The 113,611-nt window shown below is 65.0% G+C and carries 106 protein-coding genes (2 of these 106 running past the window's edge); 54 read left to right on the plus strand and 52 right to left on the minus strand.

What is annotated here, in order from left to right; all coding sequences use genetic code 11:
• Nucleotides 1-40 carry the end of a putative bifunctional diguanylate cyclase/phosphodiesterase gene (locus I3J27_RS03490; RefSeq protein ID WP_270165232.1) on the plus strand. The gene continues 2,129 nt to the left of window position 1, outside the view, so 40 of the gene's 2,169 nt are visible here — the last part of the coding sequence; the start codon falls outside the window, past its left edge; its stop codon occupies nt 38-40.
• Nucleotides 41-208: 168 nt separating this feature from the next.
• Here I3J27_RS03490 and I3J27_RS03495 read toward each other — a convergent pair whose 3' ends face one another.
• Nucleotides 209-1,360 carry an acyl-CoA dehydrogenase family protein gene (locus tag I3J27_RS03495; protein ID WP_270165234.1) on the minus strand — a complete coding sequence of 384 codons (1,152 nt, stop codon included), beginning with the start codon at nt 1,358-1,360 and terminating at the stop codon, nt 209-211.
• Nucleotides 1,361-1,521: 161 nt separating this feature from the next.
• On the minus strand, nt 1,522-2,421 hold the full coding sequence (locus I3J27_RS03500) for a LysR family transcriptional regulator (RefSeq protein ID WP_270165236.1): 900 nt from the start codon (nt 2,419-2,421) through the stop codon (nt 1,522-1,524).
• 180 nt (nt 2,422-2,601) lie between these two features.
• Between I3J27_RS03500 and I3J27_RS03505 the strand changes: the two genes are divergently transcribed.
• From I3J27_RS03505 to I3J27_RS03525, 5 genes are all read left to right on the plus strand, one after another.
• The gene (locus I3J27_RS03505; protein ID WP_270165238.1) at nt 2,602-3,795 is read left to right on the plus strand and encodes an arabinose transporter; all 1,194 of its coding nucleotides are present in this window, start codon (nt 2,602-2,604) and stop codon (nt 3,793-3,795) included.
• On the plus strand, nt 3,792-4,574 hold the full coding sequence (locus tag I3J27_RS03510; protein ID WP_270165240.1) for a carboxymuconolactone decarboxylase family protein: 783 nt from the start codon (nt 3,792-3,794) through the stop codon (nt 4,572-4,574). The genes I3J27_RS03505 and I3J27_RS03510 overlap by 4 nt, the downstream gene beginning before the upstream one ends.
• A gap of 125 nt (nt 4,575-4,699) precedes the next feature.
• On the plus strand, nt 4,700-5,095 hold the full coding sequence (locus tag I3J27_RS03515; protein WP_270173028.1) for a (R)-mandelonitrile lyase: 396 nt from the start codon (nt 4,700-4,702) through the stop codon (nt 5,093-5,095).
• Nucleotides 5,096-5,152: 57 nt separating this feature from the next.
• Nucleotides 5,153-5,542 carry a putative quinol monooxygenase gene (locus I3J27_RS03520; RefSeq protein ID WP_270165242.1) on the plus strand — a complete coding sequence of 130 codons (390 nt, stop codon included), beginning with the start codon at nt 5,153-5,155 and terminating at the stop codon, nt 5,540-5,542.
• 55 nt (nt 5,543-5,597) lie between these two features.
• Nucleotides 5,598-5,951 (plus strand): DUF1330 domain-containing protein, encoded by a 354-nt coding sequence (locus I3J27_RS03525; RefSeq protein ID WP_270165244.1) that lies wholly within the window; start codon nt 5,598-5,600, stop codon nt 5,949-5,951.
• 89 nt (nt 5,952-6,040) lie between these two features.
• Here the strand turns inward: I3J27_RS03525 and I3J27_RS03530 are convergent, their stop codons facing one another.
• Nucleotides 6,041-7,261, minus strand: coding sequence for an MFS transporter (locus I3J27_RS03530; protein ID WP_270165246.1), 1,221 nt, complete (start codon nt 7,259-7,261; stop codon nt 6,041-6,043).
• 243 nt (nt 7,262-7,504) lie between these two features.
• Here I3J27_RS03530 and I3J27_RS03535 point away from each other — a divergent pair, with 243 nt between their 5' ends.
• Both I3J27_RS03535 and I3J27_RS03540 read left to right on the plus strand, forming a co-directional pair.
• Complete coding sequence (locus I3J27_RS03535) at nt 7,505-8,758, plus strand: serine hydrolase domain-containing protein (protein ID WP_270165248.1); 1,254 nt, start codon at nt 7,505-7,507, stop codon at nt 8,756-8,758.
• A 161-nt stretch (nt 8,759-8,919) separates the two neighbouring features.
• The gene (locus I3J27_RS03540; RefSeq protein ID WP_270165250.1) at nt 8,920-9,333 is read left to right on the plus strand and encodes an SRPBCC family protein; all 414 of its coding nucleotides are present in this window, start codon (nt 8,920-8,922) and stop codon (nt 9,331-9,333) included.
• 206 nt (nt 9,334-9,539) lie between these two features.
• On the opposite strand, the gene lepA is transcribed toward I3J27_RS03540, so the two are convergent.
• Complete coding sequence (lepA, locus tag I3J27_RS03545) at nt 9,540-11,351, minus strand: translation elongation factor 4 (RefSeq protein ID WP_270165252.1); 1,812 nt, start codon at nt 11,349-11,351, stop codon at nt 9,540-9,542.
• Nucleotides 11,352-11,465: 114 nt separating this feature from the next.
• Here lepA and I3J27_RS03550 point away from each other — a divergent pair, with 114 nt between their 5' ends.
• Nucleotides 11,466-13,091 (plus strand): glycosyltransferase family 39 protein, encoded by a 1,626-nt coding sequence (locus I3J27_RS03550; RefSeq protein ID WP_270165254.1) that lies wholly within the window; start codon nt 11,466-11,468, stop codon nt 13,089-13,091.
• A 125-nt stretch (nt 13,092-13,216) separates the two neighbouring features.
• Here the strand turns inward: I3J27_RS03550 and I3J27_RS03555 are convergent, their stop codons facing one another.
• From I3J27_RS03555 to I3J27_RS03575, 5 genes are all read right to left on the minus strand, one after another.
• Nucleotides 13,217-13,534 (minus strand): HPr family phosphocarrier protein, encoded by a 318-nt coding sequence (locus I3J27_RS03555; protein ID WP_270165256.1) that lies wholly within the window; start codon nt 13,532-13,534, stop codon nt 13,217-13,219.
• Complete coding sequence (locus tag I3J27_RS03560; RefSeq protein WP_007597752.1) at nt 13,531-13,932, minus strand: PTS sugar transporter subunit IIA; 402 nt, start codon at nt 13,930-13,932, stop codon at nt 13,531-13,533. The genes I3J27_RS03555 and I3J27_RS03560 overlap by 4 nt, the downstream gene beginning before the upstream one ends.
• A gap of 197 nt (nt 13,933-14,129) precedes the next feature.
• Nucleotides 14,130-14,591: an HPr kinase/phosphorylase gene (locus I3J27_RS03565; RefSeq protein ID WP_270165276.1), complete on the minus strand. Its 462-nt coding sequence runs from the start codon at nt 14,589-14,591 to the stop codon at nt 14,130-14,132.
• Nucleotides 14,588-16,390: a sensor histidine kinase gene (locus I3J27_RS03570; protein ID WP_270165278.1), complete on the minus strand. Its 1,803-nt coding sequence runs from the start codon at nt 16,388-16,390 to the stop codon at nt 14,588-14,590. Before I3J27_RS03570 ends, I3J27_RS03565 begins: the two co-directional genes overlap by 4 nt.
• Nucleotides 16,391-16,509: 119 nt before the next feature.
• Nucleotides 16,510-17,211 (minus strand): response regulator transcription factor, encoded by a 702-nt coding sequence (locus I3J27_RS03575; RefSeq protein ID WP_008542552.1) that lies wholly within the window; start codon nt 17,209-17,211, stop codon nt 16,510-16,512.
• Between the two features lie 241 nt (nt 17,212-17,452).
• On the opposite strand from I3J27_RS03575, the gene I3J27_RS03580 reads away from it, so the two are divergent.
• The 3 genes from I3J27_RS03580 to I3J27_RS03590 all read left to right on the plus strand — a co-directional run bounded on the left by I3J27_RS03580 (nt 17,453) and on the right by I3J27_RS03590 (nt 22,759).
• Nucleotides 17,453-18,187: a HugZ family pyridoxamine 5'-phosphate oxidase gene (locus I3J27_RS03580; protein ID WP_270165289.1), complete on the plus strand. Its 735-nt coding sequence runs from the start codon at nt 17,453-17,455 to the stop codon at nt 18,185-18,187.
• Nucleotides 18,188-18,266: 79 nt separating this feature from the next.
• Complete coding sequence (locus tag I3J27_RS03585; RefSeq protein WP_270173029.1) at nt 18,267-20,858, plus strand: CHAT domain-containing tetratricopeptide repeat protein; 2,592 nt, start codon at nt 18,267-18,269, stop codon at nt 20,856-20,858.
• A 284-nt stretch (nt 20,859-21,142) separates the two neighbouring features.
• A complete protein-coding gene (locus I3J27_RS03590; RefSeq protein WP_270165291.1) occupies nt 21,143-22,759 on the plus strand; it encodes a phosphoenolpyruvate carboxykinase in 1,617 nt (538 codons plus the stop codon).
• Nucleotides 22,760-22,974: 215 nt separating this feature from the next.
• Here the strand turns inward: I3J27_RS03590 and I3J27_RS03595 are convergent, their stop codons facing one another.
• Nucleotides 22,975-23,862: a helix-turn-helix transcriptional regulator gene (locus tag I3J27_RS03595; RefSeq protein WP_270165293.1), complete on the minus strand. Its 888-nt coding sequence runs from the start codon at nt 23,860-23,862 to the stop codon at nt 22,975-22,977.
• Between the two features lie 344 nt (nt 23,863-24,206).
• Between I3J27_RS03595 and I3J27_RS03600 the strand changes: the two genes are divergently transcribed.
• Nucleotides 24,207-25,847, plus strand: a complete 1,641-nt coding sequence (locus I3J27_RS03600) for a flavin-containing monooxygenase (protein ID WP_270165295.1) — start codon at nt 24,207-24,209, stop codon at nt 25,845-25,847.
• Nucleotides 25,848-25,903: 56 nt separating this feature from the next.
• On the plus strand, nt 25,904-27,097 hold the full coding sequence (gene acmB, locus I3J27_RS03605) for a methyl acetate hydrolase AcmB (RefSeq protein ID WP_270165297.1): 1,194 nt from the start codon (nt 25,904-25,906) through the stop codon (nt 27,095-27,097).
• Between the two features lie 37 nt (nt 27,098-27,134).
• Here the strand turns inward: acmB and I3J27_RS03610 are convergent, their stop codons facing one another.
• On the minus strand, nt 27,135-27,950 hold the full coding sequence (locus I3J27_RS03610) for an acyl-CoA thioesterase (RefSeq protein ID WP_270165299.1): 816 nt from the start codon (nt 27,948-27,950) through the stop codon (nt 27,135-27,137).
• A 94-nt stretch (nt 27,951-28,044) separates the two neighbouring features.
• On the minus strand, nt 28,045-30,561 hold the full coding sequence (locus I3J27_RS03615; protein WP_270165308.1) for a glycogen/starch/alpha-glucan phosphorylase: 2,517 nt from the start codon (nt 30,559-30,561) through the stop codon (nt 28,045-28,047).
• 206 nt (nt 30,562-30,767) lie between these two features.
• On the opposite strand from I3J27_RS03615, the gene I3J27_RS03620 reads away from it, so the two are divergent.
• On the plus strand, nt 30,768-31,001 hold the full coding sequence (locus I3J27_RS03620) for a hypothetical protein (protein ID WP_270165310.1): 234 nt from the start codon (nt 30,768-30,770) through the stop codon (nt 30,999-31,001).
• 38 nt (nt 31,002-31,039) lie between these two features.
• Here the strand turns inward: I3J27_RS03620 and I3J27_RS03625 are convergent, their stop codons facing one another.
• The 3 genes from I3J27_RS03625 to I3J27_RS03635 all read right to left on the minus strand — a co-directional run bounded on the left by I3J27_RS03625 (nt 31,040) and on the right by I3J27_RS03635 (nt 33,687).
• Nucleotides 31,040-31,606: a PAN domain-containing protein gene (locus I3J27_RS03625; RefSeq protein WP_270165312.1), complete on the minus strand. Its 567-nt coding sequence runs from the start codon at nt 31,604-31,606 to the stop codon at nt 31,040-31,042.
• A gap of 113 nt (nt 31,607-31,719) precedes the next feature.
• Entirely contained in the window at nt 31,720-33,090 is a 1,371-nt protein-coding gene (locus I3J27_RS03630) for a glutamate--cysteine ligase (RefSeq protein WP_270165314.1), read from the minus strand.
• 99 nt (nt 33,091-33,189) lie between these two features.
• A complete protein-coding gene (locus I3J27_RS03635; RefSeq protein WP_270165316.1) occupies nt 33,190-33,687 on the minus strand; it encodes a MarR family winged helix-turn-helix transcriptional regulator in 498 nt (165 codons plus the stop codon).
• A gap of 126 nt (nt 33,688-33,813) precedes the next feature.
• Here I3J27_RS03635 and gstA point away from each other — a divergent pair, with 126 nt between their 5' ends.
• Nucleotides 33,814-34,428: a glutathione transferase GstA gene (gene gstA, locus I3J27_RS03640; protein ID WP_270165319.1), complete on the plus strand. Its 615-nt coding sequence runs from the start codon at nt 33,814-33,816 to the stop codon at nt 34,426-34,428.
• Nucleotides 34,429-34,679: 251 nt separating this feature from the next.
• Nucleotides 34,680-34,988 (plus strand): hypothetical protein, encoded by a 309-nt coding sequence (locus I3J27_RS03645; RefSeq protein ID WP_270165321.1) that lies wholly within the window; start codon nt 34,680-34,682, stop codon nt 34,986-34,988.
• A gap of 431 nt (nt 34,989-35,419) precedes the next feature.
• On the opposite strand, the gene I3J27_RS03650 is transcribed toward I3J27_RS03645, so the two are convergent.
• The 4 genes from I3J27_RS03650 to I3J27_RS03665 all read right to left on the minus strand — a co-directional run bounded on the left by I3J27_RS03650 (nt 35,420) and on the right by I3J27_RS03665 (nt 41,149).
• Complete coding sequence (locus I3J27_RS03650; protein WP_270165329.1) at nt 35,420-37,633, minus strand: FAD-dependent oxidoreductase; 2,214 nt, start codon at nt 37,631-37,633, stop codon at nt 35,420-35,422.
• An 18-nt stretch (nt 37,634-37,651) separates the two neighbouring features.
• A complete protein-coding gene (locus tag I3J27_RS03655) occupies nt 37,652-38,860 on the minus strand; it encodes an acetyl-CoA C-acetyltransferase (protein ID WP_270165331.1) in 1,209 nt (402 codons plus the stop codon).
• A gap of 71 nt (nt 38,861-38,931) precedes the next feature.
• Nucleotides 38,932-40,722 carry an acyl-CoA dehydrogenase C-terminal domain-containing protein gene (locus I3J27_RS03660; protein ID WP_270165333.1) on the minus strand — a complete coding sequence of 597 codons (1,791 nt, stop codon included), beginning with the start codon at nt 40,720-40,722 and terminating at the stop codon, nt 38,932-38,934.
• 40 nt (nt 40,723-40,762) lie between these two features.
• The gene (locus I3J27_RS03665) at nt 40,763-41,149 is read right to left on the minus strand and encodes a nuclear transport factor 2 family protein (protein ID WP_270165349.1); all 387 of its coding nucleotides are present in this window, start codon (nt 41,147-41,149) and stop codon (nt 40,763-40,765) included.
• Nucleotides 41,150-41,352: 203 nt separating this feature from the next.
• Between I3J27_RS03665 and I3J27_RS03670 the strand changes: the two genes are divergently transcribed.
• The 4 genes from I3J27_RS03670 to I3J27_RS03685 all read left to right on the plus strand — a co-directional run bounded on the left by I3J27_RS03670 (nt 41,353) and on the right by I3J27_RS03685 (nt 47,852).
• A complete protein-coding gene (locus I3J27_RS03670) occupies nt 41,353-41,943 on the plus strand; it encodes a PadR family transcriptional regulator (protein ID WP_270165351.1) in 591 nt (196 codons plus the stop codon).
• 387 nt (nt 41,944-42,330) lie between these two features.
• On the plus strand, nt 42,331-45,846 hold the full coding sequence (locus I3J27_RS03675; RefSeq protein WP_270165353.1) for a hypothetical protein: 3,516 nt from the start codon (nt 42,331-42,333) through the stop codon (nt 45,844-45,846).
• Between the two features lie 321 nt (nt 45,847-46,167).
• Entirely contained in the window at nt 46,168-47,085 is a 918-nt protein-coding gene (locus I3J27_RS03680; protein WP_270165355.1) for a sulfite exporter TauE/SafE family protein, read from the plus strand.
• On the plus strand, nt 47,082-47,852 hold the full coding sequence (locus I3J27_RS03685; RefSeq protein ID WP_270165357.1) for a TIGR02186 family protein: 771 nt from the start codon (nt 47,082-47,084) through the stop codon (nt 47,850-47,852). The genes I3J27_RS03680 and I3J27_RS03685 overlap by 4 nt, the downstream gene beginning before the upstream one ends.
• 147 nt (nt 47,853-47,999) lie before the next feature.
• Here the strand turns inward: I3J27_RS03685 and I3J27_RS03690 are convergent, their stop codons facing one another.
• Together I3J27_RS03690 and I3J27_RS03695 are read right to left on the minus strand one after the other, a co-directional pair.
• Nucleotides 48,000-48,773 (minus strand): MBL fold metallo-hydrolase, encoded by a 774-nt coding sequence (locus tag I3J27_RS03690; protein WP_270165359.1) that lies wholly within the window; start codon nt 48,771-48,773, stop codon nt 48,000-48,002.
• A gap of 12 nt (nt 48,774-48,785) precedes the next feature.
• Entirely contained in the window at nt 48,786-49,694 is a 909-nt protein-coding gene (locus tag I3J27_RS03695) for a DMT family transporter (RefSeq protein ID WP_270165361.1), read from the minus strand.
• Between the two features lie 110 nt (nt 49,695-49,804).
• On the opposite strand from I3J27_RS03695, the gene I3J27_RS03700 reads away from it, so the two are divergent.
• A complete protein-coding gene (locus tag I3J27_RS03700; RefSeq protein ID WP_270165363.1) occupies nt 49,805-50,668 on the plus strand; it encodes a LysR family transcriptional regulator in 864 nt (287 codons plus the stop codon).
• On the opposite strand, the gene I3J27_RS03705 is transcribed toward I3J27_RS03700, so the two are convergent.
• From I3J27_RS03705 to I3J27_RS03720, 4 genes are all read right to left on the minus strand, one after another.
• Nucleotides 50,669-51,235: a nucleotidyltransferase family protein gene (locus tag I3J27_RS03705; protein ID WP_270165365.1), complete on the minus strand. Its 567-nt coding sequence runs from the start codon at nt 51,233-51,235 to the stop codon at nt 50,669-50,671. It lies immediately after the preceding gene.
• Nucleotides 51,236-51,286: 51 nt separating this feature from the next.
• Nucleotides 51,287-52,063, minus strand: a complete 777-nt coding sequence (gene lepB, locus I3J27_RS03710) for a signal peptidase I (RefSeq protein ID WP_270165367.1) — start codon at nt 52,061-52,063, stop codon at nt 51,287-51,289.
• A complete protein-coding gene (tldD, locus tag I3J27_RS03715) occupies nt 52,060-53,487 on the minus strand; it encodes a metalloprotease TldD (RefSeq protein WP_270165376.1) in 1,428 nt (475 codons plus the stop codon). Before tldD ends, lepB begins: the two co-directional genes overlap by 4 nt.
• 113 nt (nt 53,488-53,600) lie before the next feature.
• Nucleotides 53,601-54,146 (minus strand): invasion associated locus B family protein, encoded by a 546-nt coding sequence (locus tag I3J27_RS03720; protein ID WP_270165382.1) that lies wholly within the window; start codon nt 54,144-54,146, stop codon nt 53,601-53,603.
• 446 nt (nt 54,147-54,592) lie between these two features.
• On the opposite strand from I3J27_RS03720, the gene coxB reads away from it, so the two are divergent.
• From coxB to I3J27_RS03765, 9 genes are all read left to right on the plus strand, one after another.
• Nucleotides 54,593-55,432 carry a cytochrome c oxidase subunit II gene (coxB, locus tag I3J27_RS03725; RefSeq protein WP_270165384.1) on the plus strand — a complete coding sequence of 280 codons (840 nt, stop codon included), beginning with the start codon at nt 54,593-54,595 and terminating at the stop codon, nt 55,430-55,432.
• Nucleotides 55,433-55,520: 88 nt separating this feature from the next.
• Nucleotides 55,521-57,146 carry a cytochrome c oxidase subunit I gene (gene ctaD / locus I3J27_RS03730; RefSeq protein WP_270165386.1) on the plus strand — a complete coding sequence of 542 codons (1,626 nt, stop codon included), beginning with the start codon at nt 55,521-55,523 and terminating at the stop codon, nt 57,144-57,146.
• A gap of 61 nt (nt 57,147-57,207) precedes the next feature.
• On the plus strand, nt 57,208-58,152 hold the full coding sequence (locus tag I3J27_RS03735; RefSeq protein ID WP_270165388.1) for a heme o synthase: 945 nt from the start codon (nt 57,208-57,210) through the stop codon (nt 58,150-58,152).
• Nucleotides 58,149-58,325 carry a cytochrome c oxidase system small membrane protein gene (locus I3J27_RS03740; RefSeq protein ID WP_270165390.1) on the plus strand — a complete coding sequence of 59 codons (177 nt, stop codon included), beginning with the start codon at nt 58,149-58,151 and terminating at the stop codon, nt 58,323-58,325. Before I3J27_RS03735 ends, I3J27_RS03740 begins: the two co-directional genes overlap by 4 nt.
• A gap of 5 nt (nt 58,326-58,330) precedes the next feature.
• Nucleotides 58,331-58,981, plus strand: coding sequence for a cytochrome c oxidase assembly protein (locus I3J27_RS03745; RefSeq protein ID WP_270165392.1), 651 nt, complete (start codon nt 58,331-58,333; stop codon nt 58,979-58,981).
• A gap of 79 nt (nt 58,982-59,060) precedes the next feature.
• A complete protein-coding gene (locus tag I3J27_RS03750) occupies nt 59,061-59,957 on the plus strand; it encodes a cytochrome c oxidase subunit 3 (RefSeq protein WP_270165394.1) in 897 nt (298 codons plus the stop codon).
• Nucleotides 59,958-60,056: 99 nt separating this feature from the next.
• Entirely contained in the window at nt 60,057-60,458 is a 402-nt protein-coding gene (locus tag I3J27_RS03755) for a DUF983 domain-containing protein (RefSeq protein WP_270165396.1), read from the plus strand.
• The gene (locus I3J27_RS03760; RefSeq protein ID WP_270165398.1) at nt 60,455-61,207 is read left to right on the plus strand and encodes an SURF1 family protein; all 753 of its coding nucleotides are present in this window, start codon (nt 60,455-60,457) and stop codon (nt 61,205-61,207) included. The genes I3J27_RS03755 and I3J27_RS03760 overlap by 4 nt, the downstream gene beginning before the upstream one ends.
• A 116-nt stretch (nt 61,208-61,323) precedes the next feature.
• Nucleotides 61,324-61,689: a nuclear transport factor 2 family protein gene (locus I3J27_RS03765; protein ID WP_270173030.1), complete on the plus strand. Its 366-nt coding sequence runs from the start codon at nt 61,324-61,326 to the stop codon at nt 61,687-61,689.
• Here the strand turns inward: I3J27_RS03765 and I3J27_RS03770 are convergent.
• Nucleotides 61,686-63,026, minus strand: coding sequence for a histidine kinase (locus I3J27_RS03770; RefSeq protein ID WP_270165400.1), 1,341 nt, complete (start codon nt 63,024-63,026; stop codon nt 61,686-61,688). The genes I3J27_RS03765 and I3J27_RS03770 overlap by 4 nt on opposite strands.
• A gap of 86 nt (nt 63,027-63,112) precedes the next feature.
• Here I3J27_RS03770 and I3J27_RS03775 point away from each other — a divergent pair, with 86 nt between their 5' ends.
• From I3J27_RS03775 to I3J27_RS03795, 5 genes are all read left to right on the plus strand, one after another.
• A complete protein-coding gene (locus tag I3J27_RS03775; protein WP_027561968.1) occupies nt 63,113-63,757 on the plus strand; it encodes a response regulator transcription factor in 645 nt (214 codons plus the stop codon).
• Nucleotides 63,758-64,321: 564 nt separating this feature from the next.
• On the plus strand, nt 64,322-65,740 hold the full coding sequence (gene thrC / locus I3J27_RS03780) for a threonine synthase (protein ID WP_270165415.1): 1,419 nt from the start codon (nt 64,322-64,324) through the stop codon (nt 65,738-65,740).
• A complete protein-coding gene (locus I3J27_RS03785; protein WP_270165417.1) occupies nt 65,737-67,026 on the plus strand; it encodes a M16 family metallopeptidase in 1,290 nt (429 codons plus the stop codon). The genes thrC and I3J27_RS03785 overlap by 4 nt, the downstream gene beginning before the upstream one ends.
• A gap of 39 nt (nt 67,027-67,065) precedes the next feature.
• Nucleotides 67,066-67,653, plus strand: a complete 588-nt coding sequence (locus I3J27_RS03790; RefSeq protein ID WP_270165418.1) for a GNAT family N-acetyltransferase — start codon at nt 67,066-67,068, stop codon at nt 67,651-67,653.
• Nucleotides 67,654-67,793: 140 nt separating this feature from the next.
• The gene (locus I3J27_RS03795; protein ID WP_270165420.1) at nt 67,794-68,447 is read left to right on the plus strand and encodes a hypothetical protein; all 654 of its coding nucleotides are present in this window, start codon (nt 67,794-67,796) and stop codon (nt 68,445-68,447) included.
• A 211-nt stretch (nt 68,448-68,658) separates the two neighbouring features.
• On the opposite strand, the gene I3J27_RS03800 is transcribed toward I3J27_RS03795, so the two are convergent.
• From I3J27_RS03800 to I3J27_RS03820, 5 genes are all read right to left on the minus strand, one after another.
• On the minus strand, nt 68,659-69,144 hold the full coding sequence (locus I3J27_RS03800) for a F0F1 ATP synthase subunit B family protein (RefSeq protein ID WP_270165422.1): 486 nt from the start codon (nt 69,142-69,144) through the stop codon (nt 68,659-68,661).
• Between the two features lie 5 nt (nt 69,145-69,149).
• Complete coding sequence (locus tag I3J27_RS03805; protein WP_270165424.1) at nt 69,150-69,716, minus strand: F0F1 ATP synthase subunit B; 567 nt, start codon at nt 69,714-69,716, stop codon at nt 69,150-69,152.
• 66 nt (nt 69,717-69,782) lie between these two features.
• Nucleotides 69,783-70,013: a F0F1 ATP synthase subunit C gene (locus I3J27_RS03810; protein WP_007599451.1), complete on the minus strand. Its 231-nt coding sequence runs from the start codon at nt 70,011-70,013 to the stop codon at nt 69,783-69,785.
• Between the two features lie 53 nt (nt 70,014-70,066).
• On the minus strand, nt 70,067-70,816 hold the full coding sequence (locus I3J27_RS03815) for a F0F1 ATP synthase subunit A (protein WP_247324656.1): 750 nt from the start codon (nt 70,814-70,816) through the stop codon (nt 70,067-70,069).
• 111 nt (nt 70,817-70,927) lie between these two features.
• The gene (locus tag I3J27_RS03820) at nt 70,928-71,302 is read right to left on the minus strand and encodes an AtpZ/AtpI family protein (RefSeq protein WP_270165453.1); all 375 of its coding nucleotides are present in this window, start codon (nt 71,300-71,302) and stop codon (nt 70,928-70,930) included.
• Between the two features lie 358 nt (nt 71,303-71,660).
• Between I3J27_RS03820 and I3J27_RS03825 the strand changes: the two genes are divergently transcribed.
• Together I3J27_RS03825 and I3J27_RS03830 are read left to right on the plus strand one after the other, a co-directional pair.
• Nucleotides 71,661-72,197 carry a hypothetical protein gene (locus I3J27_RS03825; protein WP_270165454.1) on the plus strand — a complete coding sequence of 179 codons (537 nt, stop codon included), beginning with the start codon at nt 71,661-71,663 and terminating at the stop codon, nt 72,195-72,197.
• A 131-nt stretch (nt 72,198-72,328) separates the two neighbouring features.
• On the plus strand, nt 72,329-72,808 hold the full coding sequence (locus I3J27_RS03830) for a secondary thiamine-phosphate synthase enzyme YjbQ (RefSeq protein ID WP_270165455.1): 480 nt from the start codon (nt 72,329-72,331) through the stop codon (nt 72,806-72,808).
• Between the two features lie 63 nt (nt 72,809-72,871).
• Here I3J27_RS03830 and I3J27_RS03835 read toward each other — a convergent pair whose 3' ends face one another.
• Nucleotides 72,872-74,497, minus strand: a complete 1,626-nt coding sequence (locus tag I3J27_RS03835) for an MFS transporter (RefSeq protein WP_270165456.1) — start codon at nt 74,495-74,497, stop codon at nt 72,872-72,874.
• A gap of 341 nt (nt 74,498-74,838) precedes the next feature.
• On the opposite strand from I3J27_RS03835, the gene I3J27_RS03840 reads away from it, so the two are divergent.
• On the plus strand, nt 74,839-75,510 hold the full coding sequence (locus I3J27_RS03840) for a response regulator (protein ID WP_270165457.1): 672 nt from the start codon (nt 74,839-74,841) through the stop codon (nt 75,508-75,510).
• A 168-nt stretch (nt 75,511-75,678) separates the two neighbouring features.
• Here the strand turns inward: I3J27_RS03840 and I3J27_RS03845 are convergent, their stop codons facing one another.
• Complete coding sequence (locus tag I3J27_RS03845) at nt 75,679-78,519, minus strand: ATP-binding protein (RefSeq protein ID WP_270165458.1); 2,841 nt, start codon at nt 78,517-78,519, stop codon at nt 75,679-75,681.
• Between the two features lie 199 nt (nt 78,520-78,718).
• On the opposite strand from I3J27_RS03845, the gene I3J27_RS03850 reads away from it, so the two are divergent.
• From I3J27_RS03850 to I3J27_RS03865, 4 genes are all read left to right on the plus strand, one after another.
• Nucleotides 78,719-79,138 carry an organic hydroperoxide resistance protein gene (locus I3J27_RS03850; RefSeq protein ID WP_270165459.1) on the plus strand — a complete coding sequence of 140 codons (420 nt, stop codon included), beginning with the start codon at nt 78,719-78,721 and terminating at the stop codon, nt 79,136-79,138.
• A gap of 33 nt (nt 79,139-79,171) precedes the next feature.
• Nucleotides 79,172-80,203: an alpha/beta fold hydrolase gene (locus I3J27_RS03855; RefSeq protein WP_270165461.1), complete on the plus strand. Its 1,032-nt coding sequence runs from the start codon at nt 79,172-79,174 to the stop codon at nt 80,201-80,203.
• Nucleotides 80,204-80,326: 123 nt separating this feature from the next.
• Nucleotides 80,327-80,836: a cytochrome P460 family protein gene (locus I3J27_RS03860; RefSeq protein WP_370692005.1), complete on the plus strand. Its 510-nt coding sequence runs from the start codon at nt 80,327-80,329 to the stop codon at nt 80,834-80,836.
• A 17-nt stretch (nt 80,837-80,853) separates the two neighbouring features.
• Nucleotides 80,854-81,678 carry an SDR family NAD(P)-dependent oxidoreductase gene (locus tag I3J27_RS03865; protein WP_270165465.1) on the plus strand — a complete coding sequence of 275 codons (825 nt, stop codon included), beginning with the start codon at nt 80,854-80,856 and terminating at the stop codon, nt 81,676-81,678.
• A 7-nt stretch (nt 81,679-81,685) separates the two neighbouring features.
• Here the strand turns inward: I3J27_RS03865 and I3J27_RS03870 are convergent, their stop codons facing one another.
• From I3J27_RS03870 to I3J27_RS03895, 6 genes are all read right to left on the minus strand, one after another.
• Nucleotides 81,686-85,195, minus strand: coding sequence for a PAS domain-containing hybrid sensor histidine kinase/response regulator (locus tag I3J27_RS03870; RefSeq protein ID WP_270165467.1), 3,510 nt, complete (start codon nt 85,193-85,195; stop codon nt 81,686-81,688).
• Nucleotides 85,196-85,375: 180 nt separating this feature from the next.
• Entirely contained in the window at nt 85,376-86,605 is a 1,230-nt protein-coding gene (hemA, locus tag I3J27_RS03875; RefSeq protein WP_270165469.1) for a 5-aminolevulinate synthase, read from the minus strand.
• Between the two features lie 240 nt (nt 86,606-86,845).
• Entirely contained in the window at nt 86,846-87,907 is a 1,062-nt protein-coding gene (locus I3J27_RS03880; protein WP_270165471.1) for an MBL fold metallo-hydrolase, read from the minus strand.
• Nucleotides 87,908-88,047: 140 nt separating this feature from the next.
• Entirely contained in the window at nt 88,048-90,201 is a 2,154-nt protein-coding gene (locus tag I3J27_RS03885; RefSeq protein WP_270165473.1) for a methyl-accepting chemotaxis protein, read from the minus strand.
• Between the two features lie 178 nt (nt 90,202-90,379).
• Nucleotides 90,380-91,105 (minus strand): outer membrane protein, encoded by a 726-nt coding sequence (locus I3J27_RS03890; protein ID WP_270165475.1) that lies wholly within the window; start codon nt 91,103-91,105, stop codon nt 90,380-90,382.
• 224 nt (nt 91,106-91,329) lie between these two features.
• Complete coding sequence (locus I3J27_RS03895; protein ID WP_270165477.1) at nt 91,330-91,650, minus strand: hypothetical protein; 321 nt, start codon at nt 91,648-91,650, stop codon at nt 91,330-91,332.
• A gap of 178 nt (nt 91,651-91,828) precedes the next feature.
• On the opposite strand from I3J27_RS03895, the gene I3J27_RS03900 reads away from it, so the two are divergent.
• Nucleotides 91,829-92,113 carry a hypothetical protein gene (locus I3J27_RS03900; RefSeq protein ID WP_270165479.1) on the plus strand — a complete coding sequence of 95 codons (285 nt, stop codon included), beginning with the start codon at nt 91,829-91,831 and terminating at the stop codon, nt 92,111-92,113.
• Between the two features lie 31 nt (nt 92,114-92,144).
• On the opposite strand, the gene I3J27_RS03905 is transcribed toward I3J27_RS03900, so the two are convergent.
• The 3 genes from I3J27_RS03905 to I3J27_RS03915 all read right to left on the minus strand — a co-directional run bounded on the left by I3J27_RS03905 (nt 92,145) and on the right by I3J27_RS03915 (nt 93,554).
• Nucleotides 92,145-93,074: an AEC family transporter gene (locus I3J27_RS03905; RefSeq protein ID WP_270165481.1), complete on the minus strand. Its 930-nt coding sequence runs from the start codon at nt 93,072-93,074 to the stop codon at nt 92,145-92,147.
• A gap of 100 nt (nt 93,075-93,174) precedes the next feature.
• Entirely contained in the window at nt 93,175-93,384 is a 210-nt protein-coding gene (locus I3J27_RS03910; RefSeq protein ID WP_270165483.1) for a hypothetical protein, read from the minus strand.
• Entirely contained in the window at nt 93,381-93,554 is a 174-nt protein-coding gene (locus I3J27_RS03915; RefSeq protein WP_270165485.1) for a hypothetical protein, read from the minus strand. The genes I3J27_RS03910 and I3J27_RS03915 overlap by 4 nt, the downstream gene beginning before the upstream one ends.
• A gap of 352 nt (nt 93,555-93,906) precedes the next feature.
• Here I3J27_RS03915 and I3J27_RS39145 point away from each other — a divergent pair, with 352 nt between their 5' ends.
• The gene (locus tag I3J27_RS39145; protein ID WP_270165487.1) at nt 93,907-94,176 is read left to right on the plus strand and encodes a hypothetical protein; all 270 of its coding nucleotides are present in this window, start codon (nt 93,907-93,909) and stop codon (nt 94,174-94,176) included.
• A gap of 18 nt (nt 94,177-94,194) precedes the next feature.
• On the opposite strand, the gene I3J27_RS03925 is transcribed toward I3J27_RS39145, so the two are convergent.
• From I3J27_RS03925 to I3J27_RS03940, 4 genes are all read right to left on the minus strand, one after another.
• Nucleotides 94,195-95,814: an ABC transporter ATP-binding protein gene (locus tag I3J27_RS03925; protein WP_270173031.1), complete on the minus strand. Its 1,620-nt coding sequence runs from the start codon at nt 95,812-95,814 to the stop codon at nt 94,195-94,197.
• 2 nt (nt 95,815-95,816) lie between these two features.
• Nucleotides 95,817-96,656 carry an ABC transporter permease gene (locus I3J27_RS03930; protein ID WP_270165489.1) on the minus strand — a complete coding sequence of 280 codons (840 nt, stop codon included), beginning with the start codon at nt 96,654-96,656 and terminating at the stop codon, nt 95,817-95,819.
• On the minus strand, nt 96,653-97,624 hold the full coding sequence (locus tag I3J27_RS03935) for an ABC transporter permease (protein ID WP_270165491.1): 972 nt from the start codon (nt 97,622-97,624) through the stop codon (nt 96,653-96,655). Before I3J27_RS03935 ends, I3J27_RS03930 begins: the two co-directional genes overlap by 4 nt.
• Nucleotides 97,625-97,858: 234 nt before the next feature.
• Entirely contained in the window at nt 97,859-99,409 is a 1,551-nt protein-coding gene (locus I3J27_RS03940) for an ABC transporter substrate-binding protein (protein ID WP_270165493.1), read from the minus strand.
• Between the two features lie 215 nt (nt 99,410-99,624).
• On the opposite strand from I3J27_RS03940, the gene I3J27_RS03945 reads away from it, so the two are divergent.
• The 3 genes from I3J27_RS03945 to I3J27_RS03955 all read left to right on the plus strand — a co-directional run bounded on the left by I3J27_RS03945 (nt 99,625) and on the right by I3J27_RS03955 (nt 101,800).
• Nucleotides 99,625-100,263 carry a TetR/AcrR family transcriptional regulator gene (locus I3J27_RS03945; protein WP_270165495.1) on the plus strand — a complete coding sequence of 213 codons (639 nt, stop codon included), beginning with the start codon at nt 99,625-99,627 and terminating at the stop codon, nt 100,261-100,263.
• Nucleotides 100,264-100,535: 272 nt separating this feature from the next.
• Nucleotides 100,536-101,198: a DUF3313 domain-containing protein gene (locus tag I3J27_RS03950; protein WP_270165497.1), complete on the plus strand. Its 663-nt coding sequence runs from the start codon at nt 100,536-100,538 to the stop codon at nt 101,196-101,198.
• A 32-nt stretch (nt 101,199-101,230) separates the two neighbouring features.
• Entirely contained in the window at nt 101,231-101,800 is a 570-nt protein-coding gene (locus I3J27_RS03955; RefSeq protein WP_270165499.1) for a DUF2147 domain-containing protein, read from the plus strand.
• A 7-nt stretch (nt 101,801-101,807) separates the two neighbouring features.
• On the opposite strand, the gene I3J27_RS03960 is transcribed toward I3J27_RS03955, so the two are convergent.
• On the minus strand, nt 101,808-102,119 hold the full coding sequence (locus tag I3J27_RS03960) for a hypothetical protein (RefSeq protein ID WP_270165501.1): 312 nt from the start codon (nt 102,117-102,119) through the stop codon (nt 101,808-101,810).
• 182 nt (nt 102,120-102,301) lie between these two features.
• Here I3J27_RS03960 and irr point away from each other — a divergent pair, with 182 nt between their 5' ends.
• On the plus strand, nt 102,302-102,790 hold the full coding sequence (gene irr / locus I3J27_RS03965) for a Fur family transcriptional regulator Irr (RefSeq protein ID WP_270165503.1): 489 nt from the start codon (nt 102,302-102,304) through the stop codon (nt 102,788-102,790).
• An 8-nt stretch (nt 102,791-102,798) separates the two neighbouring features.
• Here the strand turns inward: irr and I3J27_RS03970 are convergent, their stop codons facing one another.
• On the minus strand, nt 102,799-104,349 hold the full coding sequence (locus I3J27_RS03970) for a winged helix-turn-helix domain-containing protein (protein WP_270165505.1): 1,551 nt from the start codon (nt 104,347-104,349) through the stop codon (nt 102,799-102,801).
• A gap of 133 nt (nt 104,350-104,482) precedes the next feature.
• On the opposite strand from I3J27_RS03970, the gene mddA reads away from it, so the two are divergent.
• Nucleotides 104,483-105,271, plus strand: coding sequence for a methanethiol S-methyltransferase (gene mddA / locus I3J27_RS03975; RefSeq protein WP_270165507.1), 789 nt, complete (start codon nt 104,483-104,485; stop codon nt 105,269-105,271).
• Nucleotides 105,272-105,480: 209 nt separating this feature from the next.
• Entirely contained in the window at nt 105,481-105,903 is a 423-nt protein-coding gene (locus I3J27_RS03980) for a GFA family protein (protein WP_270165509.1), read from the plus strand.
• A 53-nt stretch (nt 105,904-105,956) separates the two neighbouring features.
• Here I3J27_RS03980 and I3J27_RS03985 read toward each other — a convergent pair whose 3' ends face one another.
• Complete coding sequence (locus I3J27_RS03985; RefSeq protein WP_270165511.1) at nt 105,957-107,516, minus strand: winged helix-turn-helix domain-containing protein; 1,560 nt, start codon at nt 107,514-107,516, stop codon at nt 105,957-105,959.
• Nucleotides 107,517-107,909: 393 nt separating this feature from the next.
• On the opposite strand from I3J27_RS03985, the gene I3J27_RS03990 reads away from it, so the two are divergent.
• Entirely contained in the window at nt 107,910-109,271 is a 1,362-nt protein-coding gene (locus I3J27_RS03990; protein WP_270165513.1) for a class-II fumarase/aspartase family protein, read from the plus strand.
• Between the two features lie 113 nt (nt 109,272-109,384).
• Nucleotides 109,385-110,641: an aminopeptidase gene (locus I3J27_RS03995; protein ID WP_270165515.1), complete on the plus strand. Its 1,257-nt coding sequence runs from the start codon at nt 109,385-109,387 to the stop codon at nt 110,639-110,641.
• A 63-nt stretch (nt 110,642-110,704) separates the two neighbouring features.
• Here the strand turns inward: I3J27_RS03995 and I3J27_RS04000 are convergent, their stop codons facing one another.
• Nucleotides 110,705-111,259 (minus strand): hypothetical protein, encoded by a 555-nt coding sequence (locus I3J27_RS04000; protein ID WP_270165517.1) that lies wholly within the window; start codon nt 111,257-111,259, stop codon nt 110,705-110,707.
• Between the two features lie 239 nt (nt 111,260-111,498).
• Between I3J27_RS04000 and I3J27_RS04005 the strand changes: the two genes are divergently transcribed.
• On the plus strand, nt 111,499-111,954 hold the full coding sequence (locus I3J27_RS04005) for a cupin domain-containing protein (RefSeq protein ID WP_270165519.1): 456 nt from the start codon (nt 111,499-111,501) through the stop codon (nt 111,952-111,954).
• Between the two features lie 83 nt (nt 111,955-112,037).
• On the opposite strand, the gene I3J27_RS04010 is transcribed toward I3J27_RS04005, so the two are convergent.
• Together I3J27_RS04010 and I3J27_RS04015 are read right to left on the minus strand one after the other, a co-directional pair.
• A complete protein-coding gene (locus I3J27_RS04010; protein ID WP_270165521.1) occupies nt 112,038-113,090 on the minus strand; it encodes an amidohydrolase family protein in 1,053 nt (350 codons plus the stop codon).
• A gap of 113 nt (nt 113,091-113,203) precedes the next feature.
• Nucleotides 113,204-113,611: the 3' portion of a hypothetical protein gene (locus I3J27_RS04015; protein ID WP_270165523.1), read on the minus strand. The gene runs 114 nt beyond the window's last position; 408 of the gene's 522 nt are visible here — the last part of the coding sequence; its start codon lies beyond the right edge, outside the window — the gene reads right to left on this strand; it ends in the stop codon at nt 113,204-113,206.

Genomic DNA, 113,611 nt, shown 5'->3' on the forward strand with positions numbered 1-113,611 from the left:
CATCGATTCCGCGGACGAGGATGCTGCGCTGGTGGCGTGACGTAAAGCGCGCCGCTCTCTCGGTTAACCTCTCCCGCCTGCGGGAGAGGTCGACGCGAAGCGTCGGGTGAGGGCTTTCTCCTCTTGGGGACTCTCGATTGTGGAGACACCCTCTCCCCAACCCTCCCCCGCCAGCGGGGGAGGGAGCGCAGCGCCGTTGTGGCTGCCGTCAGCCTCCCGCGAGAATCCCCTTCCCCACATCCTCGTAATGCGTGTCGCGCGCCTGGATCTGCTGCGTGATAGCGTGCATGTCGCGAAACCGCCGCTCGAACGGATGCTTTCGAAACACCGCGGTCGCGCCGGCCATGTGATAGGCGGTGTCGACCACTTTTGCCGATTGGTGGATGGTCCAGGTCGCCGCCAAGCGAACCGCGCTGCGATGCGCGGCGCTGAACTCGCCGGTTACGCAGAGGTCGTGCCACATCGCGTTCGCCGTCGCATAGAGATAGGCGCGCGCGGCGCGCCAATCGCCCTCGGTGCGGCCGATCAGGCCCTGGACCGACTGGTTGTCGCGCATGGCACTGGCGGCGAGCGATTGGTGCTTTGCCCGCGCCAAGGCGATGGCCGCATCCAGCGTCGCGCGGGCGACGCCGAGCGAGACCGCGGCAAAGCCAAGAGAGAAGGTCGAACCGATCCCGATCCTGTAAAGAGGACTCTGCTCACGCAGCGCAGACGGCACGTCACGGAACGCGGTGAACCGCTCGGGGATGAAGAGGTCGCTCACCTCATAGGAATCCGTGCCGGTGCCGGCCAGCCCGATCGCCTCCCAGACATCGTGCAGCACCGCGCTCGCCGCAGGAAACAGGATGGTCCGCACCTCCGGCGACCCGTCGGGATTTTTGCGCGGCACCCCGTCGCTACCAACGATCCGCACATGCGCCCCCAGCCAGCTCGCCTGCCGCGAGCCCGAGGCAAAATCCCAGCGCGCCGTGACGCGATAACCACCGTCGACGCTGCGCGCCTCATGCGCGATCGCGCCCCAGGCGAGGATGCCGGGTGCGGTGTTGAAGATCTCCTGCGCGGTGTCGTGGTCGAGCGTCGCCGCGATCATCGCGCAGACGCTGCACTGGCCGAGGCACCAGGCGGTCGAAGCATCCGCCTTCGCGATCTCCTCCAGCATCTGCATGAAGGTTTCGATGGGGGCTTCCGCGCCGCCGAGGCTTTGCGGCAGCAGCGCGCGATAGAGCCCGTTCTCGATCAGCGCGTTGACGACGGCCGGCGTCAGCCGCCGCGTCCGCTCGATCTCATCGGCCTCGCCCGCAATCAGCGGCGCGAGTGCCCGCGCGCGTTCGATCAGACCAACCTCGGGAGCTGCGTTCATCCGCGTTTCCTCGCCCCTTCTGTCGTGAGCGGTGAGACGCGATGGTGGTCGATTTGGCGGGGAGGATCAAGGTGGCCCCGATCGTCATTCCGGACCCGCGCCAGGCGATGCGCCCCGGAACGACGCTCGACTTCAGCCGGGCCATTCGCAGACCCGGCGTCCTACCGTCCGCGATATCGGAGCGCCTCGACCAGCACCGAAAAGGCGGAAGAAGGCTGCCGCCGGCTCGGATAGTAGAGGTGATAGCCCGAGAATGGCGGACACCAATCCGAAAGCACCCGGACCAGCCGGCCCTGGGAAACATGTGGCTGCACGTGGCCCTCCGTCAGGTAGGCGAGGCCCAGGCCCTTGAGCGCTCCATCCAGCAGAAGGCCCGCGCTGTTGAACACCAGCTGTCCCTCCACGCGCACCTTGAGCTCGCGCCCGTTCTTCTCGAACTCCCAGGCGTACAGGCTGCCGCCATGGGTCGGCAGGCGGAGGTTGAGGCAGTTGTGATGCGTCAGGTCTCGTGGCGTCTTTGGCCGTTTGCGCTCAGCGAAGTAAGAGGGTGAACCGACGACCGCCATCCGCAGGTCCGGACTGACGCGCACGGCGATCATGTCCTTGGCGACGAGCTCGCCCGGCCGGATGCCGGCGTCGACCTGCTGCGCCACGATGTTGGTGAGCCCGTAGTCGATCACGATCTCGACATGGATGTCGGGGTACTTCGGCAGGATCTTGCCGAGGGCGGGCAGCAAGATCGCGGCGGCGGCGTTTTCCGTCGCCGTCAGACGAACGGTTCCCGCCGGCTTTTCGCGGAGTTCGCCGAGCGCGGCAAGATCGACATCCATCTCGTTGAACTTGGGCCCAATGCTGAGGAAGAGCCGTTCGCCAGCCTGGGTTGGGGTGACGCTGCGCGTCGTCCGGTTCAAAAGCCTGACGCCGATACGCTCCTCGAGATTTCGAATGATCTGGCTCAGGGCAGACTGCGTCATGCCGAGTTTCGCTGCGGCACGGGTGAAATTGCGCTCCCGCGCCACTGCGAGGAAGGCCAGCAGGTCGCTCGCGTCTTCTCGCTGCATTGATAAGTCGTCCTAATGACTGCATGCGAAATCTATCACCTAATCGCGGGCGAACGAAAGTCTTAGGTTCGGACCAGCCGTCTGGTGGCGCCACCGTCCCGGAAGGCCAAGGACCGATGACCGAAGGGATCGAGGATCCCACCCCGCAGGAGCTGTGATCACCGCATGTCCGTAACAGCCATGCAGGAGCCCGCCGCCGCCCCTCGCATCGCGGCGAGCTTGCTGCCGATCATGGGGGTGGTCTTCGTCGCCTTTCTCGTCATCGGCCTCGCCATGCCGGTTCTTCCACTTCATGTGCACGATGGATTGGGGTTCGGCACCTTCGTCGTCGGACTCGTCGCCGGCAGTCAGTTCGCAGCTTCGCTGATCTCCCGACCGTGGGCGGGCCATTATTCGGATAGACGTGGAGCGAAGCGCGCCGTCGTTGTCGGCCTGCTCGCGGCCGCGGCTTCCGGGGTGCTCTATCTGGTGTCGCTCGGCTTCAGCGATGCGCCGCTGAAATCGGTCGCGATTCTCCTGCTGGGGCGGGCGCTGCTCGGCGCCGCCGAGAGCTTCATCATCACGGCCGCCGTGAGCTGGGGACTGGCGCTCGCCGATGCCGGGAGCGCGGGCAAGGTCATCGCCTGGGTTGGCTCCGCGATGTTCGCGGCGTTCGCCATCGGCGCGCCGGCAGGCTCCGCTCTCTATGCCGCCTACGGCTTTGCTGCGATCGCAGGCGCCACGGCCGCAGCTCCGCTGCTTGCTCTGCTGCTCGTCGCGCCGCTTCCGGCCGTTGCGCCGGTGCAGCACGCCCGCTTCTCGTTCGCCGAAGTGATCGGCGCGGTCTGGGTGCCGGGCCTCGGCTCTGCCCTCGCCAGCGTGGGTTTCGGCGCGGTGACCACATTCGTCGCCCTGCTGTTCGCGAGCCGCGGATGGAGCAACGGCTGGCTCGCCTACACGGCCTACGCCGTCGCCTTCATTCTGGCGCGGATGTTCTTCAGCCATGTCGCCGATGCGATCGGCGGCGCGAAGGTGGCGCTGGTCTGCGTGGCGATCGAGGCCGCCGGCCAGGCGCTGATCTGGCTGGCCGTCCGGCCCGAGATGGCCCTGGCGGGGGCGGCGCTCACCGGCTTCGGCTTCTCGCTGGTCTATCCGGGCTTCGGCGTCGAAGCGGTGCGGCGCGTGCCGGCGCAGAGCCGCGGCCTGGCCATGGGAGCCTATACCGCCTTTCTCGACCTGGCCCAGGGGCTCGCGAGTCCCGCGCTTGGATTGATCGCAACCGGCGCGAGGCTCAACGTCGTGTTTCTCGCCAGCGGCGCGACCGTCCTGTGCGCCGCGCTCGTCGCGTCGTGGCTGATGACCCACCCGACAACCGTTGATGGATGCCCGCAATGAGACCGCTTGCTGCGACCCTGTTTTCGTTCTGCCTGATCGCCGGCGGCGCCGTCGCCGATCAGGCATCCGCCGAAGGAGCAAACCGCATGTCGAAACCGGAAGACATCCGCGCCGTCGCGCCCGCGCTCGAGGATTATGCACGGAAGGTCGTGCTGGGTGATCTCTGGAAACGCCCCGGTCTTTCGCCGCGGGACCGCGGCATCGTCACGCTCGCGGCGCTCATCGCCCGCAATCAGACCGTCGAGCTGCCGTTCTATCTCGGTCTCGCGCTCGACAACGGCGTGAAGCCGGCAGAGGTCTCCGAGATCATCACCCACCTGGCGTTCTACACCGGCTGGGCGAACGCGATGGATGCGATCCCGGCGGCGAAGGAGGTCTTCAACAGCCGCAACATCGGGGCCGATCAACTGCCGCAGGCGTCGGGACCGCAGCTTCCGCTCGACGAGGCGGCGGAAAAGCAGCGGGCAACGCGGGTCGGCGAGCAGTTCGGCCAGACCGCGCCGGGCCTGGTCCAGTACACCACCGACGTGCTGTTCCGGGATCTCTGGCTGAGACCGGGTCTCGCGCCTCGGGACCGCAGCCTCGTCACGGTGAGCGCGCTCGTCGCAACCGGACAAGTCGCCCAGATCACCTATCACCTGAACCGGGCGATGGACAACGGACTGACACGGGGGGAAGCCGGCGAGGTGCTCGGCCATCTCGCCTTTTATGCCGGCTGGCCCAACGCCTTCTCGGCGGCGCCCGTCGTCAAGGACGTCATCGAGAAGCGCCCGCATTGAAGGAGCGGAGCAACAGGATGATCACACGCAGAGGCGTGCTCATCTGCGGCGGCGCCGCCGCTTCGATCGGAATTCGCGGAGCGCGGGCACGCACGCCGGAAGCACGAAAGGAATTTCGCGTGGATATCGACATCAAGAAAAACGGCTCCCGTCCCTCCCAGAAAGGCTCGGAAGACTGGTTCACCGGCACCGTCCGGATCGATCCGTTGTTTGCTGCACCCGATCCCGCGCGTGCCAGCGGTGGTCAGGTGACTTTCAAGCCCGGTGCGCGTACCGCCTGGCACACGCATCCGCTGGGCCAGACGCTGATCGTCACCGCCGGGCTCGGTTGGGTGCAGCGGGAAGGTGGTCCGGTCGAGGAGATCCGGCCCGGCGACGTCGTGTGGTTTCCGCCCGGGCTCAAGCACTGGCACGGCGCGTCGGCCACGACCGCGATGACGCACATCGCGATTCAGGAAGCCGTCGACGGCAAGAACGTCGATTGGCTCGAGAAGGTCAGCGACGCGCAATACCGCAAGTGAGTTGATGCCCCGACGAGACGTGATGCCGCCGTCATTGGCGCTGCGCAGGAGGTAACGATGAATACAAAGCACCTTCTGATCTTGGGTGCATCCATGCTGGCGTCTGCCCTGGTGGCGTCTGCCACAGCCCAGGAGGCACAGGGCCAGTACATTCAGCTCGCCGAGATCGAAATCGATCCCGCTCAGCTCGAAGCCTACAAGGCAGCGGTCAAGGAGCACATCGAGACCGCGGTTCGCGTCGAGCCGGGCGTCTTGGTGCTGTATGCCGTGTCAGACAAGGGCAGCCCGACCATCGTGAAGGTTTTCGAGATCTATCGCGACATCGAGGCCTACAAATCGCACCTCGAATCCGATCACTTCAGGAAATACAAGGCGACGACCGAAAAGATGGTCAAGTCGCTGAAGCTGGTCCGAACGGATGCCATCGCGCTCGGAGCGAAGAGCTGAGCGCTCATTCGGGAGGGCAGTGCTCATGAAAGGTCTGTTTGTCGCGGTCGGGGCCTTGGCCGCAGGCATCGTCATTGGTGCGCTGGAGAGCCACGGAATTCACGCGCAGGCCAACCGTCCGGTCTTCATGATCGAAGACAACACAGTGAGAAACCCCGACGGGTTTGCGAAAGAATTCGCTCCGCTCGCCCGGGACAGCGTCAAGGCCTACGGCGGACGCTATTTAGCGGGTGGAAGCGGGATCTCGATCGACGGCGACCCGCCGAAAGGCCGCGTCGTCCTGATCGAATGGGACAGCATGGAGCAGCTCACGAAATGGCGCCAATCGCCTGAGTACAAGCAAGCTCGCGCAGTCGGCGAGAAATACGGCAGCTTCCGTATCATCGCCGTCGAAGGCGCGGCGAGGTAAAGGCCGTGCCGGGTCAAGGCCGAGCCCGTTCGCGATCAGCGCGTTGAAACCTTGGTCGAAGCCCCGCGGTCTGTTCATGCGCGACCTCGTCAGGCCGCAGCGCGGCCAAGGTCGAGCTGTTGCCTGCGTCTGGTCGGGAAGCTCAGCGCCACCGCGACGGCGGCAAGCCCGATCGCGAAGGAGCCGGCGTGCAGCCAGGTATATTGCTGGAAACTGTCGAACACGAGCCCGCCGGCCCACGGGCCGAGTGCCATGCCGAGGCTCGCAAACGCCGAGACCGCGCCGAACACGGTGCCCATGATGCGCGCGCCAAAATATTCGCGGACCAGCACCGCATAGAGCGGCATCACGCCGCCATAGGCGAGGCCGAACACGACCGAGAGCGCGTAGAACTCGCCGAGCTGGGCTACTGCCAGATAGGTCGCGATGCACATGGCCTGCACGAGGAGGCCACCGACCAGCACCGGCTTGGCACCGATGCGATCGGCAGCCGCGCCCAGCAGCAGACGTCCGCCGAGCCCTGAGACGCCGGCGACGCTGTAGACCGTCACTGCTGTGAGCGGGGCGATGCCGCACACCATCGCATAGGACACCATGTGGAAGATCGGGCCGGAATGCGCGGCGCAGCAGGCGAAATGCGCCGCGGCGAGTGCGATGAATTGCGGCGTGCGCAGCGCTTGCGCCGCGGTCAGCTCGACATCCGGCGCCGCGTCCGCGCTTGCGGAGCCCGCCGCAGCCGGTGCCGGACGCACCAGAAAGCAGGCCGGGATCAGCAGCGCCCACGCAGCACAGCCGATCACCAGCATCGCGGTGCGCCAGTCATACGCCGTGATCAGCCAGCTCGCGGTCGGCGCGATCGTCACCGGCGACACGCCCATGCCCGCGGACACCAGCGCCACTGCAAGGCTGCGGTTCTTGTCGATCCATGCGCTCGCGAGCGCCATCATCGGCGCGTAAAAACTGCCGGCGGCAATGCCGATCAGCACGCCGAAGCAAAGCTGGAACTGCCACAAGCTGGCCGCCTGGCTCGCGGTGACGAGGCCAAGCCCCAGCAGAACGCTTCCCGAGAGGACCACGATGCGGGTGCCAAACCGGTCCGACAGCGTGCCCCACAAGAATGCGGCAACGCCCATGCAAAGAAAATCCAGCGTCGCCGCCGCCGACACGCCGGCCCGCGACCACCCCATCGCTTCCGAGATCGGTTGCAGAAACACCGCGAGCGACAGCATCGTGCCGAAGCCGACGCAGGTCATCAGCGCGCCCGCGGCGACAACGACCCAGCCATAGTCGAAGCGTGACGGCTTGCTCATGCGTTTCCTCAGCGCTTTTGGTTTTGTTGATCGTGCGCAGGAGGGATGGTGACCCAGATGCCGGCGGAGGGCAAGGCGGGCTGGGCGCACGCTGACATCGTCTACCCATCATGATAGCATGCGTCTCGTCACCGGCCTGCGAGGTTGCTCTCATAAGCGCACACACACACAGGAACGTGTGAGGAGGCAAGTGCAATGACATGGGACGCACTCTGCAGGCCGCGCGGTTGCCGCTGGCTTTTCATGCCTGTCATTTTCGCCGCCGTGGTCTCGGCACCTCCAGCATACGCACAGGACGGCCGAAGCTCTCCCCGCGAGCCGGGGCCGGTCTTTTCGGATAGCGGCCCGGATGCCGAACTCTACGGCGCGGCGTATGGCTATCCGGTCGGCGCGCGGGGGACGGCGACCCAGGTGGACAAGCTGGTCGGGGTCTACAGCCATTTCGGCGAGCTCTACCCTTCGCGCCCGGTCGGTCGCGCGACGGCGCCCTGGCAATTCAAACGCGCGCCGGAGCCATCGATCGCCTATAGTTTCGACAACCAACGGCTGAGCATCGCGGACTATCTCAAGCGCAACGCGGTGACGGGACTCCTGATCGCCAGGGACGACACCATCCTGTACGAGCACTATCAATATGCGCGGACCGACCAGGACCGCTTTCTCTCGCAGTCCATGGCGAAGACGCTGGTGGCCATGCTGGTCGGGATCGCGGTCTCGGAGGGACGGATCAAATCGATCGACGACCCTGTCTCAACCTACGTCTCCGGCCTTGCGGGAACGGAATATGGAAGCACATCCATCCGCGCCCTGCTGAACATGTCTTCCGGCGTCGAATTCTCGGAAGTCTATGACGGGCAGGACGACATCGCCCGGCTCGGGCGGGCCCTGTTCGTCGACGGGCCGAAAGATCCCGCGGCCATCGTTGCGCAATTCAACAACCGGACCGCGCCGCCGGGGACCAGATGGCACTATGCCAGCGTTGAAACCGAAATCCTCGGCCTGGTCCTGCGCGCCGCCACGGGCATGCCGGTTGCGGACTATCTCCACGACCGGATCTGGGATCCCATCGGCACCGAAGCGGATGCGTCGTGGGCGATCGACGGTACCGGGCAAGAGATTGGCTTTTGCTGCTTCAACGCGACCTTGCGTGATTATGCGCGCCTGGCCCGGTTGCTCGCACATGACGGCGCCTGGGAAGGTCGCCAGTTGATCCCCCGGCAGTGGCTGCTCGATGCCACGACCGTCAGACCAGGCGATGGCCATCTCGCTCCGGGCGTGGCCACATCCTATTTCGGCTACGGCTATCAGGTGTGGCTCCTGCCTGGCGAGCCGCGCAGATTTGCGCTGCTCGGCATCCGCGGTCAGGTCATCCTGGTCGATCCGGCCTCCAAGCTCGTCATGGTGCACACCGCGGTTCGCCAAAAGCCGTCCGAGCCGGGCGCCCTCAGGGAGCCGCTCGCGTTGTGGTTCGCCGTGCTTCAACAGCTCGGGCAATGAGGACCTGACGGCGCCTTAATCGCAGATATTCACGACGACCATGTCGGCGCCGACGGGTTTCGATCGTCCTTGGTTTACAATTCCCGGACGTGCCGCGGATGCCCGGCACACGGGACGTGATGCGTCACCTCGACTGCAAGAATTGAACTGGAGCAATGCCCATGAGAATCACCGTCGAAACCAGCGTCGCAGCCCCCATCGATCAGGTCTGGCATGCCTATACGACGCCTGCCGACATCGTGAAGTGGAATGCGGCGTCCGACGACTGGCATACGACCAAGGCGACGGTCGACCTGCGGGAAGGCGGCGCCTTCTCGTCCCGGATGGAAGCCAAGGACGGCAGCATGGGCTTTGACTTCGCCGGCACCTACACCAAGATCGTGGAACACAAGCGGATCGAATACGCGTTCGGCGATCGAAAGGCCGAGGTCGAGTTCGTGCCCGTCCCGAAGGGCATTGTCGTCCGCGTCGTCTTCGATGCCGAAGCGACGCACTCGGTCGAGCAGCAGCAAGGCGGCTGGCAGGCGATCCTCGACAATTTCGCGCGATACGTCGAGGCGAAGCAGAGGTCGTGATCGCTTACGGATCGGACGTGGACGCCTGCATCACACACCCTGCGATGCTGCCACCATACCCCTGTTTTGCCCGACGGAGCAAACAGGTTTCGTAAAAGGCGAAAAACCTCAATCGAAACAAGCCCCCGTCTACTGTGCATGGGGTTGTTTTCGCAGTTTTTGTTTGCCGGCCGCGGAGACGGGGCCGGCTCGTCCCGGGGGTCGCCTCAGCTATCCACCTTCAGCGCGGCGATGAAGGCTTCCTGCGGGATGTCGACCTTGCCGAACTGCCGCATCTTCTTCTTGCCTTCCTTCTGCTTCTCCAGAAGTTTGCGCTTACGCGTGATGTCGCCGCCGTAGCACTTGGCGGTGACGTCCTTGCGCAGGGCGCGGACGGTTTCGCGCGCGATCACCTTGCCGCCGATCGCCGCCTGGATCGGGATCTGGAACATGTGCGGCGGGATCAGCTCCTTCATCTTCTCGACCATGGCGCGGCCGCGCCCCTCGGCGCGGGTGCGGTGGACCAGCATGGAGAGCGCGTCGACCGGCTCGGCATTGACCAGGATCTGCATCTTGACGAGGTCGGCCGGCTTGTAGTCGGTGAGATGATAGTCGAACGAGGCGTAGCCCTTGGAGACCGACTTCAGCCGGTCGTAGAAGTCGAACACGACCTCGTTGAGCGGCAGATCGTATTTCACCATCGCGCGCGAGCCGACATAGGTCAGCTCCTTCTGCGAGCCGCGGCGGTCCTGGCACAGCTTCAGCACGCTGCCGAGATATTCGTCGGGCGTCATGATCGTCGCCTCGATCCAGGGCTCCTCGATCTCGGCGATCTTGACCACGTCGGGCATGTCGACGGGATTGTGAATCTCGATCTCGGAGCCGTCGTTCAGCTTCATCTTGTAGATGACGCTCGGCGCGGTCGCGATCAGGTTGAGATCGAACTCGCGCGACAGCCGCTCCTGGATGATCTCGAGGTGCAGCAGGCCGAGGAAGCCGCAGCGGAAGCCGAAGCCCAGCGCAGCCGAGGTCTCCATCTCGAACGAGAAGCTGGCGTCGTTGAGGCGCAGCTTGCCCATGGCGCCGCGCAGCGTTTCGAAGTCGTCGGCGTCGACCGGGAACAGGCCGCAGAACACCACGGGGATCGCCGGCTTGAAGCCCGGCAACATGTCGGTGACAGGCTTCCTGTCGTCGGTGATGGTGTCGCCGACGCGGGTGTCGGCGACTTCCTTGATCGCGGCGGTGATGAAGCCGATCTCGCCGGGGCCGAGCTCCTCGACCTGTGTCATCTTCGGCGTGAAGAAGCCGACGCGCTCGACGTCGTAGGCCGCACCCGTGCCCATCATGCGAACGCGGCTGCCCTTCTTCATGACGCCGTCGACGACGCGGATCAGCACGACGACGCCGAGATAGACATCGTACCAGCTGTCGACCAGCAGCGCCTTCAGCGTCGCATCGCGGTCGCCCTTCGGCGGCGGCAGGCGGGTGACGATGGCTTCCAGCACGTCCGGAACGCCGAGGCCGGTCTTGGCCGAGATCATCACGGCGTCCGAAGCGTCGATGCCGATGACGTCCTCGATCTGCTGCTTGATCTTCTCGGGCTCGGCCGCGGGAAGATCGACCTTGTTCAGGACCGGGACGATCTCGTGATTGTTGTCGAGCGCCTGGTAGACGTTGGCGAGCGTCTGCGCTTCGACGCCCTGGCTGGCGTCGACCACCAGCAGGGAACCCTCGCACGCCGCCAGCGACCGCGAGACTTCGTAGGCGAAGTCGACATGGCCGGGCGTGTCCATCAGGTTGAAGACGTAGTCCTTGCCGTCCTTGGCTTTGTACGCAAGGCGGACCGTCTGCGCCTTGATGGTGATGCCGCGCTCGCGCTCGATGTCCATGGAATCGAGCACCTGCTCCTTGCCCGCCATTTCGCGGTCGGAGAGGCCGCCGGTCATCTGGATCAGACGGTCGGCCAGCGTCGATTTGCCATGGTCGATATGGGCGACGATGGAGAAATTGCGGATGTTCGAAATGGGGACGGTCGTCATGGGCGCGGGATACCACTCACATCCCCGTGCGGCAACCATATTGCTGTATTTTCAGGGCCTTTGTTCACGCCAAGCTGATTCCACGCGGGCCCAAAACGCGCTACGCAACGCCCCATGTCGACCACCTCATTGCCATCTGCCAGCGCACGGGCGAAGACCCGCTTGAGCCCCAACCGCTTCCGGGCCTGGCTGGTCGCCTGCGCGACCCGCCCCGAGGCGCGCCTCTGGCTGGTGATCCAGCTCGCCATCCTGCACGCGGTGCTCTGGACCTTCATCCTGATCAATCTGAAGGCGGCGCAGGACGTTCACATGGACGTCGCAGAAGCCTATGGCTGGGGCCAGAAATTCCTGTGGGGCTATGGCAAGCACCCGCCTCTGTCGGGCTGGGTCGCCGGCCTCTGGTTCACAGTGTTCCCGGCGACGGACTGGGCGACCTATGCGCTGGCGATGGCGACCATCGGCGTCGGCATGGTGATCTGCTGGCTGTTGAGCTTGCGCGTGGTGGACGCACGGCGGGCGTTCCTGGTCGTGGTGATGGTCGCGCTCTACCCGATCTTCAATTTCAAGGGTTTCAAGTACAACCCGGACTTGCTCCAGCTCGTCACCTTGCCGCTGCTCGTGCTCGCTTTTCTCAACGCGTTCGAGAAGCGGAGCTGGCTATCAGGCATCTGGTTCGGGCTCGCCGGCGCGCTGGCACTGATGACCAAATATTGGGTGCTGACCATGATTGGCGCGATCGGCCTTGCCGCGCTGATCCATCCGGAGCGGCTGCGCTTCCTGCTGTCGCCGGCGCCATGGGTTGCGATTGTGACGATGGCGGTGGCGATGATCCCGCATGTCGTCTGGCTGGCAGAGGCGCATTTCGTGCCGCTGGCCTATGCCGGCGACACCTACAGCCTCGAGGATGCCGGCCTCGTGCATCAGCTCGTGGCCGGCTACGCCTTGCATAATATCGCGCTGCTGGCGCTGCCGGTGGCGCTGGCCGCGCTTGCGATGGCGCTGGTGCCGCCCTGGTTCACGCTGCTGCTGCGCGCGCCGTTGCGCATCGTCACGCGGGCCTGGGCGCGCGGCGCCAATCCGGGCGTCAATGTCGCGCAGGCGCTGAATATCTGGATCGTCCAGATCATCGTCGCGGTCGGGCCGCCGCTCGGCGCGCTGGTCTTCAGCATCTACATGAAGACCGATTGGGGCATCTCGCTGTTCTTCCTGGCGCCCTTGGCGCTGGTCGCAATCCCCGCGCTGCGGGTGCAGAGCGCGGTGCTGTTCAACATCGTCGCGATCTGGCTTGTGCTCAGCGTTGCCACGCTTGCCGCCTCACCCTGGATCGCCGCGCGCGAGATGGCCGCCAATGCCGGCAACACCGCGACTTATGGCGCGCGCTCGGAGCTTGCGCACGAATTGACGCAGGCCTGGCACACGCGCTTCGGCTCGCGCTGGGCGGTCGTCGCCGGCACCATGGAGTCGATCCAGCCGATGGTGTTCTACAGCCCGGATCATCCGGCGGCACTGATGCCGTTAGAGGCCTGGGATTCCGGCCTGACCTCGCGCGATGACGCCAAAAAATATGGCTTCATCGGCGTGTTCGATCCGACCGACGGCCGCTTGCCGGCGTTCGAGAAATGGGTGTCCGAGGTTGCGCCGAATGCCGAGCGCATCGTCATGACGACGCGCCGCTTCACCCACGGCAAGGCCGGCCCGTCGATGAGCTGGAATATCTACATCGCGCCGCCGGTGAAGTGATTGCGGCGGCGCAGGTCTCGTAGGGTGGGCAAAGCGTAGCGTGCCCGCCACGTCTCACGATTGTAGAAAGTTGGTGGGCACGGCGCGTCGCGCCTCTGTCCACCCTGCGGGACCGAGCGCGTGGCTCAGACCCCTTCCTCGTTGAACTTGCTCTCGACGAGCTCGGTAATCGCCGCGAGCGCGGCGTCCGCATCATCGCCGGCGGCCGCGACGGTGATCGTCGTCCCCGGTCCTGCCGCGAGCATCATCAGGCCCATGATCGAGGTGCCGCCGACGGTCTCGCCGCCACGCGTCACCCACACCTGCGCGTTGAAGCGCTCGACGGCCTGGACGAATTTCGCGGAGGCGCGCGCATGCAGGCCGCGCTTGTTGATGATCAGAAGCTCTTTGGAAATCGCGCCCGCGGGCACGCCTGTCCCCGCTTGTGACGCCTCGTCGCTCATTTGCCGGCGAGCACGCGGCTGGCGATGGTGACGTATTTGCGGCCTGCTTCCTGGGCCATGGCGATCGCGTCGGGCAGCGGACGCTCCTCGCGCACCTTGGCAAGCTTCACCAGCATGGGAAGGTTGATGCCCGCGAGGACTTCGACCTTGGGCCGGCTCATGCAGGATATTGCGAGGTTCGACGGCGTGCCGCCGAACATGTCGGTGAGGATCGCAACGCCATCGCCGGAATCGACGCGGTTAACCGCCTCGATGATGTCGCTTCGGCAGAGATCGGAATCATCTTCGGCGCCGATCGTGATCGCTTCGATTTGCTTTTGTGGGCCCATGACATGTTCAAGCGCTGCCTTGAATTCGTCGGCAAGGCGCCCGTGGGTCACAAGTACTAGACCAATCATCGGAAAACTCCTCGCGGGCGCTTTTGGTGCACCGCACGAACGCGCCACTTTGACCATCCAGAGCCCCCGCGCAAGAGGGGATGTTGCGTATCTCCCTGAATCTATACGGATGTATGAGGGGAGCTGCGCCGGTCTATTCGGTCGCGATAGTGGGGTTCATATGGTTACCATTTCCCTTCAAACAATCGCCTGAAGGGTTAACCCAAAGATGAACTCTTGGTAGTGGTCAAGGCCGCGACAACCAATGGGAGGGGTGAATAGCCGCGGCTAACCGGGATTCTAGGTATTTCGACACCGTAAATGCTTGTTTTCAGCGTTTCTGTCGCAGGCAGGCGTTCCGCGTCGGCTGCGTCCAGATCGACCACGAGGCCGACGGTCGCATGCTCCACGAAGTCGCAGCGGCGGATTCCGAGGCCCCGGATCTCGATCAGGCCGGTCAGTGTGGGAGCCGGACGGACCTGAATTTCATCGCCGACTGTCGCCAGATGGACACGGTCATCACCGACCAGAACGGCCCTTTCAACCACGCCTGATCGCCCCGCCATGATCAAATCGAAGGCAAGGCGCGACTTGCCGGAGCCCGAGGGCCCGCGGATCAGCACCGCAAAAGTCCCGATCTTGACGGCGGAGGCGTGAACGCTGGGGCCACCGTCGCTCATAGCGCCGGCAGCCTCACCACGAAGCGCGCGCCTGATACCGTCGGGACGCCTTCATCGTCCGGCGGGCCTGCGCGGTTCTCGGCCCAGATGCGTCCGCCATGGGCATCGATGATCTGCTTTGAGATCGACAGGCCGAGGCCGGAGTTCTGGCCAAAGCCCTGGTGCGGACGGTCCGTGTAGAAGCGCTCGAAGATCCGCTCCAGCGCGTCGTCGCGGATGCCGGGGCCGTCGTCGTCGACCACGATCTCGATCTCGGAGCGGACGCGGCGGCAGGTCAGGCGCACCTTGCTGCCGGCTTCCGAGAACGATTGCGCGTTGGCGAGCAGGTTGGAGACCACCTGCCCAAGCCGTGAATCGTGGCCGGTCACGGCGAACGTATCGGTCGGGCTGCGACCCTCGAAACGCGTCTCGACCGCGACGTCATGGCCGAGCTTGGTTTCGTTGGCGACGGACACCAGCGTCGTCAGCAGGCGGCGCAAATCGACCGGGACCGCATCCTGGCGCTGCAGTTCGGCGTCGAGCCGGCTGGCGTCGGAGATGTCGGAGATGAGGCGGTCGAGCCGCTTGACGTCGTGCTCGATCACCTCGAGCAGGCGCGCGCGGCTGGTCTCGTTGCGCGCCAGCGGCAGCGTCTCGACCGCGGAGCGTAGCGAGGTCAGCGGGTTCTTCAGTTCATGCGCGACGTCGGCGGCGAACATCTCGATCGCCTCGATGCGGCTGTAGAGCGCGCTGGTCATGTCGCGCAGCGCGCCGGAGAGATGGCCGATCTCGTCGCGGCGGCGGGTGAAGTCGGGAATCTCGATGCGGGCCTTGATGCGGCGGCGGACGCGCTCGGCGCTGTCGGCGAGCCGGCGCACAGGCCCCGCGATCGTGCTCGCCAGCAGCAGTGACAGCATGATCATGACCGTGGCGGCGACGCCGCCGACCTTCAGGATTGCGAGCCGCTCGGCCGTGACCATCTGGTCGATGTCGTCGCCCTGGGTGGACAGCATCAGTGCGCCGTGAATGGCGCGGGAGCGCAGCACGGGCACTGCGACCGAGACGATCACCTCGCCGCGCGCATTGACCCGCACCATCGAACGCTTCTGGCCCTGAAGTGCATCGGCGACTTCGGCATAGCCATTGCCGTTCTCGCGTCCAAGCTCGCGATACAGCGGCAGGTCGCCGCGGTTGATCCAGAGGCGCACCGAGGTCAGGCCGCGCTCGATCACGCCGGGCTTCGACGATGGCGGCGGCAACGGGAAGATCAGCACGTTTTCGAGGTCGCGGCTGTCGAGCAGCACCGTCCCGTTGGGGTCGAAGATCCGCGCGCGGGTCTTGGTCGGCGAGATCAGCGTGCGCAGCACGGGCGCCACGCGCTCCGGGCTGATCGGGAAGTTCAGCGCCGAATAATCGTCGGATTCGCCGTAGCTGTCGCCCAGCTTCAGATCGAGCAGCCGGTCGGGATCGACCGTGATCGCGTTGGTCTGCACGGTCGCCGACGCGCCGATTGCACCGGCGATGATCTCGGCCTGCACCAGCAGGCTCTGCGCGCGGGCGTCGATCAGGCCGGCGCGGAACTGCGAGAGATAGAGAATGCTCGCGACCAGCGCGACGAGGCCGGCGAGGTTGAGCGAGACGATGCGGCGGGTCAGGCTCGAGAAGGAGAGCGCGAAGAAATACTGACCGGCGCGCGTCAGCCAGGACAGCGGCCGCCAACCCTGCGTCGCCGGCTTGTCCTCGGCAACGTGCTCCGGAACGCCGTCGGGCGCGATAGCACCGGCGTTCTGGTTCTCGTCAGGCTGCGTTCGGTCAAGCAATGCTTACGCCCGCGTTAGGACATCTCGTGCGAAAGGGTCCCCGCATCCTAAAACCATCGCGGCCCTGATGGAATCAGAACCGGCGATGATCTCAGTCTTTCGTGAAGGCGTCTGCCGCCTCAGGCTTCCTTGAAGCGGTAGCCGACGCCATAGAGCGTCTCGATCATCTCGAACTCGTTGTCGACCACCTTGAACTTCTTGCGCAGCCGCTTGATGTGGCTGTCGATGGTGCGGTCGTCGACATAGACCTGGTCGTCATAGGCGGCGTCCATCAGCGCGTTGCGGCTCTTCACCACGCCGGGCCGGGTCGCGAGCGCCTGGAGGATCAGGAATTCGGTGACGGTCAGCGTCACCGGCTCGTTCTTCCAGGTGCAGGTATGCCGTTCCGGATCCATGCGCAGCAGGCCGCGGTCGAGCGCCTTGGCGTCGTTCTCCTTCGGCGCGACGGTCGGGTCCTTCGGCGCCGAGCGGCGCAGCACCGCCTTGACGCGCTCGACCAGCAGGCGTTGCGAGAACGGTTTGCGGATGAAGTCGTCGGCGCCCATCTTGAGGCCGAACAGTTCGTCGATCTCTTCGTCCTTGGAGGTCAGGAAGATCACCGGCAGGTCGGACTTCTGCCTGAGACGGCGCAGCGTCTCCATGCCGTCCATGCGCGGCATCTTGATGTCGAGGATGGCAAGGTCGGGCTGGGTGGTGCGGAAACCGTCAAGCGCGGAGGCGCCGTCGGTGTAGGTCATGATGCGGTAGCCTTCGGCTTCCAGCGCGATCGAGACGGATGTGAGAATGTTGCGGTCGTCGTCGACCAAAGCGATTGTGGGCATGAGCCTCTGCTTTCTGCTTTCCGTTTGGGTCGTGGCTTGAAACGGCGAGCAATCCACTGATGCGCCGCATACATGGGTGCCGAAGTTGGCGTTCGAACCTTGTCACCGAGCAATGCAAGCTGGGCTGAAGTGTGACCAAGTTCCACGAAACACGGCAGATTCGCCGCGTTTCGACCCATAACCTGACCCCCGTTTACCCGAAATATGACCCCTCTTGCAACCACCTGACCCGAGAAAGCCGATGCAACCGACCCCCGATTTCGACCCCGGAAAGCTTGCCAAATCGCTGCTCAGGCGCTCGCGCCAGGGGGCCTTGGCGACGCTGATGGCCGGCAGCGGCGACCCCTATTGTTCCCTGGTCAATCTGGCCAGCCATCCCGACGGCTCGCCAATCCTGCTGATCTCAGGCCTTGCCGTGCACACCATGAATATTGTGGCCGACAGCCGGGTCTCGCTGATGCTGGACGAGCGCGCGGCCGGCGATCCACTGGAGGGGGCCCGGATCATGCTGTCCGGTAGGGCGGAACAGGCCGAGGCAGACAAGGATCTGCTCCAGCGACGGTATCTCAATGCCCATTCGTCCGCAGAAGCCTTTGTTTCATTTAATGATTTTTCCTTTTTTCGAGTGCGGCCGACGGGAACCCATCTGGTCGCCGGCTTCGGCCGGATCGTCGACCTCAAGCCCCAGCAGTTCCTCACCGACCTCACCGGCGCCGAGGATTTGCTGGCGGCGGAGGAGGGGGCGGTCGCGCACATGAATGCCGACCACCGCGACGCCATGGGACTCTATGCAACAAAGCTCCTCGGCGCGGCGGAGGGCGACTGGCGCTGCACCGGCTGCGACCCCGAAGGCCTCGACATGCAGGACGGCCAGACCGCGCTGCGGCTGGACTTCCCGGAGCGCGTGACCAGTGGCACGGCGCTGCGCAAGATGCTGGTCCGTCTCGCTGGCGAAGCACGCACGAAGGTGGACTAGCGCGCAAACATTTGAACGCTGCGGCCTACCGCTGCGACCCAAAACCGTAATCGGTCCGAAGGCGGCGGCGAGGGCGTTCATGGCAAGATGGAATAGACTGACGCTGGGTGCGAGTCTGGCGCTCGCGATGACCGCATCGCTTGTCACGTCTGGGTTTGCCCAGAAAGGTCTCGCCGCGGAGAGCGCGCGGATCAACGCGCTCATGACCGCTGGCAAGTATTCGGAGGCGCTTCCGCTCGCGCAGGCGATGGTGGCGAGCCTGGAGAAGGACAACGGCCGCGAGCTCGCCGCCGCGCTGAACAATCTCGGTCAGGTCCATGCCGGCCAGGGCCGGGACGATCTGGCGGAGCCGCTTTACAAGCGCGCCATTGCGCTGATGGAAAAAGCGCTCGGTCTCGAAACGCCGCTGATTTCGGCCGAACTGACCAATCTCGCCGCGCTCTATCAGAGGCAGGGCCGCTTCGCTGAAGCCGAGCCGCTGTTCAAGCGTGCGCTGGCCGTGAGCGAAAAGGGCCTGTCGCGCGAGCATCCCGATGTCGGCCGTGCCCTCAACAATCTCGCCACGCTCTACGTCAAGCAGGAACGGCAGGCCGAGGCCGAGCCGCTGTTCCGGCGCGCGCTCGCGATCTATCAGAAGGCCGCCGGGCCCGAGCATCCCGCGGTCGCCACGGTCCTGAACAACATCGGTCAGGTCGATCGCGACCTCAACCGCGGTGCGGATGCGGAAGCGCCGATCAAGCGCTCGCTCGCGATCCGCGAAAAGGTGCTTGGAGCCGATCATCCCGACGTCGCACGCTCGCTGAACAATCTCGCCGGGCTCTATGAGCACCAACAGCGCTATGCCGATGCCGAGCCGCTCTACCGCCGTGCGCTGGCGATCCGCGAGCGCGCGCTGGGGCCGGATCATCCTGACGCGGTGACCTCGACCAGCAATCTCGCCAATTTCCTCTACGTCTCCGGCCGCACCGCCGATGCGCTGCCGCTGGCGGAGCGGACGCTTCGCGGCGGTCGCGCGCAGCTGCGCGTGGTGCTGCCGGTCCTGTTTTCCGCGCGGCAGCAACATCTCCTGCCCGACGACAAGGCGCTCGACGAGGCACTCGCCGCGATCCAGCGCGGCACGCAATCTTCCGCCGCATCCGCCGTGAACAAGCTCGCGGTGCGGCTCGCCGCCGGCAGCGACAGGCTCGCCGAGCTCGTGCGCAAGGACCAGGATCTCGCCGCCGAATCCGAGGCGCTCGACAAGGCGATCATCACCGCGGTGTCGAAGCAATCGGCCCAGCGCGACCTCACCGCCGAGCAGCGCAGCCGCGCGCGGATTGCGGCGATCGCGAACGAGCGCACGGGCTTGCAGAAGGCGCTCGCGGTGGAGTTTCCCGACTATGCCTCGCTCTCCAACCCGCTGCCGCTGGTCGCGAAAGATATCCAGCCGCTGCTGTCGACTGATGAGGCGATGGTGCTCTATTCCGTCGTCGACAAGCAGAGCTATGTCATCGCGATCACGCGCGAGGGTGTCGACTGGAAGGCGATTCCGCTCGGTGCCGACGCGCTGGCGCAGAAGGTGGTTGCGTTCCGCAAGGGGCTCGACGTCGGCAAGGCGCGCGATGCCTCCGGCAAATCAGGATTGTTCGATCTTGCGCTCGCCAACGAGCTCTATGTCGCGCTGCTCGGCCCGGTCGAGGCGCTGACGAAGGACAAGCGCAATCTGCTGGTGGTGCCGTCGGCTGCGCTCACCGCATTGCCGTTTCATCTGCTGGTCACGGAGGCGCCGCAGGCTGCGATCCCGGACACGCTCGAAGGTTATCGCAGCGCCGCCTGGCTGCTGCGGCGTCAGGCCGTCTCGGTGCTGCCCTCGGTGGTCAGCCTGAAATCGCTGCGTGCATTCGCACGCCGGGATCACGGCGTGAAGCCGATGACCGGCTTTGGCGACCCCGTGTTCAATCCTGCGCTGGAAGGGCCGGGCGATCGTCGCGCCGCAAACGGCAAGGTCGCGGCGCGCAACATCGCCACCATCGCCTATAGCGATTTCTGGCGCGGTGCTGGCGTCGATCGCGCGCGGCTTGCGCAGGCGCTGCCGCAACTGCCCGATACGGCTGACGAGCTGAACGCGGTGGCGAAGGACGTCGGCGCGGCTGACGCCGATATTCATCTCGGCCGCGATGCCAGCGAAACGACGCTGAAGCGTGCAGCGCTTGCTCAATACAGCATCATCTACTTTGCCACGCACGGCCTCGTTGCCGGCGATATCAAGGGACTGGGCGAGCCGTCGCTCGCGCTCTCCATTCCCGATCAGCCCACGGAGTTCGATGACGGCCTGCTCACGGCAAGCGAAGTTGCCCAGCTCAAGCTCAATGCGGATTGGGTTGTGCTGTCGGCCTGCAACACCATCGCGGGTGACAAGCCTGGCGCGGAGGCGTTGTCGGGACTGGCGCGCTCGTTCTTCTATGCCGGCGCACGCGCGCTGCTGGTCTCGCATTGGGCAGTGGATTCGGAAGCTGCCACCCGCTTGACCATTTCGACTTTCGAGCTGCTCAAAAACCAACCAAAAATCGGCCGTGCCGAAGCTTTGCGCCGCGCGATGTTAACCTACGTTGATGACACCTCGTCACCGCGCAATGCCTATCCCGCGATGTGGGGGCCGTTCGCGCTGATCGGTGAAGGAGAGGTACGATAAACCGCCGCGCGGATTGTGCGTCGCAATAACCCTAGGAAACGCCGAAACATGCGTTTGGTTGCGCGATCATTCGTGATTTTTCGATGCGCGCGCTCAAGGCTGACATGCGCGACGTTTGGCGCGGTCCTTGAATAAACCAAATCCTGCGGGATCGGCTTGGCAACGCCAGCGTTCACCATTATTAGGTCGTCCAGCCGAGGCCGGACGGCCTGTAATTCACGGTGACCGCGGCGGCGCCATAGTTTGGTCGCGCTGAGTGTCGCGGGGTCTAGGAGGATTTTTTCGTGCAAGAGACGGGCGTGCGCAACGGTGCCTTCGGCGCCGACAAATTCGGCTTAAAGAATCTCAAGCAGGTTCACTGGAACCTCGGTGCGCCGCAACTCTATCAATACGCGCTCTCCGCGGGCGAGGCGGTGCTCTCTGCCGACGGCGCGCTCTGCGCCGACACCGGCGAGTTCACAGGCCGCAGCCCGAAGGACAAGTTCACGGTGCGTGACGCCACCACCGACAAGAAGATGTGGTGGGCCGGCAACCAGTCGATCACCGCAGAGCAGTTCGAGGCGCTCTATCAGGACTTTCTCAAGCACGCCGAAGGCAAGAGCCTGTTCGCGCAGGACCTCTATGGCGGCGCCGATCCGGCCTACCGGATCAAGACCCGCGTCTTCACCGAGCTCGCCTGGCACTCGCTGTTCATTCGCACGCTGCTGATCCGCCCCGAGGCGGTCGAGCTATCGAGCTTCACGCCGGAGCTCACCATCATCGACATGCCGAGCTTCCGCGCCGATCCCAAACGCCACGGCTGCAAGTCGGAGAACGTCGTCGCGATCGATTTCGCCCGCAAGATCGTCCTGATCGGCGGGTCTTATTATGCCGGCGAGATGAAGAAGTCGGTCTTCACCACGCTCAACTATTACCTGCCCGAGCGCGGCGTGATGCCGATGCATTGCTCGGCCAATGTCGGCGCCAAGGGTGATACCGCGATCTTCTTCGGGCTATCCGGCACCGGCAAGACCACGCTGTCGGCCGATCCCAACCGCACGCTGATCGGTGACGATGAGCACGGCTGGGGCCCGAACGGCGTCTTCAACTTCGAAGGCGGCTGCTACGCCAAGTGCATCAAGCTGTCGCAGGAAGCCGAGCCCGAGATCTACGCGGCCTCGACGCGCTTCGGCGCCGTGCTCGAGAACTGCGTGCTCGACGAAGACACCCGCGTGGTGGATTTCGACGACGGCTCCAAGACCGAGAACACGCGCTCTGCGTACCCGCTCGACTTCATCCCGAACGCTTCCCGCACTGGCCGCGCCCCGCAGCCGAAGAACGTCGTGATGCTCGCGGCTGACGCCTTCGGCGTCTTGCCGCCGATCGCAAAGCTCTCGCCGGCGCAGGCGATGTATCACTTCCTGTCCGGCTACACGGCCAAGGTCGCGGGCACCGAGCGCGGTCTCGGCAACGAGCCGCAGCCGGAATTCTCGACCTGCTTCGGCTCGCCCTTCCTGCCGCTCGACCCGTCCGTCTACGGCAACATGTTGCGCGACCTCATCGCCCAGCACAATGTCGATTGCTGGCTGGTCAACACCGGCTGGACCGGCGGCAAGTACGGCACGGGTTCGCGCATGCCGATCAAGGTGACGCGCGCGCTGCTCACCGCCGCGCTCGACGGCTCGCTTCGCAACGTCGAATTCCGCACCGACAAGTATTTCGGCTTCGCGGTCCCGACCGCGCTGCCGGGCGTGCCGAGCGAAATCCTCAATCCGGTCAACACCTGGAAGGACAAGGACGAGTTCGACAAGACCGCCCGCGCGCTGGTCGGCATGTTCCAGAAGAACTTCGCCAAGTTCGAAGCCCAGGTCGACGCCGAGGTGCGCGCCGCCGCGCCGGACGTGAAGCTGGCGGCGGAGTAAGTTTTCGCAAGACGTGATTGACGCAGAAGGGCGGCTTGATCAGCCGCCCTTTCTTTTGCGGCCTGAGCATCGTCAGGCTGCCTAGCTTCGATCTCTCGCCGCCATCCTGAGGTGGCCGCTTCTTCAGCGGCCCTCGAAGGGCGGCCGTTCATCCTTCGAGGCTCGTACGCGGCGCGATCGCGCCGCGCGCTCCCACCTCAAGATGAGGGGTCTAGCTAGCCGGTGCATTGCTTGCGATATTCTGCTGGAGTCGCACTCATGTGCCTGCGAAAGATCCGGTTGAGATGGCTCTGGTCGGAGAATCCGCTCAACAGGGCGATCTCCTTCAGGGCAAGGCGGTCCTTGCGCAGATATTCGCAGGCGCGCTTCACCTTGCGGGTGAGGACGTAGGCGTGCGGGCGCATGCCATAATGCACCTGGAACTTGCGGGTGAACTGCACCGGCGTGCAGTGGCAGATGCTGGCCAGTTCGTCGAGCGTGATATTCCGGAAGATGTTCTGCTCGATATAGTCTTCGATCATCCGTGCATGCGCCGGCCTGAAGCGCCCTTGCGCACAGGGCAGCTTGAACTGCACTGAGGCATATTTTCGCAGGATGTGGACGCTCGCCTGAAGTGCCATGGCGTCGTAGCAGAGCCGGCCGCCCGGACCTCCTGCGGAAACCTCCCGTACCATCTGGTCACCGATCCAGGTCAGGACTGGATCCTCGATCCTGAGCAGATCATGAAGCTCGACGGCTTCGGCATCTCGGTCAAAAGCCTCGCTTGCGGTCTTCGCCATGAGACTAGGCGAGATGTAGAAATGACTGACCTCGATGTCATGGCACCATCGCCAGTTCGAGGCTTCGGCCCGCGTCAGCAGTGTCGTGACGCCGCGGCCGACCCGATCCTGCTTCCAGGATCCGGTCACGCGGCGCTTCATCGCCGTGGTGCCTTCGCGATAGATCACGATCAGAAAGTCTTGGGTCGGCGGCACCCAGATGTCTGATGGCGCATAGCGGAACACGCGCAGCCGAAAATCGGCTTTGCCCACTGCCGAACTGTCCAGCATCATTTCGCCAGGAGCATAGCGTGGCAGCTCCTCGATCGTGATGAACTGGCCCATCGCGTGAGCCTCCCTCCCTGGAGTTTTGGCATGGTCGACTGCTTGTCGTTCTCATTGGCCGATCGGCAGGCAGCAGCATAGGCCGGATTTGCCATTTGCCAAGCGAGCTCTGCTGAGGTCGGCGCCGGTTCGGCAGGCCTCCGGCTTCATTCAAAGGATTGTCGGTTTCGTTCAAGCCGGGAACGCAGCCCGCCTCGTAGCCTCCCTCGCGTTCCGAGCAAGTGCGGAAGAACGGTGAAAAACCGCAGGCACTCGCGGGACCGACAAATGGCGCGATGCACCACCATCCGACCGCACGACGGGTGGGAAAGGCCGCGCGCTCTGGAAATACCTAGGAGGGAAAAATGGCGGAAACGGCGACCAAACCCAATGGAAGCAATGGCGCGCATGTAACGACGAAATTCGACGCGGTGGTTGTTGGAGCCGGCGTCGCCGGGCTCTATCAGCTCTACCGTCTGCGCGAACAGGGATTGAAGGTCAGAGTGATTGACGCGGGCGCAGGCGTGGGCGGCACCTGGTATTGGAATCGGTATCCCGGCGCCCGCTTCGATTCAGAGAGCCACATCTACCAGTATCTGTTCTCCGAGGAGCTCTACAGGGGATGGAGCTGGAGCGAGAAATATCCCGGCCAGCCGGAAATCGAACGCTGGCTCAACTACGTCGCCGACCGCCTCGATCTGCGCAAGGACATCCAGTTCGGGACGATCGTCAAGAGCGCCCATTTCAACGAAGCCACACAGCGCTGGCTGGTCACGACCGACGGGGGTGACGTGATCGACACCCAGTTTCTGATCACCTGTTGCGGCATGCTCTCGGCCCCGCACGTGTCGTTTCCGGGACAGGAGACGTTCAAAGGGCAGTTGTTCCACACGGCGCGCTGGCCCAGGGAGCCGATCGACTTTGCCGGCAAGCGCGTCGGCGTCATCGGCAACGGCGCAACCGGCATCCAGGTCATCCAGACGATCGCCGGCCAGGTCGGTCATTTGAAAGTCTTTGTTCGCACGCCGCAATACATGATTCCGATGAAGAATCCCAAGTACAGCGACGAAGATGCAGAGGCCTACAAGTCGAAATTCCAGCACCTCACGGAGCGCCTGCCGCATACCTTCACCGGGTTCGAATACGATTTCGAGCACGCCTGGGCCGGACTATCGCCAGAACGGCGCCGGGAGGTGATCGAGGATTGCTGGAACGACGGCTCCCTGAAGCTATGGATCTCGTCCTTCGCCGAGTTGTTCTTCGACGCCGAAGTCAACGCCGAAATCTCGGACTTCGTGCGCGAGAAGATGCGCGAGCGACTGAAGGATCAGAAGCTGTGCGAAGCCTTGATTCCGGCCGACTACGGTTTCGGGACGCATCGGGTGCCACTGGAGCAGAACTTCCTCGAGGCCTTCCATCGCCCCAATGTCGAGATCGTCAGCGTCAAGGCCAATCCGATCGAACGCGTGACGCCCACGGGTATCCAAACCGCGGACGGGACGATCCACGAGCTCGACGTCATCGTTCTGGCGACTGGATTCGACGCCGGAACCGGCGCGTTGACGCGCATCGATATCAGGGGCCGCGGTGGGCGGTCGCTGAAGGAGGATTGGAGCAAGGATATCCGCACCACGATGGGCTTGCAGGTTCACGGCTATCCGAACCTGTTCACGACCGGGGTGCCCCTGGCTCCGTCGGCTGCGCTCTGCAACATGACGACCTGCCTCCAGCAGCAGGTCGAATGGATCGACGATTGCATCAGGTTCGTGCGTACGAAGAACCTGAAGGTGGTCGAGCCGACCAAGGATGCCGAAGACGGATGGGTGGCGCATCACGATGAGATCGCCAATGCGACGCTGATCGCGAAGACCAATTCCTGGTACCTGGGCTCGAACGTCGAAGGCAAACCGCGCCGCGTTCTGTCCTACTGCGGGGGCGTCGGCGCCTATCGGCAGAAATGCAACGAGGTCGCCGCCGGCGGCTACCAGGGTTTCACCATGAATTGAGTGCTCGCGAGGCGCCGCATCGACGGAATTCATCCAATCCAAACGGGAGGACTACCATGAGCACGAATTTCGGTGCCGCCGCAGACGCCGTTCTCGACGGTGTCGTCACATCCACGCCGCGTGTGCCCGGCGTCGTCGCGATGGTGACGGACCGCGATCGCAACATCTACGAAGGCGCGGCGGGGAAAAGGCGTGTCGACCAGCCAGCCGACATGACGACCGACAGCATCTTCGCCATCTTCTCCACGACCAAGGCGATCACCGGCACGGCCGTGCTGCAACTCGTCGAAGAGGGCAAGCTCGATCTCGACACGCCGGCCAAGCGCTACGCTCCGGACATCGGCAAGCTCCAGGTCATCGAGGGCTTTGATGCCGCGGGTGAGCCGATGCTGCGGGCGCCCAAGCGGGACATCACCACGCGGATGCTGATGACGCATACCGCCGGGCTCAGCTACGACTTCATCAACCACACCTATAACCGCCTGGCCGAGGAGAAGGGCCAGCCCAGCGTCATCACCGCGTCCAAAGCCTGCCTGATGACGCCGCTGCTGTTCGATCCGGGCGAGCGTTGGGATTACGGCACCAATCTCGATTGGTGCGGCCAAATCGTCGAGGCCATCGCCGGGCGCCGGCTTGGCGAGGTTTTCAATACGCGCATCTACGAGCCGCTCGGAATCAAGAGCATGACCTTCGAGCTGACCGACGCCATGCGCAGCAAACTGGCGGGGATCCACGCGCGCGGCGCCGACGGCTCGTTGACGCCGATGGATTTCGAGCTCCCCGCCAAGCCTGAAGTGCAGATGGGCGGCCACGGCCTTTACGGCACGGTCGGCGACTACATGCGTTTCATCCGGATGTGGTTGAACGACGGGGCCGGCGAGCATGGCCGCGTGCTGAAGGCGGAGACCGTGCGCATGGCGGAGAAGAATCATCTCGGAGACAAGAAGGTGACACCGATCACCGGCGTCATCCCTGCGCTGTGCAATGACGCCGAGTTCTTCCCGGGCCAATCAAAGTCCTGGGCGCTCTCGTTCATGATCAACGACCAGGAAGCACCCACCGGGCGTCCCGCTGGCGCTCTCGGCTGGGCGGGCCTTGCCAATCTGTTCTATTGGATCGATCGGCAGAACGGGTTCGGCGGGTTCTGGGCCACGCAGATTCTTCCGTTCGGCGATCCGACTTCGTTCATCGGTTACATGAATTTCGAGACGGCGTTTTATCAGAGCCTGAGGCGGCGGATGGCGGGTTAGGAACCCCGGCAAGAACGGGACGAGGGGGAGAGAGAGCTCACGCCTTGAAATACGCGATCTGCGTCGTCGTCGCGAGCAGCCTCCCGTTCGGGGACCACAGCTCGGCGTTCTGGTCGGCGTAGCTCTTGTGCATGATCTTCGAATCGGCCGTCGCGAGCACGCGCGTGATGTCCTCGGCCGCCAGCTCCTCGCTGTCGGTGTGGAAATAGGTCGTCAGCGACACCGTTCCGAACGGCACCAGCTCGCGCCTGGCGTGGAAGATGCGGCCGAAGAAGGCGTCCGACATCGACATCAGCGACAGCATGTCGAGCCGGCGCGGCGTGCGGTCGCTGATCCAGATCTTCGAATAGGTGCTGGCGAGCTCCGTCTGCGGCGGGCCGATCCGCATCTCGCCCTCGACGAAGCGGAATTCATACTGGTTGGCCCAGGACGCCGCGATCTTCGGGAACGGCATCGTGTCTTCGAACGGCTTAGCATCAGGATATTGCGCCACCCTGTGCTCCCAGGAGGGCCGGCGTTCGGCGAACACGGCGGTGGCGAGCGTTGCGACCTCACCGCCGCCCTGGCTGAGTTCGATGCTCCAATGCTGGCTGGAGCGGTTGGCTTTCACCAGCCGCACGTCGAGATCGAACGGACCCTTGGCGATCGGCGCGCAGTAATTGACGGTCAGCGCCAAGGGATCGCCTGCACGTTCCGGATGGTCGATCAGCGCGCGCAAAATGGTCGCGGCGGTGGCGCCGCCGAACGGGCCGACAAAGGCCCAGTAATCGTCGCTGGTGTGCCCCTGCCAGCTGGAGTCACCGGCGGTGACCCGGGTGGCGTCGTCGAAGGGATGCGGGAGCTTGGCGTGCATTGTCTCATCCGGCTTTTCAATGACGAACGTCATACCACGTTCGCCGCCGGCTTGTGCAACTACCTGCGAGGTAACGATTTCACGCGGCGGAAAATCAGCCGGCGACGTCGCGCAGATTCGGCAGCAGCGGCGTCGTCGGATTCACCGGCACGTTCCAGATCTCCTCGGCATATTCGCGGATGGTACGGTCGGACGAGAACCACGCCATGCGCGCGACGTTGAGGATGGAGGCACGCGTCCAAGCCGGCGCCACCTGCCAGCGCGCATCCACGCTGCGCTGCGCCTCGTAATAGGAATCGAAATCGGCGCTGACCATGTAATGGTCGAGATAGCGCAGCGCGTGCGCGATGGATTCGAAGCGGCCGGGATCGCCGGGCGAGAACTCGCCGGTGCCGATCGCATTGATGGCGCGCTGGAGCTTCGGCGAATTGCGGATCACGTCGGAGGCGTCCAGCCCCTGCTTGCGCCGGATCATCACGTCGCCGGCCTCCATGCCGAAGATCGCGATGTTCTCAGCGCCCACATGGTCGCGGATTTCGATGTTGGCGCCGTCGAGCGTGCCGATGGTGAGAGCACCGTTCAGCGACAGCTTCATGTTGCCGGTGCCGGAGGCTTCCATGCCGGCGGTCGAGATCTGCTCGGAGAGGTCGGCCGCGGGAATGATCACTTCCGCGAGGCTGACATTGTAGTCGGGCAGGAACACGACTTTCAGCTTGCCGCCGACGGCAGGATCGTTATTGACGACCTCCGCGACGTCGTTGATCAGCTTGATGATCAGCTTGGCGTAGCGGTAGCTCGCGGCAGCCTTGCCGGCAAAGATCTTCACCCGCGGCACCCAATTGCCGTTGGGATCGTCCTTGATCGCCTGGTACAGCGCGACGGTCTCGATGACGTTGAGGAGCTGGCGCTTGTATTCGTGGATGCGCTTGATCTGCACGTCGAACAGCGCGGTCGGATCGACCTTGATGCCGAGCCGTTCGCCGATCAGGCGGGCGAGCGCGGTCTTGTTGTGGTGCTTGACGGCGCGGAATTTCTTCTGGAATTCGACGTCGCTGGCGCGGGCCTCGATCAGGCTGAGCTGGGTCGGATCGTCGAGCACCGCGTCGCCGCAGGTCTCGCGCAACAGATCTGTCAGCTTCGGGTTCGCCAGCATCAGCCAGCGACGGAAGGTGATGCCGTTGGTCTTGTTGGTGATGCGGCCGGGATAGAGATGGTTGAGATCGTGGAACACGGTCTCGCGCATCAGGTCCGAATGCATCGCCGAGACGCCGTTGATGCGGTGCGAGCCGACGAAGGCGAGCTGGCCCATGCGCACGCGGCGGCCGCTCTTCTCGTCGATCAGCGAGACCGAGGCGCGGAAATCGATGTCGCCGGGGGCGCGCGCTTCGGCCAGCGCGAGATGCTGGACGTTGATGCGGTAGATGATCTCCAGATGCCGCGGCAAGAGCTGCTCGAACAGCTCGACCGGCCAGGTCTCCAGCGCCTCGGGGAGCAGCGTGTGGTTGGTGTAGGAGAGGGTGGCGACCGTGATCTTCCAGGCCTCGTCCCAGCGGAAATTGTGCAGGTCGACGAGGATCCGCATCAGTTCGGTGACGGCGAGGCTCGGATGGGTGTCGTTGAGCTGCACCGCGACCTTGGACGACAGGCTGCGGAGCTGGCCGTCGGATGCGAGGTGCCGCTTGATGAGATCCTGGAGCGAGGCCGAGACGAAGAAATATTCCTGGCGCAGGCGGAGCTCGCGGCCCGCCGGGCTTTCGTCGTTCGGATAGAGGAATTTGCAGATCGCTTCGGCGCGCGACTGCTCGGCGCTGGCGCTGACATAGTCGCCCTTGTTGAAGGCATCTAACTTCAGTGGATCGGGCGAGCGCGCCGACCACAGGCGGAGCGCGTTGACGTGCTGGCCGCGCCAGCCGACGATCGGCGTGTCATAGGCGATCGCCTGCACGGTCTCAGCCGGATGCCAGATCGCGCGGTCGCGGCCCTTGTCGTCGACATGCTCGATGCCGCCGCCGAAATTGATGTCGTAGATCACCTCCGGCCGCTGCAATTCCCAGGGGTTGCCGAAGCTCAGCCATTCGTCCGGATATTCCTGCTGCCAGCCCTGATTGATGATCTGGCGAAACAGGCCGTAATCGTAGCGGATGCCGTAGCCGATCGCGGGGATCGACAGCGTCGCCATGCTTTCCATGAAGCAGGCGGCAAGCCGCCCGAGGCCGCCATTGCCGAGCGCCGCATCCGGCTCGCATTTGCGCAGCTCGGGCAGCGACACGCCGAGATCGCCGAGTGCGACCTCGAAGATCTTCAGCAGGCCCATATTGTTGAGCGCGTCGGTGAAGAGACGGCCGATCAGAAATTCGAGCGAGAGATAGTAGACGCGCTTGCGGCCCGCGTCGTAGCTGTGCTTCTCGGCCGTGAGCCAGCGATGCACGATGCGGTCGCGCAGCGCCAGCGCGGCGGCCTGGTACCAGTCGTGCCTGGTCGCCATGCCCGCATCCTTGCCGATGGCAAGGCGCAGCTTCGCCAGGATCGCGCCCTTGATCTCAGCCAGCGCGAGTTCGTCGATGGGCTGGGCGGCAGCGGGAAAATTTGGCTGGAACGATTGATCTTGCAAGGCCGTCACTTCCTGGTCGACAGAAACACCACTCACCCTACGCGTCTTGCCCCTGCACCGGAACCATCGCTGGTGCGGCCGTGCACTGCGCTGGCGTAAATTTATGCAAGGAACGGGCCGATTTGGGAACCCGGAAGCCTACGGAGAGATGCGGATTTGGTGCTAGATTGCAGGCAGATTCAGCCATCAGTGTGGAGGAAACGCCCATGAGACTGCTGATCGAAATCGCTGCGGCAGCCCTGCTCGTCGTCTGCATCACCGCCTCAAGCGCCGCCTCTGCTGCTGGCAAGATGGGCCGCGGCGCCGATGGCCTGAGCTGCGGCTTCAGCGTTCCGCAAAATGCGTCTCCCGCCGCGCGCTGCGCCGCCATCAAGCGCCAGTGCGGCGGCAAGTTCTATGCGAATGCGTGTGGGGACAGGCTGGTGTCGGCGGCGAGCTGAGGCGCGTCGGATTCGCGGCGCGTGAAAGAAGCGACGCGCTATCTGACCACGCCGGACGTGAAGCCCGCCTTGCGGCGCGGGGGCTTGATTTCCTTTTTCAGGAAGCAGCGCGCCTCGCGCCCGGTGTAGCCGGGGCGGGCATAGGTGAAGGCGCGGCACTTGTTGTCGGCGGTGCAGGCAGCCTTGCAGGCTTCCTCGCCTTCGCCGTCCTTGAGATCGAAATTGCGCAGATCCCCGCCGGGACGGTCGATCGACGTTTCCACGCCTTCGACGCGCGGCTCGATCACGCCAGCGCCGCGTACGCCGGAGATGCAGCAACTGCCCGGGACGCGTGCCGGCACCGTGTTCTTGAGCCAGCACACAGCCGAGCCGCCTTCGACGTCGGGGTAGTTGAAGCTCCAGGAGCGGCAGCGGCGGTCGCGCTCGCACAGCAGCGCGCAATCCTCGGGGTCACCTGAGGTCACCGGCGAGTTGAAATAGTCGCCGCCGGGCCGGTCGAACGCCGTCTGGGCGCGCATCGGCACGCTCGCGAACACGAGCGAGAGCAACGCGGCACAGGCCACGACGCATGCCATGAAGGCCCCAGGCAGGCGGCCCTTCCCCATCGGAACAGCTTTCGAGTTATTGACGGCGCTCAGGTTTTTTCAGCCGGTCATTTGATCGCCGCAAACCTGTATGGGCGATGAACGGCTGAAGTCCTGGTCGTCGGTCGATCGAACTAGAACGCGTATTCCGCGTAGGCTGGTTCCACCGAGCCGTTCCAGGCGCCATTGAACTTCTCCAGCATCTCCTCGGCAGGGGTCCGGCCGGAATCGATGATGCGGTCGAGCGGCTCCAGATGCCGCGTCTCGTCGCGCCCGAGCTGGTCGATCTGGCCGCGCCGGCGCAGGCCGGCATGTGCCAGAACGAGGCATTCCTTGGCGATCTCGAACAGATAGCGGTCCTTGATCCGCGCCTTGAAGCCGAAGCGCGGCACGTCGTCGCGCAGGGCCTGACGCTCATGCGCGGTCCAGTGCTTCACCAGGTCCCAGGCGGCATCGAGCGACACATCGTCGTAGAGCAGCCCGGCCCAGAACGCCGACAGTGCCGGTAACCGGCCCCACGGGCCACCGTCGGAGCCGCGCATCTCGAGATAGCGCTTGAGCCGCACCTCCGGGAAGATCGTCGAGAGATGGTTGGCCCAGTCCGACAGCGTCGGGCGTTCACCGGGCAGATTGTTGTTGCGGCCATCGAAGAAGGCGCGGAACGAGGAGCCCGACACGTCGATGTAGTCCTCGCCGCGCTTGACGAAATACATCGGCACGTCGAGCGCGTAATCGACATAGCGCTCGAAACCCATGCCGTCCTCGAATGCCCACGGCATCATGCCCGCGCGTGCATTGTCGGTGTCGCGCCAGATCTCGGAGCGGAAGGAGAGGAAGCCGTTCGGCTTGCCTTCGGTGAAGGGCGAGTTGGCGAACAGGGCGGTTGCGACCGGCTGGAGCGCGAGCGAGACGCGCAGCTTCTTGACCATGTCGGCTTCGGAGGAGAAGTCGAGATTGGTCTGCACCGTGCAGGTCCGGTACATCATGTCGAGGCCGTATTGGCCGACCTTCGGCATGTAATTGGTCATGATCTTGTAGCGGCCCTTGGGCATCACCGGGATGTCGGCGCGCGACCAGGACGGCGTCATGCCGAGGCCAAGGAAGCCGATGCCGAGCGGGGTCGCGATCTCGCGCACCTGCGCCAGATGCGCCATCAACTCGCTCTGGGTCTGGTGCACGTTCTCGACCGGCGCGCCCGACAGCTCGAACTGTCCGCCGGGCTCGAGCGAGATCGCGCCGCCGCCGGTGACGTCGTAGAGACCGATGATGTTGCCCTTCTCCATGATTGGCTCCCAGCCGAGCAGGAGCTTCATGCCTTCGAGCAATGCGCCGATGCCGCGCGCACCCTCGTAAGGCACCGGACGATGGCCTTCGAGCGTGAACGGCGTCTTCTCGTGCTCGGTGCCCATGCGGAATTCGGACGGGTCCTTGCAGCCGGCCTCGAACCACGCGACGAGCTCGTCGCGCGATTGCAGCGGCGTCATATCGATCTGGTCTCGCGCCATATCAAACTCTAATCAAAAAGCGCTTCGACCGAACGCGCGCGGGTGAGGGGATGGTCCGCGAACCCACCGGGTGCACGGACGAGCTGGTGTGCCGCGCGATCATCGCGATGGCGTGGTTTCGTTGGCGTGGACGGCGGGCGGCAGCTTCATCTCGCCGCACGAGCAGCCGAGGCGATCGAGCAGGCCGCAGAGCTTGACGGCATCCGCATCGGACAGTTTCGAGCCGACATATTTCTCGATCGCGGCGGAATAGGCGCCCCACATCCGCTTCTGCAATTCGCGGCCGGCTTCCGTGATCTCCACGAACTGGCCGCGCTTGTCGATCTTGCATTCGCGCCGGGAGGCGAGACCCTCGTCGACCAGGCGATCGATCAGGCGCGAGGTGGAATATTGCGGGATCAGCATCTGCCGCTCGAGTTCCACCGGCCGCAATTCACCCGAAGGTGCCCGCGACAATTCGAGCAGCGCATCGTACCATGCGAGCGGCGGGAACCCCGCCTTCTTCAGGTCCTGCTCGACGCAATCGAGCACGCGGCTCTGTACCCGCATCAGGCGGATCCAGGCGGAAGTCGCCTCGGTCGATGGTTTGCGCTTCATGGTCCCGCTCAAGCTCGTCGCCCGTCTCTTACCTCATTCGATGCACCTGCATCAATCTCGACTATTGGATGCAAGTGCATGTAGGCGTTCTTTCGCCCCTGCCAAGCAACAACAGGAGGAAATTCCATGAAACTCTATTACTCGCCTGGCGCCTGCTCTCTGTCCCCCCACATCGCGCTCCTGGAAGCCGGCCTGCCCTATGAGCTGGTCAAGGTCGATATCCGGGCCAAGAAGCTCGAAAATGGCGAGGATTATCTGAAGCTGAATCCCAAGGGTCAGGTTCCCGCGCTGGGCCTCGACAGCGGCGAGATCGTGACCGAAGGCCCGGTCATTGTCCAGATGATCGCGGATCAGGCTTCCGCCAAGGCGCTGGCGCCGGCCCACGGCAGCTCCGAGCGCTACAAGCTGCTCGAATGGCTGAACTTTCTCACCTCGGAGGTCCACAAGAGTTTTGGCCCGATGTTCGCGCCGGCTCTGAACGACGAGGCCAAAGCCTTCTTCAAGGACCGCATCATGGGCAAGCTCAAATACATCGACAGCCAGCTCGCCGGCCGCGACTACCTCATGGGCAGCCAGTTCACGGTGGCCGACGGTTATCTCTTCACCATGCTGACTTGGAGCGATCGGATGAAATTCGACCTCTCGGCCATGCCGAACCTGACCGCCTACAAGACCCGCGTCGCGGCGCGACCGCAGGTCCAGGCGGCGCTTAAGAAGGAAGGGTTGATCCAGCCCGCCTGAGGCCGGCGCGGGAACGATAAAAGGGGGGCCGATCCGGTGATCCGGTCCCCTTCTATCTTCAAGGCAGGGAATGCGGCCACCAAGGCGGTGTCTAAGACCAAAGATATCCCACCGGAACCCGACGCGATTGTATTTCTGCTGTAGACTTGTGAACCGCTGGTTGCATTAAGTAAGTGGTTCTGTCTTGTCAGCGCGTCCGAAGGGCGTCAAGTTCAGGTTGCAGGCCATTTATGCTCCTATCGGAGTTGAATTTGACGATTGCCTTGATCCTGATTTTTGTAAGCGCGCTGGCGGGAATGGCCACCGGGTTCACGTACCGGGTCTGGGCCTTGGTCCTGATCTCGCCGCTGATTGCGGTCCTTGCCGCGATCATTCTTCATATCTACGGATTTGGCATCGTCGCAGGCGTGACAGTCATTACGGCCTGTCTCGTCGCCTCGGAGCTTGCCTATCTAAGTGCGACGTACTTAATGCACAGGCACGAAATTTCAGTTCAGGACGATATCGACGGCGGCCCAAGCGAGCAGAGCGAGCAGAAAATCCGCCGACAGCACAAATAGCGCCAGAGCTGCCCAAAACATGGGCCCCTTTCGCCGCAGACGCGCACCACCTGGTTGCGGCAGGAAACGCCTGAGGGCAGGCGCAGCGACAAATTTCGTGGCCAATTCGCGATCGAGCGTGGTCTTCCGAAGTGCAAGCGAATTCATTGCAGAACACTTTCCTCGTAGTCTTCAACTTGCCGGCTTTCGGCAGCGGTCCAACTGTTTGATTCGTCGATTTTCAGAGCAAGACTAGTGCCAAAGAAGGGCGCCGCTTTGACGCGCCTATGGCAATGGTGTGCGGCGCTGGAACTCTGGCACGGTTCCTACGCGGGTTTTGTGACCGTTACCACAGTCTCGAGGAACATTCTGACGCAACCGTGATGATGTCGCTTAAAACAAAAAGGCCGGATCGCTGATCCGGCCTTTTGTTCTTGAACGGCCTCAAACGATCAGGCCGCAGCCTTCTTCGGTGCGAAGCGGCCGTAGAAGGTTTCTCCCTTTGCGGCCATCTCCTCGAGCAGCTTCGGCGGCGTAAAGCGCGAGCCGTACTTGGCTTCGAGCTTGTGGCAGAGCTCGACGAACGTCTTCGGGCCCATGAAGTCGATGTAGGACAGCGTGCCGCCGGTGAACGGCGCGAAGCCGAAGCCGAGAATCGAGCCGACGTCGGCCTCGCGCGGATCGGTGATGACGTGGTCCTCGACCGTGCGCGCGGCTTCCACCGCCTGCACCACCAGGAAGCGCTGCTTCAGCTCCTCGATGTCGAGCGTGTCGGGGTCGAGCTGCTTCGGCTGCAGCGCCGACAGACCCGGCCACAGGCTCTTCGAGCCCTTGCCCTTCTCGGGATAGTCGTAGAAGCCCTTGCTGTTCTTGCGGCCGAGGCGGCCCTGCTTCTCGACCAGCTCCACCATCAGCTTCTTCTGATCGGGATTGATGGCGTTGGGACCGAGATCGGCTTCGGTCGCCTTCATGATCTTGAGGCCGAGGTCGAGCGCGACTTCGTCCGAGAGCGAGAGCGGGCCGACCGGCATGCCGGCCATCTTGGCGCAGTTCTCGATCATCGCCGGCGGCACGCCCTCGAGGAACATCTCGTTGCCTTCTGCGACGTAGCGGCCGACGCAGCGGTTGGCGAAGAAGCCGCGGCTGTCATTGACGACGATCGGCGTCTTGCCGATCTGCCGGACGTAGTCGAGCGCGGTCGCGAGCGCGACGTCGCCGGTGTTCTTGCCGAGGATGATCTCGACCAGCATCATCTTCTCGACCGGCGAGAAGAAGTGGATGCCGACGAACTTGCCCTGGTCCTTGAAGCTCTCGGCCAGCGAGGTGATCGGCAGCGTCGAGGTGTTCGACGCGAAGATCACGTCGGGCTTCATGTGCTCCTGCGCCTTGGCGAAGGTCTCGGCCTTGACCTTGCGGTCCTCGAACACGGCCTCGATGACGAGATCGACGTCCTTCAGCGCGGCATAGTCCGCGGTCGGCGTGATGCGCGCGAGCAGGGCTTCTGCATCCGTCGGCTTGGCGCGGCCCTTCTTGATCTGCTCCTCGATCACCTTCTGCGCGTGCGCCTTGCCCTTGTCGGCGCTCTCCTGGTCGCGGTCGATCAGCACGACGTCGAGGCCAGCGCGGGCCGAGACGTAGCCGACGCTCGCGCCCATGAAGCCGGCGCCGATCACGGCGATCTTCTTCACCTTGGTTGCGGGCACGTCCTTCGGACGGCGCGCGCCCTTGTTCAGCTCCTGCATCGACAGGAACAGGCTGCGGATCATCGCGGCTGCTTCCTTCGAACGCAGCACCGAGGTGAAGTAGCGCGACTCGACGCGGAGCGCTGCGTCGATGGGCAGCTGGAGGCCTTCATAGACGCAGCTCATGATCGCGCGCGCGGCCGGATAATTGTCGTAGGTCTCGCGGCGATAGATCGCGTTGCCGGCCGGGAACATCATCATGCCCGCCTTGGAGAACACCGGCCCGCCCGGGAGCTTGAAGCCCTTCTCGTCCCAGGGCGCGACGGCCTTGCCGCCCCCCTTGATCCAGTCCTTCGCGGCCTTGACGAGATCGGCGGCGGGAACGATGGCGTGAATGAGGTTCAACGCCTTGGCCTTCTCGACCGTGACGGGATCGCCCTTGAGCAGGATCGTCATGGCATCCTGCGGCGGCACCAGGCGCGGCACGCGCTGCGTGCCGCCGGCGCCGGGGAACAGGCCGACCTTGACCTCAGGCAGGCCGAGACGCGTCTTGGGATTTTCCGCCGCGACGCGATAGTGACAGCACAGCGTGATCTCGAAGCCGCCGCCGAGCGCGAGGCCGTTGATCGCGGCCGCCCACGGCTTGCCTGAGGTCTCGATGGAGCGCAGCACCTGCGAGAAGCGGCGGCTCTGGTCGAACAGCATCTGGTTCGCGGCGGTCTCGCCCTGCTCCTTGAAGACCTTTGCGTAGGCCTGGTTCATGCCTTCGAGCATGGAGAGGTCAGCGCCGGCGCAGAAGGCGTCCTTGGCGGAGGTGATGACGACGCCCTTCACCGCGGCATCGGCCGTGGTCTCTTTGACGATCGCGTCGAGCTCGCTCGTCGAGGTCTCGTCGAGCACGTTCATCGAACGGCCCGGGATGTCCCAGGTGACGAGCGCGATGCCGTCTGCGTCGGTCTCAACCTTGAAATTCTTGTAAGCCATGTTGGTTGCTCCCTACCCTTAGACGCGCTCGATGATGGTCGCGGTGCCCATGCCGCCGCCGATGCACAACGTCACCAGCGCGGTCGCTTTGTTGGTGCGCTCGAGCTCGTCGAGCACGGTGCCCAAAATCATCGCGCCGGTGGCCCCCAAGGGATGGCCGAGCGCGATGGCGCCGCCGTTGACGTTGATCTTGGCGTTGTCGATGTCGAAGGCCTGGATGTAGCGCAGCACGACCGAGGCAAAGGCCTCGTTGAGCTCGAACAGGTCGATGTCCGACTTCTTCATGCCCGAGCGCGCGAACAGCTTTTCGGTGACGTCGACCGGACCGGTCAGCATCATCGCCGGCTCGGAGCCGATGTTGGCGAACGCGCGGATTTTCGCGCGCGGCTTCAGGCCGTACTTGCTGCCCGCATCCTTGCTGCCGAGCAGCACGGCGCCAGCGCCGTCGACGATCCCCGAGGAGTTGCCGGCGTGGTGCACGTAATTGACGCGCTCGATCTCGGGGTGCGACTGCACCGCGACGCCGTCGAAGCCGCCCATCTGCGCCATCATCGTGAACGACGGCTGCAGCTGCGCCAGCGACTGCATCGTCGTCGAGGGACGCATGTGCTCGTCCTTGGCGAGGATGGTGAGGCCGTTGATGTCCTTCACCGGGACGATCGACTTGTCGAAGCGGCCTTCTTCCCAGGACTTCGCCGCACGCTGCTGGCTCTGCACCGCATAGGCGTCGACGTCGTCGCGCGAGAAGCCGTATTTGGTCGCGATCAGATCGGCCGACACGCCCTGCGGCATGAAATAGGCCGGCACCGCCATCGAGGGATCCATCGGCCAAGCGCCGCCGGAGGCGCCGATGCCGACGCGGCTCATGGATTCGGCACCGCCGCCGATCACCAGCTCATGCTGGCCGCTCATCACCTGGGCGGCGGCAAAGTTCACGGCGTCGAGGCCGGAGGCGCAGAAGCGGCTGATCTGAACGCCGGGCACGGCTTCGCCGAGACCCGCCTTCAGCGCGGCGAATCGCGCAATGTCGGAGCCGGCTTCACCGACGGGATCGACGACGCCGAGGATTACGTCGTCGACCGAATCCTCGGGAAGGTTGTTGCGGTCCTTCAGGGCCTTGAGCGGCACGGTCGCGAGCGCAAGCGCGGTTACTTCATGCAGCGCGCCGTCGGCCTTGCCGCGGCCACGCGGGGTTCGGACGTGGTCGTAGATATAGGCATCTGCCATGGGAGCCTCCTGATTGCGGTTATCTCGGTGACGACCGCTGCGCGGTCGCGATCATTCGTGGGGCGAAAGACTCAGAAGGCTTCCGCCGGCAATTCCATGATGGTGGCGCAGCCGGCCTGGATGCGCGCGAGATTGGCGGCGGTCTCCGGCAGCATCCGCTCCATGAAGAAGCGGCCGGTGACGAGCTTGGTCGAGAGATAGGGCGTCGCCCCGCTCTCGGCAATCTTGGCATTCGTCACCTTCGCCATCTTTGCCCACATGTAGCCGAGCGCGACGAAGCCGAAGAGATGCAGGTAGTCGGTCGCGGCAGCGCCGGCATTGTCCGGCTTCGCCATCGCGTTCTGCATCAACCAGGTGGTGGCCTGTTGGAGATGGCCGAGCGAAGCCGACAGCGGGGTGATGAAGGGCTTGAGTGCCTCGTCGCTACCGTTCTCCTTGGCGAAGGCCATGACCTCGCCGAAGAAGGCCATGATGGCCCGGCCGCCGTCGCGCGGCAGCTTGCGGCCGACGAGGTCGAGCGCCTGGATACCGTTGGCGCCTTCATAGATCATCGCGATACGCGCATCGCGCACGAATTGCTCCATGCCCTGCTCGGCGATGTAGCCGTGGCCGCCATACATCTGCTGCGCCTGCACCGCATTGGCGAAGCCGTAATCGGTGAGGAAGCCCTTCAGTACGGGCGTCATCAGGCCCATGTGGTCGTCGGCGGCCTGACGGTCCTTCGGATCCTCCGAGCGGTGGGCGACGTCGCTCTTCAGCGCGGTCCACATCACGAAGGCGCGCGCGGCCTCGTTGAAGGCGCGGATCGAAAGCAGCGTGCGGCGGACGTCGGGATGCACGATGATCGGGTCGGCGTGCTTGTCGGGCGCCTTGGCGCCGGTCAGCGCGCGGCCCTGGATGCGCTCGCGGGCATAGGCGACCGCGTTCTGATAGGCGACCTCGGACTGCGCGAGACCCTGAACGGCAACCCCGAGGCGGGCCTCGTTCATCATCACGAACATGCCCTGCATGCCCTTGTTTTCTTCGCCGATCAGCCAGCCGGTGGCGTTGTCGTAGTTCATCACGCAGGTGGAGTTGCCGTGGATGCCCATCTTGTGCTCGATCGAGCCGCAGACGACGCCGTTGCGCTGCCCAACCGAACCATCGGCGTTGACCAGGAATTTCGGCACCACGAACAGCGAGACGCCCTTGATGCCGGCGGGCGCGCCCTCGATGCGGGCGAGCACGAGGTGGATGATGTTGGGAGCCAAATCATGCTCACCGGCCGAGATGAAGATCTTGGTGCCGGTGATCTTGAAGCTGCCGTCGGCCTGGCGCACCGCCTTGGTGCGGAGCATGCCGAGATCGGTGCCGCAATGCGGCTCGGTCAGGTTCATGGTGCCGGTCCACTCGCCCGCCACCATCTTCGGCACATAGGTCTGCTTCTGCTCGGGCGAGCCGTGCACGATCAGCGCCGCGGTCGCGCCCATGGTGAGGCCGCCATACATCGAGAACGCCATGTTGGCTGAGATCTGGAATTCGTTGACCGCCTGGCTCAGCGTCACCGGCAGACCCTGGCCGCCGAACTCGGTCGGCGCCGACAGACCAAGCCAGCCGCCTTCGACGACCTGCTTGAAGGCGTCCTTGAAGCCTTTCGGCGTGGTGACGCTGCCGTCGTCGGCGCGCTTGCAGCCTTCGAGATCGCCGACGCGGTTGAGCGGCTGCAGCACTTCTTCGGCGAGCTTGGCGGCTTCACCCAGGATCGCTTCGCGCACGTCGCTCGACGCATCGGAGAAGCCGGCGAGGTTGTCGTAGCGGTCGATCTGGAAGACGTCGTTGAGCAGGAAGTTCACGTCTTCGACGGGGGCTTTGTAGATCGGCATGGAGGTCTCCCGGCAGGGCCTTGAAGGGATGATGTTGGGCTTATGATTGGGCGGCGGCAAGCTGCTCCGCCATCAGGCGATGCAGCATGTTGATCGCCTTGAGCGGACGCACCATCACCTTGAAATGGGTGATGCGTCCCTCGGCATCGAAGCTGATGATGTCGACACCGTTGATCTCGATGCCGTCGATGATGGTCTTGAATTCGAGCACGGCACCGCGCTCGCTCTTCCACTCGCCGACATAGGTGAAGCCGGGACCGCCGAGCACCTTCTCGGCGCTCGCGAGATATTTGAAGGTGATGTCGCGTCCGCGCTGCGGCGAATGCACGACAGGGCTTTCGAACACGGCGTCAGGATGCAGCAAGTCCCAGAGCGCGGCGCGGTCGTGAGACTTCATATAGCCGTACCAGGAGTCGAGGCCGGTCATTGTCGGGGTGCCTCCCTAAAGGCCTGGACAAAAAAACGCGAAAACAACCCCATGCACAGTAGCGAGAAGGTTGATTCCGCTGGGTTTTCGGATCGGGTCTTGTGGCCCGACCTTGAGCCGTCTCATATGCACATTGACGCATATGCGCCGATGCGCATAAAGTCAAGCAGGTTGGTCGAAGGGTCGAAGAATGGAGGCCGGTCATGGCACTGGGCGACGCAATCCTCGCATGCCTGACGGAACGTCCGATGACGGGCTACGAGCTCGCCAAGACATTCGACTCCTCGATCGGCTTCTTCTGGAAGGCCGACCACCAGCAGATCTACCGCGAACTCTCCAAGCTGCGCGACCGCGGCTACATCCAGGGCCGCGAGGTCGTGCAAACAGGCAAGCCCAATAAACTGATCTATACGCTGACTCCCGAGGGCCGAACAGCGCTGCGGCACTGGGCCGCGCGGCCAAGCACGCCGCCCTCGATCAAGGACGACCTCCTGGTGCGGCTGCATGCGCTCGACAGCATCGACCTCGAGCCCATGCGGACCGATCTGATGGCCCGGCTGGAGCACCATCGTGACCGGCACGAGAACTATGAGCGGATCCTGAAGAAGCGCTTCCCGGAGGGAACGGCGGAGGGCAGGCTCGACCTCGGCAATCTGCTGCTGCTTCAGCTCGGCGCCCGGCACGAGCAGCTCGTGGCCGACTTCTGCGAGGAGGCGCTCGAGGCGCTGTCGGCGATGAGCGGCAAGGGGACGGTGGTGCCGCTGGGGGATGGCAAGCGGGAGGGGAAGGACTGAGGCTGTCGGGTTCAACGTCTGGCGAGGCTGCCACTACACTCACCGGTGTCATGCCCCGCGAAGGCGGGGCATCCAGTACTCCGAGGCGGCGCGGCTGGAATCGAGCCGCCGCGGCGTACTGGATCGCCCGCCTTCGCGGGCGATGACAGCCGAGTATGTGGCGACAGCGGATACGGCGACACAGGTCCGGTCCCAGCCTCCCCGGGTTCCCGCCGCCCAACTTTAAGACACCGGCAACGCATTCCTTAACCCGTTATTTACCGTAACGGACAAAAGTCGGTTTTCGAGGCAGACGACCCACGCCAAATCCGGTTGTGTTTGCAACTGGCACGCGTGGGGAGGCTGGAGGTGCCGGGTGGGGCGCCGAAGTCGGAACCGGACAGAGTCATGAATTCGCGCGTATCGTGGAGTGTTGACGGCATCGATCCCTCCGTCCGGGAGCGGGCCGAAGCTGCTGCGCGCAGAGCCGGCATGTCCCTCAACGATTGGCTGAACTCCACGCTCGGCGAGACTGCCCCGCCGAACTTTCGCGGACCTTACGATCAGCGCCAGGATCAACGTCCGCAACACATGCCGAGCCAGGTCCCGAGCCAGGAGAGTCGCGAAGTCGCCGACATCCACCAGCGGCTCGACGCGATCACCCAGCAGATCGAACGGATCTCGAAGCCCGCGCCGCGGCAGGACGCCTCACGACAGGACGCCTCGCGCGAGCAGGGCGTTGCCCGCCAGCTCAACGACGCCATCTCGCGCCTCGATGCGCGCCTGTCGCAAATTTCCCGTCCGCAGCCGCAGCAGCAGCAGCCTCAGGCGCCGCGGCCGGCACCGGCACCTGCGCCGTCACCCGTGGAAACGCGCCAGCGCCAGGCCGATGCGGTCGAGCGCGCGGCTACGCAGGTCTATCGCAACGCGCCTCCGCTGAGCCCCGCCTCGTTCGACGTCGCTGTCGCCGAGATCACGGCGCGGCAGAGCGAGCTCGACGGCTTTGCACCCAGGCAGGTGCCGCCGCGCGCAGCGCCCTCGATCGCGCCCGCCGCAGCTCCCTTCGCGCCTCCGATGGCTCCGATGGCGCCCCCCGCACCGGCCTACGCTCCGCCGCCACCGCAAGCTGGGCCGGATTTCTCCTCGCTCGAGCGTCATCTGCTCAAGATCACGAGCCAGATCGAGTCGCTCCAGCGCCCCGACAATACCGAGCAGGCGATCAACGGGTTCCGCTCCGAACTCGCCGAGATCCGCAACGCCATCACCGAGGCGATGCCGCGCCGCGCGATCGAATCGATCGAGAACGAGATCCGCTCGCTGCACCGTCGCATCGACGAGACCCGCTCGTCCGGCACCGACGGCCAGGTGCTGTCCGGCATCGAGCACGCGCTGTCCGACATCAAGCAGGTGCTGCGCACGCTGACGCCGGCCGAGCAGCTCACCGGCTATGACGAGGCGATCCGCAATCTCGGCGCCAAGCTCGACCTGATCCTGCGCGCCAACGACGATCCCTCGACGGTGCGCCAGCTCGAAGGCGCGATCGCGGCGCTGCGCGGCATCGTCTCCAACGTCGCTTCCAACGAAGCGCTGGCGCGTCTGTCCGAAGACGTCCAGTTGCTGTCGTCCAAGGTCGACCAGATCACCCGCTCATCCGGCCCCGGCGACAGCTTTGCCGTGCTGGAGCAGCGCATCGCGGCGCTCACCGCCGCGCTGGAAACGCGCGAGCGGCCCCAGCCGTCCGAGAGCAACGAACAATTGGAAGCCGCGATCCGCGCGCTGTCGGACCGTTTCGACCGGATGCAGGTCGGCAACGATTCCGCATCGACCTTCGCGCATCTCGAACAGCGGGTCTCGTATCTCTTGGAGCGGATCGAAACCGCCTCCGATCCACGCAACGGCAATCTCAGCCGCGTCGAGGACGGGCTGCACGACATCCTCAGGCACCTGGAACGGCAGCAGGCGACCTACTCCGCACTGGCCGAGAGCCGTAATTCCGCGCCGCCCGCCGATTCCGGCATGGTCGATCTCGTCAAGCGCGAGCTCTCCGACATCCGCTTCAGCCAGGCCGAGACCAACCGCAGCACCCAGGATTCTCTCGAAGCCGTTCACAGCGCGCTCGGCCATGTCGTCGATCGCCTCTCTATGATCGAGGGCGATCTGCGCGCGGTGCGCACCGCGCCGCCGGCCCCCGCACCGCAGCCGATGCCCATGTCGACGTCCATGTCGACGTCCATGGCGATGCCGATGGCTGCGCCCATGGAGCCCGCGCCGATGGCGCGCGAGCCGCGGCCGCAAGCACAGCAGCCGAAATACGATCCGAAGCCCGAGCTGCCGAACCCGGCCGCCGCGCAGCATGCGCCGCAGGGCGCCTTCGTCGCCGCGCCGCGCGAATTCCACGCCGCTGCGGCACCGGCCGCGCCGCCGCCGGTGCCGACAGCGCAGCAAGCCGCACCGCCCTTGCCGCCGCGCGCGATCAGCGAGATCCTCGAGCCGCACACGGCGCCTGCGCGCGCCGCGATCGCGCCAGGATTGCCGCCGGATCATCCGCTCGAGCCGGGCACGCGTCCGAACGGCCGTGCCGCCACGCCGTCCGAGCGCATCGCCGCGTCCGAAAGCGCGATCAGCGAAATCCCGGCCGCGCCGAAGGAGCCGGTGTCGTCGTCGAGCTTCATCGCCGCCGCCCGCCGCGCCGCACAGGCCGCCGCCGCGCAGCCGCCCGAGAAGCCCGCCCGCGGCGTCAAGGCCGCGATCGCCGCGCGCGTCAAGGACAAGGGCCAAAGCACAAGCCAGGAAGGCGGCTCGACCATCACCTCGAAGATCCGCTCGCTGCTGGTCGGCGCGAGCGTGGTCGTGATCGTGCTCGGCACCTTCAAGATGGCGATGAACCTGCTCGATGGCGGCAGCCCGCCGCCGTCACCGCAGGCCATGGAGAATTCGTCACCCGCACCGGCGCCGCAGGCGCCGCCGCCGGTCGAGACCAAGCCCGCCACGCCCGAGCAGGTCACGCCGTCGATGACCTCGCCGACGCCGATCGGCCGGCAGTCGCAAAACAACGCCGCGCCGGCGCCGACGAGCAACGCCGGCAGCGCGGCTTCGGTCGAAATCCCGCCGGCTCCCGCAGCGCCACCGCCCGCGGCGAGCAGCGACGTCACCGGTGCGCTGTCGGGGACCGGCCGCACCAAGCTCGGGATGATCCAGGTGCCGCCGAGCGAGAAACTGCCCGACGGCATCGGCGGGCCGGCGTTGCGTGGCGCCGCGATGAAGGGCGATGCGACCGCGGCCTACGAGATCGGCCTGCGCTTTGCGGAAGGCAAGGGCGTCGCTGCGAATTACGACGAAGCCGCCAAATGGTACGACCGCGCGGCCCAGGCCGGCGTGGTGCCCGCGACCTTCCGCCTCGGCACGCTCTACGAGAAGGGCCTTGGCGTGAAGAAGGACGCCGACATCGCCCGCCGCTACTACACGCAGGCCGCCGAGCGCGGCAACGCCAAGGCGATGCACAATCTCGCGGTGCTCGATGCCGACGGCGGCGGACGTGGCGCCAATTACAAGAGCGCGGCGCAGTGGTTCCGGAAGGCCGCCGACCGCGGTGTCGCCGACAGCCAGTTCAACCTCGGCATCCTCTATGCCCGCGGCATCGGCGTGGAGCAGAACCTCGCCGAGTCCTACAAATGGTTCAGCCTCGCCGCCGCGCAGGGCGATGCGGATGCGTCCGGCAAGCGCGACGACGTCGCCAAGCGTCTCGACCCGCAATCGCTCGCCGCAGCCAAGCTCGCGATCCAGACTTTCAGCGCCGAGCCGCAGCCCGACGACGCCGTCAATGTCCAGGCGCCCGCCGGCGGCTGGGACAGCGCGCCGCAGGCAAGTGCGAAGCCCGCGCCGAAGGCTGTTGCGAGCAAAAAGTCCGCCTCGGCGGCGCACTGATCACTTCAGTACGAGCGCCCTCCTCTTGTCGTCGCCCGGCTTGACCGGGCGATCCAGTATTCCAGAGGCCGGCGTTAAAGAGCTCGCTCTCACAATAACCGCTGCGGCGTACTGGATGCCCCGGTCAAGCCGGGGCATGACAGCGGAGAAGGTGGCGAGATCGCGCCGTGACGCAGCCATCCGATTCCTCTTCTCCCATTCACCACGCCAAAAATTCCTGATCCGCACGCCAGCGAATTCCGCTATTGAGGGACGCGGCAATCGTTCCGTCCTTCCCGCGAGCATTCCGCGCACACGATCCGTCTCGCCGAGCGTGGTTCAATGCAGCTCTATCTCCCGGTCGCCGATCTGCCGGTCAACGTCTTCCTGGTGCTCGCCATGGGCGCCGCGGTCGGCTTCGTCTCCGGCATGTTCGGGATCGGCGGCGGATTCCTGATGACGCCGCTCTTGATCTTCATCGGCATCACGCCGGCGGTTGCCGTGGCATCTGTTGCAAGCCACATCGCGGCCTCCTCCTTTTCCGGCGCGCTGTCCTATTGGCGGCGGCGTGCGATCGATCCGGCGCTGGCGAGCGTGTTGTTATGCGGCGGCGTCACCGGCACGGCGCTCGGCGTCTGGACTTTCACGCAGCTCCGCGCCCTCGGCCAGCTCGATCTGATGATCGCGCTGTCCTACGTCGTGCTGCTCACTACGGTCGGCAGCCTGATGTTCTCCGAAGGCCTGCGTGCCCTGATGCGGACCCGGCGCGGCGCGGTGCCGCCGCGCCGCACGCATAACTGGATCCACGGCCTGCCGCTGAAGATGCGGTTCAAGCGCTCCAAGATCTATCTCTCGGTGATCCCCGTGGTGATCGTCGGCATCGTGATCGGCTTCATCGGCGCCATCATGGGCATCGGCGGCGGATTCATCCTGGTGCCGATCATGATCTACCTGCTGCGGGTGCCGACCTCGACGGTGATCGGCACCTCGATGGTCCTGACGCTGGTCACGATGCTGTTTGCGACCTTGCTGCACGCGGTGACCAATCACCTCGTCGACGCCGTGCTGGCGCTGATCCTGATGGTCGGCGGCGTCACCGGTGCGCAGTTCGGCGCCCGTGCCGGCCAGAAGATCCGCGGCGAGCAGTTGCGGCTGCTGCTCGGCCTGTTGATCCTGTCGGTCGGAATCCGCTTCGCGATCGAGCTGGTGATCCGGCCCGAGGATCTCTTCACCATTCGGGAAGTGGGAGTGAGCGGATGATGCGCGCGGCCCTCGCGATCCTTCTCGTGATGTGGCTCGGCTCGGCCGCGCAGGCCGAGCGGCTGATCGTGTCGGTCTCCAACCATCGCGTCACGGTGACGCCGAACTATTCCGGCGAGGAACTGGTGCTGTTCGGCTCGGTCGAGAAGGATGCGTCCACGCCCGTCGACCGCAAGGCCTACGATCTCGTGGTCACGGTGATGGGCCCGCGCGCCGACATGGTGACGCGGCGCAAGGAGCGCACCTTCGGCATCTGGATCAACACCGACTCCCGGCAGTTCCTGGATGTGCCGAGCTATCTGGCGCTGTTCGCCAACCGCTCCTTCGATGTGATCACCTCGCCCGAGATCGCGCGGCGGCAGCAGATCGGGCTCAACAACGTGCTGCTGACCCAGCGGGTCAGCGGCGACTATGCCGACGTGGTGCCGAACGACGCCTTCCGCTCGGCCTTCATCCGCCTGCGCACCCAGCGCGGGCTCTATCGCGAGGATGGAAGCGCGGTGACGTTCCTGACCCCGACGCTGTTCCGCACCGGGATCCCGCTGCCCGAGGAGGTGCCGATCGGGACCTATGAGGTGGAAATCAAGCTGTTCGCCGACGGCGCGTTCATCGGCAAGACCGAGACCGCGTTCGAGATCGTCAAGGTCGGCTTCGAGCAGTTCGTCGCGACCAGCGCGCGGCAGCACGGGCTGATTTACGGCCTCGTCACGGCCGCGATGGCGCTGATGACGGGATGGATGGCGTCGATCGTGTTCAGGAAGGATTGAGGGAGGCGCCGCTCTCTCCTCTCGTCATCGCCCGGCCCTTGACCGGGCGATCCAGTATTCCAGAGGCCTTCGTCGAATAGCTCGCTCTCACAACGACCGCCGCGGCGTACTGGATGCCCCGCCTTCGCGGGGCATGACAGTTGGGGCTCACGGCGCCTCCACCACCGTCGGCACGCCCGGCTCCAGCAATCGCAACCTTGTCCCGAAGCCCAGCACGTCAAAGGTCTTGCGCAGATCTTCGCTGTTCTGGCGGAAATGCGCCCAGCCTTCGGTATGCACGGGCACGATCATCGCGTCCGGAAAGGCGCGCGCGGTCTCGATGGTGTCGTTGGTGTCCATGGTGAGATGGAACGGCCCGCGCGTCTGGGCGGCGCCCGCGAACGGCATCACCACGCCGCATCTGAATCGGCGCGCGACCTCGGCGACGCCGTCAAACCAGGTGGTGTCGCCGCTGATGTAGACCGACGTCGTGTCCTTGCGGCTCGACGACACCACGAAGCCGATGACATCGCCCGACAGCGGCTCGATGCCGGCGGGGCCGTGGCGCGCCGGCGTTGCCGTGATGGTCAGCGAATTACCGTCACGATCTTTCAGATGCGCGGTCGCCCAGGGCGCGAGGCCCTCGACATGGCCGCCGAGACGTTTGGCACCGGCCTCGGTCGTCAATGCGCGCTTCGCTTTGAGCAGATAGTCGCGGCCGGAATTGTCGAGATTGTCGGAATGCTGGTCGTGGCTGAGCAGGACGGCATCGACCGGGCCGATCGCATCGGGCCTCACGGCGGGACCGATCGTCTTCTCCAGCTTCACATGCGGCAACTGATAGGCGCCGGGCGCATCGAAGGTCGGATCGGTGAGCAGGCGGAAGCCGTCGATCTCGATCAGCGCGGTCGGGCCGCCGATCAGGGTGATGGTAACAGGCATGATGAACTCCTCTTACGCGACCGGCTTTGCGGGACGCGTCACCAGATAGATGCCGAGCGCAACCGGAATGATGCCGAGTAGATCGCGGGCCTCGACATGCTCGCCGAGCACGAGGAAGGCGAACAGCATGCCGAGCGGCGGCATCAGGAAATGATAGGCGCTGGCAGCGGTCGCGCCACACACTTTCAGGAGATGAAACCAGAGCCAGTAGGCGAGGATCGAGCCGCCGAGCACCAGGAATGCGAAAGCGCCGATCAGGCCCGGGGTGAAATCAATCGCGTGAACGTCCGCGAAGGTGAGCGCGATCGGCGTCAGCACGAGGCCGGCAGCGAGATTCTGCACGCCGTTGCCGATCCACAAGGACCCCTTCGGCGCCAGCAGCTTGAACAGAATGGTGCCGGCGACGATGGAGGCGAGCGAGGCCAGCGTGAACACGATGCCGTGCAGCGAGTCGGTGCCGACCGACAGGCGGTGCCAGACGATCAGGGTGACGCCGATGATGCCGAGCAACAGCCCGCTCGCCTTGCGCCAGGTCATGCCTTCGCCGAGCAGCAGTGCGGCGAGCGCGGCGGTGAACACCGGATTGGCCGAGACGATCAGGCCGCCGAGGCCGGCGGACACCGATTGCAGGCCGGTGTAGCCGAGCCCGAGATAGAGCGCGTTGTTGGCAATCCCGAGCACGGCGAAGATGGCGGCATCGCGCCACGACAAGGACCAGTCGCCGCGGACCATCGTGGCCCCGAGGATCAGAATGCCGGCGAGCGAGAAGCGCGCGGCGAGCAGGATCAGCGGCGGACAATGGGTGACGCCGATCTTGCCGGCGACGAAGGCGTAGCTCCAGAGCAGGCAGAACAGCCCGATGGCAAATGGCAGCGTGTTGAAGCGGCTGCGGGGGACGGAGATCGAGGGGGCGAGGGACATGGCTACATTCTCGGATGATTTTCTTCTGGCCCTCGATCTAGGAAGCCGCCTTGTCATTTGGAAATTAAATGATTAACTTCTGATCAGTGGATTTTCGAATGGAGGCGGCCATGCTCGATCTGGAGCTCCTGCGCAGCTTCGTCTCGGTGGTCGAGGCCGGCGGCTTCACCCGCGCCGGCGAGCGCGTTCACCGCACCCAGTCGACCGTCAGCCAGCAGATCAAGCGGCTCGAGGAGGACGTCGGCCAGGTGCTTCTGCACCGCGACGGCAAGGAGGTGCGCCCCACCGAGGCCGGCGAGCGACTGCTGTCCTATGCGCGCCGGCTGCTCACGCTCGCCGAGGAAGCGCGCGACGTGCTCAGCCAGCCGGACGGCGAAGGCGCAATCCGGCTCGGCATCCCCGAGGATTTTGCGGCTTACCGGCTGACAAAATTGCTGGGCACTTTCTCGCGCTCGCATCCCGGCCTGCGGCTGGATGTGCGCGCCGACCAGAGCAAGAATCTCGCGCGCGACCTCGATCGCGGCGAGCTCGACCTCGCCTTGTTCAAGCGCGAGGCCGGCGCGAAAGGCGCCATCGCGGTGTGGCCGGAGCGGGTGCATTGGGTCACCAGCAAGAGCCATCCGATCGACGTCAATGCGTCCTCGGTGCCGCTGATCGGCTTTCCGACCGGCTGCCTCTATCGCGCCGGCGCCATCCACGCGCTGGAGAGCGCGGGCCGTGCCTGGCACATGTCCTACTCGTCATCGAGTCTCGCCGGTATCCAGGCCGCGGTCGCCGCCGGCATGGGCTTGAGCATCCTGTCGGAGATGTCGATCCAGTCCGATCACCGCGTGCTGACGGCCAAGGACGGTTTTGCGCCGATCAACCGCACCGAAGTGGCGCTGATGGCCTCGCCGGCGGCGAGCCCCGCGACGCTGCGGCTTGCCGACCGGCTCGCGGAGTTCTGCGACAACGTGCAGGCGAAGGCGGCGTGATCACTCGGCGGCGATCACGGTGAGCTCCGGCCACAACGCCTTCCACCGCGCGGCCTTCGCTTTGTAACTCGCCGCTGAAAAATTCGCCCCCGGATTGGGCCGTGCGATCAATGCCTGGATGTCATCGAAACCGTGCGGCGCGTAGACGTCATGACCGTCGCCTGCGCGCCTCACCCCGATTTGCGTGTTCCGGGTGAGGAAGCGGTCGATGCCGTCGGTCGAGCAGGTCAGGGGCGGATAGGGCAGGCCGTGCTTGCCGGGATACCACAGATGCACGCGCGCCTGATTGCGGGGCTCGATCTTGACGCCGAGATGCCCGAGCCGCGCATGCAGCGTGCGGATCACCGCATCCTCCGCCTCCCATGACGTGTCAGGATCGAAGTAGAACACGTCGTAATCGGCGATGCCGTGATCGAGCGCGCGGCCCGTGAGCCCGTTCCACGCCGTCTGCACCAGGCATCCTGACACCAGCCACGCATCGGGCAGCGCGAGCGCGGCGAGCTCGTCGATGATCGCGGTGTTGACCGGATTCTTCAGCGCGAGGGCGAGAAATTCGTCACGGTTCATCGCTGCTGCTCTCCCTCTCCCGCTTGCAGGAGAGGTAAAGACATCGAGCCGTCAGTGCACGGCGGTGAAGAACCGCGCGAGCCGGAAACCGGACAGCCACGTATACACCGGCTGGCTGCGCATGCCGAGATCCCAGGAGCCGACCACGGCATCGGCGCGTCCGACCAGATTGTCGATCGGCAGCAGGCCGACGCCGCCGGAGCGCAAGGGCACGCGGCTGTCGGCGGAATTGTCGCGGTTGTCGCCGAGCACGAAGAGATGGCCTGACGGCACCGTCACTTCCTGCGTGTTGTCGAGCGGGCCGTTGTCGCGCATCTTGAAGATCAGATGCGACACGCCGTTCGGCAGCGTCTCGACATAGCGGTGAGCGGGCTCGCTGCCGCCATTGTCGTCCTCGGCCGCGCCAATGCCATCAGGCTTCAGCTCGGCGGGACGGTCGTTGATGAAGAGCTGGCCCTGCCGCATCTGGATGCGGTCGCCGGGCAGGCCGACGACGCGCTTGACCCAGGCCTGCGAGCGATCGCCGGGCCAGCGGAAGACGACGACGTCGCCCTGCTTCGGCGTCTCAGCGAAGACGCGGCCGCTTTCGGGCAGGTTGATCTGGATCGGCAGCGACGAGGTGCCGTAGCCATAGGGGAATTTCGAGGCGAGCAGCGCATCGCCGATCAGCAGCGTCGGCTCCATCGAGCCCGACGGCACGTAGAACGGCTCGGCGAGCGCGCCCTTGGCGATGAACACGGCGGCGACGATGCCGGCGAGCTGCATGAGCTGGCCAGCCCAGCCGCTGCTCTTCCGCTTGGGAGCGGCAGTTACCTTCTCAACGCTCATGCGCCCGTTCCACCCACCGTAATGCGTTCCATCAGAAGCGACGGCTGGCCGACGCCGACAGGCACGCCCTGGCCGTTCTTGCCGCAGGTGCCGATGCCCGTGTCGAGCGCGAGATCGTTGCCGATCATGCGGATGCGATGCAGGTCGGTCGGCCCGTTGCCGATCAGCATGGCGCCCTTCAGCGGCGCGCCCAGCTTGCCGTTCTCGATCTTGTAGGCCTCGGTGCACTGGAAGACGTATTTGCCCGAGGTGATGTCGACCTGGCCGCCGCCGAAATTCGCTGCGAACACGCCGTTCTTCACGGAGCTAAGAATCTCGGCCGGATCGCGGTCGCCCGCGAGCATGTAGGTGTTGGTCATGCGCGGCATCGGCACGTGGGCATAGCCCTGGCGGCGGCCGTTGCCGGTCGGCTTCATGTTCATCAGGCGCGCGTTCTGGCGGTCCTGCATGTAGCCGACCAGAATGCCGTCCTCGATCAGCACGGTGCGGTTGGTCGGCGTGCCCTCGTCGTCGATCGACAGCGAGCCGCGGCGCGAGGCGATGGTGCCGTCGTCAACGACGGTGACGCCCTTGGCCGCGACCTGCTGGCCCATCAGGCCGGCAAACGCCGACGTCTTCTTGCGGTTGAAATCGCCTTCGAGACCGTGACCGACGGCTTCATGCAACATCACGCCGGGCCAGCCGGCGCCGAGCACGACGTCCATCTCGCCGGCGGGGGCGGGAATCGACTCAAGATTGACCAGCGCCTCGCGCAGCGCGCCGTCGGCGGCGTCGCGCCAGTTCTTGCTTTCGATGAATTCGGCATAGCCGGCGCGGCCGCCATAGCCCTTGCTGCCGCTCTCCTGCCGGTCGCCCTGGCCGGCGACGACGGAGACGTTGACGCGCACCAGCGGGCGGATGTCGCGATAGCTCTCGCCGTCGGGACGAAGGATCTCGACGACCTGCCAGGTCGCGCCCAGGCTGACGCTGACCTGCCGCACCCGCGGATCCTTGTCGCGCAAGTAAGCGTCGATCTCGGCCAGCAGTTTTACTTTTGTCTCGAAGCCGGGCGCGTCCAGCGGATTGTCGTCACTATAAAGCCGCACGTTGGTATGCGCTGGCGGGGCGGCAAAGCTGCCGGAATAGCCGCCGCGGACAGCAGCGACCGCGTCGGCGGCGCGAATCAGCGCCGGCAGCGACACGTCGGAGGAGTGGGCGTAGCCGACCGCATCATCCTTGACCGCGCGCAGGCCAAAACCCTGCGAGGTGTCATAGGTCGCCTGCTTCAGCCGCCCATTGTCGAACATCAGCGCTTCGGTCTGGCTGTATTCCAGGAACAGCTCACCGTCGTCGGCGCCGGCAAGCCCCCGCGCGACCTCGTTGCGAACCTGGTCGCGGTCGAGATTGGCGCGGTCGAGCAGGGAGGTTGTGGCTGGATTGGTCATGCGTCCGTCCATTATCGGGGGATGTGAGGCAAGATAATGGTTTTGGAACGGTTCCGCGAGGGCGCGAAACCTCACATTACGGAAACAATAGAATCGCCGCCGGTCCAGTTGCCCTACGGCAGCTTGTCGTACCCCTCGCCGAGCCCGTTCAGGCTGAGCGGGAAGCCGATGCCTTCTTCCGGCGTCTCGAAGATGATGAAGGTGGCGGTCTTGGCGCCGCGGAGCTGGCCGAGCAGCTTGTCGTCCATGACGACCTCGGCAACGCAGCCATTGGGCAGGCAGCGGACGAAGCCGGCGCGGCCGACGTCCTGGTTGTCGAGCTTGAGGCCGAGGCCAGAGGGCAGGAGCACGCCGAGCGGGGCGACCACCCGCATCAGGCGGCTCTTCTGGTCGGCGGTCTTGAGCACGATCACGGTCAGGCCGGCATTGGAGCGGTCCTCGGCCACCACACTCTGGATCAGGGCGCATTGCTCGGACTGGGCGCCCGGCGGGGTGTCGCAGCGGATCTGCCAGTCGCCATGGACGGAGCGCACCGCGCCTTGCGCATGGGCGAGGCCGGGCAGGGCCAGGACGACGGCGGCCGCCAGCAGGGCGGCCAGCATCGTGAGGCCGCTAGCCTGCCTTGTCGCCGGCCTTGCCGTGCATCTCGAAAACCCCATCGGGTCGGTCCCTTTGCTCGCCTGGATCGCTCGCATCTGGCGGACTGATACGGGAATGACGGCGTCTTGAAGGCGATTCGCAAGCAAATTCCGCGCCGCCCACACCGCCATCGCCCGCACGAATCAGGTTCCTGCGCGGCGGTCTGCCAGTGCCTACCGCGGGCAATTCCGCTGTCAAGCGGCAGCATCCCGGGAAACGGTATTTTTGTCTGATGTTACTAGGAAATATCTTGCGGGTGATGGCTGACAGACGGGGCTCAAGACTGCATTGCGATAGATCAAGAATTATGGTTTGAGAGGCTTGATTTCGGCGTTCTAGCGATCTGGCCCCAATTCCTCTTAGAGGTATTCTTGCGCGGCGGTTTGTCAGACGGGCGGATCGAATAAGCGTTTCCCACCAACAGGGGAATGCACTTGGGGTGATTTCGTAAGGGGAGCGCGACGGCATGAGGATGTCGATGGGCCGGGTCGGCCGGCACTTGCTGGGATTGGCCGTGGCGGGTCTGACGCTGGCGACGGGCGGTGCGGCATTTGCCGAGCTTGGGCAGCCGAAGCCGTGGGAATGGACGCTTCAGGAATCCGGCTCCCCGGTGATGGACAACATCGTCTGGTTCCACAATTTCCTGTTCGTGCTGATCACGCTGATCACGCTGTTCGTTCTGGCGCTGCTCGTGATCGTGGTCGTCAAGTTCAACGCGAAGGCCAATCCGGTGCCGTCGCGGACCACGCACAACACGCTGATCGAGGTGGCCTGGACGCTCGTGCCGGTGCTGATCCTGGTCGGTATCTCGGTGCCGTCGTTCCGCCTGCTGTTCCTCGAGCTCGACGTGCCGAAGGCGGATTTGACCATCAAGGCCACCGGCAAGCAGTGGTACTGGTCCTACGCCTATCCTGATAACGGCAAGTTCGAGTTCGACTCGCTGATGGCCCAGGACAAGCAGCCCCGCCTGCTCGGCGTCGACAACGAGCTGGTGGTGCCCGTCAACAAGGTGATTCGTGTCCAGGTCACCGGCGCCGACGTCATCCACGCCTTCGCGCTGCCGGCTTTCGGCGTCAAGATCGACGCCATTCCGGGCCGGCTGAACGAGACCTGGTTCAAGGCCACCAAGGTCGGCATGTATTACGGTCAGTGCTCGGAATTGTGCGGCAAGGACCATGCCTTCATGCCGATCGCGATTCGCGTCGTGGAGGACAAGGAGTTCGCCTCCTGGGTTGAAACGGCGAAGAAGAAATATGCAAGCGGCGGCACCAGCACTTTCGCCTCCGCGGCCGGCCCGACGCAGTAAGCGCCGGGTGACGGCTTAAGGGGACCGAAAGCGACATAAAGGGCGGGACCTCCAGAGGTCCGAACGGGACGCAAGGCAGGATTTGAAAATGGCAACGAGCGCAGCGGCACACGGCGATCACGCGCAAGACCACGGACATGGCGAGCACGCCCACCCGACCGGATGGCGGCGCTACGTCTATTCGACCAACCACAAGGACATCGGCACGATGTACCTGATCTTCGCGGTGATCGCCGGCGTGATCGGTGCCGCGATGTCGGTCGCGATCCGTGCCGAGCTGATGTATCCGGGCGTGCAGATCTTCCACGAGACGCACACCTACAATGTGTTCGTGACCTCTCACGGCCTGATCATGATCTTCTTCATGGTCATGCCGGCGATGATCGGCGGCTTCGGCAACTGGTTCGTGCCGCTGATGATCGGCGCGCCCGACATGGCGTTCCCGCGCATGAACAACATCTCGTTCTGGCTGCTGCCGGCCTCCTTCGCCTTGCTGCTGATGTCGACCTTCGTCGAGGGCGAGCCGGGTGCCAACGGCGTCGGCGCCGGCTGGACCATGTACGTGCCGCTGTCGAGCTCGGGGCATCCGGGTCCGGCCGTCGATTTCGCGATCCTTTCGCTGCATCTGGCCGGCGCCTCGTCGATCCTGGGCGCCATCAACTTCATCACCACGATCTTCAACATGCGCGCGCCGGGCATGACCCTGCACAAGATGCCGCTCTTCGTGTGGTCGATCCTGGTGACGGTGTTCCTGCTCTTGCTGTCGCTGCCGGTGCTCGCCGGTGCGATCACCATGCTGCTCACCGACCGCAATTTCGGCACGACGTTCTTTAATCCGGAAGGCGGCGGCGACCCCGTGCTGTTCCAGCATCTGTTCTGGTTCTTCGGCCACCCCGAAGTGTACATCCTGATCCTGCCCGCCTTCGGCATGGTCAGCCAGATCGTCTCGACCTTCTCGCGCAAGCCCGTGTTCGGCTATCTCGGCATGGCCTACGCCATGGTCGCGATCGGCGGCATCGGCTTCGTGGTGTGGGCGCACCACATGTACACGGTCGGCATGTCCTCGGCGACGCAGGCCTATTTCGTCGCCGCCACGATGGTCATTGCGGTTCCGACCGGCGTGAAGATCTTCTCGTGGATCGCCACGATGTGGGGCGGCTCGATCGAGTTCCGCGCGCCGATGATCTGGGCGGTGGGATTCATCTTCCTGTTCACCGTCGGCGGCGTCACCGGCGTCGTGCTGGCGAATGCCGGCGTCGACCGCGTGCTGCAGGAGACCTACTACGTCGTCGCGCACTTCCACTACGTGCTGTCGCTCGGCGCGGTGTTCGGGATCTTCGCCGGCTGGTACTACTGGTTCCCGAAGATGTCGGGCTACATGTACAGCGAGACGCTGGCGAAGGCGCACTTCTGGGTCACCTTCATCGGCGTCAACCTGGTGTTCTTCCCGCAGCACTTCCTCGGCCTGTCCGGCATGCCGCGCCGCTACGTCGACTATCCCGACGCGTTCGCAGGCTGGAATCTGATCTCGTCGCTCGGCTCCTACATCTCCGGCTTCGGCGTGCTGATCTTCCTCTACTGCGTGTTCGACGCCTTCGCGAAAAAGGTGCCGGCCGGCGACAATCCGTGGGGTGCGGGCGCGACCACGCTGGAATGGACGCTGCCTTCGCCGCCGCCCTTCCACCAGTTCGAAGTTCTGCCCCGCGTGCAGTGATCGATCTTCCGCGGCGCCCGTCACGGGCGCCGCGGCTCTATGAACAAGCGAGTCAAAACTAGTGTCCGTCCTCGACCACAACGCCGTCGACATCAATCCCCGCATCTCCGAAGCGGAGGTTGGCGACTACATCGCGCTGCTCAAGCCGCGGGTGATGTCGCTGGTCATCTTCACCGCGCTGGTCGGAATGGCGATGGCGCCCGGGCACTTCCACTGGGTGCTGGCGATCACCTCGCTGCTTTGCATTGCCGTCGGCGCCGGCGCCTCGGGCGCGCTCAACATGGCGCTCGAAGGCGACATCGACTCGAAGATGTCTCGCACGGCGAACCGGCCGATCCCGCGCGGCCGCATCACGCGCGGCGAGGCGATGGCATTCGGCCTGACGCTGTCCTTCTTCTCGGTGATGACGCTCGGCATCCTCGTCAACTGGATCGCGGGCGCGCTGCTCGCCTTCACCATCTTCTTCTACGTCGTGATCTACACGATGGGCCTGAAGCGCTGGACCGCGCAGAACATCGTGATCGGCGGTGCCGCCGGTGCGCTGCCGCCGGTGGTGGCCTGGGCCGCGGTCACGGGCACGGTCGACGTCGAGCCGCTGCTGCTGTTCGCCATCATCTTCTTCTGGACGCCGCCGCACTTCTGGGCGCTGGCGCTGTTCCGCTCCGACGATTACGCCCGCGCCGGCATTCCGATGCTGCCCAACGTCGCCGGCCCCGACGCGACGCGTCTCCAGATCCTGCTCTATACGATCGTGTTGATCGCGGTCGCCGCCGTGCCGTGGGCGCTCGGCTATTTCGATGCCGTCTACGGCGTGGTCTCGCTGATCCTGGGCGCCGGCATGCTGGTGCTCGCGATCAACGTCTACATGCGCCGCGAGCGCAGCCAGTCGCTGCGCGCGACCCGCAAGCTGTTCGCCTTCTCCATCCTTTACCTGTTCGCGCTGTTTGCGACCCTGCTGGCCGAGGTCGTGTTCCGAGCGCTTGCTCCGATGGCAGGGGGCGCATGATCGCAGGAATGGCCGACAAACCCGAGAGAGATGGAATCGTCCTCACCGAGGCGCAGAAGAAGAGCCGTCGTCAGCGCTCGGTTGCCATTGCTTTGGCGCTCGGCGTGCTCGTGGTGTTGTTCTTCGCCGTCACCATGGTCAAGGGACCAGCGGTGCTCATCCGGCCGATGTAGGAAACATGGATCAAGAGCCGACCATAGCGCAGGATCAGAGCCGGACGGCCACCAAGGGGCATGCGCCTCGCAAGGGTCTTGGCCGCGACGTGCTGGTCGCCTCGATCTGCGGCGGCGTGGTCGCGCTGATGGTCGGCGCCTCCTACGCGGCGGTGCCGTTCTACAACTGGTTCTGCCGCGCCACCGGCTTCAACGGCACGACCCAGGTCGCGACCTCGGCGCCCGCCACGGGACCAATCGCGCGGAAAATCTCGGTGCGGTTCGATTCCAACGTCGCGCCCGGCCTGCCCTGGAAGTTCGAGCCGGAGCAGAGCGAGATGGAGGTCAATATCGGCCAGGTCGTGACCGTCTTTTACACCGTGACCAACCAGGCCGCGCGCACCACCGCGGCCCAGGCTGCCTACAACGTCGCGCCGCTGACGGTCGGCTCCTATTTCCAGAAGATCAACTGCTTCTGCTTCACCGAGCAGACCATGGCGCCGGGCGAGAAGCGGGAGATGCCGGTCGTGTTCTACGTCGATCCGTCGATCGCCGACGATCACGAGAACGACGGGCTGAACACGATCACGCTGTCCTACACGTTCTATCCGGTGAAGGATCCGGTGGTGAAGCCGCTGGCATCGGGCGAAGCCGACAAACGCAAGGGAAATCTCTGATCGCCGGGCCTGGCGCCGCGGGGATTGGACGCAAGGGGATAAGTGCCTGACAGGCACGGGATTGAGGAGAGAGACCGCAATGGCAACGGCGCACACCAAGCATCACGACTACCACCTGGTCGATCCGTCGCCGTGGCCCGTCGTCGGCTCCATCTCGGCCTTCATCATGGCGGTCGGTGCGATCACCTGGATGCACCACATGTTCAAGGGCGCGCCGATCGTGTTCGGCATCGGCACCGTCGGCGTGCTCTATACAATGGCGAGCTGGTGGGGCGACGTGATCAAGGAAGCCCAGTACAAGGGCGACCACACCCGCGTCGTGCAGATTCATCACCGCTACGGCATGATCCTGTTCATCGCCTCCGAGGTGATGTTCTTCGTGGCCTGGTTCTGGGCCTATTTCAACGCGGCACTGTTTCCGGCCGACGCCGTCCACGCCACCCGCGACGCCGTCTTCGGCTGCGGCCTCGGCACCGCAGCCGGCGCCTGCGCGGTGCCGGGCACCTGGCCGCCGCATGGCATCGAGACCTTCGATCCCTGGCATCTGCCGCTGCTCAACACACTGATCCTGCTCACCTCCGGCACCACGGTCACCTGGGCGCACCACGCGCTGCTCGAGAACGATCGCCAGGGCCTGAAATACGGCCTGATCCTCACCGTCGTGCTCGGTGCGCTCTTCACCTGCGTGCAGGCCTATGAGTACAGCCACGCGGCGTTCTCGTTCGGCGGCAACGTCTATGGCGCGACCTTCTTCATGGCGACCGGCTTCCACGGTTTCCACGTGCTGGTCGGCACCATCTTCCTGCTGGTCTGCCTGTTCCGCGCCTATGCCGGCCACTTCACGCCGACGCAGCATCTCGGCTTCGAGTTCGCCGCCTGGTACTGGCACTTCGTCGACGTGGTCTGGCTGTTCCTGTTCCTCTGCATCTATGTGTGGGGACACGGCGCCGAGACCATGGCTCACGGCGCGCACTGAGCGCGCTGAAAACGGATTGAGAAAGGGCGGCCAAAAGGCCGCCCTTTTGCTTTCCGGCGACCCGAGGCTTCAACAGAAACTGTGATAGAGTCCTTCGCCATGAACGACACCGCCGGCAAATCCGAGCCCGAGACCACCGTCCTGCAAAGCGCCATGCGCGGGCTTGCCTGCAAATGCCCCCGCTGTGGCCAGGGCAAGCTCTACGCGGGCTTCCTGACGCTCGCGCCTTCCTGTGACCGCTGCGGCCTCGACTATGCCTTCATCGACACCGGCGATGGTCCGGCGATCTTCATCATCATGCTGGCCGGCGGCATCGTCGTTGCGTGCGCCCTCATCGTCGAGGTCAAGTATCAGCCGCCGTACTGGGTGCATGCGGTGCTGTGGCTGCCGCTGATCCTCGCCACCACGCTTCTGCCGCTGCGCGCGATGAAGTCGCTGCTGATCGCCCTGCAATTCCACCACAAGGCGGCGCCGGGCCGGCTGGTCGACCGCGCGAAATGAACGAGACCGCGCGCAAGCCCCGCGTGGCCGGCTTCGCGCTGTTCACGCTGTTCCTGGCGGCCGTCTGCGTCGCACTCGGCCTCTGGCAATTGCAGCGCCGCACCGCCAAGCACGCGCTGGTCGCCGCGCTCACGGAGCGTCTGGCCGCGGCACCCGTTGCGCTGCCGCCGCCGGCGCAATGGCCCACGCTCAATCCCGCGCGCGACGAATTCCGCCGCGTCAGCTTCACGGCGACCTATGCGGCCTCGCCCGATGCGATGGTCTATTCGTCCGGCTCCGCCGTGCGCAAGGATGCTTCGGGACCGGGCACCTGGGCGTTCCTGCCGGCGCGGCTTCCCAGCGGCGAGACCGTCGTGATCGATGCGGGCTTCGTCGAGAACACGATGCAGGACCGCAGCGTCGAGGATCGCGCGGTGAAGAAGCTCGTGACCGGGCAGCCCGTCGCGCTCACCGGCTATCTTCGCTTTCCGGAAGCCGCAGGCTGGATGACGCCGGCGGGCAACCGCGACAAGCGGCTCTGGTTCGTGCGCGATCATCTGGCGATCGCAAGCGCGCTCGGCTGGGGCACGGTTGCGCCATTCTACGTCGATCTCGAGCAACCCGCGCCCGAGAACGGCATTCCGCGTCCCGGGCCGCTCGACGTGCATCTGAAGGACGATCACCTTCAATACGCCATCACCTGGTTCGCACTCGCAGGCGCGGTCCTGATCGCGTTCGGAGTCTGGGTGAGGGGACGGCGCTCGGCCTGACGGTCCGTAGGTTCCCGGAGGGAACCCGGAATCGCCCGGACTTTATTATTCAGCGCATATTCACGAGGGTGATCCTAAGCCGCAGACAAATTTTCGCGGCGATCAGGATGTTGACGTTGAGCGATTTCGACCAGATGGGACTTGTCGTCGACTGGGTGGATGCCTGCCGGAAGGGCGACCTTGCGACGCTGCTCGACCTCTATGCGGACGACGCCCAGGTCGAATGCGCCTGCAACGGCACGCAGCACTATCGCGGCCGGCGCGAGCTCGAAACCTATTGGGGACCGCGGCTCAGCGCGTTCTCCTCCGCCGGTTTCGGCCTGGAGGAAATCAATCCCGCACCTGATGGCATCGATCTCGAATATTCCGTCGCGGGCTCGCTGCGCGTTCATGCCTCGTTTCGCTTCAGCGCGGAGGGCAAGATTTACAGCACGCTGTGCACGCCGTCGCGACAGAACTCCCACGACGGCTGCGCGTGCTAGCCAGACGCCGGCTCGTCTCGCGCGGTCCCGACCGGCAGGCGGCAGCGCACATAGGTTCGATCATTCGCGCGCAGCAGTGACAGCGATCCACTGAGCGCGCGCACGCGCTCATGCATCCCGGTCAGGCCGCGGCCGAAGACATTGGCTTCGGGAAGGCCGCCGCCGTCGTCGGAGATTTCGAGCGTGAGCACCTCGCCGGCAATGGTCGCCTGCACATGGACATTGCTCGCTCCGGCGTGGCGCAGCACGTTGGTCAGCGCCTCCTGGATCAGCCGATAAACGGTCTGGGCCAGCGGTCCGTCGATTGCGTTCAGATCAGGATCGATCATGGCCGTCAGCTCGATATGCGAGGCCTGCCTGCGAAAGTTCTGCAGCAGCGTCTGCACACTGGTCTCGAGCCCCAATTCCTCGATGTAGAGCGGCCGGAGCCGGTCGAGGATGCGGCGGTTGGCCTGCTGGAGCGCCTCGACCGATCGCATCACCTCCTGCGCCGGGTTGCCGAGATGTCCCGCCTGCGGCGAGGATTCGCTCAGCGCGATCGTGCCGGCGCGGATGCTGAACAGCAGCGGACCCAGCTCGTCATGCAGTTCGCGCGCGAGGTCGCGCCGCTCGTCGTCCTGCAGCGACACCAAGCGGTGCAGGAGGTTGCGATTGTCCTGGCTCAATTGCGCGAGCGTCGCCGCCAGCGCATTGGCTTCCTCGCAGCTCTGCCGAAGCTCCGGGGGCCCCGCAACAGGGATCGGCGTCGCATAATCGCCGCGCCGGATTCGGGTGAGGCCAGCGCCGAGATTTTGCAGGGGACGCAGTGCCGATCCCGCAAAGAGATTGGCAATGGTTCCGGTCAGGACCATCAGCACGGCGATGAGGCTCGTCAGCGCCAGGAAGCCGATCCATTTTTCGAACATGTCGGCTGACAGGTCCGGCATGAACACGATGTCGCCGACACGCTTGCCGTCGATGAGGACAGGAGATGCCGCGTCCATGTCCGGAACGGCAATCAGGTTCACGAACCATTGCGGCACGCCGCGCGGGCCGCGCAGGCTGTCCTTCGCAGAGGGCGCGGGACCCGCTTCCGCCGAACGGAACTGAAAATCCGAGGAGGTGTCCAAAGAATGGACAAATGCATCGAGCATCTTCCGAGGGTCGTTCGAGGCCCTCAGGGTGCTGTTGAGCGCCGCGGCGACGGTCCGGGTCGAGCGTCGGCCCGGCTCGGTCTCGTCGGCAAGCTGGCCCGTCGCGAAGGTCTGGAGCAGCAAGCCGCCCATGATCAGCGCGGCGAGGAAGCTCAAGCCGAGCGGAAGAAACAATTGCGTTCTGAAGGAGAGCCGTTGCCACATTAGGTCAATTCTAACGCGTCCCGGCGGGATTCTCTCTTTCCATTTATTCCCGCAGGTCTATGAGTTGAAAAACAAGAGAGCGCGCGATGCAAGATACCGCCAAGCCGGCGACCAAGGTCCTGATCGTCGACGACCATCCCGTCGTGCTGTCCGGTTGCCGCACCCTTTTCGCGTCCGACCATTCGATCCGTATCGACGAGGCGACCGACGCCAAATCCGGGCATCGCGCCTATGTCAGCAAGCGGCCGGACGTCACCGTCATCGACATCAGCCTGCCCGACGTCTCCGGCTTCGAGCTGATGCGGCGGATCCGCAAGGACGACCCCGACGCCAAGATCATCATGTTCAGCATGAACGACGATCCGGCCTTCGTGGTGCGGGCGGTCGAGCTGGGCGCGCAGGGATATGTCTCCAAGGGCGACGATCCCCGGATTCTGCTGAAAGCGGTGCGCAAGGTGGTCGCGGGCGACAATTTCATCTCGCCGCAGCTCGCGGAGGCCGTGACGTTCTCGGGCGCGGCGATCAAGGCCAATCCGGCCTCGCAGATGACGCCGCGAGAGCTTGAAATTCTTCGCCTGCTCGGGCGCGGCGACAAGATCGTCGAGGTCGCCGAGGCGCTCGGCATCTCCTACAAGACGGTCGCCAACACCACGTCCCTGCTCAAGCAGAAGCTTGGCGCCAAGAACCATTCCGACCTGATCAGGATCGCAGTGGAAATCGGGATGAGCTGAGGCCCCAGGGCACCGGAGGCCCGGGCACCGAACCGGCTGCTCCAGGATGCAGCCGGTTCGGCGGGGCGGATCGGTTTCGGCGCGCAGCCGGGCAATGCATGGACACGACCGAGACCATCCGCCGACACAATGGGCGGAGGTGGCGATCGTTCCCGGGTCATTCGATTTTTCGGGAAAAAGCGGCAATGCCGCACCAAAACTCATGCGGCGGCGCGCGCGATGGCGGAGGCGTTCCGGGAAAAATAGGAACATCTTCCCGGACTCGCCGTTTTCTCCCTTGACGATTTCATGACGGGCGACGAGAACGTGGGCCGATAGTTCCGGCGGGTCGGCGACCCCCACGAGACAAACCGGGTCTGCACATATCAACGACAGACCTTCCAAGAGAGGGGCTGCGGTATCGCCGCAGCCCTTTTTCGTTGGGCAGGGCCCCGGCGGGAAGCGGTTTCCCGATGCCGCAAAACACTTTATGGTGGCTCAAAGCCGCTGGCTGTTAACAAGTAATTTCGTAAAATCAAAGGCTTACGGATCTGGCTCAGGCCCGGCCGGCCTTTGGAGGGCAGTTTGACTCGTTATATCTCGACCCGGGGCGAGGCCCCCGAACTCGGCTTCTGCGACGTGATGCTGACAGGGCTTGCCCGCGACGGCGGCCTGTATGTGCCGGCGACCTGGCCACAGCTCCCGGCCGAGGCCATCGCGGGCTTCTTCGGCCGTCCCTATTGGGAGGTGGCGGTCGACGTGATCCGTCCCTTCACAGGCGGCGAGATTTCGGACGCTGACCTCGGCCGCATGGCGAACGAGGCCTATGCCACCTTCCGCCATCCGGTGGTGGTGCCGCTGCGCCAGATGGCGCCGCACCAGTTCGTGCTGGAGCTGTTCCACGGTCCGACGCTCGCCTTCAAGGACGTGGCGATGCAGCTGATCTCGCGGCTGATGGACCACGTGCTCGCCAAGCGCGGCCAGCGCACCACCATCGTGGTGGCGACATCAGGCGACACCGGCGGCGCTGCAGTCGAAGCCTTTGCCGGGCTCGAGAACGTCGATCTCATCGTGCTGTTTCCGCACGGCCGCATCTCCGAGGTGCAGCGGCGGATGATGACCTCGACAGGCGCGGCCAACGTCCATGCGCTCGCCATCGAAGGTACGTTCGACGACTGCCAGGCGCTCGTGAAGGGGATGTTCAACAACCACCGCTTCCGCGATGCGACCGCGCTGTCGGGCGTCAACTCCATCAACTGGGCGCGCATCGTCGCCCAGGTGGTCTATTACTTCACCTCCGCCGTCGCCGTCGGTGCGCCGGCGCGCTCGGTGGATTTCGTCGTGCCGACCGGAAATTTCGGCGACATCTTTGCCGGCTATGTCGCCAAGCGCATGGGGCTGCCGGTGCGCACCCTGAACATCGCCGCCAACGTCAACGACATCCTGGCGCGCACGCTCAAGACCGGGATCTACGAGGTGCGCGAGGTGCACGCCACCGCGTCGCCCTCGATGGACATCCAGATCTCCTCGAATTTCGAGCGGCTGCTGTTCGAGGCCGGCCGGCGCGATGCCGCCGGCGTGCGCCGCCTGATGGACTCGTTGAAGCAGTCGGGGCGCTTCGTGCTGCCTGACGCGACGCTGGCGGCAATCCGCGAGGAGTTCGACGCCGGCCGTGCCGACGAGACCGAAACTGCGGCCGCGATCCGCGCCGCCTGGCGCGAGGCGGGCGAACTGGTCGATCCTCATACCGCAGTCGCGCTTGCCGTCGCCGACCGCGACACCACCGACACGACGGTTCCCAGCATCGTGCTGTCCACGGCCCACCCGGCCAAATTTCCCGACGCGGTCGAAGCGGCCTGCGGCCAGCGGCCGCAACTGCCTGCCTGGCTCGACGGCCTCATGACCAAATCCGAACACATGAAGGTGATGAAGAACGACCAGGGCGAGGTCGAGCGGTTCGTGCTGTCGGTCAGCCGCGCCGCAAAACAGGGAGTTGCCGGATGAGCGTCGAGATCTCCAAGCTTGCCTCCGGCCTGACCGTCGTCACCGACAAGATGCCCCATCTCGAAACCGCGGCGCTCGGCGTCTGGGCCGGCGTCGGCGGGCGCGACGAGAAGCCGAACGAGCACGGTATCTCGCATCTGCTCGAACACATGGCATTCAAGGGCACGACCAAGCGCTCCTCGCGCGAGATCGTCGAGGAGATCGAGGCGGTCGGCGGCGACCTCAATGCCGGCACCTCGACCGAAACCACGTCCTATTATGCGCGGGTGCTGAAGGCCGACGTGCCGCTCGCGCTCGACGTGCTCGCCGACATCCTGGCCAATCCCGCCTTCGAGCCCGACGAGCTCGAGCGCGAGAAGAACGTCATCGTGCAGGAGATCGGCGCGGCGCAGGACACGCCCGACGACGTCGTGTTCGAGCATCTCAACGAGCTTTGCTATCCCGACCAGCCGATGGGCCGCTCGCTGCTCGGCACCGCCAAGACCCTGCGCGCCTTCAACCGCGACATGTTGCGCGGCTATCTGTCGACGCATTATCGCGGGCCCGACATGGTGGTGGCGGCAGCCGGCGGGGTCGATCACAAGCAGGTGGTCGCCGAGGTCGAGAAGCGCTTTGCCAGCTTCGAGGGGACGCCGGGTCCGAAGCCGCAAACCGCCCAGTTCGGCAAGGGCGGCGCCAAGGTGGTGCATCGCGAGCTCGAGCAGGCGCATCTGACGCTGGCGCTGGAAGGCGTGCCGCAGAACGATCTGTCGCTGTTCTCGCTCCAGGTCTTCACCAACATCCTCGGCGGCGGGATGTCGTCGCGGCTGTTCCAGGAGGTGCGCGAGAAGCGCGGGCTCTGCTACTCGATCTACTCGTTCCACGCGCCCTATACCGACACCGGCTTCTTCGGCCTCTACACCGGCACCGATCCGGCCGACGCGCCGGAGATGATGGAGGTCGTGGTCGACATCATGAACGATTCGGTCGAGACGCTGACCGAGGCCGAGATCGCGCGCGCCAAGGCGCAGATGAAGGCGGGCCTCCTGATGGCGCTGGAGAGCTGCTCGTCCCGCGCCGAACAGCTCGCCCGGCACGTGCTGGCCTATGGCCGGCCGCAGACGGTCGAGGAGCTGGTGGCCCGAATCGACGCCGTCAGTGTCGAATCGACCCGGGACGCGGCGCGTGCGCTGCTTTCGCGGAGCCGCCCTGCGGTTGTCGCATTGGGCAGTGGCAGGGGTCTGGACACGGCGGTGTCTTTTGCGGAAGGATTGACCCGGGCACGTGCCAAGGCGCGACTGCATTAGGAGCCGCGCGCGGGCTGATCTGCCCCGGGAAGCATCACCATGGCCCTGTTTCGCCTGCCATCCAGTGGACCCGCCGCCCTCGCACCGCGCGGCAACGGGCTCTTGCTGCGCGCGCCGCAAATGTCGGACTTCTTGCAGTGGGCGCATTTGCGCGAGTCCAGTCGCGATTACCTGACGCCCTGGGAGCCGATCTGGCCGTCTGACGATCTGACCCGGTCCGGCTTCCGCCGCCGGCTGCGGCGCTATTCCGAGGACATCGCCGCGGACCGCTCCTATCCCTTTCTGGTCTTCCGCGAACTCGATGGCGCCATGGTCGGCGGCATCACGCTCGCCAATGTCCGCCGCGGCATCGTGCAGGCCGGCACCATCGGCTACTGGGTCGGCAAGCCGCATGCCCATCGCGGCTACATGACGGCCGCGCTCCGGGTGCTGCTGCCGACGCTGTTCGGCGAGCTCAATCTGCACAGGGTCGAGGCCGCCTGCATTCCCACCAATGCGCCGTCGATCCGGGTGCTGGAGAAGTGCGGCTTCTCCCGCGAGGGCCTGGCGCGCCGCTACCTCTGCATCAACGGCATCTGGCAGGACCATTTGCTGTTCGGCCTGCTGCACGAGGATTTCCGCGGCTGAGCTGCCCCCCCCATGCGGCCAAAGTCTCTATGGTGTTGCCTTGTTCGTTTGCCTTTTCGCTTGCCTTGGGTTCGCCGATTTTGGCGATATAACGCGTGGCCGGCAACCGGCCGGACAATAGTCATGGAGTATGGGCGTTGATGGTGAAGGAGCTTCGGTCGTCGCGGAATGCGTTGCGGCGGGGGACGGGGATCGCGCTGGCGTTGTCGGTTGCGCTCGCCTCCGTCTCGCCGGTGGCGGCCCAGTCCTTGAGCGACCGCTTCAAGAGCTTGTTCGGCGGCCAGTCGGACGAGCCGGCCCAGCCCAAGCCGGCGCCCGCGCCCGGCCAGCCGGCGGCGGATGACGACGTCGATTGTCCGCAGGTCACGGTGCGCGCGGGGGCCTCGACCTACGCGGTTGGCGTCACCGGCAAGCCGGCCGTCGGCAATGAGATCCGCTTCCAGGCCACCATCACCAAGATGGCGCGTGAATGTGTCCGGAGCGGCGGCGATATCACGGCCCGGATCGGTATCCAGGGCCGCGTCATCGCCGGCCCCGCCGGCGCGCCTTCGACCGTCGAGGTGCCGTTGCGCATCGCGGTGGTGCAGGGCGGCGTCGGCGAGAAGGTGATTGCCTCGAAGGCCTACCGGACCACGGTCGAGATGACCGGCGGCGGCAGCGTGCCCTTCACCTTCGTCGCCGAGGATCTGGCCTATCCGGTGCCGTCGGCCAAGGTCGCCGATTCCTATATCTTCTATGTCGGCTTCGACCCGCAGGCGCTCGCGCCCGAGCCGAAGGCGCGGAAGAAGAAGTAGGCCGAGGTTGTGCCACAAGCTCAACTGTCATTGCCCGCGAAGGCGGGCAATCCAGTACTCCGAGACAGCGAGGCAAGAGTCGAGAAGCCGCGGCGTACTGGATCGCCCGCCTTCGCGGGCGATGACACCGCGATTTTGGATGCTGTCAACCCGGCCAACAAAAAAGCCGGCGCTGATCGCGCCGGCTTTTTGATTGGTGAGGACAAAGCCCTCAGTTCAGCTTCTGGCGAACCTCGGTGATGCCCTTGGCGAGCAGGTCGTCGGCGACCTGGCCCCTGACCGACTGCGACAGGATCGTGGAGGCGGCCTGGACGGCGGCTTCCGCGGCTGCGGCGCGGACGTCGGCCAGCGCCTGGGCCTCGGCGAGCGCGATCTTGCTCTCCGCGGTCTTGGTGCGGCGGGCGACGAAGTCTTCCATCTTCGCCTTGGCCTCGGTCGCGATGCGCTCGGCTTCGGACTTGGCGTTGGCGATGATGTCGGCGGCCTCGCGCTCGGCGGTGGCACTGCGCGCCTTGTAGTCGGCGAGCACCTTGGCCGCTTCCTGCTTGAGGCGCGTCGCGTCGTCGAGCTCGGTCTTGATGCGCTCGGCGCGCTTGTCGAGCGCCGACATCGCCGACTTGAAGACCCCGAGATAGCCGAACACGACCATCAGGATCACGAAGGCGATGGCGACCCAGGTTTCAGGATCGAAGAACATCTCGACTAACCTTTCAGGGACGCATCGACCGCAGCATTGACCGACCCGGCGTCGGGAACGACGCCGGTGAGCTGCTGCACGATCTGGCCTGCCGCATCGGCCGCGATGCCGCGGACGTTGCGCATGGCGGTGGCGCGGGTCGAGGCGATGGTCTTCTCCGCCTCGGCGAGCTTGGCCGCCAATTGCTCTTCCAGGGTCTTGCGCTCGGCTTCCGCCTGCGCATTCGCCTTGTCGCGGGATTCGTTGCCGATGGCCTGTGCACGCGTGCGCGCCGAGGCGAGCTCGCTTTCATAGGCCTTCAGCGCCGCATCGGACTGGTCCTTCAGCTTCTGCGCTTCGGCGAGGTCACCCTCGATCTTGTTCTGACGCGCCTCGATCGCACCGCCGACCTTCGGCAGAGCGAGCTTGGACACGATCACGTAAAGCAGGACGAAGAAGATCGCGAGCGACACCAGCTGCGAAGCGTAGTTGCTGCTCTCGAACGGCGGAAACCCGCCACCGTGGTGACCACCGTCAGCCTCGGTGTGAGCGCCCGCCGCCGGACCTTTTGCGCCGCCATGACTTTCAGCCACGGAGTTCTCCTGTTGCTGTCACACGCGCCATCCCATCGGGATGGAACGGCGCGAAAAACGTCGTCCTCAGAGCGGAACGAACAGCAGCAGCAGCGCGATCAGCAGCGAGAAAATGCCGAGCGCTTCGGTCACGGCGAAGCCGAAGATCAGGTTGCCGAACTGGCCCTGAGCGGCCGAGGGGTTGCGAACGGCCGCGGCGAGGTAGTTGCCGAAGATCACGCCGACGCCGACGCCCGCGCCGCCCATGCCGATGCATGCGATGCCCGCGCCGATAAGTTTTGCTGCTGCCGGATCCATTTTAGACTCCTTGGAAGAAAGATTGGGTTGTGGGTGGAAATTCCCCGGACCGCTCAGTGTCCCGGATGAATGGCGTCGTTGAGGTAGATGCAGGTCAGGATCGCAAACACATAGGCTTGCAGGAACGCGACCAGAATCTCGAGCGCGTACAGCGCGACCGTGAGCGCCAGCGGCAGCACGCCGCCGACCCAGCCCAGCGCCCCGAGCGAGAAGCCCAGCATGGCGACGAAGCCCGCGAACACCTTCAGCGCGATGTGGCCGGCCAGCATGTTGGCGAACAGACGGACGCTGTGGGAGACCGGCCGCAGGAAGAACGACAGGATCTCGATGAACATCACCAGCGGCAGGATGTAGCCGGGGACGCCGTGGGGCACGAAGATCGAGAAGAACTTCAGGCCGTTCTTGGCGACGCCGTAGATCAGAACGGTGAAGAAGACCAGCAGCGCGAGCGCGGCGGTCACGATCAGGTGGCTCGAGATCGTGAAGGTATAGGGGATGATGCCGACCAGGTTCGAGACGCAGATGAACATGAACAGCGAGAAGATCAGCGGGAAGAACTTCATGCCTTCCGAGCCGGCGGTCGAGCGGATGGTCGAGGCGACGAACTCGTAGGAAATCTCGGCGACCGACTGGAGGCGCCCGGGAACCAGCTGCGTGCCGCTGGCGAGCATCAGGATCGAGATGATCGCGACCGCCACCAGCATGTAGAGCGACGAATTGGTGAAGGCGATCGTGTGATTGCCGATATGGCCCAGGGTGAAGAGAGGCTCGATGTTGAACTGGTGGATCGGGTCGATTTTCATCAGCGCGGCATCTCTTGGTCTGCCGGGCAATGCCGGCGGGTCTCGGTCTGCCGGCCGGGCCGGCCCGCACCGGCGAGGCCGGTACGATCATTCCTCTCCTGAGCGGATCGCTTAAGAACCACCGCGCCTGTTCTGACCCGCACCCGCCGTTCTCACCACATTCACCACACCGGCCACGAAGCCCAGCAGCAGGAACACGATAAATCCGAAAGGCGACGTCGACAGCAAGCGGTCGAACCCCCAGCCAATCCCCGCTCCGACGACGACACCGGCGATCAACTCGGAGGATAACCGGAAACCAAGCGCCATCGCCGAAGCTCTGGCCGCTCTGTCTTCACCGTCACCTGCGGGTTGCTCGGTCTTGATCCGGCGGTCGCGAAACTCGGACAACCGCTGATCGAGATTTCCGAGCCGTTCGGAAAGCGCAGCTTCCTCGGGCGATCTATCGCGATCTCCATTCTCGCCGTGTCCCGTGCCCTGTGTCATGCAACGAAGACCCGAAACGCCGCGGCTGAATGGAAATTGCGCCCGCCACCCTCAAAAGCCGCGCGGACCATACTGATGGCCTATAATCAAGTCAAGCCAAGTCACGATTGCGTCGCTTTCTATTATGTACCTGATTTTATTGATGATATTGGCGTGAGCGGCAGCACTGCACACAGCGTGACGCCGCACCGCAGCAGCTCCTCTCATGATCGGCGGATATGACCGCCATTTCGCCCTGCTGACGGGATCAAAGCGATTGCCGCGATCGTTGATATCGGTTGCCTGTTTTGGGCGGCAGATTGCCTCGCCGGGGTGTAGAATTGAGAAGAGACGCAGAAGCGCCATGGCGGAGAGCGCGATGAGACCAGCGAATTCACCCACTGCATCATGGCTTGCGGCGGCGGTATTCGCCGCGGCGATGACCGTCGGCGGTGGCCTCGTTGCCGCACAATCCGCGCCTGACGGCGAAAACGGCCGCTACAGCATGACGCCCATCGCCGACGGCGTGCTGCGGCTCGATACCCGCACCGGCACCGTGTCGACCTGCACCAGGAACGGCACCGGCTGGGCCTGCTATGCGGTGCCCGACGAACGGATCGCGCTCGACGCCGAGATCGGCCGGCTCCAGGCCGAAGTCGAGAAGCTGAAGGGACAGCTCGCCGCGGGACCGACCGTGTCAGGCAAGATCGACGAGGCGCTGCCGAAATCCGACCCGCTCAAGAAGGCGGAGCCGCAAGCAAGAGAACCAAAGGTCGCCGAGGGCGACCGCAAGATCGAGATTCCGCTGCCGAGCGACCAGGATGTCGATCGCGTGATGTCGTTCCTGGAGAAGGCCTGGCGCCGGCTGATCGACATGGCCAACCGCGTGCAGAAGGATGTGTCGGGGAAGATTTAGCGCATGGCGAGGTGCCGTAGGGTGGGCAAAGCGAAGCGTGCCCACCAATTCATAGGATGAAGCGAGATGGTGGGCACGTCGCTACGCGCCTTTGCCCACCCTACGGCAGCTTTCCGAGTTGAGAGGCTTTCATGACAACAGCCAAATCCATCACGCGCTCGGCGCCCTCGTCGGTACAGGCCACCACCATCGCGTCGTCGCTGCTCACCATGCAGACACAGGGCTGCGGCTTCATCGATCTCACCGGCGAGGCCGCGAAGTTCGTCGCCGACGTTCATGCGCGGGACGGGGCGCTGACGCTGTTCATCCGTCACACCTCGGCGTCGCTGACAATCCAGGAGAATGCCGACCCTTCCGTGCTGGTCGATCTCTCCACGGTGCTGGCGCGGCTCGCGCCTGACGATGAAGATGCAGGCTGGACTCACGACACGGAAGGCCCGGACGATATGCCGGCGCATATCAAGACCATGCTGACGGGGACTTCACTGCACGTCCCGGTTCTGAATGGCGCGCTTGCACTCGGCACCTGGCAGGCGATCTATCTGATCGAGCATCGTACCCGCCCGCATCGGCGCGAGGTCGTACTGCAATTCGTCGGCGCGTCGCGCTGATCAAAACAAAACCGGCCGCGGAGACCGCGGCCGGTTCGTGTTGGTTGAAATCGCTGTTTTCGATCAGGTCGCCTTGATGTCGACGTCCTTGGTCTCGGGCAGGAAGAGCAGGCCGATCACCACGGTAATCGATGCGAAGATGACCGGATACCAGAGACCCGCATAGATATCGCCCGTCGAGGCCACGATGGCGAAGGCGGTCGCAGGCAAGAGGCCACCGAACCAGCCGTTGCCGATGTGGTAGGGCAGCGACATCGAGGTGTAGCGGATGCGGGTCGGGAACAATTCGACCAGCATCGCGGCGATCGGGCCGTACACCATGGTGACGAAGATCACCAGGACGAACAGCAGTCCGATAACCGCGGCCACCTGCGGACGGAAGATGTCGAACGGATGCGACATCTTCACGATGCCGGCGTCGCCGGCCTTCGGATAGCCGGCGGCCTGCACGGCGGCGAGCAGCGCCGGATTGCCGTCCTTGGCGTTGGCGTAGGCAACTTCCTTGCCGTTGACCATCACCTTCACGCCCGAGCCTGCCGCGCTCGGAACGGTCGTGTACTTGACCGACGACTGCGACAGGTAGGCACGTGCGGTATCACAAGGCGCGCTGAAAACGCGGGTGCCGACCGGGTTGAACAGGTCGCCGCAACCCGCGGGATCCGCCACGACCTCGACCTTGGTCTGCTCGATGGCCTTCTCCAGCGCCGGGTTGGCGTTGGTGGTGATCATCTTGAAGATCGGGAAGAAGGTCAGCGCCGCGATCAGGCAGCCGCCGAGGATGATCGGCTTGCGGCCGATCTTGTCGGAGAGCACGCCGAACACGATGAAGAAGCCGGTGCCGAGCAGCAGCGACCAGGCGATCAACAGGTTGGCGGTGTAGCCGTCGACCTTGAGGATCGATTGCAGGAAGAACAGCGCATAGAACTGGCCGGTGTACCAGACCACGCCCTGGCCCATCACGCCGCCAAGCAGCGCGAGCAGCACCAGCTTGCCGTTCTGCCAGTTGCCGAAGGCCTCCGTCAGCGGCGCCGTCGAGCTCTTGCCCTCGTCCTTCATCTTCTGGAAGATCGGCGATTCATTCAGGCGCAGCCGGATCCAGACCGAGACGCCCAGCAGCAGCACCGAGACCAGGAACGGAATGCGCCAGCCCCAGGCCGCGAATTCGGGTTCGCCGAGGGCGGAGCGGGTGAACAGGATCACCAGCAGCGACAGGAACAGGCCGAGCGTCGCGGTGGTCTGGATGAAGGAGGTGTAGTAGCCGCGCTTGCCGTTCGGCGCGTGCTCCGCGACATAGGTCGCCGCACCGCCATATTCGCCGCCGAGTGCCAGGCCCTGGGCGAGGCGCAACGCGATCAGGATGATCGGGGCCGCGATGCCGATGGTCGCCGCGTTCGGCAGGAGGCCGACGATGAAGGTCGACAGACCCATGATCAGGATGGTGACAAGGAAGGTGTATTTGCGGCCGACGATGTCGCCGACGCGGCCGAACACGATCGCGCCGAACGGACGCACCAGGAAGCCGGCGGCAAACGCCAGCAGCGCGAAGATGTCGCGGGTTGCCGGGGGATAGGCCGAGAAGAACTGCGCGCCGATGATGCCGGCCAGCGAACCGTAGAGGTAGAAGTCGTACCACTCGAAGACGGTACCGAGCGAGGAGGCGAGAATGACGAACCGTTCGTCCTTCGTCATCCCTCCGGCGCCTGTTTGAGACACAGCCATTGTCGACATATTGAGTCGCTCCCCGAAAATCGTTTCCTCGCGCCCCGGATGTCCAGCCGTGCCAGATCGACCCAGGTCTTGCCCGCAAGGTAACATCGGCGTGAAACCCGCCCCAATACGACTTTCGGCCTTGCGCACTGACGCGCACCTGACACCGCATTCCCGCGACCGGGCGCCGTGCCTCCGCCTGTGGATTAACCCCGTTCCCGCAAAGGGATAATGTCCGCTTGCATGCCACGACCGCTCGGGAAAGAATTGACCAAGGCCCCGGGCCGGCCTACTGGCCCGGTACGACTGCCAGCAAGAGAACGATGAACGCTCCCTCGACCCATCTCGTCATCGCCGATGACCACCCCCTGTTCCGCGACGCCTTGCGGCAAGCGGTGGCGGGCGTCCTGACCTCGGCCAGGATCGACGAGGCCGGATCGTTCGAGGATCTGACGAAACTGCTGGAACAGACGTCCGACGTCGATCTGGTCCTGCTCGACCTCTCGATGCCCGGGATCTCCGGCTTTTCCGGCCTGATCTATCTGCGTGCGCAATATCCGGCCATCCCGGTCGTGATCGTCTCGGCCTCCGACGACAGTGCCACGATCCGCCGTTCACTCGATTTCGGTGCCTCCGGTTTCATTCCCAAGCGATTCGGCGTCGAGACGCTGCGCGACGCCATTCTCAAGGTGATGGAGGGTGACGTCTGGGTTCCCGCCGACACCGACCTGTCGGCCGCCGCCGACCCCGACATGACGCGCCTGCGCGACCGCCTGGTGACGCTGACCCCGCAACAGGTCCGGGTGCTGATGATGCTGTCGGAGGGGTTGCTCAACAAGCAGATCGCCTACGAGCTCGGCGTCTCCGAGGCCACCATCAAGGCGCATGTCTCGGCGATCCTGCAAAAGCTTGGCGTCGAGAGCCGCACGCAAGCCGTGATCGCGGCTGCAAAGATCGCCGGCGGGCAGTGGAAGCAGGGCACGCCGACGGGGTAATATCAGAACCGTCATCCTGGGGCGCCGGAGCGCAGCGGAGGCCTCGAAGGATAAACGGCCCGGCTGGCACCTCGGCCGCTCATCCTTCGAGGCTTGCTTCGCGAGCGCCTCCAGCGATAACGGCTTCGCCGTTACGCAGGGATGACGGAGCTTGATGCGGGGCGGCCCCTATAATGTCCGCAGCAACTCGTTGGCGGCCCGAATATCCGCCGTCTCCGATCCCTCGGCAAAGCCGTCGAGGGCCGACCGAAGCAATTGTTTCGCTTCCTCGCGGCGGTCGGGTTCGGTAAGAAGCTCGGCCAGATCGATCGCTGCCCGCAGCTCCCAGGCTTTTGCGCCTTTGCGACGGCTCAAATCCAGTGACTGCATGAAGCGGGCTTCTGCTTCCCCAGCATTCGGCTCGCGGAGGGACTGCAGCACCTTGGCTTTCATCCGCAGCAGCTCGGGCATGTAGAGATGGTCGCCGCCTTGCTCGACGAGGCGGTTGGCATCGTCGATCAGGCGCGCGCTCTGCTCGATCTCGCCGAGCGCCAACAGACCTTGGACCAACGCGATGTTGAACGTCGTGGTGAGCAGCTCGTAGCCGGCCTCGTGGAGCTCGCGCAGGCAAGCCCGGATCGTCTCGACGCCATCGGCGACGTGTCCCCGCCGGATCGCCAGCTCTCCTTTGACGCCGCGGCCCACCGCCAGATAGGGACCCATCGAGCGCGATTGGGCATGTGCGATGAAGCGGTCGATGTTCGCTTCCGCAGCCTCGAGGTCTCCGCTCCAGAGATCGATCGACACCGCCCAGATCAGCGCGATGCAGAGCGTGATCGGGTGGTCCATCTGCGCAGCCTCGGTAATCGTTTGTTGCGCCAGCTCCCGCGCATCCGCGGGCCGGCCCTGCAACCAGAGCTCCCGCGCGAGCGTGATGCCGGCCCGGTTGCGATGATCGAAGCCGTAGACGGTACTGATCCGTTCCGTGCCCGGCCCCCGCCAGGCGGCCTCGAGCATGTTCAATGCGTCGCGATGCTCGCCGGCCAGATGCAAGGAGACACCCAGCAGCGAACTTGCGAGGGCGATCGAGGCGGCATCGCCGAGCGTTTCGGCAACCACGAGACTCTGCTGCGCGTAGCCGAGCGCAGCATCGAACTGGCCCATCCGCTCGTGGAAGATATGCATCCGGCCGAGCAGCTGGAGTTGGTTCGGCGCATCGCCTCGTGCCTCGGCGATCGCAAGACTCCGGCTCAGGGCCGCACGCGCCGCCTCGCTGCCGCCGCGCGTGAACATCAAGGTCAGGCCGAGGGCGGCCTGGATGTGCATTTCTTCAGTGCTGCCGCGCGCGGACGGATCGATCGCAAGCAGCGCCCGTTCAGACCAGCGCCGGCATTCGATCAGCAAGGACATCGCGAGGAAGATGGGCGCCGCAGCGGCGGCGAGCGCAATGCCGATGCCGACATCGCCGCCTTTGCCAAAACACCAGTCGAGCGCGGCGCGCACGTTGTGAAGCGCGGAGAAATGGATCGCCCGCTCGTCTGCGCTCGGCACCGTCGCCCAGGTCGCGCCGGCCTGTTCCAGCCATCGCCGGTAGTAGGTTGCATGGCGGGCCGCAAGCGCCGCGTCATCCGGCTCGACCTCGAGCAGATAGGCGCGCGTCGTGTCGAGCAGACGGTAGCGCATCATGGCGCCGATCGGTCGCGGCGCGACCATCGACTTGGCGACGAGGCTGTCGACGGCATCGAACAGCCGGGTGCGGTCGACATGCTCGTCCGGCACGATCTCGAGCGCGGCGTCGATGGTAAAATGCCCGGCGAAGACCGCGAGCCTGCGCAGCACGAGGCGCTCGGTGTCCGACAGCAGCCCGTAGCTCCAGTCCAGCGTCGCCTGCAACGTCTTCTGTCGCTGCGGCGCGGTCCGCTGGCCCTGCCAGAGCAGATTGAGGCGCTCGTCGAGCAGCGTGGCCGTCTGCTCCAGGCCGTAGGCTTCGATCCGGCCGGCGGCGAGCTCGATTGCGAGCGCCATGCCGTCGAGCTTGCGGCAGATCCTCGCGATGATCGCGGCATTGGCATCGTCGAGCGCGATCTGCGCTCCGCCGGCTGTGGCGCGTTCCAGGAAGAGCTGAAGTGCCGGATAGGTCCGCGCTGCAGCGGCCGTCAGTCCGGAGCCGTCGGGCGGAACGGCGAGCGGCGCCAACCGATAGACCTGCTCGCCCTCGACACGCAGGGCTTCGCGGCTCGTCGCCAGGATATGGACATGCGGTGCGGCGTGGAAGATCTCCGCAGCCAGCGGTGCCGCGGCGGCGATGACGTGCTCGCAATTGTCGAGGATCAGCAGCATCCGCTTGTCGCGCAGATGCGCGAGCAGCGCAGGCAGCGGATCGTCGGCCTCGGCCGGCAGGCCGAGCATCAGCAGGATCGAGGTGATGACGAGATCGGGATCGCTGAGCGCGGCAAGGTCGACGAAGTGCGCGGCATCGGAGAATGTTTCGAGCAGGTCGTGGGCGATCGCCACCGCGACAGCGGTCTTGCCGACGCCGCCGGGGCCGACGATCGTGACGAAGCGCGAGGTGACGAGCTTGTCCGAGACGGCGGCGATCGCATCGTCGCGCCCGACCATCCGCTGCAGCCGATTCGGCAGCTTGACGGGCGGCAGTTCCATCCGCGGTGCGGGGCGCCGTACCGGCGGAATCTCCGCCTGCGAGATCGGCGCCACGAAGCAATAGCCGCGGCCGGACAGGGTGGTGATGTAGCGGGCGCCGTCCTTGCCATCGCCAAGGGCCTTACGAAGCGCTGCGACGTGAAAGCGCAGATTGGCCTCTTCGACGGTGATGCCGGGCCACACCAGCGCCATCAGATCCCATTTGCTGACGACCTCGTTCGGCCGCGACATCAGCGCGATCAGCGTGTCGAAGGCTTTTGCGCCGAGCGGCAGCGCGACGCCATCGCGCGTCACGAGCCTTTCATGCGGTGTCACGGTGAATGGCCCGAACGATCGTGTTTCCGTTGCGGGGCCGGCCGGCTCGGTCATGGCGGAATCTTGGTCCTTTCGAACCGACCGGATAGCCAGATGACGACGATCGGGCAAGACCTTCGCTGCATCGGCATCAGACCGCACATGCAGGCCTTGTGAGGCGTGCAAGCGTCGTCCTCACAACTTCTCACAAGTCCAAACGGGTGTCTCGCGGCCGCCGCTGATAGTCAGTGGCGTGACGGCAAGGAGAACCTTCATGACGCAAGCGGCAAAGCTGCTCTACACGGCGAGGATCCACACCAGCGGCGGGCGGCACGACGGCATGTCGCGCAGCTCCGACGGCCGCCTCGACGTCAAGCTGTCGCCGCCGGGCGCCGCCGGCATCGGCACCAATCCCGAGCAATTGTTCGCGGCCGGCTGGTCGGCCTGCTTCGAGGGCGCGATGGAGATCGCGGCGCGCAAGCGGAAAATCGTGCTTCCGAGAAAAAGTGCGATCGATGCGGAAATTGATCTTCTGCTCGACGAAGGGGCTTATTCGCTTCGCGCGCGCCTCAATGTCAGCCTGCCGGGCCTCGACCCCGAGATCGCGCGCGGCATCATCGATGACGCGCACCAGATCTGCCCTTATTCCAAGGCCGTCCGCGGCAACATCGACGTCACGGTCGCGCTGATCTGACGCACCATCAACCATCAAGAAGGTAGCAACACCATGAAGCAGATCATCGACCAGCACCGCCGCAAGTTTTTTGGCGTCGCCGCAGGAACCGTCGCCGTCGGTCTCGGCGTGATCGACCTCGCCCGCGCCGAGACGGAAGCGGCGAAATCGTCCGCATCGAACACGTCCTTCGGGCCGATCAAGCAGATCGATGCCGGCGTCCTCAACGTCGGCTATGCCGAGGCCGGTCCCTCGAACGGCCCCGTGGCGATCCTGCTGCACGGCTGGCCCTACGACATTCACGCCTTCGTCGACGTCGCGCCGATCCTGGCCAAGGCCGGCTATCGCGTGATCATTCCTTATCTGCGCGGCTACGGCTCGACGCAGTTCCTTTCCGGCGAGACGCCGCGCAACGGCGAGCCGGCCGCCATCGCCACCGACATCATCGCACTGATGGACAAGCTCGACATCAAGCAGGCGGTCGTTGCCGGTTTCGATTGGGGCGCGCGCACCGCCGACATCATCGCCGCGCTGTGGCCGGAGCGCTGCCGCGCGCTGGTGTCGGTCAGCGGCTATCTGATCTCGAGCCAGGCCGCCGGCAATGCGCCGCTGCCGCCGTCGGCCGAGCTGCAATGGTGGTACCAGTTCTATTTCGCGACCGAGCGCGGCCGCGCCGGATATGAAAAGTACACGCATGATTTCGCAAAACTGATCTGGAAGCTCGCCTCGCCGCAGTGGAAGTTCGACGATGCCACCTTCGCGCGCAGCGCGGCGGCGCTCGACAACAAGGATCATGTCGCGATCACGATCCACAATTACCGCTGGCGGCTCGGGCTCGCCCAGGGTGAGGTGAAATACGAGCCGCTCGAAAAGAAGCTCGCGGCGACGCCCGTCATCAGCGTGCCGACGATCACGATGGAGGGCGATGCCAACGGCGCGCCGCATCCCGACGCCAGCGCCTATGCCAAGAAGTTCTCCGGCCGCTACGACTATCGCCTGATCACCGGCGGCATCGGCCACAATCTGCCGCAGGAAGCGCCGCAGGCGTTTGCCAAGGCCGTCATCGACGCCGACGGCGGCGCCTGAGGATTTTTGCCGAGCACCTCGGTCCGGCGCGGCTGGACCGAGGTACCACATGCGATCTCAATTCGATGAAGCATCATGACGACCATGAAATCTGAAAAGACCAAATTTCTATCTTATACGACGATGATCGCGCTGGCGGTGCTGCTCCTCGTCGTCGTCCTGACCTGCGTGCCCTATCTCGTCACGATCGCTTTCGCGGAAGCGCCCGCGACAGCCGATGCCTCGCCGATCTTCGACGTCACGGTCCCGCAGGGCTACAAGCAATGGGAGCTGATCGCGCCGGCCGAGGAAGCGGCTCCCCTCGACGAGTTGCGCGCCGTGGTCGGCAATCAGACCGCGATCGACGCGTATCAGGCCGGCAAGCTTCCATTCCCGGACGGCACCGTTCTGGTCAAGCGCGCCTGGAAGCGGAAGCAGTCGCCCGAATTCGCATCCGCGACGATTCCCGGCGCTGCCACCACGGTGCAGGTGATGGTCAAGGATTCCAAAAAGTATGCCTCGACGGGCGGCTGGGGCTTTGGCCGCTTCGTCGACGGCAAGCCGGTCGACGAAGCCCAGCACCGCACCTGCTGGGGCTGTCACGAAGCCCGTGCGAAGAGTCGCGACTACGTGTTCACGCGGCTTGCGCCTTGAGCCGCGGGGAAACGCCCATGCCGAAGACCTGGTTCATCAGCGGCAGCTCTCGTGGGCTTGGACGCGCGATCACGGAAGCCGCACTTGCGGCAGGAAATCGTGTGGTCGCCTCGGCCCGAGACACAAAGCCGCTTGAACCGCTGCTTGATCGCTTCGCCGACAGCCTCCGGCTTGCAGCGCTCGACGTGAGCGATGAGGCGGCAGCGCAAGCCGCCATCGACCTTGCCGTGACGGCGTTCGGCGGCATCGATGTGGTCGTGAACAACGCCGGGTTTGGCGAACTGGGATCGGTCGAGGATACGAGCCTGGACTCGTTCCGTCAGCAGATCGAGGTCAATCTGATCGGCACCATCATCGTCACCAAGGCGGCGATCCCGGTGCTGCGCCGGCAGCGTCGCGGGCATATCGTGCAATTCTCGTCCGTCGGCGGGCGGATCGGTGCGCCGGCCCGCGCGGCCTATTCGGCCGCGAAATGGGGCATCGAAGGCTTTTCGGAGTCGCTCGCGCGCGAGATGGCGCTGATCGGCGTGCATGTGACGATTGTCGAGCCCGGCGGCTTCCGGACAGGATTCGCGCAATCAGCGCATGCGACCGATGAGGGGCGTGCCGAGTACGACGCCGTTGTTGGCGCCGCCGTCAGGATGCAGCGCGACTACGACAGCCGCCAGCCGGGCGATCCGGCAAAGGCCGCCACTGCGCTGTTGAAGCTTGTGGAGATGGATCGTCCGCCTCTGCGGATCGCGCTCGGCAGCGACGCCGTCAATGCCATCGCAACGGCGGATCGGCAACGCCTCGACGAGTTGGAGAGATGGCGCGCGCTCAGCGTCTCGACCGACTACTGACCCCAACTCACTCCGCCGCGACCATCTGCTGCGTGCGCCACTGTCCGAGCAGGGCGCGGAGCGAGGCCGGCTTCACCGGCTTGTTGAGCACCGCGATCTTCTCCTCACGCGCAGCGACCTGCACGGCGGGGCTGCGGTCGGCGGTGATCAGGATCGCCGGGATGGTGTCGCCGAAGCGGCGGCGGATGTCGCGGATCGCGGCGATGCCGTTGCCGCGGTCGAGATGATAGTCGACCAGCAGGCCGGTGACGCGCCGGCCGGCGGTTTCGATCGCGGCGATCGCGCCCTCGGGATCGGCAACCGCGATCACCTCGGCGTCCCACGCCTTCAGGAGTGTGCGCATGCCGTCGAGGATCGCGGCGTCGTTCTCGATGCAGACGATCAGGGCGCCCGAGATCGGCCTGCGCGCGAGCGGGGTCGCGCTGGTCACGGCGGCGGTGTGGGTGATCGCCTTCGCCGTCGGCACCGTCACGGAAAACACCGAGCCGCCGCTTCTGTTGCCGTCGATGGCGATGCCGTGCTTGAGCACGCGCGCCAGCCGCTCGACGATCGACAGGCCGAGGCCGAGGCCGCGCGCGATCCGGGCGCCCTGCTCGAGGCGGTGGAATTCCTTGAATATCTCGCCGCGCTTGACCAGCGGGATGCCGACACCGGTGTCGTAGACGCAGATCTTGAGCGAGGGACCCTGACGGCGGCAGCCAACCAGCACCCGGCCGCGCGGGGTGTATTTGATCGCGTTGGAGATCAGGTTCTGGAGCAGCCGCCGCAGCAAGAGCCGGTCGGACTCGACCGGCAGCGAGCAGGGTACGAAGACCAGCTCCAGGTGCTTGGCGCGCGCGATCGGCGCGAACTCGATCTCCAGCGAGCGCATCAGGTCGGCCATCTTGAAGCTCGAGATCGAGGTCGTCATCGCGCCGGCGTCGAGCCGGGAGATGTCGAGCAGCGCCCCGAGGATCTCCTCGATCGCCTGCAGCGACTCGTCGATGTTCTCGACGAGCCGCGTCTCCTCGCCGCTGTGCTGACGCTCGACCAGGCTCGTGACATAGAGCCGCGCCGCGTTCAGCGGCTGGAGAATGTCGTGGCTGGCCGCGGCGAGGAAGCGCGTCTTGGAGATGCTGGCGTCCTCCGCGGCGCTCTTGGCCAGCGCCAGCTCCGAGTTCAGCCGGGTCAGCTCCTCGGTGCGGTCGCGCACGCGCTTTTCCAGCGTCGCGTTGGCGCGCTCGAGCGCTTCGGCGGCCTCGAAGGTGGGCGTGACGTCGGTGAAGGTGATGACGAAGCCGCCGCCGGGCATGCGGTTGGTGAGCACCTCGATCACCATGTGGCGTTCGGGCAGGCGTTCGAGATAGGGCTCGCTGTCGGTGGTGTAGGCTATGAGCCGCTGCTCGATCATCGCCTCGCGGTCGGTCTGATCGGCCGGATCGCTGACGCCCATGAATTCCAGGATCTCGCGCAGCGGCGTGCCGAACTGGATGAAATGCGGGGGAACGTTGAGGAGATCGCCGAACTGCCGGTTGGAGCAGATCAGCTGCAGATCGGCATCGAACACCGCGATGCCCTGGCGGACATGGTTGAGCGCGGTCTGGAGGATCTCGCGGTTGAAATGCAGCGCCGCATGGGAATCGTCGAGCAGCTTCAGCGCAGCCTTGGCGGACACCGTCCGCTTGCGCAGCAGCAGCGACATCACGAGCCGCGAGGAGGCGGCTCCGATCGAGGAGGCGATCAGGTGCTCGGCATGCTGCAACAGCTCGAAATCGGCGGGGGCCCCTAGCTCGAGCCGCACGTTGCGCCGCGCCGAGAAGGCCTCGAACGAATGCCGTGCGCGGTCGGGTCCGAGATATTGCGCGACCGTGCTCTGGATATCCTGCACCGTGACGGTGGTACGCCAGCGGCGGAAGTTAGGGGAGATCGGCGCCAGCGTGTTGGGCACGAACAGATCGGCCTGCACCAGCTCGATCGAGGACGGCCGGCGCGCCAGCGACAGCAGCACATAGGTGAGGATGTTGAGCGACAGTGACCAGATTACGCCATGCATCAGCGGCGGCAAATCGGCGCCGAACAGCGCCTGCGGCCGCAGCGCCTCGATCCCGAACGGGCCGTGCTGGAGCAGCAGGATGCCCGCCGTCGAGGAATCCATGAAGCTCGGGATGAGCAGCGTGTAGAGCCACACCGCGAAGCCGACCAGCATGCCGCCGATCGCGCCGCGTGCGGTCGCGCGCCGCCACAGCAGCCCGCCGAAGAAGCTCGGTGCAAGCTGGGCGATGGCGGCAAAGGAGAGCAGGCCGATCGCCGCGAGCTGGGTGTTGCCGAGCGCGCGGTAGTAGAAATAGGCCATCACCATGATGGCGAAGATCGCAAGCCGGCGCGAGCGCAGCAGGAAGTCGCTGAAATCGGCGCCGCCGGTGCGCCCTTCCGGCCGCCGCTGCAAGACCAGTGGCACCACGAGGTCGTTCGACACCATGATGGAGAGCGCGACGCACTCGACGATGACCATTGCAGTCGCAGCCGACAGGCCACCGACGAAAATGGCAACGCTGAGAAGTCCTGCACCGCCCTCCATCGGCAGCGCCAGCACATACATATCCGGGTCGACCGCGCCGAACGGAAAGCTGACGAGGCCGGCGATCGCGATCGGGATCACGAACAGATTGATGGCGATGAGGTAGAGCGGGAACAGCCAGCGCGCGCGGCCGACCTCCGCATCCGAGGAATTCTCCACCACGCTGACGTGGAACTGGCGCGGCAGCAGCATGATCGCGCACAGCGACAGCAGCGTCATGGTGAGGAAGTTGCCGATCGACGGTGAATAGTTGATGGCGCGCACCGCCTCGGGCGTCTTCATCGCCCGCTCGATCAGCTCGTGCGGCGAGAAAATCCAGAAGGTGACGAAGATGCCGGCGGCAAGGAAGGCGACCAGCTTGATGATGGATTCGGTTGCGACCGCCAGCATCAGGCCGTGCTGGTGCTCGGTGGCATCGGTCTGCCGCGTGCCGAACAGCACGGCGAACGCCGCCATCGCCAGCGTCACCATCAGCGCCATGTCGCCGAGGATCGGGATGTGGGAGAAGGCCTGGTCCTCGCTCAGGATCGTTTCGAGCGAGGAGGCCACCGCCTTGAGCTGGAGCGCGATGTAGGGCACCGAGCCGATGATCGCGATCAGCGCCACGGTCGCCGCCACCGCCTGACTCTTGCCGTAGCGCGCGCCGATGAAATCGGCGATCGAGGTGATGTTGTGGGCTTTCGCGAGCTGGATCACGCGGCGCAAGACGCCGGCCCCTAACCCGATCATCAGGATCGGACCGACATAGATCGCCAGGAAGTCGGTCGAGGTGCGGGTGGCGAAGCCGACCGAGCCGAAGAAGGTCCAGGAGGTGCAGTAGATCGCCAGCGACAGCGGATAGATCAGCCCCGACGCGCGGCCGGCCTTGGCCTGCGAGCGGCGGTCGCCATGGCTCGCCACCAGGAACAGGAAGCCGATATAGCCGAAGGCCGCGGCGATCACGCCCCAGTCGTGCAGCATGGCGAGCGTGCTTCTCCCAGGGCGCGTGTCCGCGCCCGCTCTCATTTTCCCTGTAAATCTAGCGCGTTGGGCCGGTGGAGGCGACAGCGAAATGCCGTGCCGGAGCGGGAACTGGGGTTGTCGTTAAGGCGCGCGCGGGCGGTGCCGCCACTTACCCTCCCCAGGAAGGATAAGAAAAGCCTACTCCGCCACCAGCGACTTCGCGCGGAGCGGCAGGCCGAGGCGGTCCCACACCTGCAACAGCGCTTCGGCGAGCTGATCGATCAGGCCGTCGTCGTGATAGGGCGAGGGCGTGATACGCAGGCGCTCGCTGCCCTTGGCGACCGTCGGATAGTTGATCGGCTGGATGTAGATGCCGTGCTCTTCCAGCAGCAGGTCGGAGGCCTGCTTGCACTTCTCGGCATTGCCGATGAACAGCGGCACGATATGGGTGTCGCTCGACATCACCGGCAGGCCGGCGGCATTGAGGATCGCCTTGACGCGGGCGGCGCGGTCCTGGTGGCGCTCGCGCTCCCAGCTCGAGGTCTTCAGGTGCTTGATCGCGGCGGTCGCGGCCGAGCAGATCGCCGGCGGCAGCGCGGTGGTGAAGATGAAGCCCGGCGCATAGGAGCGTACGGCGTCAATGATCTGGCCGTTGGCGGCGATGTAGCCGCCGAGGCAGCCGAACGCTTTCGCCAGCGTGCCTTCGAGGATGTCGATGCGATGCATGACGCCGTCGCGCTCGGCGATGCCGCCGCCGCGCGGGCCGTACATGCCGACGGCGTGGACCTCGTCGACATAGGTCATCGCGCCGTATTTCTCGGCGAGGTCGCAGATCTTGGCGAGCGGCGCGACGTCGCCGTCCATCGAATACAGGCTCTCGCAGGCGATCAGCTTCGGCCGGTTCGCACCCGCGGCCTTCAGCTGCGCTTCGAGATCGGCGAGATCATTGTGGCGGAACACGACGCGCTCACAGCCGGACTGGCGGATGCCCTCGATCATCGAATTGTGGTTGAGCTCGTCCGACAGGATCAGGCAGTTCGGAATGAGTTTTGCGATGGTCGCGATGCCGGTCTGGTTCGAGACATAGCCCGAGGTGAACAGCAGCGACGCTTCCTTGCCGTGGAGGTCGGCGAGCTCGGCCTCGAGCTGTACCAGCGGATGATGCGTGCCGGCGATGTTGCGGGTGCCGCCTGCGCCGGTGCCGACGCGGGTTGCGGTCTCGACCATGGCGCCGACCACCTTCGGATGCTGGCCCATGCCGAGGTAATCGTTGGAGCACCAGATCACGACATCGCGCTTGCCCTTGGGCGAATGCCAGAGCGCATGCGGGAACCGGCCGGCGATGCGCTCGAGATCGGCGAACACGCGGTAGCGGCGCTCGGCATGGAGACGATCGAGGGCGGAATTGAAGAACTGGCTGTAATCCATCGTCAAACCTGCAACGGAACTGACCAAAGGGCCGCATCTTCTTAGAGCTTTTCAAGCTCTAATGTCTATGCGCTATCCCACATTTGGCCCGGAGGGGCATTTGGGCAAAATGCCCTATCAGGCGCGTTGAAACTTGATCCCGATCAAGTTCGCGCGAGATATAATGCTGCTCTGCACCATCCAATGAGGTGCTGATGGTGCACCCCTCGCCCCGCTTGCGGATGAGGCGAAGATCAAAACTTAGGTCGTTCGGAACTGCAGCACGCCGTCCTTGGTCTCGGCCGTCAGCCGGCCCTCGACGATCATGTAGTTGACGTGAGCGACGAGCTCGCCGGCGGCAAAGCCCATCTGGTGCTCGTCCAGCACGTGCTTGTTGAACACGACAGGCACCAAAGCGCGTGAGGTTTGCGGCACCTCGCGGCAGGCTTCCGCGATCAGGCGGCAGCGCTCCTCGTGATGATCGGCGAGCTGCTTGATGCGGGTCTTCAGCCCGTAGAACGGTACGCCGTGGCCAGGCAGCACCAGCAGGTCATAGGGCAGGGTGGTGGTGAGGCTCGCGAGCGAGGCCAGATATTCGCCGAGCGAATTCTGGTCGGGCTCGACCGCCCAGACGCTGACATTCGGCGAGATCTTGCTCAGCACCTGGTCGGCGGAGAGAAACAGCTTGTCGTCGGCGCAATACAGCATCACCTGGTCGAGCGCGTGGCCGCCGCCGGTGATCACCTTGAAGCGCCGCGCGCCGATCACGACCTCGTCGCCGTGCGAGATGCGGCGGTAGGACGGCGGCAGCACCGAGACGCGCTTGAGATAGTCCTGGCCGCGGCCGAGCAGCTTTTCGGTGAGCGACTCGTCCATGCCGTGGCGGCGGAAGAACAGCCGCTGCGCCTCGCGCCGCTCCTCGGTGCCGCGGTTCTGATGATAGACCGACTGCAGATACTCGACCTGCGACATCACCAGCGGGCAGTTGAAGCGCTCGACGATCCAGCCCGCGAGACCGACATGATCGGGGTGCGAATGCGTGACGATCAGGCGCGTGATGTTGACGCCCTTCAGCGGGCCTTCGAACAGTTTGGTCCAGGCCTCGATCGTCTCCTCGTTGCCGAAGCCGGCATCGATCATCGCATAGCCGTCGCCGTCGGCGAGCAGGTAGATATTCACGTGGTTGAGGCGGAACGGCAATTTCAGCCGCGCCCACAGCACGCCGGGCCTGATCTCCACGATCTCTTCGTGGCCGGGATGCTGGTCCCAGGGATAGCGCAAGGCCTCGGCAGAGGAGGGCACGGTGTCGGATTTCGCGTTCATGCTACCGGCTTAGACCCAGCGCGGGCGGGGCGCCAGCCGAAAAAGGACGCGAGGCAGCCGTCGCATGGCCGTCATACCGGGCGGTTTTTCCGTAGCCCGGATTGCGCAAGCAGCGAAATCCGGGCTACGGGCCGGCGTCCTTACGCCGCCCGCATGTTGTTGAGGAACGCGTCGATCTCCCCGCGCAGCATGTCGGCCTCGCGGCGGAGCGCGTCCGAGGCGCCCAGCACCTCGCTCGCCGCCGTGCCGGCCTCGGCGGACGCCGTGGAGACGCCGACGATGTTGCTGGAGACCTCGCTGGTGCCGCCGGCCGCATGCTGGATGTTGCGCGCGATCTCGCGGGTGGCCGCGCCCTGCTCCTCAACCGCAGCCGCGATCGTGGTCGTGACGTCGTTGATCTCGCCGATGATCCGGCCGATGCCCTGGATGGCGCCGACCGCGGAGGTCGTGACTTGCTGCATGCTGGCGATTTGGGTGCGGATCTCTTCCGTCGCCTTGGCGGTCTGGCTCGCGAGGCTCTTCACCTCGGAGGCGACCACCGCGAAGCCGCGGCCGGCCTCGCCCGCGCGCGCCGCCTCGATGGTGGCGTTGAGCGCGAGCAGATTGGTCTGCGAGGCGATGGTCTGGATCAGGTCGACGACGACACTGATGCGGCTCGCGCTGTCGGCGAGGCTCTGTACCGTCGCATCGGTGGCGCCGGCCTCGTCGACCGCCTTCTTGGCGATCGCGGCCGAGGTGACGACCTGCTTGCTGATCTCCTCGATCGAGGACGAGAGCTGCTCGGTGCCCGACGACACGGTCTGCACGTTGACCGAGGTTTCCTCCGCGGCGGAGGCGACCGCGTTCACCAGCGCGTTGGACTGGTCGGCGGTGTTCGACATGCTCTGCGCGGTCGACTGCATCGAGTTGGCCGATTGCGCGAGATTGTCGAGTGCGTTGCGCACCGTGCCCTCGAACTGCGCGATCTTCGCCTCCATCTGCGCAGCACGTTCGGCCTTGGCGACACGGTCCTTGTCCTGCTCGCTTGCAAGCGCGCGGGCCTCGATCATGCTGTCGCGGAACACCGTCAGCGTTTCCTTCATCGCGCCGATCTCGTCGTTCTGCCGGGAGCGGACGATCTCGGTGTCGAGGTCGCCGGCGGAGAGCAGCTGCATCGCGCGCTGAAGCTCTCGGATGCGGCGCAGGATGTTGCGGCCGACATAGAGCCAGACGAACAGCACTGAACCGACCAGCGTCAGCGCGCCCAACGCCAGCATGGCGGTGGTGGCGAGCGAGATCTCCTGCCGCGCCTGGAAGGTCGACGCGTTGGTCTCCTTCTGCACGCCGTCGACGAGCTGCTGCACGCTGATGCCGAGGCCGACATTGAGCTTGCGAGTCTCGTCCAGGATGGTCTGGCCGTAGTCGATGGCGTCGAGCTCTTTCTGGCGGATCTTGAACACGCCGGTCTTGCCCTCGCCGAAGGCGAACAGCTTCTGCACGGTGTCGCGCATTGCCTGCATCGAGGGGACCTTCGGCAGGTCCTCGAGGTTGGACTTGACGCGGTCGCGCGTGGCCTTGAATTCCTTCTCGATCACCTCCAGCGTGTCGCTGTTGTTGGCCGAGAGCGCCGCCATCATGTCGGCGGCCATCAGATTGCCGTTGGCGGAGATCGTCGAGATCTGGGCGACGGTGCGCGCGCCTTCGGTGGCATCGTCGGCGGAAAGGTCCGCCGCACCGAGGATGGCGTTCAGCCGCGTCTGTGCGTCCAGCATCGCCGGGCCGGCTGCATCGACAAAGGCGAGCTGGGCCTTGCGCAGCGCCTCGTACTGCTTGTCGTGCAGCGCCCCGGTGTCGAGCCGTTCGCGGGCGGCCGAGACCAGGCTCTGCGTCGCCTCGTCGATGCTCTTGGTGGTGTCGCGCAGCGCGGTGGCGGTCTGCTTGTCGGCGCCGAGCTCGATGATCTCACCGAGCTTGGCCATCGCAAGCTGCTGGATGTCCTTCACGCTCTTGGTACGTTCCTTCAGCGCCTCGTCGGAGGGCGAAGCCAGCAGGCCCGGGCCCTGCGCTGCGAGCGTTGCGCTCTGCGAGGCGAGCTGGAGGCTGGCGGAGAGGCGAGGAATGTCGCGGCCGCTCAGATCCATCATGGTCGCGCCGAGATGATTGAACACGAAGCCGGCGCCGGCTGCGATCACGAGGCCCATGCCCGCGATCAATGCGAAGGCGGCGAACAGGCTGCCGCGCACGCCCCATGACGGCATCTTGAGGCGCGGCTTGAAACGGCCGAACACACGACCAAGGCCCAGACGGATCGCCATCGAAATTCCCCCACGCGCTTGCTTATCTTTTGTGGGCGGCAGTATCGACGGGGCGGGTTAAAAAATCGCAATTCGCACAATCGCTTGCGCGCGTTCCGCAGGGCGAAAAAAGCAAGACGAAAAAAGAAGGGCCGGCAGTGATGCCGGCCCTTCGTCGCGATAAGGTTTTGCTAACCGATCAGTAGCGGGCGACGACGGGGCTGGCCCAGTTGAAGCGGTAGTTGAGGCCCGCCTTGACGGTGTGGTCGTCGGTGGTGAAGTTGCCGGTGCCCGCCAGCGGGCCCCCGGTGAAGTGCGCGTCGCCGAAATTGTAGTACTGGTACTCGGCCTTGGCCGACCAGTTCGGGGCGAACATGTATTCGAGGCCGGCGCCGATCGTGTAGCCGTTTTTGTGATCGCCATCGATGACGAAGGCGGTCGGCACGCCGCCGACAGTCACCTTCTCGTTGTTGTCCGAATAGGCGTAGCCGCCCTTCACGTAGACGAGGCCCGGACCCCAGGTGTAGCCGACGCGGCCGGTGATCGAGCCGAGGCCGCGCTGGTCGTTGGTGTAGGCGACGCCGCCCGGAAACACTGCGCCGACGCTGCCGGAGAGCCAGGAATACTGGCCTTCGACGCCGACCACGAAGTTCGGGTTGAGCTGCCAGTCCGCACCGACCTGCACGCCGCCGAGGAAACGGCCGTTGCCGTTGTTGCCGGTGGAGAGGCCGTTGAAATTGTTGTCGCTGGAGAACGCGCCGCCGAGATGGCCACCGATGTAGAAACCGGTCCAGTTGTAGATCGGCGCGGCGTAGGCCGGCGCGGGCGTCTTGTAGTAGTTGCGGTTACCGAGATCGGCGCCGAGCGCCGGCGCGGCCACGCCCGCCACGAGCAGCGCGACGGTCGCAAACAGGATCTTCTTCATCGTCTTGAACTCCAACACTTTGGTCCCCGGCAGGCGCGCGTTCCGCGCCGTCGTTGGTTTTGCAGATAGCTCGCTTTTGACGAAAATGCTGTCACATCCGTGGCACAGCAGCAGCCAACCTAACGTATTGGGCTGTAAATGATTTTCGTGCTTAATGGCGGCTTAAGAAGTGGTGAAGGAAGGCTTAACTTGACGCGCCTTTGGTAACTTGCGCGCGGATCCCGTTAACCAAGACGCCGCCTTGCCTCGTCGCGCATCTGCTCCCGGAAGGCCGCGCGCTTGGCGGGCCGGTCTTCCTCGCGCACGTCGTGACGATCGAAGATGTCGAACTTCTCCATGATCGGATAGCGCTCGCTCGCCATCGCGAGCACGCGCAGCACCTTGGTCGCGGCCGGGGTCGGACCGCTCACCTCCCAGCGCCTTATGGTGTCGGCGCCGCCTTTCTCCGGCAATCCGCATAGCCTCGCCATGTCGGCCGCGGTGAGCTTCCGCTCCAGGGCATCGGAGAGGTCGTTGCGGAGCTGCTTCAGTTCGGGGCCGGTCATGCTTGCGTCCAGGGAAATCACTTGATGAGCAATGCCCTAGCGCTGATTCGGGTCCATCCGAAGGCGGCATGCGCTAGGCACTTTCGCCTGTGCACGGAGTTATGAGCGCGTGCCTATGGAAATCTGCCGATGAACGAACACATGGCACAGGGGGGCCCTAGCGACCGAGGGATCAGCCATGACAAGCATCAAATTCGCCATTGCAGCACTCCTCACTGCCGGACTACTTGCCGCGCCTTTCGCGGCTGAAGCGAAGAAGGTCCGTTCGAGCAGGCATTACAGCACGGGCGTGGTGGCTCCGACATATGGCGGCGTCGGATCACCGGCGGCACAGCCGGGGGCCTCCTACGGGTCGTCCGGATCGACGGTCGGCACGGTCACGGCGCCGTCGATAGGAACGTATAATTGGCCGTCGGTCGGCGTGACCAATTCGGTTCCGACCTGGAGCAACACCACCAGATGAAGAGCACGTCTGCAGGACGCGCAGATGCCGGTCACCCCGTCGTTAGGCCGGAGAGAAGATAAAGCGCGACCAGCAATGTTGCGACCGACAGCATCGTCGTGATCGAGACCGTGGCCGCGACCAGTTTCTCCTCGACCTTGTGCTCGTGTGCCAGCACGTACACGGTCTTCGCCGTCGGCACCGCCGCGCAGACGACGGCGGCGACGGTGTAGAGCGGATTGAGGCCGGTCAGCACGCAAAGTCCGTAGACGATCAGCGGCATCACCACCAGCTTCACCGCGGCGAGCGCAAACGATGCGGTGAAGTTGGATCGCAGCCCGTCGACCGACAGGCCGAGCCCGATGGCAAACAGCGCGCAGGGCGTGAGCGCGGCGGCGATCATGTTGAGATAAGCCGCAACCGCTGCAGGGATCGGCAGGCCCGCGATCGCCCAGACGAGGCCGATGAGCGTCGACAGCACCATCGGATTGAGCAGGATCTGCCTTGCAAGGCCGGCGGACTGCGCCGGTCCGCGCGCGTCCCGCTCCAGCAGGATGACGGTGATCGGAAACATCACGCCGGCGACGAACACCGTCGCCACCGCGGCGGGCAGGACGGCGGGCTGGCCGTAGATCGCATGCAGGATCGGCAGCGCGACGAAGCCGGTGTTGGTCATCGCCGCGGCCATGCCATGGATCGTGCTGCTGGCGAGATCGTGCCTGCCACCGGCGCGGACGGCCAGGAACACCAGCGCAAAGCAGATCAGCGAGCCGCCGCCGAAGGCGAGCAGGAAACGCCATTCCAGCAGATTGCGCGCGGGCTCCTGCGCGATCGTGACGATCAGCAGCGCCGGCATCGCCACGTTGTAGGCGAAATGCACGAGGGCATCGGCCAGCGAGCGGGAGAGATAACCGAGCTCCCCGGCCAGCCAGCCGGTGACGATGATCGCGAACACGGGAAGAACGAGGCTGGCGACCTCCATCCGGCTTCCCCTTTGCCAAGCAGCGCCGCCATCCTAGCTTGGCGATGCAGGCTCGTCACGGTGCAACCGGATTGCGCCGCCCGTCGGGCGGCCTCCGATCTCAGGTGCTCCGGCCGGTCTGTTGACCGAACACGCAGCGCCATCCCGCCAGCCGCTCGGCCGGATGCTGGTTCATCCATTCGGCGAGCTGCGGCGCGCCCATCAGGCAGGACTGCATCGAAACGTTGGCGAAGTCCGATGAGGTGACCATCTGCTCGTGGCAATTGCCGGGAGCGGAGAGGCTGCAAAGCACTGCGATGATCTTGATCACGCCAGATTTCCTGCGTCGCCATTGGCCGCGCGGATCATCGACGTCTTGTCCTGCGGCTCGCCGGCCGGGTCGTTCGGCGGAAAGATGCTGTCATAGATCGCGCGTGCCTCCTGGATGAGGCGAATGCGCTCACGTTCGGACTTCGAGACGAACTGAATAATCTGGCCCATGTCGGCCTCCAAATAACTCGAGACTCCACCATCAGATGATGGTGATCATTCCATGCGGATGTGGGGTGCGGGCTTCGGGTCTGCAGCCGTGCAGGCGGTCACGAAGGATAAAAAGCCCGTGACTGCCGCTGAGCGGAAGAGGAACGGAATACCTTGGCGGCGCGCTCTCCCACGTCGCCGGCGCCTTCCCTGCGTCCTGCTCGTCGCGGCATGTGACGGAGGATTGAGCCCCGCATCAGCTTGTTGCGGCACCCTTTTACGTGCGGGGAGTTGTAAGGTTGCTCAGTGCACGAGCGGTTCGACGACCGAATGGCCGACGCGACTGAGAGACCGCGGCCGAAAGGAATCGACCATGACAAAAGCCAGACGCTCCATTGCTGCCCTCATCGCTCTTGGATTGGCGGCAGCGCCATTCGCGGCCAGCGCGCAGACCTCGGCAACGGGCGCACAAACCAGCACGCACAGCACCCCGGGAGCGCCAGTACAGCAAGGCACGATTGGAAGTTCCGGGCAGAGAGTCGGGACGACGACGGCGCCGTCGGTCGGAACGTCCACTCAGCCCTCCGTCGGCGTGACCAACTCGGTCCCCACCTGGAACAACACGAACCCTCCGCCCAAGTAGACACCGCGGCCGGCTGCCTCACGCTGCCGGCGCGCGCTCCTTGCGCCCCGGTACCGCGGCGAGGAGCTCGCGCGTGTAAGCATGCTCTGGCGCTGCGAAAAGTTGCGCGGTCGGCTTCAGCTCGACGATGGCGCCGCGCTGCATCACCGCGATGCGGTCGCAAATCTGGGCTGCGACGCGCAGGTCATGGGTGATGAACAGCATCGAGAGGCCGAGGCGCGCCTTGAGGTCTTCGAGCAGTCTCAGCACCTGCGCCTGCACCGAGACGTCGAGCGCGGAGACGGCCTCATCCGCGACGATGATCTCGGGCTCGAGCGCGAGCGCGCGTGCAATGCCGATGCGCTGGCGCTGGCCGCCGGAGAATTCGTGCGGGTAACGGTCGAGCGCGCCGGCATCCAGGCCGACCATTTTCAGGAGATCGCGGGCGCGGTCGAACGCCAGTTTCGGATCGAGGCCGGCTGCGATCGGGCCGTCGGCGATGATGTGACCGACCTTGCGTCGCGGATTGAGCGAGGCGAACGGATCCTGAAAAATCATCTGGATGCGATGACGCTCGGCGCGCAGCGCCCGGCCCGACAGCTGGGTGAGATCGGTCTCGCCGATCCGCACCGTGCCGCGGTCGGCCTCGATGAGCCGCATCACGAGGCGCGCCACCGACGATTTGCCCGAGCCGGATTCGCCGACGAGGCCGAGCGTCTCGCCCTTGAGGATGTTGAAATTGACCTCGCGTGCGGCATCGACGCGGCGGTCCTCGCGAAACCAGCCGCCCGAGGTGACATAGGTCTTGTCCAGCCCGATGACTTCGACGGCTCTCGCCTGGTCGTCGAGTGGCTCGCGTGCCGGCGGATCCATCGACGGCACGGCGGCGAGCAGAGCCTTGGTGTAGTCGTGCTGCGGCGCGTTGAAGACGGCCGAGGCCGGGCCTTCCTCCACGACCTTGCCATGGCGGAGCACCACGACCTGGTCGGCGATGTCGGCGACCACGCCGAAATCATGGGTGATGAACATCACCGCCATGTTGCGATTGCGCTGGAGATTGCGGATCAATTTCAGGATCTGCGCCTGCGTGGTGACGTCGAGTGCGGTGGTCGGCTCGTCCGCGACCAGCACCGCAGGCTCGAGCGCCAGCGCCATCGCGATCATGGCGCGCTGGCGCTGGCCGCCGGAGAGCTGATGCGGATAGGCGCGCACAATGCGTTCGGGGTCGGGCAGGCCGACCTCCCTTGCCAAGGCAAGCGCTCTTGCGCGCCGCTCTTTCGGCGTCAGCAGGCCGTGAGCTTCGAACATCTCCGCCATCTGGTCACCGATCCGCATCAACGGATTGAGCGCGGTCATCGGCTCCTGAAAGATCATCGCGAGTCGGCGGCCGCGCAGATCGCGCCAGCCGTCGTCATCGAGCTTGAGCAGGTCGCGGCCTTCGAACTGGATCTCACCTGACGTGACTGACACCGTGTCGGGCAGAAGTCCCATCAGCGCATGCGCGCACATCGACTTGCCGGAGCCGGACTCGCCGACGACGCAGACGATCTTGCCGGGCCGCAAATCGAGCGAGACGCCGTCGACGGCGAAGGGACGCTCGGCTCCCTTCGGCAGCGCGATCCTGAGGTTCTTGATGGAGACGGCGGGCGGGGCGGTCATCATCAACGGCCCTCCCGCGACAGCCGCGGATTGAGCGCGTCGTTGAGGCCTTCGCCGATCAGGTTCAAGCCCAGCACCGAGATCAGGATCGCGACGCCGGGAAATACGGTGATCCACCAGGCCTGGCGGATCACGGTGCGGCCGGCGCCGACCATGTAGCCCCAGGAGATCAAATTGGGATCGCCGAGGCCGAGGAAGGCCAGCGAGGATTCCAGCAGGATCGCGGTCGCCACCATCAGCGAGGCCAGCACGATCACCGGCGACAGCGCATTGGGCAGGATCTCGCGCAGGATGATCCAGGTGTTGCTCTGGCCGGTCACGACGGCCGCTTGCACATATTCGCGCGTGCGCAGCGACAGCACCTCGCCGCGGACGAGGCGGGCGACCGGCGGCCAGCTCACCACCGCGATCGAGGCCACGATCGAATAGATCGAGGGCTGCAGGATCGCGACCAGCACGATCGCGAGCGCGAAGCTCGGAATGGTCTGGAAGAATTCGGTGAAGCGCATCAGGGCGTCGTCGACCTTGCCGCCGAAATAGCCGGCCATGGCGCCGATGGGAACGCCGACGACCAGCGCGACCAGCGTCGAGACGAGACCGACCAGGAGCGAGACGCGGGCGCCAAAGATCATGCCGGCAAACACGTCGCGGCCGAGCGCATCGGTGCCGAGCGGCACGGCCGAGAGCGTGAAGGGCGGCAGGAACGGCCGCTGCACCATGCGCCAGGGTGAATTCGGGAACAGCATCGGGCCGAACACCGCGACCGAGATCGCGAGGACCAGGATGATGAGCCCGACGACGCCGCTCGGGCTCCTCAGCATCGATTTCCAGAACTGTTTCATGAGGCGAATTCGATGCGCGGGTCGACCAGGCGGTAGACCAGGTCGGTGATGAGGTTGAAGATGAGGACCATGGCGGAGCAGATCACGAAGACGCCGAGCAGCAGATTGTAATCGCGCTGAAGCAGCGCGTCGTACATCAACCGCCCGATGCCGGGCCAGGCGAACACGGTCTCGGTGATGACGGCGCCGCCGATCAGCGTGCCGGAATGCACGCCGGCGAGCGTCACGACCGGCAGCAGCGCATTGCGCAGCACGTGGCGGCGCTGGATCACGGCGTCGCGAAGGCCCTTGGCGCGCGCGGTCTTGACGAAGTCGAGCCGCTTTACCTCCAGCATCGAGGCGCGCGTCATGCGGGTGTAGGTCGCCATGAAGAACAGGCCGAGCGTCATCGCCGGCATGATCAGGTGCTTAGCGACGTCCACTGCATGGGCGAAGCCGGTGAGGTTGGCGCCGACCGTCTCGTAACCGAAGCTCGGCAGCCAATCCATGGTGACCGAGAACAGCAGGATGCCCATCAACGCCACCCAGAAGATCGGCATGGCGTAGAAGATCAGCGCGAACACGGTGATGGCGGTGTCGAGGAATGTTCCGGCAAAGCGTGCGGCGAAGGTGCCGAAGAGAACGCCGAGCATCAGCGAGATCGCGAATGCCGTCAGCGTCAGCAAGAGCGTTGCCGGCAGTCGTTCGCCGATCAGCTTCGCGACCGGTGCCTGCTGGCGGAAGGAGAAGCCGAGGTCGAGGGTGACGACACCCTTGACGTAGATGAAGAGCTGCTCGGGCAGCGGCTTGTCGAGGCCGAACTTTTCCCGGAGCTGCTTGACGAAGACCTGGTCACTGGCCCCGGCCTCGCCCGCCATCACGACCGCGGGGTCGCCGGGCGCAAGCCGGATCAGGAAGAAATTGAGGACGACGATCGCAAGCAGGACGATCACGCCCTTCACGACACGCTGGGAGATGAAGGAGAGCATCTTAAGGGATCATCTTGGTAACGTGACCTTGTAGCCACTGGGGCAGTGCGCTCCCTCGCCCCGCTTTTGCGGGGACGAGACGAGCTTCGCTCGCTCTGGGAGGGTGGGGGTGAGGATCTCCGCGTGTGAGAATGCGGAGGGACCTGTACCCCCTCACCCGGATCGCGCCGGACGATGCTTCGCATCGCCGGGGGCGATCCGACCTCTCCCCGCAAGCGGGGAGAGGTAAGAAGCTCACTTGTCGAGCCATGCATCCTTGAAGCCGTCATTGACGCCGATGCCCGTGGTGATCAGGTTCTTGACCTTGCAGCGGGTGATGGTCGGGAATTGCAGCTCGAGCATCCAGGCCACCGGCACGTCCTCGACCAGGATCTTCTGCGCCTTCTCGTAGATCTCCTTGCGCTTGGAATCCGGGGTCGCGACGGCGCCGTCGGCGAACAGCTTGTCGATCTCCGGGTTGGAGTAGCCCTCGACATTGTTGAACACCTGGCCCTTGGCAATCGCGCTGGAGACGTAGTTGCGTCCGACGCCGAGGGCAGGATCGCCGTACTGGTAGAGATAGGTGAAGGCGATGTCGTAATCCCAGTCGCCGATCTTCTGGTTGCCGCCGGCAACGTCGGTGGCGATGGTCTCGATGTTCATGCCGACGTCCTGGAGGTTCTGCTTCACCGCTTCACCCCAGCGCTGCCAGGTCTCGCCATAGGCGAGCGGCAGCATGCGGATCTTCTCGCCCTTGTAACCGGCCTCCTTCAGCAGGGCCTTGGCCTTGGCGGGATCGTAGGGGTACTTCGGCACGTCGGACGTGTAGTACTTGATGGTCGATGCCGATGGGCCGGTCGCGACCTTGCCGAGCCCGTTCCAGATCACGTCCTTCGCAAAATCGCGGTCGATCGCATACATGATCGCCTGCCGCACCCGCTTGTCGGCGAGCGGACCCTGGCGGTTGTTGAGCCACAGCCAGGCCAGCGGCGAGAAGAACTCCCAGCCGGCGCCGGTCACGCAAGTGTCCTTCAGCTTGGACAGCCGCGGTACGTCGAAATTCTCGACCGAGCCGCCGGGCAGCACGTCGACCTTGCCGGTCTCATACGCCACCGAGCGCGCGGCGGCGTCGGGGATGATCTGCCAGTAGATCTCGTCGATATAGGGCTTGCCCTTCTCGTAATAGTTCGGGTTCTTGACCAGGCGGATGAACGAGCCCTTCTGCCATTCCTTGAACATGAACGGGCCGGTGCCGATAGGCGCGTTGTTGTAGGGATTGGTCTTGAAGTCGGTGCCATCATAGAGATGCTTCGGCACCATCGGCATCGAGCCGACCTCGAAGATGCCGAGGAACGGGCCGAACGGCTGCTTCAGCGTGAACACCACGGTGTAATCGTCGGGTGCCTCGACCTTGTCGACCTGCGCGAGGTTGTTGCGGGCGCGCGCATGGGTCTGCTTCAGCATCTCGATCGAGAACAGCACGTCGGCGGCGGTGAAGGGCTTGCCGTCATGCCAGGTGACGCCCTTCCTGAGCTTGAAGGTGTAGGTCTTGGCGTCCTCGCTGACGCTCCAGCTCTCGGCGAGCTCCGGAAGCGGCTCGAGCTTGGGGCTGTAGCGCAGCAGGCCTTCGAAGATGTTGCCCGACACCATCTGGGTCGGACCGTTCTGGATCATCGCAAGCATCAGGCCGGGCGGCTCGGGCTGGATCACGGCATTGATCACACCCCCCGTCTTCGGCTCTTGCGCCAGCGCCGGGGCCGCGAGGCCGCAAGCCAGGAGGAGACCAAGCAACACTCGTTTTGACATGTCGTATCTTTCTCAAGCGTGACCAGCCGTCAACGCTTCGCACGTCATGGCGCGCAAAGCTACGGCCGGCCCATCCCAGTCCCCATCCGATATCGAGGCTCACACAGTCTCATTCGGCGCCGCAAGATGAAAGTCTCGACAGTGTTCGCACAAAAAATGTACAGCGCGTCCGGTTTTCACTTGATTCATTCTCCGGTCACGGAGACAAGTCCGCCATGGACAACGCCACGCGCTCCGAACGGTCCCGCAATGCCGCGCTCGAAGCGGCCATCGCGATCATCGCGCGCGACGGCCCCGGGCGGTTGACGCTCGATGCGATCGCGCGCGAAAGCGGCCTCAGCAAGGGCGGCGTGATGCACCAGTTCCGCACCAAGGAGGCGGTGCTCAAAGCGCTGCTCGAACGACAGATGGTGCATTTCGAGGAGTTCTCATCTCGGTATATGGCCAAGGTGAGCGCGACCTCCGCCAATCCCAATCTGGCGACTCAGCTCGCCACCGTGCGCGAAGCGGCGACCTCGCCGAATTCCGCCGCGCTGGCGCTGGTCGCGGCCATGGTTGAGAATCCCAGCCTGATGGCGCTGCCGCGCGAGCGTGAGATAGAGAGGATGGCGGCGATCAGGGACGAGGCCGCCGACCCTGATCTTGCGATGCTGCGCTGGGCCGGCGCGATGGGACTGCTGCTGAGCTCGTTATTCGGCATGTCGCCGCTCAGCAAGGACGAGCACCAGCGATTGTTCGCGCGTCTGCTCGACGACGCACAGTGGACCGGCCTCGAACGTCCGGCAGCGAAGCGGATCGCGAAATCCGGGGCCACGTCGGCGGGCAAGTCCGCAAGCCCGCGCAAGCGGGCCTGATTCATCGTTAACGATCTCCTGCCGATCGCTGCCTAAAGCCGCGCCTGCGGCCAAATGTGCCAGGCCGCCATGTCGGCACTTTACAAACCAACCAGTCGGTTTTATAAGTGCAAACACTGAGACGGCCCCGAGGCTTCTGAAATGGCCCCGGACGAAGCTTTGGGGCCGGCGATGGTGAGCGCCGCAGCCGCGTCTGGTCCCGTACGCGGCTGCGGTTCCCATCGCCTTTCACAAGACTTGGCCTTTCCTAAAAGCCGCCAGAGGAGTTTGGAATGGATCGCTCGATCGCCCTGCGCGGTCTGGGAACGCTGCTGCTTGGCGCAGCCGTCGCGGGCTGCGCCACGATCGCGCCCGTGCCCTATTCGGAGATGGCGTCCTCGGCCTACATGGCCCCGGACAAGTCGGATGCCTCCGGCCGCGTACCCTACCGCTATTCCACGCCGGTCGACTGGCACGCCTATAACAAGGTGATCCTCGAGCCCGTGGTGGTCTACCGCGGCCGGGATCATCAGTTCGGCGACATGTCCGACAAGGACAAGGCGACGCTCGCCGCCTCCATGCAGACCCGTTTCTCCGAGCGGCTGCGCGGTCGCTTCGCGCTGGTCCGCGACCGCGGGCCGGGCACGCTGCGGATCAGGCTGACGCTGACCGGCGCAGTCGCCAACACGCCGGTGCTCGGCACGCTCTCGCGTTTCGACATGGCCGGCGCGGTCTACAACGGCGTGCAGGCCGCGCGCGACGGCGAGGGCACCATGACCGGCTCGGTCATCTACGGCGTCGAGATCTTCGACGCCACGACCGCGCGCCTGCTCTCGGCTTACGTCACCAAGCAATACCCCGCCGCCTACGACATCAAGGCCACCGCCGGCGCGCTCGCGGCCGCCAACGCAGGCCTCGACAAGGGCGCCGATGCGCTGATGGCGCAATTGAACTGACGCCGCGATCCCTCAAACGAAAGGTGCTGCTGATGAACTTTGTCCTTCGCTTCGTGCTGCGCGTGGCGATCACGATCGCGATGATGATCGTCGGCGGTCGCGCCGGCGCCGCCACGTCCACCGATCCCAGCGGTACCTGGCTGGTCGAGGACGGTCGCGCGCGCATTCGGCTCGAACGTTGCGGTCCGTCGCGCGATCGCATCTGCGGCTTCATCGTCTGGATGAAGGAGCCGGCCGACAAGCGCGGCCAGCCCTATCGCGATAAGGAAAATCCCGACCTCGACAAGCGTGCCCGCACGCTGCTCGGCCATCAGCTCATCATGGGCTTGCAGGCGACGCCCGAGGGCCGGTTTGCCGGCGACATCTACAATGCCGAGGACGGCAAATTCTACTCGGTGTCGATCTGGCGCGACTCTCCCGATCGCCTCAAGCTCAAGGGCTGCCTGATAAAATTCCTGTGCCAGACCCAGACCTGGCAGCAGACCCTCGACGTGCTGCCCGGCCAGCTCGTCGGCCTCACCGGCGATCTCAACGGCCCGCGCGCCGACAAGGAATGGGCCGCCGTTCCGCCGCCGAAGCCGATCCCGGCGAAAGCAAAGTAGCGCGGGGTCAAGAGGTCCCGAGCGCCCGCTGCAACTCGGCCAGCGCCTCTGCGAGTTGCTCGCGGTGCGCGATGTCGTCCTTGGGGAGGCCTGCGACGCTGCCCGCGAGCTCACGCAGGATGCCGGCGAGCAGGCCGAAATTGATGTGCAGATGCACTGATTTGCGTTCATCGGCTGCGCCCGGATGCTGCAGCACCAGCGCGACACCGCTGCCGTCGAGACGCGCCTCGAACCGGGACGAATGCGCGAAGGTGCCGACATAGAACTTGTCGGGATATTCGAGCGCGATCTCTGCCTTGTCGGGAACCGGCCGGGACATCTGAGCCTCATCGATACCGGGCCATTCTGGCCGGGAATAAACCGCTCCGCCTTGCGATAGGTCAGAGGCGGATGCGGCCCAAATTTGATCCGGATCAAAGCCCGGTTGCTGCTTCTGCGATCGAATGGCAACTGGCGGGACGCGCGCTGTGCGGCCCGGTCCTCAAGCCATGAGACGATCGAATGGACATCCAGGCCGCGACTATCCCTGCAGGCGACGCCAGCGAACCCGAGGTCGCCGGCTTCGATCCGCCGCCGGATGAGGGCGTGCAGCGTTGTCTTCAACTGCTTGCCGACGCCGGCCTCCGTCCGACGCGCCAGCGCCTGGCGCTCGGCCAGTTGCTGTTCCTGCATGGCCATCGTCACGTCACTGCAGAGAGTCTCTATGACGAGGCGACGGCGGCGAACGCGTATTTGTCGCTTGCGACCGTCTACAACACGCTGAACCAGTTCACCGAGGCCGGGCTGCTGCGCCGGATCGCCGCTGACGGCATCAAGTCGTTCTTCGACACCGACACATCCGTGCATCCGCACTTCTACCTCGAGGGCGAGGATGTGCTGGTCGACGTCACCGACGGCCTGACCTTCACCAGGGTACCCCAGGCGCTTCCCGGCTACGAGATCGTGCGGCTCGACGTCATCGTCCATTTGCGCCGCAAGCGCGCGACCTGAAGCGACGCCTAGCGCAACCCGGCGCGCCGGAATCCCTCCAGATAGTGCTCGCGATCCGCATCGTTCACCCACGGCAGCTGCGTCGCGATCCAGTGCAGCGAGATGCCCGGCTGGGTGCGACGGAGCTCGGCCAGCGCCGTCTGCGCGAGCGCGCCGTCGCCGGTCATGCCGGCGGACACCGCCAGCACGCGGTAGGCGCCGGTGAGGTCGCCGCGGTGGCGGATCGCCTCGCGCGCGAGCCCGATGGCCTCGTCGTAATGCCGCTCGGTGAAGCGCGCATAGCCCGCAATGCCGTGATAGATCGCCAGTGACGGATCGCGCGGCGAGAGCCGGATCGCCCTCTGGGCCGCCTCGAACGACTCCCTCGACCGCCCGGCATAGGACAAAGCCAGCGCGTAATAGCCCTGCGCCAGCGAGAAGTTCGGATTGAGCGCGAGCGCCTGCTCGAATTCGGACAGTGCGTCGGCAAGCCTGCGCGTCGAGAAGCAGACGCAGCCGAGCGCGGCGTGCGCCCAGGCATCCTCGTGGTCGCAGCGCACGGCAGCGAGCGCGGCGGCTTCCGCGACCGGCGCGACTGCGGCCAGCTCGGCCCAGCCGAGATGCACGCCGAACATGTAGTTCACCGCCAGCACCGACAGCGCCTGGCCGTAATTCGGATCGATGCCGACGGCGCGCTCGAGCAGCGCCTTCGCGGCCTCGTGATCCTGCCGCGTCACGCGCCAGTAATGCGATAGCGCCCGCATCAACAGGTCCCAGGCGTCGAGATTTGCCGGCGGCTTGCGATGGCTGCGAAAATTCTCCGCCGCGTGGATCTGCGGCTCGATCGCCGCGGCGATCGCGTTGGTGATCTCGTCCTGCACGGCGAAGACGTCGACCAGCTCGCGATCGTAGCGCTCGGCCCAGAGATGGCTGCCGGTGGTGGCGTCGTTGAGCTGCGCGGTGATGCGCACGCGATTGTCGGCCTTGCGCACGCTGCCTTCGACGATGTAGCGCACGCCGAGCTCCTCGGCGATCTGCCGGATGTGGACGGCGCGTCCCTTGTAGGTGAAGGACGAGTTGCGGGCGATCACCATGAACCAGCGCTGCTTCGACAGCGCGGTGAGAATGTCCTCGCTGATGCCGTCACCGAAATATTCCTGCGCGGGGTCGCCGCTCATGTTCTCGAAAGCGAGCACCGCGATCGCCGGGCGGTCCGTCGCGGCTCGCGCCGGGGCAGGGCCGGGCTCGGCCGGCGCAAGCGGTATTGCAGATTCTTCCCGGACATCACCGACAAAGCGAAAGCCCTTGCGCGGAACGGTCTTGATCAGCCGCTGCGTCGCGCCGTCGTCACCAAGCGCCTTTCGCGCCGCGTTGATCCGGCTGTTCAGGGCGGAATCCGAGACGATGCGGTCGCTCCAGATCTGGCTGATCAGGTCATCCTTGCTGACCACTCGGGCGCGCTGCGCGACCAAATAGAGCAGGAGATCGAACACCTGCGGCTGCAGCGCCACGGCTGCGCCGCCGCAGGTCAGCTCCCGCAGGTCGCCGTCGAGCACGTTGTTTTCAAAGAGAAATCGCACGTTTCTGTCGTCTCAAGCAAAAATCAAAGTCGTCTCAGGCGAAAATCAACCGTCCGCGAAAGTCTGGGGCCGGCCGATCCGGCATGGTGCGACGACCAAACAGTGTCGATGCCTCGGCACAACGGAGCGTTCCATGTCTCAACTTGATCACCAGGTTCATTCCATCGGCCCGGAGGTTGCGGGCTCACGCATTTTCAAGTTCATCGCCTTTCTGTACGGAATTGCGGCATATCTCGTATTTTTCGTCACCATTCTCTACGCCATCGGCTTCGTCATGGGGCTGGTGGTGCCAAAGACCATCGACACCGGAACCGACACGCCGACGGCAGAGGCCGTCATCATCAATCTCCTGCTGATGACGCTGTTCGCCGTCCAGCACAGCGTGATGGCGCGCCAGAGGTTCAAGGCGTGGTGGACACAATTCGTCCCCAAGCCGGTCGAGCGCTCGACCTACGTCCTGTTTGCGAGCCTGTCATTGCTGCTCCTGTTCTGGCAGTGGCGGCCGCTGCCCACGGTCGTATGGGATGTCGGAAATCCCGATCTTGCCGTGACGCTGGTCACGCTGTCCTTCGCGGGCTGGGTGCTGGTGTTCACCTCGACCTTCATCATCAATCACTTCGAGCTGTTTGGATTGCACCAGGTGACCAACCATCTCGTCGGCAAAGAGACGGCGCCGCCGCGCTTCAAGACACCGCTGCTCTACAAGTTCGTCCGTCATCCGATCTATCTCGGCTTCATCATCGCGTTCTGGGCGGCGCCGGTCATGACCGCGGGCCATCTGCTGTTCGCCGCCGTGACCACGCTCTACATCTTCGTCGGAATCGCGCTCGAGGAGAGCGACCTCGTCGATCTCTTCGGTGACGAGTACCGGCAGTACAAACAACGGGTGTCGATGCTTATTCCCTGGCGCAGATCAGTATAATTCACGCGTCTTTCCGCGCGCGTCCGCCGAAAGGAGGACGCGCCGGGGAACCGGGACGCGTAACGGATCGTGCCGGGCCCCAGCCATCAACGTTGTCTCGGGGTCGAGTCCCCCTCGCCCCGACGCCTCTCCCCGCATCCGTTCTTGCCGAGTCATCGGCGAACAGGAGCGGGGAGAGGAATTCAAACCTTCATCAACGGAGACGACCAATGAAACATGTCGGACACTGCTTCTGTGGCGCGGTCACGATCGAGGTCACGGGCGAGCCGGCGGCGATGGGCTACTGCCATTGCCGCTCCTGCCGCTCGTGGTCGGGCGGACCGGTGAACGCCTTCAGCCTGTGGAAGCCGGAAGCCGTGCGCATCACCGAAGGCGCCCAGCACGTCGAGACTTTCTCCAAGACGCCGCTCAGCCAGCGCAGATTCTGCAAGAAGTGCGGCGGTCATCTCATGACCAACCACCCGCCGCTCGAGCTGATCGACGTCTTCACCGCCACCATCCCGACGCTCGCCTTTGCGCCCGGCGTTCACGTCAACTATTCCGAGACGGTGCTGCCGATGCGCGACGGCCTGCCCAAGCTGAAGGATTTTCCGGCCGAGTTCGGCGGCAGCGGCGAGATGATGCAGGAATGATTTTTTCTTACTCTCCCCTGGAGGGGCCCTCCAGGGGAGGGTGAACTAAGGCGTCACCTCATCCCCGCGCGCCAAAACCCGTCCAGATAATGCGCGCGGTCCTCCGCCCGCAGCATCGGCAGCTCGCGCGTGAGCCAGGCGAACGAAATGCCGGGCTGGGTACGTTGCAGGCCAAGCAGCGCGGAAGCCGCGAGTTGAGAATCGCCCAACATGCCGGCGGCGGCCGTCAGCACGCGATGGGCGCCGACGAAATCGGCGCGCTGGCGCATCGATTCCCGCGCCATCTGGATGGCGGCCTCATAATTGCGGCCGACGAACTGGGCATAGGCGGCAACGCCGCAATAGATCGCCGCGAGCGGATCGCGCGGACTCAGCCGCAATGCGCGGCGGGCGGCGGCATCGCCGTCCCGCCATCTCCCGGCGTAGCACAGCGTCACGCCGTAGAAGGCGTGCGCCATCGCAAAGTTCGGATTGAGCCTCAAGGCCAGTTCGAACTCCGCCAGCGAATCGTCGAAGCGGCGGCGGAATAGATAAGTATAGGCGAGGCCGTGATGGGCCCAGGCGTCCTCGCGATCGGCCTCCACCGCCGCGAGCGCCGCGCGTTCGGCGACCGGCACGGTCGCGGCCATGTCGGTCCAGCCCATATGCGCACCGAAAATATGGCTGGTCGCGAGCAGGCCCAGCGCCTTGCCATAGGCGGGATCGATCGCGACGGCCTGCTCCAGCAATCCCTGTGCGGCCGCATTGTCCTCCCGCGTGCTGCGCCAGTGATGCGACAGCGCGCGCACCACGAGGTCCCAGGCATCCAGGCTCCCCGGCGGCTTCTGCTGGGCGCGAAAGCTTTCGGCCGCGTAAAGCTGCGGCTCGATCGCGGCCACGATCGCCTCGGTGATCTCGTCCTGCACGGCGAAGACGTCGGCAAGCTCGCGGTCGTAGCGCTCGGCCCAGAGATGGCTGCCGGTCGAGACGTCGTTGAGCTGCGCCGAGATGCGCAGGCGCTCGCCGCTCCGCCGCACGCTGCCTTCGAGGACGTAGCGCACGCCGAGCTCGCGCGCGACCTCGTGGATGTGCACCGCGCGGCCCTTATAGACGAAGGAGGAGTTGCGGGCGACCACGAAGAACCAGCGCAGCTTCGACAGCGCCGTGATGATGTCCTCGCTGATGCCGTCGGAGAAATAATCCTGCTCGCGGTCGCCGCTCATATTGGTGAAGGGCAGCACCGCGATCGCGGGCCGGTCCGGCAGGGCGGGCATCGCCTGCGGCACCTGGACGGCACGGCCGGGCTCCGGCGCGGATGCGCCGAGCTGCGTCTGGACAGCGCCGACGAAACGAAAACCCTTGCGTGCGATGGTGCGGATCAGCGCCTGGTTCGCACCGCTGTCGCCGACCGCCTTGCGTGCCGCGTTGATCCGGCTGGTCAGGGTGGATTCGGAGACGCTGCGCCCATGCCAGATCTTGTCGATCAGCTCGTCTTTGCTGACCACCCGGTCGCGGTTCTCCATGAGGTGGACGACGAGATCGAACACCTGCGGCTCCACGGCCACGGGAACCTGCTCGCGGCTCAGCTCGCGCAAGTCGGTATCGAGCAGGTGGTCGCGGAACAGAAACTGCACGTCGAAAACTCAGACCTCACGACGACATCGGGCAATGATGAAATCAAAATGCATTTCGACTTGAAGTCTGTGAGTCCACTGAGCGGTCGATCCGGTTCACCACGATTGCGTGATGCAGCCATGCTGTTTTCGGATGGGAATACAACCCCGGCGAGAATGTGGCGGCTTGGGGCGGATTGTCGCGGGCACTCTCTGCCCGTCATGCTTCGAGGCTCCGCGCGCGCTGCTGCGCATCGCACGCTCCGCCCCTCGGGATGACGGGGCGGCAGATGTGCGAGTCTCAGCGAGACATCGAATGCGTGGTGCGGTGAATCATCAATGTCCATTGCCGAACAGCGTGCCCTGCGTAAGCTGCCCCCCATACGAAACAACGCCAACCATGAAGAAACGCCCATGCCAGCTTTTCCCGCCTCGACCACCGTGCTCGATTCGATGCTGTTCCGCGACGCCTTCGGCACGCCCGGGATGCGCGAGGTGTTTTCCGACGTCGCTCTGGTGGCGCGTTATGCCGAGGTCGAGGTGGCGCTGGCGAAGGCGGAGGCGACATGCGGCGTGATTCCGCAGGACGCCGCCGATCAGATCGCGGCGCGAACCGACGTTGCCGCGCTCGATTTCGATCTGCTGCGGCAGGAGACCGACATCGTCGGCTATCCGATCCTCCCGCTGGTGCATCAGATGGTGAAGCAATGCGGCGAGGCCGGCCGCTACGTGCATTGGGGCGCGACCACGCAGGACATCATGGACACGGCCGTGGTGCTGCAACTGCGCGCCGCGCTCGAGATCGTCGAACGCGACATCGCGGAACTGCGCAAAATCCTCGCAGACCTCTCGAAGCGATATCGCGACACGCCGATGGCGGGCCGCACCCATCTCCAGCAGGCGCTGCCGGTGACCTTCGGCTACAAGACCGCGATCTGGCTCGCGATGTTCGACCGCCACGCCGAGCGTCTCGTGCAGTTGAAGCCCCGCGTCCTGGTCGGCCAGTTCGCCGGCGCGGCCGGCACGCTGGCCTCGCTCGGCGACAAGGGATTCGAGGTGCAGGAGGCATTCTGCGCCGAGCTGAAGCTCGGCGTGCCCGCCTCGACCTGGCACGTCGCGCGCGACGGCTTTGCCGAGGCCGTGAACTTCCTCGCGCTCGTCACCGGCTCGCTCGGCAAGATCGCGCTCGACATCATGATCATGGCCTCGACCGAGTTCGCCGAGGTCTACGAGCCCTTCGTCAAGGGGCGCGGCGCTTCCTCGACGATGCCGCAGAAGCGCAATCCGATCTCCTCGGAACTGATGCTCGCAGCAAGCAAGGCGGTGCGCCAGCACGCCGGCCTCATGCTGGATGCCATGGTGCAGGATTTCGAGCGCGCCACCGGACCCTGGCACGCCGAATGGATGGCGATCCCGGAAAGCTTCGTGCTGACCGCCGGGGCCCTGCATCAGGCAAAGTTCGCGCTGGCAGGCCTCATCGTGGACGAGGCGAAGATGAACGACAATCTGGCCGTCAGCCGCGGCCTGATCGTGGCCGAGGCGGTCATGATGGGGCTCGCGCCGCAGATCGGGCGGCAAGAGGCGCATGACGTGGTCTATGACGCCTGCCGGCTCGCCAACGAAAAGGGCCTGACGCTGGCGGATGCGCTCTCGTCCGACGCCCGCGTCTCTGTCAGAATCGACCGCGCCACCATCGATGCGCTGACCTCACCGAAAAATTACCTCGGTCTTGCTCCCGCCATGGTCGACCGGGTGCTGAAATCGGCAACGCGTTGAAAACCAAAATGCGCGAAACTGCGTATCTTTCGTGTCTCGCAAGACGCTCGCACACTTGTGTCTCGCGATGCTAGGCTTAGATTGAACGGCAGACCTTCGGCAGAGGACCCCGCATGAACGATCACCGCAATTCCGCCGCTCCCATCGATCCCGTGAAACTCGACCGGCTGGCCGAGGTGGCGGTGAAGGTGGGCCTGGGCTTGCGGCCGGGCCAGGATCTGCTCTTGACGGCGCCTGCGATCGCGCTGCCGCTGGTGCGGCGGATCGCCGTGCATGCCTACAAGGCCGGTGCCGGCATCGTGACGCCTATACTCTCCGACGAGGGGATGACGCTGGCGCGCTACCGCCACGGTCACGACAACAGCTTCGATCGCGCCGCCAACTGGCTCTATGAGGGCATGGCCAAGGCGTTCTCCGACAATACCGCGCGGCTCGCCATCGTCGGCGACAATCCGATGCTGCTGTCGGGCGAAGATCCTTCCAAGGTGGCGCGCGCGAGCAAGGCCAATTCGATGGCCTATCAGCCGGCGCTGGAAAAAATCGTCAATTTCGACACCAACTGGAACATCATCGCCTATCCGAGCCCGTCTTGGGCCAAGCAGGTGTTTCCGAACGATCCGGAAGACGTTGCGATCGGCAAGCTCGCGGACGCGATCTTCGCGGCGTCGCGCGTCGACCGCGAGGACGCGATGGGCAATTGGGCGAGCCACAATGCGGTGCTGCGCGAGCGCACCAACTGGCTCAACGGCCAGCGTTTCCGCGCGCTGCAATATTCAGGTCTCGGCATCGACCTCACTATCGGGCTGGCCGACGGACACGAGTGGGAGGGCGGCGCCTCGCTGTCCAAGAACGGTATCAGCTGCAACGCCAACATCCCGACCGAAGAGGTGTTCACCACGCCGCATTGTCGGCGGGTCTATGGCCATGTCGTGAGCTCGAAGCCGCTGTCCTACCAGGGCACCCTGATCGACAACATCGCGGTGCGGTTCGAGGACGGCAAGATCGTCGATGCAAAGGCCTCGCGCGGCGCGGAAGTGCTGAACAAGGTGCTCGACACCGACGAGGGGGCGCGGCGCCTCGGCGAAGTGGCGCTGGTGCCGCATTCCTCGCCGATCTCGCAGAGCGGGCTGTTGTTCTACAACACGCTGTTCGACGAGAACGCGGCCTCGCATATCGCGCTCGGCCAGTGCTATTCGAAGTGCTTCGTCAACGGCGCCCAGCTCACGCCGCAGCAGATCGCGGCGCAAGGCGGCAACCAGAGCCTGATCCATATCGACTGGATGATTGGTTCGGCCGAGACCGACATCGACGGTATTCTCTCCGACGGCAGCAAGGTGCCGGTGTTCCGCAAGGGCGAGTGGGCGAAGTAGTTTGCTTCACCCTCTCCCCGCTGGGGAGAGGTGAACAACCAAGCAGCACAGCGTAACGATTCTCTACGCCGCCGCGTTGCGCAGCATCGGGTTGCTGTCGATGCTGAAGCGGTTGAACAGCGTGGTAAACGGGCTGCCGTCGGTGGCCCGGACGATGGCATCGGACGCAGCGACCGCCTCGTAGAGCGCGCCGACCGGATCGTCCGCCTCCGGCAGGTCGAGGCCTCCGCGAATTTCCTCGCGGGCCTCGTTGACGTCGTCCTCGTCCTCGAGTGTCGCCTCCAGCGCGCCGGCCGCGCGCCGCATCTCGGCCAGATCGCCGCCGGCGGAGAATTTGAGGATGTCGAGCCAGTAGGGGCGGGCGATCACGAGCTGGACGAACGCCTCGAAATCCTCCGCGATAATTCCTGCGCGCCCCTCCGATGAGACGTAGAGCACATTCTGCGAGGGCAGCAGCACGAACGCGCCGCCCGAGCCGTCACTGCCGATCTGCCGGGGGCTTTCGACGCCGTCGATGGTGAACCAGGGCTCTTCGTCCGGCGCGAAGGTGACATCAAGGCTGCCGAGCCAGGCGACGACCTCGCCTCGGGCGGTCAGAACCTCTGGGGTGAGGGGCATCGGTCTGGCTCCTTCGACGATCACTTTCGCGCACTTTGTCGCACCCCGGAAAAGACCGGTTCATGTGCGCGAATTTGCAGGGAAATCTCGGCGTTAACCTCTTCGCAACTGCAACTTGCGGCTGATTGTCAGGGCCTGCGTAAGAAAGAATTAAAAACCGGCTACTAGCGTTCCCAACATGTTTCGAAACAATCCGGGCCTAGACCCGGCCATTCATATTATATTCCCTGGGGAAGCAGATGTCGCGCGCATTGATTGAAATCGGTAGTTGCAATGTGGATCTCGAGCTGCGGCCGATCGAGCCGTCCTGGATCATCGAAGGCAACCCGGTATCGCGTTCGCACATCCTGTCCACCAGCGACGACGGCACTGCTTCGACCATCATCTGGCAATGCACCGAAGGCCGCTTCAACTGGTACTACGACATCGACGAGACGATCATGATCATGGAAGGATCGATCGTGCTCGAAAGCGACGGCATGCCGCCGAAGCGCTACGGCCCCGGCGACGTCATTTTCTTCCGCGACGGCGCGCATGCCAAATGGCATGTCGAAGGCCACGTCAAGAAGATCGCCTTCTGCCGCAAGACCAATCCCGTGATGATCGGTTTCCTGATCCGCGTCGTCAACAAGCTCAAGAAGATGTTCATCTCCAGCGGCGCGCCCCGTCCGGCCTCGCTGATGGGCGCCGGCTAGAGCTCGATCAATCGTTTCAAGGACGCTTCCCAGCGGCCACGACGGAAGGGGGGTCGGGATCAACATCCCGGCCCCTCTTCTCGTCATGACGGCAAATCGAGCCGGTAGACATCGGTCGCGGTCTGCGAGAACAGCGCCGTCTTCTCGGCTTCGCTCAAAGCTGCCGCGATGCGCTTGAAGGCGTTGAAGATCACCTGGTAGCTGCACTGGCCCTTGTCCGGCGGAAAATTGCTCTCGAACATCGCTCGCTTCGGGCCGAACGCCTCGATGCAGGTCTCGACATAGGGACGCCAGGCCGCGGCGAGCTCCTCGGACGACGGCGGCTTCTCGCGCAGATGGAAATCATAGCCGAGCAGGCACATCGCGAGCCCGCCGAGCTTCACCACCACGTTCTCGCAACTCGCGATCTCCCGGATCGCGGCGCGCCATTGCGGAAACACCTCCTCGCGCCGTCCGGCAAAGCGACCAACGCCGGCCGGACCGCCGCAATGATCGAGCACGATTTTGGTGTCGGGGAAGGCGCGCGCGAGCTCGGTCAGCTCGCCGATCTGCGGATGGAACAGCCAGGCATCGAAGCTGAGGTTGAGCGGCGCGAGGCAGGCAAAACCCTTGCGGAAGGCCGGGTCCTGCAACAATCCCTTTGGCCGGTTCGCATACATGCCGGCGACGGCGGGGTCTTCGTCCCAGGCCGAGGAATGCCTGATGCCGCGGAAGCGGTCGTTGCCGGCGGCGATCTCGGCTTCCAGCACCGGCTTTGCCGCATCGCCCAGCAACAGATTGGCGTGGCTGACAATGCCGGCGCAGATCGCCGCCTTGCCGTAACCACCGCTGGCGCTCATCGCGGCGACGCCATTGGCGAACTCGACCTCACCGACGGGGCGGAACGCTTCGGGCCCATGCGCGCGATACATCGAGCGGCAGTCGACATAGACGGTGGCGATGATGTTGTGGCCGGAGGCGATATCCGCCGCCATCTCCTCGATCAGATAGCGGTGCCCCCGATTCCAGAGATGGTGATGGGGATCGACGATCGGCCGCAAGGGATCGATGATCTCCTCCTGATGCAGCGCGAGCCAATCCTCGCGCGGCTCGACGAACAGCCCGCTCGTGTTGGCGGGCAACCCACCTGCAGCCATCGGCATTCGCTCCCGTTGTATTTTTTGTGGTGGGAGCCTAGCACCTCATCTCGCCACGCAGCAGCGCGTGTTGCGCAACCGCACCCGTCATCGCGAGCACAGCGGTGCTATCCTCAGCCCCTGCACCGCTTTGCCCTCACATCAACCACCAGCCGCCAATCGGTTGCGGACGCAGGCTTTATCTCACCAAGCCAGTGGAAGAAGTCCTCGCTGATCTCCGTGAAGCTCCAGCGCGTCAGCTCGCCTGCATCGGTCGTGCCTTCCTGCACGATGTCGTTTCGGTGCGGGCGGCCGATCTGCTGGCGGAATACGCTTCGGCCGGGATCGAACCAGGAAATCCGCCACGCATCGAGGGTCGGATCGTAGACCCGCAGTGTCGTGCCGTACCAATTGCCGGCGATAGGAAAGGCCGGAAAGCCGGCGGGACGGGGGATGATCCAGACATCCTGCACGGCGCGGCCCTCCAGCACCCAGCCGAAATGGATTTCGCCTGACGTGGTATGCGTCGTTCCGTCGGGACC

This window comes from Bradyrhizobium xenonodulans (assembly GCF_027594865.1).
GTDB classification, from domain to species: domain Bacteria; phylum Pseudomonadota; class Alphaproteobacteria; order Rhizobiales; family Xanthobacteraceae; genus Bradyrhizobium; species Bradyrhizobium xenonodulans.

Coding starts and splice junctions, on each gene's coding strand:
- I3J27_RS03495 (WP_270165234.1), bottom strand. CDS start 1,360: ATGAACGCAGCTCCCGAGGTTGGTCTGATCGAACGCGCGCGGGCACTC.
- I3J27_RS03500 (WP_270165236.1), bottom strand. CDS start 2,421: ATGCAGCGAGAAGACGCGAGCGACCTGCTGGCCTTCCTCGCAGTGGCG.
- I3J27_RS03505 (WP_270165238.1), top strand. CDS start 2,602: ATGCAGGAGCCCGCCGCCGCCCCTCGCATCGCGGCGAGCTTGCTGCCG.
- I3J27_RS03510 (WP_270165240.1), top strand. CDS start 3,792: ATGAGACCGCTTGCTGCGACCCTGTTTTCGTTCTGCCTGATCGCCGGC.
- I3J27_RS03520 (WP_270165242.1), top strand. CDS start 5,153: ATGAATACAAAGCACCTTCTGATCTTGGGTGCATCCATGCTGGCGTCT.
- I3J27_RS03530 (WP_270165246.1), bottom strand. CDS start 7,261: ATGAGCAAGCCGTCACGCTTCGACTATGGCTGGGTCGTTGTCGCCGCG.
- I3J27_RS03535 (WP_270165248.1), top strand. CDS start 7,505: ATGCCTGTCATTTTCGCCGCCGTGGTCTCGGCACCTCCAGCATACGCA.
- I3J27_RS03540 (WP_270165250.1), top strand. CDS start 8,920: ATGAGAATCACCGTCGAAACCAGCGTCGCAGCCCCCATCGATCAGGTC.
- lepA (WP_270165252.1), bottom strand. CDS start 11,351: ATGACGACCGTCCCCATTTCGAACATCCGCAATTTCTCCATCGTCGCC.
- I3J27_RS03550 (WP_270165254.1), top strand. CDS start 11,466: ATGTCGACCACCTCATTGCCATCTGCCAGCGCACGGGCGAAGACCCGC.
- I3J27_RS03555 (WP_270165256.1), bottom strand. CDS start 13,534: ATGAGCGACGAGGCGTCACAAGCGGGGACAGGCGTGCCCGCGGGCGCG.
- I3J27_RS03560 (WP_007597752.1), bottom strand. CDS start 13,932: ATGATTGGTCTAGTACTTGTGACCCACGGGCGCCTTGCCGACGAATTC.
- I3J27_RS03565 (WP_270165276.1), bottom strand. CDS start 14,591: ATGAGCGACGGTGGCCCCAGCGTTCACGCCTCCGCCGTCAAGATCGGG.
- I3J27_RS03575 (WP_008542552.1), bottom strand. CDS start 17,211: ATGCCCACAATCGCTTTGGTCGACGACGACCGCAACATTCTCACATCC.
- I3J27_RS03580 (WP_270165289.1), top strand. CDS start 17,453: ATGCAACCGACCCCCGATTTCGACCCCGGAAAGCTTGCCAAATCGCTG.
- I3J27_RS03585 (WP_270173029.1), top strand. CDS start 18,267: ATGGCAAGATGGAATAGACTGACGCTGGGTGCGAGTCTGGCGCTCGCG.
- I3J27_RS03595 (WP_270165293.1), bottom strand. CDS start 23,862: ATGGGCCAGTTCATCACGATCGAGGAGCTGCCACGCTATGCTCCTGGC.
- I3J27_RS03600 (WP_270165295.1), top strand. CDS start 24,207: ATGGCGGAAACGGCGACCAAACCCAATGGAAGCAATGGCGCGCATGTA.
- acmB (WP_270165297.1), top strand. CDS start 25,904: ATGAGCACGAATTTCGGTGCCGCCGCAGACGCCGTTCTCGACGGTGTC.
- I3J27_RS03610 (WP_270165299.1), bottom strand. CDS start 27,950: ATGCACGCCAAGCTCCCGCATCCCTTCGACGACGCCACCCGGGTCACC.
- I3J27_RS03620 (WP_270165310.1), top strand. CDS start 30,768: ATGAGACTGCTGATCGAAATCGCTGCGGCAGCCCTGCTCGTCGTCTGC.
- I3J27_RS03625 (WP_270165312.1), bottom strand. CDS start 31,606: ATGGGGAAGGGCCGCCTGCCTGGGGCCTTCATGGCATGCGTCGTGGCC.
- I3J27_RS03630 (WP_270165314.1), bottom strand. CDS start 33,090: ATGGCGCGAGACCAGATCGATATGACGCCGCTGCAATCGCGCGACGAG.
- I3J27_RS03635 (WP_270165316.1), bottom strand. CDS start 33,687: ATGAAGCGCAAACCATCGACCGAGGCGACTTCCGCCTGGATCCGCCTG.
- gstA (WP_270165319.1), top strand. CDS start 33,814: ATGAAACTCTATTACTCGCCTGGCGCCTGCTCTCTGTCCCCCCACATC.
- I3J27_RS03650 (WP_270165329.1), bottom strand. CDS start 37,633: ATGGCTTACAAGAATTTCAAGGTTGAGACCGACGCAGACGGCATCGCG.
- I3J27_RS03655 (WP_270165331.1), bottom strand. CDS start 38,860: ATGGCAGATGCCTATATCTACGACCACGTCCGAACCCCGCGTGGCCGC.
- I3J27_RS03660 (WP_270165333.1), bottom strand. CDS start 40,722: ATGCCGATCTACAAAGCCCCCGTCGAAGACGTGAACTTCCTGCTCAAC.
- I3J27_RS03665 (WP_270165349.1), bottom strand. CDS start 41,149: ATGACCGGCCTCGACTCCTGGTACGGCTATATGAAGTCTCACGACCGC.
- I3J27_RS03670 (WP_270165351.1), top strand. CDS start 41,353: ATGGCACTGGGCGACGCAATCCTCGCATGCCTGACGGAACGTCCGATG.
- I3J27_RS03675 (WP_270165353.1), top strand. CDS start 42,331: ATGAATTCGCGCGTATCGTGGAGTGTTGACGGCATCGATCCCTCCGTC.
- I3J27_RS03680 (WP_270165355.1), top strand. CDS start 46,168: ATGCAGCTCTATCTCCCGGTCGCCGATCTGCCGGTCAACGTCTTCCTG.
- I3J27_RS03685 (WP_270165357.1), top strand. CDS start 47,082: ATGATGCGCGCGGCCCTCGCGATCCTTCTCGTGATGTGGCTCGGCTCG.
- I3J27_RS03690 (WP_270165359.1), bottom strand. CDS start 48,773: ATGCCTGTTACCATCACCCTGATCGGCGGCCCGACCGCGCTGATCGAG.
- I3J27_RS03695 (WP_270165361.1), bottom strand. CDS start 49,694: ATGTCCCTCGCCCCCTCGATCTCCGTCCCCCGCAGCCGCTTCAACACG.
- I3J27_RS03700 (WP_270165363.1), top strand. CDS start 49,805: ATGCTCGATCTGGAGCTCCTGCGCAGCTTCGTCTCGGTGGTCGAGGCC.
- I3J27_RS03705 (WP_270165365.1), bottom strand. CDS start 51,235: ATGAACCGTGACGAATTTCTCGCCCTCGCGCTGAAGAATCCGGTCAAC.
- lepB (WP_270165367.1), bottom strand. CDS start 52,063: ATGAGCGTTGAGAAGGTAACTGCCGCTCCCAAGCGGAAGAGCAGCGGC.
- tldD (WP_270165376.1), bottom strand. CDS start 53,487: ATGACCAATCCAGCCACAACCTCCCTGCTCGACCGCGCCAATCTCGAC.
- I3J27_RS03720 (WP_270165382.1), bottom strand. CDS start 54,146: ATGGGGTTTTCGAGATGCACGGCAAGGCCGGCGACAAGGCAGGCTAGC.
- coxB (WP_270165384.1), top strand. CDS start 54,593: ATGAGGATGTCGATGGGCCGGGTCGGCCGGCACTTGCTGGGATTGGCC.
- ctaD (WP_270165386.1), top strand. CDS start 55,521: ATGGCAACGAGCGCAGCGGCACACGGCGATCACGCGCAAGACCACGGA.
- I3J27_RS03740 (WP_270165390.1), top strand. CDS start 58,149: ATGATCGCAGGAATGGCCGACAAACCCGAGAGAGATGGAATCGTCCTC.
- I3J27_RS03745 (WP_270165392.1), top strand. CDS start 58,331: ATGGATCAAGAGCCGACCATAGCGCAGGATCAGAGCCGGACGGCCACC.
- I3J27_RS03750 (WP_270165394.1), top strand. CDS start 59,061: ATGGCAACGGCGCACACCAAGCATCACGACTACCACCTGGTCGATCCG.
- I3J27_RS03755 (WP_270165396.1), top strand. CDS start 60,057: ATGAACGACACCGCCGGCAAATCCGAGCCCGAGACCACCGTCCTGCAA.
- I3J27_RS03760 (WP_270165398.1), top strand. CDS start 60,455: ATGAACGAGACCGCGCGCAAGCCCCGCGTGGCCGGCTTCGCGCTGTTC.
- I3J27_RS03770 (WP_270165400.1), bottom strand. CDS start 63,026: ATGTGGCAACGGCTCTCCTTCAGAACGCAATTGTTTCTTCCGCTCGGC.
- I3J27_RS03775 (WP_027561968.1), top strand. CDS start 63,113: ATGCAAGATACCGCCAAGCCGGCGACCAAGGTCCTGATCGTCGACGAC.
- I3J27_RS03785 (WP_270165417.1), top strand. CDS start 65,737: ATGAGCGTCGAGATCTCCAAGCTTGCCTCCGGCCTGACCGTCGTCACC.
- I3J27_RS03790 (WP_270165418.1), top strand. CDS start 67,066: ATGGCCCTGTTTCGCCTGCCATCCAGTGGACCCGCCGCCCTCGCACCG.
- I3J27_RS03795 (WP_270165420.1), top strand. CDS start 67,794: ATGGTGAAGGAGCTTCGGTCGTCGCGGAATGCGTTGCGGCGGGGGACG.
- I3J27_RS03800 (WP_270165422.1), bottom strand. CDS start 69,144: ATGTTCTTCGATCCTGAAACCTGGGTCGCCATCGCCTTCGTGATCCTG.
- I3J27_RS03810 (WP_007599451.1), bottom strand. CDS start 70,013: ATGGATCCGGCAGCAGCAAAACTTATCGGCGCGGGCATCGCATGCATC.
- I3J27_RS03815 (WP_247324656.1), bottom strand. CDS start 70,816: ATGAAAATCGACCCGATCCACCAGTTCAACATCGAGCCTCTCTTCACC.
- I3J27_RS03820 (WP_270165453.1), bottom strand. CDS start 71,302: ATGACACAGGGCACGGGACACGGCGAGAATGGAGATCGCGATAGATCG.
- I3J27_RS03825 (WP_270165454.1), top strand. CDS start 71,661: ATGAGACCAGCGAATTCACCCACTGCATCATGGCTTGCGGCGGCGGTA.
- I3J27_RS03830 (WP_270165455.1), top strand. CDS start 72,329: ATGACAACAGCCAAATCCATCACGCGCTCGGCGCCCTCGTCGGTACAG.
- I3J27_RS03835 (WP_270165456.1), bottom strand. CDS start 74,497: ATGACGAAGGACGAACGGTTCGTCATTCTCGCCTCCTCGCTCGGTACC.
- I3J27_RS03840 (WP_270165457.1), top strand. CDS start 74,839: ATGAACGCTCCCTCGACCCATCTCGTCATCGCCGATGACCACCCCCTG.
- I3J27_RS03845 (WP_270165458.1), bottom strand. CDS start 78,519: ATGACCGAGCCGGCCGGCCCCGCAACGGAAACACGATCGTTCGGGCCA.
- I3J27_RS03850 (WP_270165459.1), top strand. CDS start 78,719: ATGACGCAAGCGGCAAAGCTGCTCTACACGGCGAGGATCCACACCAGC.
- I3J27_RS03855 (WP_270165461.1), top strand. CDS start 79,172: ATGAAGCAGATCATCGACCAGCACCGCCGCAAGTTTTTTGGCGTCGCC.
- I3J27_RS03860 (WP_370692005.1), top strand. CDS start 80,327: ATGATCGCGCTGGCGGTGCTGCTCCTCGTCGTCGTCCTGACCTGCGTG.
- I3J27_RS03865 (WP_270165465.1), top strand. CDS start 80,854: ATGCCGAAGACCTGGTTCATCAGCGGCAGCTCTCGTGGGCTTGGACGC.
- I3J27_RS03870 (WP_270165467.1), bottom strand. CDS start 85,195: ATGCTGCACGACTGGGGCGTGATCGCCGCGGCCTTCGGCTATATCGGC.
- hemA (WP_270165469.1), bottom strand. CDS start 86,605: ATGGATTACAGCCAGTTCTTCAATTCCGCCCTCGATCGTCTCCATGCC.
- I3J27_RS03880 (WP_270165471.1), bottom strand. CDS start 87,907: ATGAACGCGAAATCCGACACCGTGCCCTCCTCTGCCGAGGCCTTGCGC.
- I3J27_RS03885 (WP_270165473.1), bottom strand. CDS start 90,201: ATGGCGATCCGTCTGGGCCTTGGTCGTGTGTTCGGCCGTTTCAAGCCG.
- I3J27_RS03890 (WP_270165475.1), bottom strand. CDS start 91,105: ATGAAGAAGATCCTGTTTGCGACCGTCGCGCTGCTCGTGGCGGGCGTG.
- I3J27_RS03895 (WP_270165477.1), bottom strand. CDS start 91,650: ATGACCGGCCCCGAACTGAAGCAGCTCCGCAACGACCTCTCCGATGCC.
- I3J27_RS03900 (WP_270165479.1), top strand. CDS start 91,829: ATGACAAGCATCAAATTCGCCATTGCAGCACTCCTCACTGCCGGACTA.
- I3J27_RS03905 (WP_270165481.1), bottom strand. CDS start 93,074: ATGGAGGTCGCCAGCCTCGTTCTTCCCGTGTTCGCGATCATCGTCACC.
- I3J27_RS03915 (WP_270165485.1), bottom strand. CDS start 93,554: ATGGGCCAGATTATTCAGTTCGTCTCGAAGTCCGAACGTGAGCGCATT.
- I3J27_RS39145 (WP_270165487.1), top strand. CDS start 93,907: ATGACAAAAGCCAGACGCTCCATTGCTGCCCTCATCGCTCTTGGATTG.
- I3J27_RS03925 (WP_270173031.1), bottom strand. CDS start 95,814: ATGACCGCCCCGCCCGCCGTCTCCATCAAGAACCTCAGGATCGCGCTG.
- I3J27_RS03930 (WP_270165489.1), bottom strand. CDS start 96,656: ATGAAACAGTTCTGGAAATCGATGCTGAGGAGCCCGAGCGGCGTCGTC.
- I3J27_RS03935 (WP_270165491.1), bottom strand. CDS start 97,624: ATGCTCTCCTTCATCTCCCAGCGTGTCGTGAAGGGCGTGATCGTCCTG.
- I3J27_RS03940 (WP_270165493.1), bottom strand. CDS start 99,409: ATGTCAAAACGAGTGTTGCTTGGTCTCCTCCTGGCTTGCGGCCTCGCG.
- I3J27_RS03945 (WP_270165495.1), top strand. CDS start 99,625: ATGGACAACGCCACGCGCTCCGAACGGTCCCGCAATGCCGCGCTCGAA.
- I3J27_RS03950 (WP_270165497.1), top strand. CDS start 100,536: ATGGATCGCTCGATCGCCCTGCGCGGTCTGGGAACGCTGCTGCTTGGC.
- I3J27_RS03955 (WP_270165499.1), top strand. CDS start 101,231: ATGAACTTTGTCCTTCGCTTCGTGCTGCGCGTGGCGATCACGATCGCG.
- I3J27_RS03960 (WP_270165501.1), bottom strand. CDS start 102,119: ATGTCCCGGCCGGTTCCCGACAAGGCAGAGATCGCGCTCGAATATCCC.
- irr (WP_270165503.1), top strand. CDS start 102,302: ATGGACATCCAGGCCGCGACTATCCCTGCAGGCGACGCCAGCGAACCC.
- mddA (WP_270165507.1), top strand. CDS start 104,483: ATGTCTCAACTTGATCACCAGGTTCATTCCATCGGCCCGGAGGTTGCG.
- I3J27_RS03980 (WP_270165509.1), top strand. CDS start 105,481: ATGAAACATGTCGGACACTGCTTCTGTGGCGCGGTCACGATCGAGGTC.
- I3J27_RS03990 (WP_270165513.1), top strand. CDS start 107,910: ATGCCAGCTTTTCCCGCCTCGACCACCGTGCTCGATTCGATGCTGTTC.
- I3J27_RS03995 (WP_270165515.1), top strand. CDS start 109,385: ATGAACGATCACCGCAATTCCGCCGCTCCCATCGATCCCGTGAAACTC.
- I3J27_RS04000 (WP_270165517.1), bottom strand. CDS start 111,259: ATGCCCCTCACCCCAGAGGTTCTGACCGCCCGAGGCGAGGTCGTCGCC.
- I3J27_RS04005 (WP_270165519.1), top strand. CDS start 111,499: ATGTCGCGCGCATTGATTGAAATCGGTAGTTGCAATGTGGATCTCGAG.
- I3J27_RS04010 (WP_270165521.1), bottom strand. CDS start 113,090: ATGGCTGCAGGTGGGTTGCCCGCCAACACGAGCGGGCTGTTCGTCGAG.